Raw genomic sequence first — 113,565 nt, 5'->3', positions numbered from 1 at the left:
TCGACGAGAGCCAGACCTGCTGGGGGGTCGCGGGGCGCAGCTCTATGGCCTTGGCCTCGTTCGTCGGAGCGGCGGCCGTGCCGGCGACGATCGTGTCGGCGAGCTCCACGACACCCTGCTCGTCGAGCTGCTCACCCTTGCTGGCCGCCACGAGGACGTCCTGCTGCCATCCGGGACGTGTGAGCGCCCACTCGACGATGCTCGCTTCGATGGACATGGTGCTCGCTCCTGCTCGGACGGGTCCGGACGCTCGCGCGGTGGGGACCTAGCGCACTCGCGAGACCGGGTGTGCCAGGACCCGCTTGCCGACCCGGCGCCACGGGTGCGGAAGGAGCATCTGCTGGTACAGGTCGGCGCTGACTCCGCGGTAGTCGTAGGTCCCTCCGCTGCGGAACTGCACGCGCATGGTCCGCGACGGCGGGTCGTACGCGACGGCCGCCACGTTCTCCGAGACGATCGCGATGAGCGGAGGCATCCGGTCAGGCCCCCTTCTGATCGAGTGGTCCGCTCACCGTGGCACGTCGCGGGTGCGGGGATGTCCGCTTTAGTGGTTCGTCCCGCACAAACACCCGTTCGGGTGAACTCGGGGCGGAAGGAACCGACGCACGCGCAGGTCAGAGGGGTCGGCCGCTCGGTCGCGCCAGGCCGCTCGCGTACGCCGCGATCACCAGGCGGGGGTCCGCTGCATGGGTAGGTGACACCCGATTTGCGTTGCCGAGAGTCACCTGGCTTCGTCGGTGACGCTCGTCCAGCCAGGGCACGGGCGAGCGTCGGCACGTGCGTTTCCTTGCAGCGCACGTCCAGGTATGTCACGCTTTCATCGGTAGGAGACGTGCGCCCAGACGGAGCCCCGGCATCGAAGGTGTCGGGGCTTTTCGCTGTCCTGGTGCGAAGCCGCGCCAAGCGGTGCCGAGCGTCGTGTTGCGATGTCACGTAGATAGAGTGACGAGATGCGAGTTCACGAGCTGGCGTGGGCGCTGGGCATCTCGTCCCGTGATCTCGTCGCGCGACTGCGCGCCGAGGGCGAATGGGTCAGCTCGCACCTGAGTTCTGTTCCCGCACCCGTCGTCCGTCGTTACCGGCCGCAGGCGGCTCTTGCAGATCGCGCTCGAGACGTCACCGCCCCGCCCACCGCACCCGCCACACGCGTTGTGGCGACGGAGCCGACCGCTCGCGCTGCACCGACGGAGTGGAGGCGTGGCCCGCACCGACGTGGTCCACGACCTCAGACGTTGCGCGAGTACCGCCGGTATGGCGATGAGTACGACGACATCTACGACACTCTGCGCTACCAGGACCGGCTCACTACGAGGGACGTAGCCGATCTTCTGGGTGTGACCGCCGCGACTGTCAGACAGTGGGTGCGTCGCGGGTATCTAGCCCCGGTCGCCAAGCAGGGGCCGTCTCACGTGTTCGCCGCAGTAGATGTCCGACGAGCCCACCAGCTGATCAGCGAACGGCACCGCGGGACGGGCATCCCGTCTCCTGACCCCTGGCACGCCCGAACCTTGCGCCCCATCGACCAAGTCCCGGGCCGATACCACGACAACCTCGTCACGACGCCGGACGCCGCGGTGCTCGCCGATGTAAGCCCGGCAACCATTCGCTCCTGGATCCACCGAGGGCACCTCACCCCGATCCGCATCGAAGGCAACTCACGCGTGCTGCTGCGCGTCGGGGACCTGATGCGCGTCGCGCGAGAGCGGCGACTCCCGCGCCGGCGGCCCCAAGCGTGGGTGCGAACGCCCACGTAGCAACACCCCTGTGAGTACGAGGGGAGGTCTCCCTTGCGACCTCCCTAGGCGGGGCCCTGCCCGCAGCCCTCCAAACCCAACCCCTTATCCCGTGAACCAAGCCCGCCTCGTGCGGGCTTTTTTCATGCCCGCAGGCAGGAGCTCACATGAACTTGACCAAGGTCGTCGGGGCGTGCAGTCTCGGCGCAGTAGCAACGTTCCACCCGGTGCTCGCGTTCGTCGTTCTCGGCGCGATAGTGACCGCAGCGTTCATGTTCACTTTGATGCTGAAATGGTTCGCCCGGCAGCCGCACCCGGTCCGCAAGGACGTCATCGCGTTGATCCAGGCGATGCGGGCGCGCCACTGAAGACGCCCTGCCCTGCTAGCCGAGCGCTGGCAGGGCAGGGTGCGTCCGGTGCGCCCTGACGCCGACACTGGCCGCTATCCCTCGACGGCGAGGTAGGTGAACGGGGGCAGAAGTAGGTGTGGGTCGAGGCGGGCGTCGAGCGCTCGATTTGGCGTCGTCGACTCCGTCCGCTGCGACGAGAGCTTCCGGGCCCGTGTTCGCCGTCTGAGGCAGAACGGTGAACACCGGTTGGGCGCCGTCGGCCCGTCGAGCACAGATCGGGGGCCGGTTCTGGCCCAGGCGTGTGCGTCTAGCGGGATGATCGGACACACAGCCCTCACGCGCTGTCTGTCCCTGCACGATGAAGTGGAGCGAACATGACACAGATCTACCTCGCCGGAAAGATCGCGAAGAGCGACTGGCGGCACCACGTCTCAGCCGAACTGCGCGACGCGAGCACCGACCGGAGCTACTCGAACAGCGTCGGTGATCTCCCGGACCAGATCGGCACACGCTACGACGGTGTCACGTACGTCGGACCGTTCTTCGCTGGCTGCGATCATGGGTGTGCGCACGGTGGCGACACCCATGCACGTGCAGGAGGCTGCACGAACGGGCACAGCAGGCCGAGGACCGCAGCGGACTGCTTGGCGCAGATCGATCGTGCCGACGTCGTCTTCGCCTGGCTGGACGAACTGGAACCCAGCGAGCACTGCACCGCCTACGGAACTCTCGTAGAGGTCGGCTACGCCCTCGCCCGCGGTAAGCACGTCGTCGTCGGCGCGTCGCGAGCACCGCAGGAGCCAGGTGACTCGGGGATCGCCGCCCGAAGCCCGATCGACGACGTCTGGTTCGCGTGGACAGTCGCGAGCCAGCGCGTGATCGCTCGGTCTCCCCTGGCGGCTCTGGACGAGATCGCGGTAGGGGGTCGCGCGTGGCGGTGAGCCCGAGGGCTGCACCCCGGTGGGGCTGAACACTCAGCCGTCAGTTATCTCGCGCAGGTAACACCGCTAAGACTCCGACGATGACATCTGCGCACTAGTCCGACCGGGCGAAGCTGGCCGGTCAGGGGCACCAGCTACCGACCTTAGGTGTTTTACTGCGCACGGATAAATCGACCTCAATGCCCAAAGGCTCTCATGGATCCCGTGCTCAACCCGTACACACCGAACGCCGGCGCGCGCCCCGACGTCCTCGTGGGCCGTGACGACCAGCTCGCGGCGTTCGATGTGCTCCTCAAGCGGATCGCTCGTGGTCGCACTGAGCAGTCGATGATCATCACGGGCCTGCGAGGCGTCGGGAAGACCGTGCTCTTGGGGCAATTCCGCGAGGTCGCGCTGAAGCAAGACTGGAGCGTCATCGAGTACGAGGTCGTCAAGCACGACGACAAGGCTTTCCGCATGGATATCGCTGCTCGACTGCGGATGGCGTTGCTCGAGCTGGAGCCGAGGGCGAGGTGGTCGGAGCGGTTCAAGAAGGAGGCCGCGGCTCTCGCGTCGTTCACGGTGTCGGTCGACGCTGAGGGCACGTGGCAGGCGGGTTTGAACGTGGACGCGATTGAGGGCCTCGCTGATCACGGCGACCTCTCAATGGACCTCACCGATGTGCTCCTGACCCTCGGCGAAGCAGCCCAGGACAAGGGCAAGGGTGTCGTCCTGCTACTCGACGAGATCCAGTTCCTCAGCAAGGGGCAGTTGGAGTCCCTGATCGTCGCGCTCCACAAGGTCGTCCAGCGTGCCCTGCCGATCACGCTCGTTGGTGCGGGTCTGCCGCAGATCGCCGAGCTTGCCGGTGACGCGAAGTCGTACGCCGAGCGGCTGTTCAAGTTCCCCCAGATCGGGAACCTCGAGGAGCAGGACGCCAGGCGCGCCCTGAATGAGCCCGCCACCGCGGAGGACGTCAGCTACGACAGCGACGCGCTCGACCTCGCGTTCGAGCTGACGGGTGGTTACCCGTACTTCATTCAGGAGCTCGGGCACGCCGCGTGGGGAGTCGCCGGCTCAACGCCGATCACCCGCCGTGACATCGAGGACGCATCCGAGCTCTACGAAGCCAAGCTCGATGCGTCGTTCTTCCGAGTCCGACTTGACCGGGCGACCGAGCTGCAGAGTGCGTACCTGCGGGCGATGGCCCAGCTCGGGCCTGAACCGCAGAAGGCTGGAGAGGTCGCTGCGGTGCTGGAACGAGAGTCGACCCAGCTGGGCCCGACCCGTGCTGAACTCATCGACATGGGGCTGCTGTACACGCCTCAGCACGGGTACGCCGCGTTCACGGTGCCGCACTTCGACAAGTTCATGCTCCGGGCGATGCCAGACCTTGTGATCCCGCCTCTGAAGCGCAGGCCGCGGTCCGCGGCGGGGTCCTGAGTGTCGCGCGAGGCAAGTTAAGGTTCTTAGCAACTTTATCCACCGTGGATAAAGTTGCTAATCGCGCGAACGCTCACAGGACCGCCGCGCTCACCCCAGTGCGCTGTCCGCCAATCACTCAGTGAAGAGAGTCGTCGTGACCAAGCCTGCCGTCTTCATCGGATCGTCGACGGAAGCACTCGACGTAGCGCGGCACTTCCAGATCGCCCTCGAGGGCGTCTTCGAGTGCGAAGCGACCGTGTGGGATCAGGACGTGTTCACTCCCGGGCTGTACGCGATGGAAGCGTTGGTCGAGCAGGCTGAGTCGAGCGACTTCGCCGTGCTGCTCGTGACACCCGACGACCTTGTCGAGGCCAGGGGACAGATCACCCCCGCTCCGCGCGACAACGTGCTGTTCGAGACTGGCCTGTTCATGGGAGCGCTCGGAGTGCGTCGCGTCTTCCTGCTCTGCCCGAATGGGGTAGATCGACTGAAGCTCCCCAGCGACCTACTCGGACTCAATCGGCTGCCGAACTACACACTCCGGGACGACGCCAACGTCACCGCGGCTATGGCCAGGCCGGCCATGTCCGCGAAGAAGACCATGGCACGTCTCGGGCCCAGACCCGCGCGCGCGCCGATTCCAGTCGTCGCCAGCGCCCCTTCCGCCCTCGAGGCGCAGCCGTTCCCGCGTCACGGGCTAGACCAGATGTTCGCCGGCTCGCGCCCGGGGCGCTTCGCGCACGCGAACCAGAACCGTACGAGCGTGCACCTGCGCGCGGTCTGGCGCCCGACGTCCCCCACCGGGGTTCCCGGGCGACTCGCCGACCCGAGGGCATTCCCGGCGCTCACTCCGACTTCCCTGCTGGACGTTTGGCACGACTACTACGCCTCGAACGGCGGGGTAGGCGGAACCCAACCATCGTGGCTCGACGCAGTGGCAACGAACGACACGTGCTTCGTCGCTCACCAGGACCTCGCACGAGCGGTAGGCGCCGCCCCCGAGGCGTCCGTGCGTGCCGCGGTAGCACTGCTCGACGGGGAACCGTCGCTGCGGTTCGTCGCCGACGTCAGCCTGTCCGTCCCGGGCGCCCCGCTGCCCTTGCATCTGGTGCTGCGCAGCCTGGCGGCGCTTGCCCGACACGCGACCCGCGACCTGCCGCAGTGGCTCGCAAGAGACCTGCCGGGTCCGCTACCCGACGAGGGCGTCTTGGAGTTGCACGCGCAAGGGCGGGGTGCGATGCGCGGGGCTGGCACCCGCGACTCGCTGGAGGAGTACATCGATCTCAACCTGCTCGGCCAGCGCTCCAAGGTGAGTCCAATCGCGGTGTCTCAGGCCGTTCCGGTTGACTTGCTGGATGACCAAGCGATCAACAATGCGATCACTAGCGCGTTCGGCAACTCCACCACCAACTGGGGTTACTTCGAACCGCCCGCCGATCTGGTTTCCCTGCTGGCCGTGCTGATGTCGAACAGTCGACCCTGACGCTACCGTCAGACAATCGGGGGCGAACGACTAGCGCGACGACGGAGTCAGCGCTTCCGACGCCGCGCGGTGACGAACAAGTACGCCGCGTCACGGCGGGCGTTTCTGCGGGCGCCGATCCACGGGACGATCCCGGCGACAGCGCCGATCGCGGCGCCCGCGAATCCAGGCACACCGCCAGCGGCGCCGATGACGAGACCTGCCGTTCCAAGGGCAGCCGGAGTGATCGCGGAGTAGGCGCGCTCGGTGCGCAACTTGCGATCCAGGATCGCGGACGAGTGATCGAGCTCGTCAGTTAGTTCCTGGATGGCTTTGGCCTGTCCTGCCAGGTCGCTCGCGCTCTTGACTGCCAGCTGCACCCTCCCTCGCAGGTCGTGCACGGCCTCATCCTCGTTGAGAATCTTCACTAGGTCTTTCGATTCGAGGCTGCGCAGGACGGGAACATCTGCCCAGACGCCCGCAGAAGCGGGACCTGGCGTGAAGGTTGGGTTTCGTCGGCGCAGCAGCCGGGCTTCGAACGGCGAGGCCGCTACGTACTCGGCTCCGACGAGGTCGGCAACGACGAGCCGATCAGCGGTGCGCTGCACGTAGGCGCGAACGGCGTCGTCGATGGTCTGTGCGATCCACGGTTGGTAGTCGTGCTGAGGGTCGAAGTGTCCGAGCATCCGTGTCTGGAAGTGGCCGTCCTCGTCGACGCTGCCGGGCACGAAGTGCGCGTAGAGCCACATGTGTGGTTCGTGCTCGAAGTCGTCCTTTGCGTTCACGAACAGTGCTTCTCGCGCGGTCGGACCCTCGATGACGAGCTGGTCTCGGATGAAGTCCGTCAGCTCAGCGTTGGTGAGGTCGAGGCGGGCGGCTTCGTAGGCGGCGTCGCCTCCGGTGGCCAGTGCTGGGCCGGACGGCACCGATATGACGCGGCCAGTTCGAATCAGACCTTCGCGGCGCAGCTCGGTGCGGGCGAGGTGACGCAGGGCGGCGTTCGTGGTGCGGTGGGAAGCGGCCGCGAGGATCCTGTCGGGTGTGAGGACGTGGTCGGCGAGCAGGATCGTCCGACCGATGAAGGTGGCGGGGTCGAGTTCCTCGTTCCACAGAAGCGTCGCGGGGGTCAAAGCGAGGGTTCCCACGGTCTGCCAGGCGAGTAGCGCCGCTTGTGCGACGCCCTCACGCAGTTCTAGCTGGACTTCGTCTGTGTTGTCGGGCAGGCGAGACAGTCGGTGCAGCAGGTCGACGCGCAGTCGCCCGAGGTCTCGGACCGACAAAGCGGGCTCTTCCGTCGGGAACGTCGCGATGGCGTGCTCGACGTAACTCAGGGGAGACGGCCGGGGCTCGGATGGCGCCGCGGGCATCGTGATCGGGGTGCCGGCTGGCATGGCGTTCGACAGGGCGCCTCTGGCGAGGCTCACCCGTGGGCTCAGGAAGATCGCGTCTTCGGGGTCGGGCGGCGTCGGATCGCCTGGCTGGGACTGCGGGGTCGCCCAACGCTTGTGGCACAGCCGGTACGTCTTGCCTGAACCGCACCAGCACGGTTCCTGACGTCCAAACGGAGCGAGTGGGTCCACACAGGCACGGTATCCGTCACGCCCGGGACAGGCAGTCAACTTCTGACGCAAGGTCGATCGAATTCCCGCGGACCGCGAGTACGCGGACGGGGGCATCTACGATCGGCACATCATCAAGACGGGGAGATGCCGATGTCACGACTCGCAACCCTGATCGACCAAGCAGCCGATGGATCGCGCTCGCTCTCCGACGTCATCCGTCAGGTCAAGATCCTTGCCGCCAGGATTGGTGACAACACGCTCGCCCGATGGGCGACCAACGAGCTCAACGGCTACGGACCCGATGAGGACCTTCCGGAGTACCGCGCTCGGCGGTCGCTGCCGGCTCGTGGCACCTGGTCTGGCCCGGGCGGCTTCAGCGTCCCTGGCCAGGTGTCACCCGCGGGCATCGCCGAGGACTTCCTCACGATGTTCACGGCAGAGTTTCGCGAGCCTGTCGCCGAGCTCGAACGGCTCAGCGCTGGCGACAGCGACCCCGTGCTCAGGTGGGAACCGCACCAGGTGAACGAGTACGACCGGCGCTCACGCAACGGAGAAGGCGGCGCTCGGATCGAGATGCTCGTGCTCTCGGAGGCGTGGCTCGTGGTGCCGCGCACGATGCTCACCGGAACGCTCGACAAGATCCGTACGCGAGTCCTGGATCTCGCGCTGGCCCTCGAAGATGTCGCGCCAGACGCCGGCGAACCAGGAGGGCCGACTGTCGAGGACCGCCAGCTCGGTTCCGTCGTCCAGAACTTCAACATCACCGTCAACGGCGACGGCGCGAACATCGCCACTGGCGATCGATCGCGGCAACGCTCCACCGTGAAGAAGAGCGACCTCGCTGACCTGGTTCGTGCCGCCCGCGAGCTTGGCCTGAGCACCGAGCACGCGACCGAGTTCGGTGCCGCCGTCGAAGCAGACGGCGGTGTCGCCGGGGAGCACACCAAGACGTTCGTCGAGCGTGTACGCGTCGGTGCGATCGCACTCGCTGGAGATGTGGCCGCGAACGTCGCGGCCACTGGACTCCTCGATCTCGTCGCCGGATTCACGGGCTAGCCGCCCAGCCTGTACACAAGCACACCTTCGGTCTGTACATGGCACCTGACCAGGCAAGACATACCGCCTGGTCGGAGAGTTGGCCGAACAAGCCACAGTGGGTGTGTTCGTCAGAACAGCCCGAGCAGCAGGTCACCCCCGGTCAGAGGTCCTCTGGCCGGGGGTTCGCCGCCTCCGGGCACGGCCCTCGCCGGAGCCGCGCCGTGAGCAGGAGCTGCAGCAGGCCGCGGCCGAACAGCACGGCGGGCGGGGAGTCGGCGTGCCCGTCGCACCACCGGGCGGGCGCCCCGTTGTCGACGGCGTCGGTCACGGCGTTGAGCTGGCCGCGGGCGGCGCAGGCGGTTGAGGGCGCGGCGCTGGGCTTCGGCGTCGGCAGCAGCCGTGGTCGTGCTCAGGAGCCGCGTGCGGACGAAGGCGCCTGCAACGGGGGAGTCTTCGGGTCGTGCGTGGCCGGAGCGGGGGGACCGGAGGCACGCGGGTGCGGCTCGATCGCCGATTCGTCCATGAAGTCCGTCCGAACACCCCTGCTGCCCGTCGTCCGCGTGGCGTTAGGTTCCCTCCGTGCTCGACGACGAGCGGGGCACGCGGGGACCGGGGGCGATCCGCGGAGGGGACCGGCGTCGTCCGAGCAGGCTCACCGGCCGAGCAGGCCGACCCGCACCACGACAGACAAGGCGATGACGATGAAGACATCCACGGACAAGGCGCGGGCCCGCGCGGCGGTCGGCGCCGTCGGCCTGGTGCTGGCGCTGGCCGCGTGCAGCTCCGGCCAGGAGCAGGGGGGCGGCGCGGCGCAGGCAGCCGGCGGCGGTTCCGACGGCGGCCCGATCGAGATCGTGTACCTGCAGAAGCAGGGCGACCAGCAGTACTTCGTCGACCAGGCCGACGGGGCCAAGGCGGCCGCGGCCGAGCTCGGTGACGTGACGGTGACGGTGGTCAACCTCGGGACCGACTCGAACAAGGCCATCTCCGAGCTCGACGCCGCGATCGCGCGCGGTGTGGACGGCATCATCATGGTCGCGCCCGACCAGGCGATCGGCCCGCAGGTCATCGAGAAGGCGGAGGCCGCCGGGATCCCGCTGCTGGCGTCGGACGACTCGCTGGAGGACGCGGACGGCGCACCGGCCCCGTTCGTGGGGTTCAACGGCACGGCGATGGGCAACTCGGTGGGTGAGAAGGCCGCGGAGCTCTACACCGACGCCGGCTGGGACGCCGGCGCGACCCGGATCATCGCCACCGGCAAGATGGACCTCTCGGTATGCGTGCAGCGCCTGGACGGCGCGACGGAGTCGTTCGGCGCCGCGGTGGACCCGATGCCCGAGGTCATCGAGCTGGGCAACGACAACTCGGCGACCGACGCGATGAACCGTGCCGGCGCGGTCATCACCGCGAACCAGGACGTCGACAACTGGGTCGTGGTGGGGTGCAACGACGAGACAGAGACCGGCGTGGTGACGGCCCTGCAGAACGCCGGCATCTCGCCGGACAACATCATCGGCGTCGGCCTCGGCGCGTACCTGACCTGCAAGGACTGGTCGGCGGGCCAGGAGACGGGCAACAAGGCCGCGCTGTTCATCTCCGGTCGCGACGTGGGCGCCGCCGCAGTGGACGCGATGGTGGCGCAGATCCGCGACGGCGTCGTGCTCCCGCCGGAGACCATCGCGGACACGCACATGGTCGACGCGTCCAACTGGGAGGCCGAGGGCGTCGTCTGCACGTGACCGGCCGGGGGGTGCGGGATCGTCGTCGGCGAGCCCGCACCCCACCGCGGCGCCACCTCGTACCCCCTCCGAGCGGACGGAACATCCATGACCACACTGACGACGGCCAGCGCGAGCCTCGCCGCGCGCGGCATCGCGAAGGGCTTCGCCGGGGTGCAGGCGCTCCAGGGCGTGGACCTGGACCTCCGCGCCGGGCACGTGACCGCGCTGATGGGGGAGAACGGCGCGGGCAAGTCCACGCTGCTGAAGATCCTCACCGGCGACTACCAGCCCGATGCCGGCACGATCGAGATCGGCGGTGAGCCCGTCGCGTTCTCCGGGCCGCTCGCCTCCCGCGCCGCCGGGGTGCGCGTGATCGCCCAGGAGCCGGAGATCGTGCCCTTCGTCAGCGTCGCCGAGAACATCTACCTCGGGGCCCTGCCCGGCCGGGCCGGGTTCGTCGACCAGCGGACGCTGCAGCAGCGCGCCACCGGCGACCTCGAGCGGTTCGGGCTGCTGCGCTACCTCGACCCGCGGCTGCGCGGCGACGCGCTGTCGCCTGCGCAGCGGCAGATGGTCGAGATCGTGCGCGCGCTGGTCGACGACCCCCGCGTCATCTGCTTCGACGAACCCACGTCCTCGCTGTCCGACGCCGAGACCGAGGTGCTGTTCCGCCTGATCGGCGAGCTGCGGGCGGCGGGGAAGGCGATCGCCTACGTGTCGCACCGCATGAACGAGATCTTCCAGATCGCCGACTCGGTGACCGTGCTGCGCGACGGTCGCCTGGTCGGCACCCGCGAGGTCGGCGACACGACCGTGGGGGAGATCGTGCGGATGATGGTGGGCCGCGACCTGTCCAGCATGTTCCACCGGACCCGGGTGACGCCCGGGGACGTGGCGCTCGAGCTGCGGCACGTCACCACCGACGACGTCGGCGACGTCTCGCTCACGCTGCGCCGGGGGGAGGTCGTCGCGCTGGCGGGCCTGGTGGGCGCGGGACGCAGCGAGCTGGCCCTCGCGATCGCCGGTGACCGGCCGGTGCGGTCCGGGCAGGTGCTGGTGCACGGGACGCGCCGGACCTTCCGGTCACCCGCCGACGCGATCGCCGCGGGCATCGGGCTGGCCCCCGAGGAGCGCAAGGCGGACGCGCTCGTGATGGTCCGCACGGTCCGGGACAACATCGCCCTGGCCGTCCTGGACCGCCTGAGCCGGTTCGGCTTCGTCCGGGCGCGTCAGGAGCGCGCGCTCGCGGAGCGTTACGTGCAGCAGCTCCGCGTGCGGACGCCGTCGCTCGAGCAGCGCGTCCAGAACCTGTCGGGCGGCAACCAGCAGAAGGTGGTGCTGGCCCGGTGGCTCGCGCGCCGCACCGACATCCTCGTGCTCGACGAGCCGACCCGCGGGGTCGACGTCGGCGCGAAGTCCGAGATCTACACGATCATCGACCAGCTCGTGGCCGAGGGTGCCGCGGTCCTGGTCGTCTCGTCCGAGCTGCCCGAGGTCCTCGGCCTGGCCGACCGCGTCGTCGTGATGCGCGACGGGCGGGTCGCCGGCGAGCTGACCCGCGAGGACGCCACCGAGGAGCGGATCCTCACCCTCGCCATCGCCGACCACACCGCCTCCGAGGAGCACACCCGATGAACGCCGCCCCCACGACCGCGCCCGCCGCGTCCTCCGCCGCCACCGCCCGGCCGGTCGCCCACCCGCTGCGTCGCGCGGTGCTGGCGATCGGCGTGCAGAACCTCTCGCTGATCCTCGCCATCGCGATCCTGGTGGCCGTCATCGGCTCGCAGAACTCCGCGTTCTTCCTGACCTCGAACCTCAAGACGATCGGCATGGCCGTCACCATCTCGGGCCTGCTGGCGCTGGTGCAGACGGTCGTGATCATCCTCGGCGGCATCGACCTGTCGGTCGGGTCCGTGGCCGGGTTGGCGTCGGTGACGTCGGCGATGCTCTTCACGACGACCGGCGGGGCCGCGGTCAGCATCGCCGGGGCGCTGGCCGTGGGCGCTGTGTGCGGTCTGCTCAACGCCTGCATCGTCGTGTTCGGGCGCGTCACGCCGATGATCGCCACGCTCGCGGGGCTCATCGCGTACAAGGGCGTCGCCCAGCTCGTGTCCGACGGGCGTGCCCAGGGGTACACCGGCGCCGACCCGGTGTTCATCTTCCTGGCCCGCGGCTCGCTGCTGGGCATCCCCACGCTGGTCTGGGTGCTGGCGCTCGTGGCCGTCGCGATCCACGTCATGCTGCGGTACTCGCGCTTCGGGCGGAACATCTACGCGGTGGGCGGGAACGACACCGCCGCCCGGCTCTCCGGCATCGACATCAACCGGTACATCCTCGGCGTGTTCGTCCTCGCCGGCGTGGTCGCCGCTCTCGCGGGCGTGCTCATCACCGCGCGCACCGGATCGGGCCAGCCGGTGTCCGGGTCCGAGGGGCTGGAGTTCCAGTCGATCACGGCGGCCGCGCTCGGCGGCGTCGCGCTCCGCGGCGGCAAGGGCTCGATCGGCGGGACGATCCTCGCGGTAATCCTGCTCGGCGTGCTGCTCAACGGCATGAGCCTGCTCGGGGTGAACGTCTTCTGGCAGAACGTCGCCCAGGGCACGCTGCTCGTGGCGGCCGTCGTCATCCAGCAGCTCCGGAACGGCGAGCGCCGGGTGGGCCTGCCCAAGTGACGCCGAGGCCGCCGGCCCGGCCCGAGCCCCGCGGGCCGGGCCGGGCCGTCTCACGTCGCGCGCCGGCGGAAGGCGCGGGGGGACTGGCCCTGGGTGCTCGCGAACTGCCGCGAGAAGTACAGAGGGTCGTCGTAGCCGCAGGCTCCGGCGACAGCCGTGACCGACAGGGTGGTGGTGTCGAGCAGCTCGCGGGCACGGGCCATCCGCAGGTCGGTCTGGTACCGCAGAGGCGACACCCCCACGTGCTCGCGGAAGAGCGTCCCGAACTGGGACGTCCCGAGCCCGACCATGGCGGCCAGGGCGGTGACGGACGTCCGCCGAGGGGTCGTCGCCCGCAGGTGCTCCACCGCGCGCTCCACCGGCCCGAGGGTCGGCCCCGGGGAGCGCCGGCCCGTGGCGATGATCTCGGTCAGCGCGTTCCAGGCGGTCCCGGTCGCCCGCGTGAGGCCGCCGGCTGTGCCGGTGTCCAGCTCGTCCAGGATCTGCGAGACGAGGCTCGCGACCGGCGCGGCGTCCCGCAGGTGCGTGACCGGGCCCCCGGCGGCGGCCCGGGCGGTGACGGCGAGCTCCGCCGCGTCGGATCCCGCGAAGTGGAACCACCACAGGGTCCACGGGTCCTCGTCGGAGGCCGCGTACTCGTGCTCGACGCCGGCGGGCAGCAGCACTGCGTCCCCGCGCTGGACCGGCTCCCGGCCGTCCGGGGTCCGGCACCACCCGGAGCCCTCCGTGCAGACCAGCAGGACGTGCTGCGCCGCACCCGCGGGACGGGCCCGGCCGTGCCGGGCCGCGTGGGGGAAGCACCCCGCGTCGGTGACCACGAGGCGGCCCGTGACCGGCCGCGCCAGTGCCGCGCGGGCGACGGGGCGGGCGACGACGAACATCCGCTGGCCGGCGAAGCCCTCGCGTCTCGAGTCCGCGGTGACGAGCGCTGGTTCATCCATACCCGGATCCAAGTGCCGGCGCGCTCGTGCGTCAAGGCGAGTCGGATCGCCGTGCCGCGCCGGGCGGCCGGCCCGGCTCGCATCGGCGGTTCCTCCATGATCTCCGTCGCTCAGCCCATGTACCCCCCGCTGGTCGCGCCCCTACGGTCGAGGCAGCCGGCGCACAGGAGCGCCGCCGCACAACGAGGAGGTCGGCGATGTCCACCGACGAGCGCACCGAGCCCGCCGCGACGAACGCCGCGCAGGAGCCCGTGGCAGTCCGGGAGCCCAGCCCGGCCGAGACCACGAGCCACCCGCACGCGACGATCACGCTGCCCGATGCGCCCGCCGACGAGGCGGTGGTGCTGGCGGCCGGCGGTGCCGTGGCGTGGAGCGAGCCGCTGACGATCCGGACCTACGAGGCGGGGACCCCGAGCCGGTACCCGATGTACCTCGACCGGCGCGTCTACCAGGGGTCGAGCGGCGCGGTCTACCCGCTGCCGTTCGTCGAGCACGTCGAGGACGAGGGGCACCCGCGGTCCTGGAGGGCGATCCACCTGGAGAACGCGTACGTGCGGCTCGTCGTCCTGCCGGAGCTCGGCGGCCGCATCCACATCGGGTACGACAAGACCACGGGCTACGACTTCTTCTACCGGAACAACGTCATCAAGCCCGCGCTGGTCGGGCTCGGCGGTCCGTGGATCAGCGGGGGCGTGGAATTCAACTGGCCCCAGCACCACCGGCCCGCCACGTACCTCCCCGTCGAGACCACGGTCGAGCGGGGCGAGGACGGGTCGGTGACGGTCTGGTGCCACGACCACGACCCGTTCGCGCGGATGTCGGCGCAGCACGGCGTCCGGCTGCGCCCGGAGAGCTCCGTGGTGGAGCTCGTCGTCCGGCTGCACAACCGGACCAGCGAGCGGCAGACGTTCCTGTGGTGGGCCAACGTGGCCGCCCGGGTGAACGACGACTACCAGTCGTTCTTCCCGGAGGACGTGCGCTACGTCGCGGACCACGCCCGGCGCGCTCTCACGTCGTTCCCGCACGCCGACCGCCCGTACTACGGCGTCGACTACGCGGCGCTGGCCGCGCAGGACCCCGGGGCGGACCGGATCGACTTCTACCGGAACATCCCGGTCCCGACGTCGTACATGATCGTCGACTCCCAGCAGGACTTCTTCGGGGGCTACGACCACGCCGCCGGCGCAGGCTTCGTGCACTGGGCCGAGCGACGGGTCTCGCCCGGCAAGAAGCAGTGGACGTGGGGGAACGCGCCGTTCGGTCACGCGTGGGACGCCCAGCTCACCGACGCGGACGGCCCGTACGTGGAGCTGATGGCGGGCGTGTACACCGACAACCAGCCCGACTTCACCTGGCTGCTCCCCGGCGAGACGAAGGTCTTCTCCCAGTACTGGTACCCGATCCCGGGCATCGGGGCCGCGCACCAGGCCACCCCGGACGCCGCCGTGCACGTCGACCGGGAGGGGCCGGTCACGGCGCGGTTCGCGGTGACGTCGGCCCGCGCCGGGGCGACGCTGCGCCTCGTGCAGGGCGACGCCGTGCTCGCGAGCCGTACCGTCGACCTCGTCCCGGGCGAGGTGGCGGAGCTCGCCACCGACACCCGCCCCGGCGAGGACCTCGCGGCCGAGCTGGTCGACGCCACCGGCCGGCTGCTGGTGCGGTGGACGCCCACGGCGGTCGACGACGAGGAGCCGTGGGTCGCCGAGGAGCCGCCGCTGCCCGAGGCCGTCGGCACCGTCGAGGAGCTGTACCTCACCGGTCTGCACCTGAGCCAATACCGGCACCCGACGAGGTCGCCGCTGCCGTACTGGCGCGAGGCGCTGCGCCGCGACCCCGGGGAGGTGCGCACCAACCTCGCGCTGGCCGACCGGGCCTACCGGGCGGGCCGCTACGACCGCGCGCTCGAGCTCGCCCGGACGGCGTTGCGGCGGCTCACCCGGCGCAACGCGAACCCGCTCGACGCGGAGGCGTTCTACCTGACCGGCCTCGCGCTCGCGCGTCTCGGGCGGACCGCGGAGGCGGAGCAGGCGTTCGGGAAGGCCGGGTGGGACGCCACGTGGGCGGCCGCCGCGGGCCTGGAGCTCGCCCGGTCGCTCGCGGCCCGCGGGCAGAACCGCGCGGCGCTGCGCGTGCTCGACTCCCTCGACGGCGTCGTCGGTCACGACACCCGCCGGACGGCGCTGCGCGCCGTCGTCCTGCGGCGGCACGGGGACGCGGGGCGAGCGGAGGCGCTGCTGGACGAGGCGCTGCGCGTGGACCCGCTCGACGCCACCCTGCGCGCGCTCGCCGGGCACGACGTCCCGACGGACCCGGGCATCCTGCTCGACGTCGCGGCGGATCTGCGCCGTGCGGGTGCCCTTGCCGACGCCGTGGTGCTCCTGGACCGTGCCGCGGCCGCGCCCGTCACCCCGGCCGGGAACGTCCGGCCCCTCGCGCTGTACACCACTGCCGCGGTGCTCGACGACCTCGGCCGGCGGGGCGAGGCCGCCCAGCGGCGCCTGCGTGCGCGGGTGACCGACACGACCTGGGCGTTCCCGCACGGCCTGGACGCGCACGACGTCCTGCACCGGGCAGTGGCCGCCGACCCGCAGGACGCCGTCGCGCGGTACCTGCTGGGCACGCTGCTGTACGCGCACGGTCGGCGCTCGGAGGCGCTGGACTGCTGGGAGGAGGCGATCGAGGGAGGTCTGGACGACCCGGTGCTGCTCCGCGACGCCGCCCTGGGCGCGTACAACGTCGCGCACGACGACCGGCGGGCGTGGCGGCGGTACGAGCAGGCCGTCGTGCTCGCGCCGGACGACGCCCGCCTGCGCTACGAGCAGGACCAGCTCGCGGTGCGTCTCGGGCACAGCGCCGCGGACCGCCTGGCGCGGCTCGCGCCGGTCGAGGAGCTCGTGCTCACGCGCGACGACCTGACCATCGAGTACGTCGGGCTGCTGGTCGACGCGGGACGCGCCGAGCGCGCGTACGAGATCCTCGTGACGCGGCCGTTCCACCCGTGGGAGGGCGGCGAGGGACGTGCGGTCGGGGCGTGGGACGCGACGCTCACGGCGCTGGGCCTGCCGCTGGCGGACCCCCCGGCGACGCTCGGCGAGGCGCGGGCGCACTACGTTCCGCCGGCCGCCGTCCGTGAGGACGGCGTGACGGACTACTTCGCCACGAGCCTGCCCGACCTGCTCCTGTTCGCCCGCGAGGAGTCCGAGGAGTGACCACCGTCCCGCGGGACGTCGCGCCCGCGCCGGCCGCCGGTACCACGACGGGCACCGACCGACCATGAGGCCGCTGTCGGGGGACCAGATCGTCATCCGCGCGCACGGGTACGAGGCCGGCGTGGCGAGCGTCGGCGCCACGCTGCGGTCGCTGCGCCACGACGACCGCGACCTCGTGCTCCCGTTCGACGAGGACGAGGTGCGTCCGGGCATGCGGGGCGCAGTGCTGGCCCCGTGGCCGAACCGGGTCGGTGACGCCCGGTACCAGTTCGCCGGGCGCACGCACCAGCTCCCCGTCGACGAGCCCGCGTCCGGCACCGCCCTGCACGGCCTCGCCGCGTGGGTCGACTTCCGGCTGGTGGAGGCCGGCAGCGCGCGGGTGGTGCTGGCCGGGACGGTCCAGCCGCGGTCCGGCTACCCGTGGCGCGTGCGGCTCGACGTCGAGCACGCGCTCGGCGCCGACGGCCTCACCCAGCGTGTCACCGCCACGAACGAGAGCCCGACCGCCGCGCCCTGCGGCCTCGGCGGGCACCCGTACCTCGTCGCGGCCGCGGGAGGCGCGGTCGACGACTGGACCCTCGAGCTCCCTGCGGAGTCCGTGCTGCTCGCCGACCCGCGCGGGCTCCCGGTCCGTGACGTCGCGGTGGCCGAGCACGACGGCGGGGCGCTGGACTTCCGTCGCCCGCGGCGGATCGGGGAGACCGTGCTGAACCATGCGTACACGGCCCTGCGTCCCGGTGCGGACGGCCTGGTGCGGACGCGCCTGACGAGCCCCGGGGGCCGCGGGGTGGAGCTCGCGAGCGACGCCGGCTGCCGCTGGCTGCAGCTGTACTCCGCCGATCGGGAGGACGGACCCGGCAGGCGCGCGGGCCTGGCCGTGGAGCCGATGACCTGCCCGCCGGACGCCCTGCGCTCGGGTCGGGACCTCACCGTGCTGGCGCCCGGCGCGTCCGTGTCCGCCGGATGGACCATCCGTGCCGTCCACGTCTGACCCGCGCCGGGCGGTGCGGGGTCAGGTCAGCCCGGCTGCCGGGCCGCCCGCACCCGCGTCGTGAAGTAGTCCGCCTCCACCTGGGCCATCGCGAGCCGGACCGCGCCGCGTGCGACGTGGTCGCTGCCCATGCTGGACACCCGCACCTCGGGCATCCGGATGACGCTGCGGCCGACGGCGGCGCCGAGCTCGGGCACCCACAGGTCGGCCCACGGGGTGCTGCCGCCGCCGAGGACGAGCAGCTCGGGGTCGAGGGTCAGCACGAGGGCGGACGCGCCGGTGGCGACGTCGCGGGCGTACTTCCGCACGCGCTTGCGGGCCTCGGCGTCGCCCCGGCGGGCGCGCTCGAACGTCCACGCGGCGAACCCGCTGCCCTGCGCGGACTCCGGCATGCCGGGCGCGTGCTCGAGGCGGTCGACGGCGCGCAGCCAGCGGACCGCGGGCAGCGCGCCGATCTCGCCCGCGGCGCCGGCGTGGCCGATGACGAGGCGGCCGTTGACCAGGGCGGCGGCGCCGGTGCGCAGGCCGGCGAGGATGTAGACGACGTCGCGCGCGCCCCGGGCGACGCCCCACTCGCTCTCGGCCAGGAGCGCGAGCTTCACGTCGTTCTCGACGCGGACGGGGCAGGCGAAGGTCCCCTTGAGGTGCGCCACGAGGTCGACCTCGGTCCACCCGGGCAGGGGGCTGAACAGCGACGTGCGGCCCGTGGAGTCGACCGGGCCGGTGACGGCGGCGGCGACCCCCCACATCTGCTCGGGGGCGAGACCCGCGGCGTCGAGCGCGTCCCGCAGCACCTCGTCCACCCGCGCGAGGCGGGCGGCGGGGGGCGCCGCGGCGTCCACCTCGAGCTCCCGGCCGGCGAGGACGGTGCCGGCCAGGTCGGACACCACGGCGGTGACCCGGTGCACCCCGATGTCGAGGCCGGCGAGGTGGCCGGCGTCGGCCCGGTACCGGAAGCGCTGCGGCGGGCGGCCGCCGAGGCCGTCGGGCACGGGCTCGACGACGTCCACCCAGCCGAGGTCGACCAGCTCGGTGACCAGGGAGTTCACGCTGGGCCGGGACAGGCCGGTCGCGCGGCTGAGCCCGGCCGTGGTCGCGCCGTCGCCCGCGCGGATCTCCCGGAAGGTCCGCAGGAGGTTGAGCTCCCGCACCCCGCTCTCGCGCGCCACCACCGCGTCGTCGCCTCCCGCCCCTGCTCGTCCGTCGTGAATGTACGGCAGCACGCGCGCGTCCCGGGGTGGTTCGCGGTCACTCCGGGTGCGCGGGTTCTGCAACGTCCTTGACAGAACCCTACAGCACTGCTTGCCTAACCCCTGGCCGCAGCCCGGAAGGACGTCAGACGGCCCACCAGGGAGGTTCTCGATGTCGAGAGTGACCGCGGTCGACGCGCAGGCGCGCCGGCCGATCAGCGACGACCCGCCGCCCGGCGCCGGCGCGTCCCGGTCGCGGGTCCGGCGCAGGGAGGCGTGGGCCGCCGCGGTGCTGCTGCTGCCGGCGCTGCTGGGGTTCGCGGTGTTCTACCTGTACCCGACCGTCCGGGGCGCCTGGTACTCGGTGACGGACTTCAACCTGCTGAACGAGCCGTCCTTCGTCGGCGCCGACAACTTCCGCGAGGTGCTGGACGACCCGCAGGTGTGGGCGTCGCTGCGGATCACGGCCGTGTTCGCCGTCGTGAACATCGTCGTCGTCATGGTGCTGGCGCTCGTGCTCGCCGCCCTGATGCAGCGGCTCCAGCTGCGGACCTGGGTGCGCTCGCTGCTCCTGCTGCCCTGGCTGGTGCCGAACGTGGCCATCGCGCTGATCTGGGGCTGGCTGCTCGACGCGAACGTCGGGTTCCTCAAGAACCTGCTCGACTCGATCGGCATCCACGGCGTGACGTTCTACAACTCGGGCGCCGCGCTGTGGATCGTCGTCGCGATCTCCGTCTGGTCCGGCCTCGGGTACACCGCGCTGCTGCTGTACGCCGGGATGCTGCAGGTCCCCGGCGAGCTCTACGAGGCCGGCGCGCTGGACGGCGCGGGGGAGACCCGGATGTTCGCCCGGATCACGCTGCCGCTGATCCGCCCGGTGCTCGCGCTGGTGGTCGTGGTCTCGCTGATCGGCTCGTTCCAGGTGTTCGACCTGGTGCAGGTCGGCTACGGGAACAACCCGATCCCCGAGGTCCGGGTCATCTACTACTACATCTACCAGCAGGCCTTCGCGTTCTACCGGATGGGCTACGCCTCGGCGGTCTCGCTGATCCTCGTCGTGATCCTCGGCGCCCTCACCTTCGCCCAGATGCGTCTCATGCGCGCGAACCGATCGGACCTGTCATGACCGCGCCCGCAGCGCCGCGCCCCGCCCGTGCCGGCCGCCGCCGGGCCGTCCGCCCCGGCCGCGCCGCCGCCTGGGTCGTCGTCGGCGCCGTCGTCCTGGCCACGGTGTTCCCGTTCTACTGGATGGTCCGCACCGCGCTCACCCCGGCCGCCGGCCTGATCGGGGACGCGAGCCGCCTGTGGCCGACCGACCCCACGCTGATCAACTTCCAGCGCGTGCTGGGCCTGACCAGCATCGAGGAGGCCGTCGCCGCGGGTGGCACGGGCGCGACGATCGACTTCGCCCGGTACACCGTGAACTCGGTCCTGTACGCCGGGTCGGTCGCCGTGCTCCAGACCCTGTCCTGCGCGGCCGCCGCCTACGCCCTCGCGCGGCTGCGGTTCCGCGGCCGGGACGCGCTGTTCGCGGTGATCCTGGCCGGCCTCATGATCCCGGGGATCTTCACGCTGCTGCCGAACTTCGCGCTGATGCGCCAGGCCGGTCTGCTCAACACCATGGTCGGCCTGGTGGCCCCGGCCATCCTCACCAGCCCCTTCGCGATCTTCTTCCTCCGGCAGTTCTTCCTGTCCCTGCCGCGGGAGGTGGAGGAGGCCGCGATGATCGACGGCGTCGGCGCGCTGGGCCGGTTCTGGCGGATCGCGCTGCCGATGAGCCGCGGGCCGATCGCCACGATGATGCTGATCACGCTCGTGGGGATGTGGAAGGACTACCTGTGGCCGCTGGTCGCGGGGAACTCCGAGGGCACCCGCGTGCTCACCGTCGCGCTGGGCGTGTTCCAGCAGCAGTCGCCGAACACGTCGCCGGACTGGACGGGTCTGATGGCCGGCTCGACGCTCTCCGTCATCCCCGTGCTGCTGATCCTCGTGTTCCTGGGGAAGCAGCTCGTGCAGTCCCTCAACTTCTCGGGCGGCAAGTAGCCGTCCGGCTCCCGCACGCCCGCTCGCCCGCAGTTCCCACACGAGAGGAAGACCCATGAAGAGGACCACCGCCGTCGCGCTCCTGGCGACAGCATCGGTGCTGGCGCTGAGCGCGTGCTCCTCCGCGGGCGGCGACGACGCCGCCGGCGGCGAGGTCACGCTCGACTACTGGCTCTGGGACGACACGCAGCTGCCGCTGTACCAGGGCTGCGCCGACGCGTTCCACGAGGCGAACCCCGAGATCACCGTGAAGCTCACGCAGACCGGGTGGGCGCAGTACTGGCAGAACCTCAGCACGCAGATCACGGCGGGCACCGCGCCCGACGTGTTCACCAACCAGATCTCGTACTTCCTGCAGTTCGTCGAGACGAACCAGCTGCTCGACCTCACGGACCGGGTCGAGGCGTCGGACATCGACTTCGCCGACTTCAAGGAGGGCCTCGCGGACCGCTGGGTGTACGAGGGCAAGCGCTACGGCCTGCCGAAGGACTGGGACACCGTCGCGTACCTGTACGACGTGCCGGCGGCCGAGGCCGCGGGGTACTCCGCCGGGGACGTGGCCGCGCTGACCTGGAACCCGCAGGACGGCGGCACGTTCGGGGAGTTCGTCAAGGCCCTGACGCTGGACTCCGCGGGCCGCACCGGGCTGGACCCGGCCTTCGACAAGGGCAGCGTCGTCCGGTACGGCTACTACCCCGAGTGGGGCGACGGGGCGACGGGCCAGAACGGCTGGGGCAACTTCGCGCACTCGAACGGCTTCACGTACAGCGACGAGGACGTCGCCCCGACGACGTTCAACTTCGACTCGGCGCCGCTGGTCGAGACCATGACGTGGATCCAGCAGATGATCGACGGCGGCTACATGCCGGCGTTCGACTCGCAGTCCACCCTCGGCACCGAGGCCGTCATGACCAGCGGGACCGCGGCGTCGACGATCGCCGGGTCCTGGATGGCGTCCACGTACGTCGGCCCGGACGCCACGGTCGACCTCGCGTTCGCGCCGGTGCCGGAGGGCCCCGAGGGTCGCACGGCCGCCACGAACGGCCTGTCGGACGTGATCTGGTCGGGCACGAAGCATCCCGACGAGGCGTACCGCTGGGTCGAGTACCTGGCCTCCGCCGAGTGCCAGGACGCGGTCGGCAGCGCCGGCCTGATCTTCCCGGCGCGCAGCTCCGGCACGGACGCGGCCATGGCGGCGCGCGAGGAGGCCGGCATCGACTCCACCGCCTTCGTGTCCGTGGCGGACGACGGCGAGACGTTCATGCTCCCGGCCTTCAACCGCGCCGCGGAGGTGAACACGGCCGTCCAGGACGCGATGCAGGCGATCGCGCAGGGCGCCGACCCGCAGCAGCGGCTGACCGAGGCGAACGACGCCGTCGAGGCCCTGTTCCAGTAAGCCCCCACCCGGCGGGGGCGGTGCCGTGCGCGCCGCCCCCGCCGCCCTTGAGGAGGACCCGCATGGTTGTCAGCACGCCGACCGCTCTCCCGCTGCACCCGCCCGGTGCCGCCGACCCGGTCCGCCCGGACTGGGCCCGGCCCGCCGGCGACGTCGAGGAGACGTTCCTGCGGTCAGCGCGCGTGTCGCTGCTGCACGGCGCCGGCGACGGCACCGTGTACCGGCACGGCCAGAACTCCTGGTCGCCGACCGGGTGGCGCCGGATGTCCGACGCGCCGCTGCGGGTGGCGAACCCCGTGCGCCGGCAGACGGCCGACGACGCGTCGTGGGACGACCCGGCGCGGCACCACTCCTCCTGGCTGATCGCCGTCGACCGCGGGGCCGACGTGCTGCTGCTCGGCTGCCTGGAGGGCGAGACCCCGCGGCTGCACGCCGACCGGGACGTGCTCGCGGCCTGGACCGAGACCGGCCGGGAGGCGCTGTGGGTGCTGCTCGTCGGCCCCGAGCGCGACGTGTTCGCGCGGTACCGCGACCTGCTCGCGGACCGCTGGGGCGTGCTGCCCGCGCACCCCGGCACGGTGTGGTCCTCCTGGTACTCCCTGTACGAGACGGTGTCCCGCGCGGACCTCGACCGGATCGTGCCGCAGCTGCCCGCGCTGGGCTTCGACACCGTGCAGCTCGACGACGGGTGGGAGGAGGTCGTCGGGGACTGGCACCCCAACGGGAAGTTCGCGGCGGGGATGGCGGACACCGCGGCGTCGATCCGCGACCGCGGGATGCGGCCCGGGCTGTGGATCGCCCCGTTCATCGCCCTGCCGTCGTCGCGCACCGCGCAGCGGCACGCGGCGATGCTGCTGCGGGACGCCGACGGCGCCCCGGTGGCGGCGGGCACGAACTGGGGCAGCCCGTACTGGACGTTCGACTTCACCCGGGCGGACGCCCGGGAGCTGCTGGCCGAGACCATCGGCCGGGCGGTGCACGACTGGGGCTTCACGTACCTCAAGCTCGACTTCGTCAACGCCGGCGCAGTGGCGGGGGCGCGCGGCGCCGACGTCGACCGCGAGGCCGCCTACCGGCTGGCGGTCGAGACCGTCCGGGAGGCCGCCGGGCCCGACGCGTACCTGCTCGGCTCGGGCGCGCCGGTGTTCCCCTCCCTGGGCGTGCTGAACGCGGTGCGCACCGGCCCTGACGTCGCGCCGATGTGGGACAACTACGCCACCGACGACCCGTCCGACGCCACCGCCCGGAACGCCCTCACGAACGCGGTGCACCGGCTGTGGCTGCGCGGGCTGATCGGCCTGGACCCGGACGCGGCGTACTTCCGGCGGCGGCGGAACCTGCTCGGGGACGAGCAGATGCAGTGGCTGCGGGACTGCGCGACGCTCTCGGGCTTCAAGGCGGTGTCCGACCCGCCCGAGTGGGTCGAGCCCGCGGACCTGGACGCCCTGCGCGCGTTCCTCGCCGAGGACCCGGCGACCGAGCAGGTCGACCGGTACCGGTGGCGGGTCGGGGACCGGCTGGTGGACTTCCGGCCGGCCGTCGAGGGCGAGGCGGGGCACTACCCGCTCTGACTCAGACCCAGTAGCCCGACGAGGACGAGAACGCGCCCCGGTACGTCCCGGTGCGCAGCCGGATCAGGTTCCGCTTCACGTCGTAGGGCAGCATCCGCCACTCGGGGACCACCCACCGGCGGACCACGGCGCCCGTCGCCCGCACGCGCTCGACCGCGGGGACGGGCGCCGAGGCCGCCTCGGTGAGCATCCGGAACGTCAGGTACCACTGCGGGAACGCGACCGGCCGGCGGAACGACGGGTCGTAGCTGCGGACCTGCACGGTCGGGTCGGCGCCGACGGCCTTGCTGTTCTGGTTGTCGTGCCGGCGGCAGAAGAAGTGCTGCTCCGGGATCACGACCCACTCGCCGCGCAGCGCGGACCGGATGGCCAGCACGATGTCCCCGCCGAAGAACCGCGGGTGGCCGCCGAGCGCGCGCAGCCGCTCCGTGCGGTGCACGCCGCCCCACGCGATCGACTGGTACACCGACCGGCGCAGCAGCACGTCGACGCGCGCCGACGGCGAGAGGCCGGTGAAGGTCAGCCCCTCGTCGTCCATCCGGCCGACCGGGTCGCCCGCCGCGTCGATGAGCGTGACCAGCGGGAACGCGATGTCGGACCGGGGATGGGCGGCGAGGGCGTCCCGGCAGGCGGCGAGGTGGCCCGGACCCACGCGGTCGTCCGCGGCGTGCCACATGAACAGCGGGGCGCGGGCGAGCGCCAGCGTGCGGTTGAAGTTCCGCGCCACGCCCTGGTTCACCGCGGAGCGCACCAGCCGGAACCGCGGATCGGCGTCGGCGAACTTCTGCGCGATCTTGGGGCTCGCGTCGGTCGAGCCGTTGTCCGACACGACGACCTCGATGTCCTCGAGGTCCTGGTCGCGGAGCGCGGTCAGGGCCTCCTCGAGGAACAGGGCGCCGTTGTACACGGGCACGCCGACCGACAGCTGCGGGACGTGCGTGGTTCGGGCACGGGGCATGGCGGGAACCTCTCGCTCCGACGCTGGGGTTGTCCGCCGCCTGCCCGCCCCTGCCTGGCCCGGTATGCGGCGATTTGTCCGGAATCGTAGGACACGTGGGCGCAGATGGCGCGCGGAGGGGTCCGCGGGACACCGGCGTGGCCCCGCTGCGGGACGTCGTACCCGCCGGTTACCGTGACCCGCGGCGGCCCGAGCCGCCGACCCCCGACGGAAGGACGGACGTGCCCAGCAGCACCGGCGCCCCCCTGGCGCTCCTCCGCCTCGACCCCGGCGCCCGCGGCGAGGTCGCCGGCACGTACGACCCGGCGACGGGCGTGCTGTCGCCGGCCCGGACGTCGTGGCGGATCCGCCCGGTCGCGGCCGAGCGCCGCGCCTACCTCATGCTCGGCAGCCGCCGCGACGGCGTCGACCTGGCGCTCGAGCGGTTCAACGGCTGGCGCCGCGCCGCGGTCCCGCTGCTGGTTCTCACGCGGCAGCACGAGGCCTGCCAGCCGGCACCGACGCTCCGCGCGCTGGCCGACGACCTGGCACGCCGCGGGCCGCGGGACGTCGAGGGCGTCGTGGGCCTGCTGCGCGCCCAGGCCGACCACCTGGACCGCGGCGGCGACCTGCGCTCGTCGCCGTTGTCCCGCAAGATCGGTGGCGGCGGCAGCCTCGGCGGGCTCGCCACGGGCTGACCGGCGGGCGGTTCGGCAGGACGACGACGAAGAGGGGGTCCCGGCGATGAGCGTCGCCGTCGAGACATCGGCACTGGACACCGCCGCGGCGGAGCTGGAGGAGGCCGCCGCCGCGCTGCAGGCCGCGGACGTGGCGGGGCCGTTCGCCCCGGTGCCCGACGCGCTGCCCGGGTCCGCGACGGGCGAGGCGGCAGTCTGGGTGTCCACCCGGGTGGCGGCCGCCGTGCAGGTCCTCGGGGAGAACGTGCGCGGCATGGCGGCGAGCGCCTCGGGCACCGCCGACGGGTACCGCGGCGCGGAGGCGTCCACCTCCGGCCGGTTCGCCGGGATGGTGCCGCAGTGACCGCGCTGACCCTCGAGGTGGTCCGCGGCTGGCGCCCGGGGGCGCTCGCGGACGCCGCCGCGGGCGTCGAGGAGGCCCGCGCCACGGTCGAGGCGCAGGTCCAGGCCGCGAAGGCGACGATGGCCCGCCTCGCCGAGCGCTGGGAGGGCGAGGCCGCCCAGGCCGCCGCGGAGCGGATCGCGCGCGAGTCGGCGACCGGGTTCGAGCTCGCGGACGCCCTGGAGTCCGCCCGCTCCGCGCTGCAGGCGGGGGCAGCCGACCTCGGCAGCGCCCGGGACGCGCTGCTCGCGACCGTCGAGAGCGTGCGGTCCGCGGGCTTCACCGTGGCCGACGACGGCCGGGTCACCGCGCCGACGCTCCCGCCGGTGCTGACCGAGGTCGGCGACCCCACGGGCGCCGGCGCGCGCCGGGACGCCGAGCAGCGCGCGCTCAACGAGCAGGCGGCCGACCACGCCGCGCAGATCACGGCCGCGCTGGAGCAGGTCGCCGCGACGGACGTGCAGGTCGCGGGCACGCTGTCGGCGGTGCCCGTCCCGCAGACGCTCTCCTCGGCGGTCGACGCCTACCTCCAGCGGGCGATCGACTCCGGCGACGTCGTCGGTGCCCTGGGGGCCGTCGGCGCGGGCGGGGTCGCGCTGGCGCAGGTCATCAAGAAGTTCGTCGGGACGGCCACCAAGGGCACGACGTACCTGAACTACCTGCGGGCGGCCTTCGCGCCGATCACGGACTACCAGACGATGCTCCGGAACTTCGACGCCGCGGACAACGCGCTCGCCGCGTTCAAGAACGGGCCGGCGAACGGCGGCGTCCTGCGCTTCGTCATGGGCAGCCGGGCGGCGGGGCTGGTCGGCAAGGCGTTCCTGCCGGTCACCATCGCGACCGGCGCGGTCGACGTGGTGACCGGCGGCGGGTACGAGGGCGCCCGCGGCTGGGCGACCCGCGGGTTCGCGCTCGGCGGCGTGGCCGGCGCGGGGACGCTCCTGCTCGCGGGCAGCGCGCTCGGGCCGGTCGGGGTGGCTGTCGCGGGCGGCGCGGTCCTCGCCTACGGCGCGTGGAGCCTCGGCAACATGATCTGGGACAACCGCGAGGCCATCGGCGACTTCGTCTCCTCCGCCGCCGGGCACGTGGCCGACGCGGCGAGCACGGCGTGGAACGCGACGACGGGCGCCGTGTCGGACGCGGTCGACTGGGCCGGGGACACCGTGCGCGACGCGGGGGAGAACCTCCGCGACCTGGGCAAGGGCGCACTCGACGTGCTGTCCTTCGGACTGCTGTGACGACGGGAGGCGGCGACGTGACCGCGGTGCCGGTGGAGACCCTGACGGACGAGGAGCTCGCGATCCTCGCGGGCCCGGGCGGCCTGGTGGTCGCGCCGTACCTCGCGACGCTCGGCGACGCGGAGCGCGAGACGGCCGTGCGGACGGCGTACCGCGGGCTGCAGGCCCGGGGGATCGTGGACCCGCCGACCCCGCGGGCGCTCGCCGACGCAGTCGGTGAGCCGTCCGTCGAGGTGCAGGTGCGGCAGGACGTCCTCTCGCTGATCACGCTGCGCCGGGCGGCCCGGGTGGTCGTCGCGGTCGGCCGGACGACCCTGGCCACGCAGGACTACTGGTACGCGCACGTGGTGGACGACGTCGTGGTGGTGGAGCAGGTCGGGTCGGACGGCCTGCACCGCTTCGCCCTGGCCGATGCGGACGCGCTGGTCGGCCTGGTCACGGCGGCGAGCGTGCACCCGGAGTGCGGCGACTCCGCCGGCGAGCCCGTCGCCCTGCCCGGCGACGGGTCCGAGCCGCCGCTCGAGGTGGCCGAGGCCCTCGGCGCCGCGCTGCTGCGCACCGACGTGGTGGTCCGGCACGCCGACGACCGGCACCCCCCGCTGCTGGGGCTGTTCACGGGCCCCGGCGGCGCCTGGGTCGTCGAGGCACGGGAGGGCACGGGGACGCCGCCGGTCGCCCGGCCGGCCGCGCGGGCCGAGGTCGAGGACCTGGTCCGGACGACCGTGCTCGACGCGGTCGCGGCCGTGGCGGGGGCCTGAGGCGTGGCCGCGCCGCTCGCGATCCCGGGGCTGACCTCGCGCGGGTGGTGGGGGTGGGTCGTCGCGACCGCGGTGCTGACGCTGGGCGCGCTCGGCTGGCTGTTCGTGACCGAGCCGCGCTACCGGGTCGGCGTCGTCGCCGTCCTCGCCCTGCTGGCCGTCGGGACGGTGGTGCTGCGGCGGTCGTCGACCACGCTCGACGCCGAGGCCGGCGAGGTCGTGGTGACCCGGTTCGGGCGGACGCGGCGGATCAGCCTCGCGCCGAGCACGAGCGCCGGCCTGGTGGCGAACGGGGGCGGCGGGCTGCTGCTCGGCCTGCGCCCCGCGGGGTCCCGGCGGCGGTCGTTCGTCCCCGTCCTCGCCGTCACGGACCACCTGGAGGCGTCGCAGGAGGCCCCGGTGCTCCGCGCCCTGGCCGACGCCCTCGAGCGGCACCGCACCGGCGGGTCCCGCGACGCGGTGCTCGCGCTGCGCGCGCAGGCCGACCACGTGGCCGCGGGCGGCTCCGCGCGCACCTCGCCGCTGGCGACCCGGCTGACCTACGGCGCGCTGAACGCCGCGAAGCTCGGGGGCGCCGGCGGGATCGCCGGTCACCTGGACTGAGTCACCGCACGCGGAACCGCGCCACCAGGTCGTCCATCACCGCGTCGAGCCGCGCGTCCACCACGCGGCGCGCCGGGTCGGCGTCGTGCCAGGCGACGATCTGCCGCGCGCCCTCCTCGAACGTGACCGTCGTCCGGAAGTCCGGGACCAGCGTCCGCAGCTTCGTCGTGTCGAACACCATCGAGTGCGCCTTGTCGCCGAGCAGCCCGGCGCCCCACTCGGGGTCGGCCGCCGCGATGGCGTCCGACGGCACGTGCACGACCCGCGGCTCGACGCCCGCGGCCGCGGCCAGGGCGCGCACCACCTGGTTCCAGGTCAGCACGTCGTCGGAGGTGATGTGGAACGCCTCCCCGAGCGTGCGCGGGTGGCCGAGCAGCGGCACGAACCCGCGTGCGAAGTCCTCGTGGTGGGTGAGCGTCCACAGCGAGGTGCCGTCGCCGTGCACGACGACCTCCCGGCCCTGCCGCATCCGCTCGACCGCGGTCCAGCCGCCGTCCAGCGGGACGGAGGTGCGGTCGTAGGTGTGCGACGGGCGGACGATCGTCACCGGGAAGCCGGAGTCGCGGTACGCGCGCACCAGCAGGTCCTCGCAGGCGATCTTGTCCCGGGAGTACTGCCAGTGCGGGTTGCGCAGCGGGGTCGACTCCGTGACGGGCAGCCGCTCGGGCGGGGTCTGGTACGCCGACGCGGAGCTGATGAACACGTACTGCCCGGTCCGGCCCGCGAACAGCTCGACGTCGGTGGCGACGTGCCGGGGCGTGAAGGCCACCCAGTCGACGACGGCGTCGAACTCGCGCTCGCCGAGGGCGGCGCGGACGGAGGCCGGGTCGCGGACGTCGGCGTGGAGCACCTCGACGCCGTCCGGGACCGGACGGGCGGGGCTGGACCCGCGGTTCAGGAGGGTGACGTCGAGGCCGCGCTCGACGGCCAGACGGGTGCATGCGGAGCTGATGATGCCGGTGCCGCCGACGAGGAGGACGCGAAGGGCCATGGGGCACGGTAGCGTCGGCGGACGGGCCGCGGCGACACGCCGGGACCCGGTGATCCGGCCGGTCGATCGGCGCCGTCGCGACCAGGGCGGACCCGGCGGCGTGGGACCTTCGGCCCACCCCCGTCCAACCCCCAGATCTAGTGTTGCACCGCTGTGATTCGCACTAGATGTAGTGCGGCGGTGGGACTGGAGGGGAGCGGCGGAGATGACGACGACCGAGCTGGACGGGGCCGGGCAGCCGGTGGCGCTCACCCTCGAGGAAGCCGCGCTCACGGTCCGCAAGCGGGACGGCCGCGCCCTCCCGTTCGACCCGTCCCGCATCCGCGCCGCCGTCGCCAAGGCCTTCGTCGAGGTGCACGGCGAGCTCGGTGCCCTGCACGAGCTGGTGCTCGACGACCTCGTGGAGCAGGTGGTCGGGGAGCTCACCACGCGGTTCGACGGCGAGGTGAAGATCTACGAGATCCAGAACGTCGTCGAGCACACCCTGCTGGAGTCGCACCAGTACGACGTCGCCCGGGTCTACATCGACTACCGCGTGCAGCGGGACATGGCCCGGTCCAAGGCGCTCGACGTCAACCACTCGATCGGCCAGCTCGTCGGCAAGGACCAGTCCGTCGTCCACGAGAACGCCAACAAGGACGCCGACGTCTTCAACACCCAGCGCGACCTCACCGCCGGCGCCGTGGGCAAGGCCATCGGCCTGAAGATGCTGCCGCCGCACGTCGCGAACGCCCACGCGAAGGGCGACATCCACTACCACGACCTCGACTACCACCCGTACGCCCCGATGACGAACTGCTGCCTCATCGACTTCCGGACGATGCTGTCCGAGGGCTTCCGGATCGGGAACGCCCAGGTCGACCCGCCGCGCTCCATCCAGACCGCCACCGCGCAGATCTCGCAGATCATCGCGAACGTCTCCTCGTCGCAGTACGGCGGGTGCTCGGTCAACCGGATCGACGAGCTCCTGGCCCCGTACGCCGAGCGGAACTTCGCCAAGCACCTGGCGGATGCCGAGCGCTGGATCGACGACCCCGACCGGCGCCGGGCCTTCGCGGAGGAGAAGACCCGCAAGGACATCTACGACGCGATGCAGTCGCTCGAGTACGAGATCAACACCCTGTTCACCTCGAACGGGCAGACCCCGTTCACGTCGGTCGGGTTCGGCCTCGGCACGGGCTGGTTCGAGCGCGAGATCCAGCGGGCGATCCTGCAGATCCGCATCCTCGGCCTCGGCAAGGAGCGCCGGACCGCGATCTTCCCGAAGCTCATCTTCACGCTGCGCCGCGGGGTGAACCTGCGGGCCGAGGACCCGAACTACGACATCAAGACGCTCGCCGTGGAGTGCGCCACCAAGCGCATGTACCCGGACATCCTCAGCTACGACAAGATCGTCGAGATCACCGGCTCGTTCAAGGTGCCCATGGGCTGCCGGTCGTTCCTGCAGGGGTGGAGCGACGAGGACGGCAACGACGTCGTCGAGGGCCGGATGAACCTCGGCGTCGTCACCCTCAACGTCCCGCGCATCGCGTTGGAGACCCGCGGTGACCTCGACGCGTTCTGGGCCCTGCTGGAGCAGCGGCTCGAGACCGTGCACGACGCCCTGCTGTACCGCGTCGAGCGGTGCAAGGAGGCCGTGCCGGCGAACGCCCCGATCCTCTACGTGCACGGCGCGTTCGGGCAGCGGCTCGCCCCGGACGACGACGTCGACGCGCTCTTCCGGAACGGCCGCGCCACGGTGTCGCTGGGCTACATCGGGCTGTACGAGGCCGCGGCGGCGTTCTTCGGCGGCGCGTGGGAGAGCGACCCGGAGGCCAAGGAGTTCACGCTGCGCGTCCTGCGCACCCTGGCCACCCGCGCGAAGGAGTGGACCGCGCAGCACGGCTACCAGTTCTCGGTCTACTCCACGCCGTCGGAGTCGCTGACCGACCGGTTCTGCCGCCTGGACAAGAAGAAGTTCGGCTCGGTGCCCGACATCACCGACAAGGACTACTACACGAACTCCTTCCACTACGACGTCCGCAAGGCCCCGACGCCGTTCGAGAAGCTCGACTTCGAGGCGGAGTACCCGCAGTACGCCTCCGGCGGGTTCATCCACTACTGCGAGTACCCCGTGCTGCAGCAGAACCCGAAGGCGCTCGAGGCCGTGTGGGACTACGCGTACGACCGGGTCGGCTACCTCGGCACGAACACCCCGATCGACCACTGCCTGGAGTGCGGGTTCTCCGGCGACTTCACGCCCACCGAGCGCGGGTTCGCCTGCCCCGGCTGCGGGAACGCCGACCCCCGCACCTGCGACGTCGTCAAGCGGACCTGCGGCTACCTCGGCAACCCGCAGCAGCGGCCGATGGTGCACGGGCGCCACGTCGAGATCTCGTCGCGGGTCAAGCACCTGGCGGGCAGCACGGGGTCGATGCCCGCCGACGCGGTCTGATGGCCCGGGACCCGCGGCCCGGTCAGTGGCGCGCGGCGAGCCTCAGCCAGGACCGCGTCGCCGACTACAAGCCGTTCGTCATGGTCGACGGCGAGGGCGTCCGGTGCAGCCTCTACGTCAGCGGCTGCCCGTTCGCCTGCGCCGGCTGCTTCAACGAGGCGGCGTGGTCGTTCCGGTACGGGACGGAGCTCGGGCCGGAGCTGGAGGACCGGATCGCCGCCGACCTCGGGCACGAGGCCGTCCAGGGGCTGTCCCTGCTCGGCGGCGAGCCGTTCCTCAACACCGGCGTGTGCCTGCGGGTGGTCCGCCGGCTGCGCGCCGTCCACGGGCGGGCCAAGGACGTGTGGTGCTGGACGGGGTACACGTTCGAGGAGCTGCTCGCGGAGGCCGAGGCCGGGCAGGACGACAAGCGCGAGCTGCTCGGGGAGGTCGACGTGCTGGTGGACGGGCGGTTCGAGCTCGCCCAGCGGGACCTGACCCTGGCGTTCCGGGGGAGCCGCAACCAGCGGGTCTTGGACGTGCCGGCGTCCCTGGCGGCCGGCCACGCGGTCGCGTGGCAGGGCACCCTGCGCGCCTCGGACGGCGCGGAGCAGATCGACCGCCGCTCCCTGATCTGACCCCGCACCACCCGCACCGGCACACCCGCGCGCCCGCGCATCGTGCGGCGCCGACGGGGCATGTCGCGGTCAGATGGGGTGTGTCGCGCGGTGCCCCGGGTGCGCGTTCGGTGCCCCATGGTCGTCGCCGCCGAACCCGCCCTGGCGCATCACGCGGATCGGCTCCGCGCGCGCAGGCGGACGGGGGGTGCCACGCTCGGTCCATGAGCGGGGACGTGCGGGCGGCGGCGGCGAGCGCGGGGGATCATCCGCTGGTCGAGAAGGGGGCGCGGCTGGGGTACGCCGCCAGCGGGGTGCTGCACCTGCTGCTCGCCTGGGTGACCGTGCAGCTGGCGTGGACCTCCGGCGGGGAGCAGGCCGATCAGCAGGGCGCGCTGCGGCAGCTCGCCGGCAACGGGGTCGGCCAGGCGCTGCTGTGGCTGGTGCTCGCGGGCTTCGTGCTGCTGGCGCTGTGGCAGGTCACCGAGGCCGTCGCCTGGGGCGAGGCGACGGACCGGGCGAAGGCCGCGGCGAAGGCGGTCGTGTACGCGGTGCTGGCCGCGACGACCGTGACGGTGCTGGCCGGTGCCGGGTCGGGCTCGGGCTCGGGGGCCGGCGGGTCGGGCGGAGCGACGGCGGGGCTGATGGCCAGCGGCGTGGGCCGGCTGCTCGTCGGGCTGGTGGGCGTGGGCGTCGTCGTGGTCGGCGGCTACCACGTGGTCAAGGGGTGGCGGGAGAAGTTCCTCGAGGACCTCGAGGGCAGCCCGTCGCCGTGGGTCCGGACGGCCGGGCGCATCGGGTACGTCGGCAAGGGGGTGGCGCTCGCGGTCGTCGGGGTGCTGCTCGTGGTCGCCGCCGTGCAGAGCGACCCGGAGAAGGCGCAGGGCCTGGACGCGGCGCTGCACGCGCTGGCCGGGCTGCCGTTCGGGCCGGTGCTGCTCACGCTGGTCGCGCTCGGGTTCGCCGCGTACGGGGTGTACGCATTCGGCCGCGCCCGGCACGCGAAGGTGTGACCTCCGGGTCTACCGTCGGGCCATGGGTCAGGTCGTCGTCGCCGCCACCATGTCCCTCGACGGGTTCGTCGCCCGCGAGGACGACACCGTCGCCGAGCTGTTCGAGTGGTACGAGAACGGCGACGTCGTCGTCGAGAACCACGGCGACCTGCCGCCCTTCCGGCTGACCGAGGCGTCCGCGGGGTACTGGCTCGGCTTCCGGGAGTCGCTCGGCGCGCTGGTCGTCGGGCGCCGGACGTTCGACCTCACGGACGGCTGGCGCGGGGAGCACCCGCTCGGCGTGCCGTACGTGCTGCTCACGCACCGGCCGGTCACCGGGTCCGCGGCCGCGGGGTCGCCGAACCTGGTCGTGTGCCACGAGGGCGTCGAGGCGGCGGTCGCGGCGGCGCAGGAGCTCGCGGGCGACCGCACCGTCGGGGTGTCCGCGGGGTCGATCGGCACGCAGGCGCTGCGCGCTGGGCTGGTCGACACCGTGCAGGTCGACCTCGTGCCGGTGGTGCTCGGGTCGGGGCGGCCCTACTTCACGGGGGACGAGGGGTGGCCGGCGATGCTGGGCGACCCCACGGCCGTCGTGCCCGGCCGGCGGGTCACGCACCTCACGTTCCCGGCGCGGCGCTGACCGCCGACGCCGCCCCGCCGCGTCAGGCCGCCCGCACCCGGTGGTGCAGGTGCGCGACGCCGCCCGCGAACTGCCGGACGCCGGCCAGCTCGAGGTCCAGCCGCACGTCCCGGGGCAGCGCGCGGATCCCGCCGCCCACGATCACCGGCGACACGAACAGGTGCACCTCGCCGACCAGCCCCGCCCGGAACGCCTGCGCGGCGAGGTGGGGCCCGCCGATCAGCACGTCGTGCGCCGACGAGGCCAGCAGCCGCCGCACGGCCTCCGGGTCGAACGCGGGCTCGACCTGCGTGCGGGCGCTGCGCGGCTCGGTGAGCGTCGTGGAGTAGACGACCTTGTGGGCCGCGCGCCACAGGTCCGCGTAGTCGCGCACGGCGGGCGGCTCGTCGGTGGTGTCCATCGACTCCCACGCCACCATGACGTCGTACAGCCGCCGCCCGTACAGGTACGTGCCGATGCCCCGGTGCAGGTCGTTCACGGCGGCGTGCACCTCCTCGTCCGGCATGCTCCAGTCGAACCGGCCGTCCCGGTCGGCGACGAAGCCGTCGAGCGACGTGATCGCGGAGTACACGAGCGTGGCCATGCCGACCTCCCGGACCCGGCCCCGCCACGGCGCGGGACGTCGGGACCAGCAGAGCACACCCGCCTCGTGCCGGCGCGGGGGCGACCGGAGCCGCCCCCGCGCCGACGCCGCTGGTCCGCGGCTCAGCCCTGCGCGACCGCCGCGACGAACCGGGCGGAGCGCTCCTGCAGGCCGGCGACCCGGCGGGCGACCACGGCGGCCGCGTCGTCCCCGGCCTCGACGATCGTCGGGCGCCGCCGCGCGTTCTGCGAGCACGCGAAGTCCGCGCAGATCAGCGTGCCGACCGTGTTGCCGTTGCGGCCGGCGGACCCGGCGCGCTTCGCGACGAACAGGCTGACCTCGTTCGTGGCGATGACGTCCTCGCACCACACGCACACGGCGCTGCGCCTGGTGGCGCCGTCGGAGGCCCGCAGCACCATGCCGACGGGCCGGTCCTCCAGCCAGGTCACGACGTAGGCGCGGCGGGGGTTCTTCGGGTCGGTCCAGCCCAGGTAGTCCAGGCGGTCCCAGTCGCGGGACGCGAGGTCCGGCGGGAGGACGGCCTGCGCGGCCTCGCGGCGGGAGCAGTTGACGAAGGACGCGCGGATCTGGGGCTCGGTGACGGGACGCATGACGGACTCGCTCTCAGGGGTGTCGGGACGCCCGGGCGCGGGGCACGGGCGGGTGGGGACACCCGTCGCGGGGGTCGACGGCAGGGACCCGGCGTCCCCGGCCGCGCGGTCGGCGGCGGGGTGCGGGTGCGTCGGTGCGGCGCGACGGGCAGGGCCCGTCACGCAAGGTGGCCGTGGCGGCCGACCCCGCTCCCTGCGGACATCCGCGTGTCTCCCGTTCCTGCGACGGCCGCGGCGATCCCGCGGCACCCGACGGCCGACCATCCTGCACCCGGCGGGGCCGATCTGTCGCATCCTTTCCCCGGGACGTGCCCCGGCGGCGGCCGTCGGCCGGCTCGGGTCGCGCCGCCGGTCGCCGAGATCGGTCCCCCGCGCCGAGATCGGTCGCCCGGGGGACCGATCTCGGTCGCAGGTGCCGATCTCGGCGGGGCGGGGGCGCGGGCGTTGGGGGCGGTGGGTGTGGGTGGAGCGGGCGAGGTCGGGAGGACGGCCGGCGTGCGGCGAGCGGGGGAGGTCGGGAGGACCGGCGGCGTGCGGCGAGCGGGTGAGGTCGGGAGGACCGGCGGCGAGCGGCGAGCGGGTGAGGTCGGGAGGACCGGCGGCGTGCGGGAAGCGGGTGTGCGGGGAGCGGGTGTGCGGGAACGCGGGCGGGTGCCGGCGGCGCTGGTCGCGCTCGTGGCCGGGGTGGCGCTCGCGGCCGGCGGGTGCGCGCCCGGCGACTCCGCGCCCGGCGACCCCGCGCCCGGCGGCTCGACGCCCGGCGCCCGGGCGTCCGCCCCCGCCCCCGCCCCCGCCCCCTCGCACCCCGGCGTCCCGCCCGCGGGTGTCGTCGTCGACTACCAGCTCGGCGGCGGCTACCCGCCCGCCGAGGGCGTCGGCGGCGTCGTCCGGGACGTGACCGACGTCCCGGCGCCGGGCCTCTGGTCCGGCTGCTACGTCAACGGGTTCCAGACCCAGCCGGCGGAGCGCGACACGTGGCTGCGCGACCACCCCGACCTGGTGCTCCGCGACGCGGCCGGCGAGCCCGTGGCGGACGCCGGATGGCCGGACGAGCTGCTGCTGGACACCCGCACCGCCGCGGCCCGGGCCGCCGTCGCGGAGGTCGTCGGCGCGCAGGTCCGGGCGTGCGCGGCGCGGGGTTTCGGCGCGGTCGAGCTGGACAACCTCGACTCGTGGACCCGGTCGGGCGGCCTGCTGACCGAGGAGGGCGCGCTGGACCTCGCGGCGCGGCTCGTCGCGGTCGCGCACGAGGTGGGCCTCGCGGCCGGGCAGAAGAACGCCCCGGACCTCGGGGCGCGCGGCCGGGACGAGGCGGGGTTCGACTTCGCCGTGTCGGAGGAGTGCCTGGCGAACGAGGAGTGCGGGGCGTACACCGACGTCTACGGCGCCGCGGTGCTCGACGTGGAGTACGCGGGGTCGGCTCCGGCGGACGACTGGGCGGCGGCGTGCGCGGACCCGTCGCGCCCGCCGTCCACCGTGCTGCGGGACCACGACCTCGGCGCGCCCGGCGACGCCGGGTACGTGTTCGACGCCTGCTGAACGACGACGGCCCCCGGCCTCGCGGGGAGGTCGGGGGCCGTCGGGGGTGCTGGCGTCAGCGGGCGATCCGCGCCCGTCGTGCCAGGACCACCAGGCCGCCGCCGACGAGCAGCAGCGCCCACGCCGCCGTGGCGGCCAGGCCGCCGGAGGCGCCGGTGGTGGCGAGCTCGTCCGCCGGCGTCGCGGCGGGTGCCGCGGCCGGGACGGCGAGCTCGACCGCGAGGGTCGCCCAGCGCCCGGAGGTGCCGCCAGTGGCGTACACGGTGTGCGCGCCGGCCGGGACGTCCGCCGGGATCGTCACGGTGAGCCGCGCGACGCCGTCGGCGCCGGCGACGGCGGTGCCGAGGAACACCGGCTCGGAGTGCAGGTAGAACGCGACGGTCTCCCCGGGCTCGAAGCCCTCGGCGACCAGCACCATCTCCTGGCCCGGCGCGGTGGCCTTCTCGGGCGACGCGAGGTCCGCGGTGGGCACGAGGCCGTCGCGGGCCGGCTCGCCGGTGACCGTCACGGTCAGGGTCCGGGTGACCGCCGCCGTGGTGGCCGTGGCCGGCAGCTCGAAGGTGAGCGTGTGCGTGCCGGGGGTGAGCGCCGGGACCTGCAGGTCGACGACGCCGGTGCCCGGGACCTCGCCCTGGGCGAGGACGGTGCCGCCCTCGCTCAGGGCGTACTGCGCGGGCAGGCGCGAACCCGCGACGGCCGCCCGCACGTCGGCGGGCGTGGCGACCGCGACGGTGAGCGTCGCCGGCAGCGTGACCGTCGGGATGACCTTCGTGACCGTCACGGTGCCCGAGCCGGTCGCCGCCGTGTACGGGCCGCCCGTGATCGGCGTCGCGCGCATCGAGTACGCCGCGTGCGAGCCGGACGCCGGGACGTAGCGCACGCCGACGGTGTACGCGCCGACGGCCGTGCCCGGCACGGTCACCGAGGCGGAGCCCCGGCCGTCGAGCGCCAGGGTGCCGAGCGAGGTGCCGGTCGCCGAGCCGACCGGGGTCAGCGTGACCTCGACCGAGCCGGTGGGGGTGGGGCCGCCGGCGGGGCCGGAGACGGTCACCGGGACCGCGGCGTCGGTGCCGACCGTGACGGTCCGCGAGCCGACGGTGACGGTGGGCTCGGCCGTCGCGGGCATCAGGTAGACGCTCCGGGAGATCGTCGTCCGGCCGGGCGCCGTGATGGTGGCGCGCATCCGGATCATCCGGCCGAGGTCGGCGGCGGTGGGGGTGTAGGTGTCGGCGCGGGTCGAGAACTCGTCGTCGCCGACGAACCACTCGTACGCGTACGAGGCGTCGGTGCCGAAGCCGGACGGCTGCGGCGTGAGGGTCCGGCCGAGCACGGCCTGGTCGCCCGCGGCACCGTCGAGCACGAAGCCGCCCTCCGGGATCGTGCCCGGAGCGACCGTGATGCCCTCCGGGGTCCACCGGGTGACCGCGGGGAGCGGGGCGCGGGTGCCGGTCACGGCGACCTGGATCGTCTTGCCCAGGTCCGTGGCGGCCGGGGTGTAGGTCGGGCCGGTGCCGGCCGGCTCGCCCCCGACGACCCACTGGTAGGACAGCGCGGTGTCCGCCGGGCTCCACGAGCCGGTGGTGACGGACAGCGGGACGCCGACGGCCGGGGTGGTCGCGAGCTCGGGCGTGCCCGGGGTGATGGCCGTGACGACGGTGACCGTCGTGGCCGAGGAGGAGGCCTTCGAGGTCTCCGTCCCCGCGTACTGGGCGGTGTAGGTCTGCGTGGTCTCCGGGTGCACCACGAGCCGGGCCGTGCCGTCGGTGAGCGGGACGGTCTCGATCTCGTGCTCGCCGGTGGAGAACGTCACGGCGCCCTCGGTCACGCCGCTGACGGTGGCGGTGAGGGTGACGGCGTCATCGACGACGACCGACGCAGGGGACGCGGCCAGGGACGTCGACGTCGTCACGCGCGGGTCCTCCAGCGTGAACGTGTGCGTCGGCTGGCCGACCGTGTTCTCGGTGTTGCTGCACTGGACGACCATGCTGTACCGGCCGAACGAGGCGTCGGTGAGGTCGTACGTGAACGACCCCGAGGTGGTCGACCCGTTCACGCTGTACTGGGCGATGCCGGCGTAGTCCTGCTGGCCGCTCGGGTTCCAGATGCGGCGGATCGGCGCGATCGGCGAGCCGTGGTTGTCGCAGTCGAAGTCGTACGTGACGACGGCGCCGGCCCGCTCGGGCTCGCGCGGACCGAGGCCCACGGCCGCCGCCGTCGCCGTGGTGACGGGGACCAGCGTCCCCAGGACGGCCAGCGCGGCCGCCGCCGCGAGCGGCCGCCGCACGCGGCCCCCTCGCGTCTCTCGAACTCTCTGCACGTGAACCCCCGGATCTGCCCAGGGGTGCTGCCCCCGGATGCTGGTGTGGACGGGGGCCAGATCGGCGGGGTCCGACGACGCGTCAGGAAAACTGAGCGTCCGGCGCACGGCTCTGGGTCGTACCACCCAGCGGCCGACGATGGCAGGGTCCGAGGTCCCGACGTACCGTGGGGCCGATGGTGATCCCCGACCCGCTCCGCCCCGACGACGACCGGGTGCTGCGGCGCGGCGACCTCGTGGTGGAGGTCCCCGCGCGGTGCGTGCGCGTCGCGGGACGGCAGGTGCCCCTGACCCGCAGCGAGTTCGAGATCCTCGTGGCGCTCGCCGAGCGCGCCGGCCAGCCGGTGTCCAAGGACGAGCTGGTGCACGCCGTCGCCGTGCACGGCCCGCACGCCGTCCCGGTGCCCACCGACGCGGACCGGCGCAGCATCGAGGTGCACATGGCCAACCTGCGGCGGAAGCTCGCGGACGGCACCGGGGACCGCGGCGCGATCAGCACGGTCCGGGGGCTCGGCTACCGGCTGGAGCCCGAGGTGCGGGCCTCCGGGGAGGACGACGGCGACAGCGCGGCACCGCCCGCCTAGGGTGGCCGGATGGGAGCCGTGCGGCAGGTCCAGGTCACGTTCGACTGCGCCGACCCGGAGCGGGTCGCGCTCTTCTGGTGCGAGGTGCTCGGCTACGTCGTCCCGCCGCCACCGCCGGGGTTCGACTCGTGGGACGCGTTCGACCGCTCCCTGCCGCCCGAGCACCAGGGCTCCGCGTTCGCCTGCCAGGACCCCACCGGGGCCGGGCCGCGGCTGTTCTTCCAGCGCGTCCCCGAGGGCAAGGTCGTGAAGAACCGCCTGCACCTGGACGTCCGGGTCGGCACCGGGCTGGCCGGCGCGGAGCGGCTCGCCGCCCTCGAGGCCGAGTCCGCCCGGCTGAGCGCGCTCGGCGCGCGGCAGGTGCGGGTCATGCCGGCGGACGGCGTCGACGAGTCCTGCATCGTGATGCAGGACGTCGAGGGGAACGAGTTCTGCCTGGACTGAGCCCGGGGGATCAGCGCTGCGCCTGTGCGAGCGCCTCCCGCAGCCCGTCCGCGTCCAGGTCCGGCCCGTACGCCGGCATGTCCCGCTGGAACCGCCAGCCCTCCGCGAGCGGCCCGGCGTCGACCACGTCGAACCCCCACCGGTCGATGAGCCCGGCGACGACCGCCTTGGCCTCGGCGTCGTCCCCCGCGATGGCGAGCGCCCGGCGCCCGGGCGTCCCCGCGGGGGTCCCGCGCGAGCCGAGGTCCGCGGAGGTGATGTGGTTGAACGCCTTGACGACGCGCGCGCCCCCGAGGTGGTCCGCGAGCAGCTCGGCGCTGGTCGTCGCCCCCTCGTCGAGCTCGGCCACGTGGCCGTCGCGCTCCCAGTAGTAGTTGTTCGTGTCGATGACGACCTTGCCGGCGAGCGGGGCCGCCGGGACGTCCCGGTAGGCCTTGAACGGGACGGTCACGACGACCACGTCGCCGTCCGCCGCCGCCTCGTCCGCGGTGCCGGCACGGGCGCCGTCGCCGAGGTCCGCCACCAGGTCGACCAGGGTGTGCGGGCCGCGCGAGTTGCTGACGACCGCCGCGTGGCCGTGCTCCACGGCCAGCCGCGCGAGGGTGCCGCCGACGTGGCCGGAGCCGATGAATCCGATCGTGGTCATGCCCGGCGCAACCGGGTCCGGGGCGTCGTTGTTCCGGCCGCGCACGCCGTCGGCGAAATTCGGTGGCCGGCCCCGCGCGGCGGACGTACGGTCGAGGAACACGGGAAGGAGGTGGTCCGAGACATGAAGTCTTTCCGGACGCGTGAGGTGACTGTCCGCTAGTCGCCCGAGCACATCGGACGGATTGCTCGATCCGTTCGCCTGCTCCGCCGGTCCCACCGGCAGGGCGACGAGCGAATCTCCGGCAGTCACCGCAGCCCGTGGGAGCCGCGACCTCGTCCTTCGCGGCAGGGCCCCCGACAGGGGACCCGGCCCACGGGCTGTTCCCTGCCCGCGCCCCGCCGCCGCCCGCCGCTCGCTCGCCCGGCCGGCCCCGCGCCGCGCGGCGCCCGCCCCGGCCGCTCCCGCCCCGGCCGCTGGCGCGCCGAGATCGGTCAGGAGCGGGCGCCCGCCAGCCGCGCGACCAGGGCGTCGCGGACCGCCGGCCACTCCTCCGGCAGGATCGAGAAGTACGCCGTGTCCCCGCGGGTGCCGTCGGGGACCAGGCGGTGGTTCCGCAGCACGCCCTCCGGCGCGGCGCCGAGTCGCGTGATCGCCCCGATCGACCGGGTGTTCCGGCTGTCCGCCCGCAGCGCCACCCGGGCGCAGCCCCAGGTCTGGAAGGCGTGGCGCAGCATGAGCAGCTTGCAGGCCGGGTTGTTGTCGGTCCCCCACCAGCGCGGCGCGAAGTAGGTGTGCCCGATCTCGACCCGCCGGATCCGCGGGTCCCAGTCGTAGAACGACGTGCTGCCCCGGACCTCCCCGGTCGCGGCGTCGAGCGCGGCGAACGCCAGCCGACCGGGCGCGGCGCGCGCGGACTCCACCTCGGCCAGCCACGCGTCGTCGCCGACCGGGAGCGCGGAGGACATCCCGGCCCAGACCCGGGCGTCGACGAACGCGGCGAGGCCGGGCGCGTGCTCGGGGGCGAGGGGGACGAGGCGGACGCCGTGGCCGGTCAGCGTGAGGTCGTGCTGCACGTCGCCGAGCATCGCAGACCCCGGGTCTTGCCGGCGATGGCTAATAGCATTAGCCTGACGGCTATGGACACATCGGCTGCACGGCAGACGCACCACCTGCGGCGTCCGGAGGGCGCGCTGGCGTACGACGACGCGGGCTCCGGTCCCCTGGTCGTGGCGGTCCCCGGCATGGGCGACCTCCGCTCCACCTACGACGAGCTCCGCGCGGCCCTGCTCGCCGCCGGGTACCGCGTCGTCACCACCGACCTCCGCGGGCACGGCGACTCCTCGGCGGGCTTCACCACCTCCGGCGACGAGGCCACCGCCGCGGACGTCGCCGCCCTGGTCGAGCACCTCGGCGCCGGGCCCGCGGTCGTCGTGGGGAACTCGATGGGCGCGTCGGCCGCCGCGGTGCTCGCGGCCGACCGGCCGGACCTCGTCCGCGCGCTCGTGCTGCTCAGCCCCTTCCTGCGCGACCCCGCGGGCGGTGCGGGGCAGCGGGCGCTGCTCGGCGTCGTCTACCGGGTGCTGCTCGCCCGGCCGTGGGGCGCCACCGCGTGGGCCTGGTACTACACGACGCTGAACAGGGGCCGCCGGTCCGGCCGGCTCGGCGCGCACGCCGCCGCGATCCGCGCGAGCCTGCGCCGCCCCGGGTACCTCCGGGCGTTCCGCCGGCTCACGCTCCAGCTGACGCACGCGGTCGTCGAGCCGCGGCTCCCGCGGGTGCAGGCGCCCGCGCTCGCCGTCGTCGGCGCGCTCGACCCGGACTGGCGCGACCCCGCGGCCGAGCTCGCCTGGATCGGCGAGACCCTCGGCGCCCGGACGCTGCTGGTCCCGGACGCCGGGCACTACCCGCAGCACCAGACCCCCGAGGTCGTCGCTGACGCGGTGCTCGCGCACCTGGCCCGCGTCGCCCCGGCGGACGCCCGTGGCTAGGGCCGGGCTGTCCGCCGAGGCGGTGACCCGGATCGCCCTCGACCTGGTCGACGCCGGCGGCCCCACCGGGTTCGCCGACCTCACGCTGGCGAAGGTCGCCGCCGAGGCCGGCGTCGCGACGCCCAGCCTCTACAAGCACGTCGGCTCGCTCGCCGCCCTGCGCCGGGAGGTGGCCGTCCTCGCGGTGCGCGACCTCACGGAGGCGGTGGTCCGGGCGTCGCTCGGGCGGTCCGGCCCCGAGGCCGTGCGGGCGCTGGCCAGCGCGATGCGGGACTTCGCGCACGCGCACCCCGGCCGCTACGCCGCCGTGCAGGTCGCCGCCGACCCGGCCGACCCCGCCGACGCGGACCTCGCCGCCGCCGGCGCGGAGGTCGTGGGCGTCATGGCCGCGGTGCTCCGCGGGTTCGACCTGCCGGAGGACCGCGCCGTCGACGCCGTCCGGGCGGTGCGCGCGGGCGTGCACGGGTTCGTGACGCTCGAGCTCGGCGGGGGCTTCCGGCTGCCGCAGGACCTCGACCGGTCGTTCGCGGTGCTCGTCGACATGCTGGTCGCCGGGGTCGAGGCGCTCGCGCGCGCTTAGGGTGTGCGGGTGGTCGAGCTGAAGACACCCCGCGAGATCGATGCGATGCGGGCGGCGGGCGCGTTCGTCGCCCGCGTGCTGAGCAGCCTGCAGGACGTCGCCCGCGTGGGCATGACCCTGAAGGACCTGGACGCGCACGCGCACCGGATGATCGACGAGGCCGGGGCGCACTCCGTGTACCTCGGGTACCACCCGTCGTTCGGCGCCATGCCGTACCCCGGCGTCCTGTGCACCAGCGTGAACGACGCCGCCCTGCACGGTCTGCCGTCCGACCGGGTGCTCGCCGACGGCGACGTGCTGAGCATCGACTTCGCCGCGCAGGTGAACGGCTGGGTCGCGGACTCGGCGCTGACGTTCCAGCTCGGCACGCCGGACCCCGAGTCGCAGCGGCTGATCCGGGTCACCGAGGAGGCGCTCGCGGCCGGCATCGCGCAGGCCCGGCCGGGGAACCGGATGGGCGACATCTCCGCGGCGATCGGCGAGGTCGGCCGCGCCGCCGGGCTCGGGATCAACGCGGACTTCGGCGGGCACGGGGTCGGCCGGACGATGCACGAGGACCCGCACGTCCCGAACCTCGGGCGGCGGCGCTCCGGCCTCAAGCTCCGGCCGGGGCTGGTGATCGCGATCGAGCCGTGGTTCATGGCGGGCGGCGACGGCTACGTCATCGACCCCGACGGCTGGACCATCCGCACCGCCGACGGCTCCCGGGCCGCGCACGCCGAGCACACCGTCGCGATCACCGCCGACGGCCCCCTGGTGCTGACGGCCCGCAAGGGCTGAGGCGCGGGCGGTCGTCGCCTGTCCGCCGGGGGTTCACCGGCGCGACGCCGCGGCGTCGCCACCCGGCCACGTCGGCGCCGCATCCTGGGACCCGGCCAGCGGCCGGACCGGCGGGGGCGGCGGGCGCTCGGGGGAGGTCGTGCGTCGCCCTCGCCCACCCGCGCGTCGCGCGGACCCCGCCGGCCAGCGCGGCGTCGTCGCCGAGGTCGACGGTTCCGCACGCGGTCCCGGCGTGTCGCATCGGCGTGTCGCGCGAAACCGTCGACCTCGCGCCCCGGCGTCCGCGCGCGCTCACGCCCGCAGGTGCGCCCACTCGCCCGGGTTGACCGTCAGCCACTCCTGGAACGACTGCGCGGGGCGGCCCGACAGGCGGCGGACCGTGGGGGACGTGGCGGCGAGCTCGCCGGTGGCGATCGCCTCGTATGACGTCACCCATCCCTCGACCTCCCACGGCTCCGCGTCGTACCGCGCGCGCGACGCGTACGCCTCGGTCGGCGTCTCCGGCTCGTACCGGATCTCCCGGCCGGTCGCGCCGGACAGCACCTGCGCCGCCTCGGTCAGCGTGTACGCGGTGGGCCCGGTGACGTCGTACGCCTGGCCGTCGTGCGCGCGCTCCCGGGCGTCCAGCAGCACGGCCGTCGCGACGTCCGCGACGTCGTCGTGGGCCACGGCCGCGACCGCCCCGTCGCCCGCCGGCCCGCGGATCACCCCGTCCTCGCCGACGAACCGCACGATCGCGTCGTGGTAGAGGCAGTCGCGCAGGAACGTGAACCGCAGCCCGGACGCGCGGATGTGCTCCTCGGTGGCCCAGTGGTCGCGCGCGAAGGTGAACGTCGCGTCCGGTGCGGCACCCATGAAGGACAGGTAGACGATCCGCTCGACCCCGGCGTCCACCGCCGCGTCGACGGCCGCGCGGTGCTCGGTCACCCGGTCCGCGGACTCCCGGCCCGACACGAGGAACACCGTCCCCGCGCCGGCGAACGCCGCCCGCATCGACGCGACGTCGGCGTAGCCGGGGCTGAGGGCGACCTCGGTCTCCGTGCCGGGCAGCGCGGGCGCGCGGTCGGCTGACCGGACGACGAGGCGCTGGTGCGCTCCCTCGGCCGCCAGCCGGACGGCGAGCCGCCGGCCGATCCGCCCGGAGGCGCCGGTCACCACGATCAGCTCGTCGTCCATGCCTCGCTCCTCGGTCGCGGGTGGGGTGCGGCTGGCAGCGACGGTAGTCGCCGGACGGCGGCGCGGCAGGTCAGCCGCGGTCCTCCCCGCCGACGATCTCCGCGAGCGGCGTGCCGCACGCGTCGCCGTTCCACGCCTCGAGGCCCTCCCGGACCGCGAACCCCGCGATGACCAGCGCCGCGACCGGGTCCGCCCACCACCAGCCGAGCGCGCCGTTCAGCACGAGCCCGGCCAGGAGCGCCGCCGACAGGTACGAGCAGATGAGCGTCTGGTGCGAGTCGGCGACGGCGGACGCGGACCCGAGCTCCCGTCCCGTGCGCCGCTCGAACCACGACAGCCCGGGCATCACCAGCAGGCTGACGGCGGCCAGCACGATGCCGACGGTCGAGTGCTCCGGCTCGGCGCCGACCAGCAGGGCGCGGCCGGCGTCGACGGTGACGAACGCGGCCAGCCCGAGGAACGACACGGCGATCAACCGCATCGCCGTGCGCTCGCGGGCCTCAGGGTCGGGCGCCGCGAACTGCCAGGCGACCGCGGCGGCGGACAGCACCTCGACGAGGGAGTCCAGCCCGAAGCCGATCAGCGCGGACGACGACGCCGCCCGCCCGGCCGCCAGTGCGACGACGGCCTCCACGACGTTGTAGCCGATGGTCGCCGCGACGACCCAGCGGATGCGCCGCCGCAGCACGGCCCGGCGGTCGGCCGCGAGCCCGGTCACGCGCACCCGCAGTCGGGGCCGCAGCACTCCGGGTCGACCGCGAGGACCAGGGTGAGCAGGTCGCCGAGCGCCGGGGCCAGGTGCCCGTCCGCGAGCCGGTACCAGGTGCGCCGGCCCTCGCGGACCGACTCGACCAGCCCGCAGCCGCGCAGGCAGGCGAGCTGGTTCGACATCACCTGGCGGGAGACGCCGAGCGCGTCGGCCAGGTCGGACGGGCACGCGGGCGCCTCGCGCAGGGCGAGCAGGACGCGGGCGCGGGTCTCGTCGGACAGTGCGTGGCCGAGCCGGGCGAGCGCCGCGGTGTGCGTGAGGGTGACCGTCTCCACGCCCCGGACGGTACACGGTGTCGTGTACTGACGGAACGGGCCGTCGTCGGTGCCACGATGGCGCCGTGCCCCTGTTCGCCGCCCCCGACCCCGCCGCGCACGGCACGCCCGACCCCGCCGTGCGCGTCCGGGCGGCCCGCACCGCGGACGTCCCCGGCGTCGCCGCCGTGGCCGCCACCCGGGGCGCGCTGCCCGGCGGGTTCGCCGACCGCGTCGCCGCGTGGGCGGCCGACCCCGGGCGCACCGTCCTGGTCGCGGACCGCGGCGGGGTCGTCGTCGGCTGGGCGATGCTGGCACGCTGGTCCGGGTACGACGACGCCCCGGACGGCACCTACGTGTCCGCGCTGACCGTGCACCCCGCGCGGTGGCGCACCGGCACCGGGTCGCGGCTGCTGGCCGGCCTGCTGGACCGGGCCGACGGCGACGTGCGGAGCGTGGTGAACGCGCGCAACGCCCCGTCGCTCGCCCTGCACGCGCGGCACGGGTTCCGTGAGGCCGGGCGGGCGGCGACGTACGCGGGCATCGAGTTCGACGGCGGCACGGGCGTGCTGCTGCACCGGGAGGAGACGGCATGACGGACACGCGGTACCGCGTGATGACGGTGTGCACCGGCAACATCTGCCGGTCGCCGATGGCGGAGGTCGTGCTGCGCGACCGGCTCGAGTCGGCCGGCCTCGGCGACCGCGTCGAGGTCGACTCGACCGGCGTCAGCGACGAGGAGCACGGCAACCCGATCGACCGCCGGGCCCGGGCCGCCCTCGCCGCCCGCGGGTACCCCGTCCCGCACCGCGCCGCCCGGCAGGTGCGCCCCGGCGACCTCGCCGAGCGGGACCTCGTGCTGGCCATGACCGCCTCGCACGCCCGGGCGCTGCGCCGGATCGCCGGCGACCCGGAGGCCGCGGACCGCGTCGTCATGTTCCGGACGTTCGACCCCGCCGCGCCGCGGGTCGCCGGCCGGGACGACGAGCACCTCCTGGACGTCGACGACCCCTGGTACGGGGGGCCGGAGAACTTCGAGCACTGCCTGGACGAGATCGAGGCCGCCGCGGACGGCGTGGTGGACGCGGTCCGCGCCGCGCTGGCCGCCCACGACGCCACCCCGGCCTGACCCGCCCGCACACCCGCGCCCGCACCCCCCGCCCCGGCCGGCGGGGGAGGATGTCCCGCATGAAGGTCTCCGCGCGCTCGCACGTGCCGCCGTTCGCCGTCATGGACATCGTCGCCGCCGCGAACGCCCGGCGCGCCGCGGGGCAGTCGGTGCTCAACCTCTGCGTCGGGGAGCCGTCGACGGGGGCGTCCGACGTCGTCCGCGAGCGGGCGGTGCAGCTGCTGGCCGGCGGCGACCTCGGGTACACCGAGGCGCTCGGGTCCCCGGCGCTGCGCGCGGCGATCGCCGGGCACTACCGGTCCTGGTACGGCGTCGACGTCGACCCGGCCCGGGTGGCCGTGACCACGGGCTCGTCCGGCGGGTTCATGCTGGCGTTCCTCGCCGCGTTCGACGTCGGCGACCGGGTCGCGCTCGCCCGCCCGGGCTACCCGGCGTACCAGAACATCCTCGCGTCGCTGGGCTGCGAGGTCGTCGAGCTGCCGTGCGGCCCGGGGACCCGGTACCAGCCGACGGTCGAGCAGCTGGAGGCCCTGGACGCCCCGATCGACGGCCTGGTGGTCGCCGGCCCGGCCAACCCGACCGGCACGCTCATCGACCGGGTGGCGCTGGACGCCCTGGCCACCTGGTGCGCCGAGCACGGCGTCCGCCTGGTGTCCGACGAGATCTACCACGGCATCACCTACCCCGACGCGCCCGCCGCCGAGCCCGGTCCGGCGGGCGCCCCGACGGCGGCGACCGCCCTGGACGGCGGGGTCGTGGTGGTCAACTCGTTCTCGAAGTACTGGGCGATGACCGGCTGGCGCCTCGGGTGGCTGGTGCTGCCGGACGACCTCGTGCAGCCCGTCGACGCGCTCGCCGGCAACGTCGCGCTGTGCCCGCCGGCGCTCGCGCAGCACGCCGGGGTCGCCGCGTTCACGCCCGAGGGGTACGCGGCGGCCGAGGCGAACGTCGCGCAGTACGCGGCCTCGCGGCGCTCGGTGCTGGACCGGCTGCCCGAGCTCGGCTGGGCGCGGGTCGCCCCCGCGGACGGGGCCTTCTACGTGTACGCCGACGTCTCGCCGACCGGTCTCGACTCGCGGACCTGGTGCGCCCGGCTGCTGGACGAGGCCGGCGTCGCGCTCACCCCGGGCACCGACTTCGACCGCGTCGACGGGCACGACTGGGTCCGGCTGTCGTTCGCGTCCGCGCCGCACGTGGTGGCCGAGGCCGTCGACCGGATCGCCGCCTGGCAGGCGCGGCTCTGAGGAACCCGTGCCGGACCCCGTTCGTTCGGCCGGGCAGACGACGCGCGCCGGGCGGCGTGCGGGTGAGGAGGGCGACATGAGGTGTCCCACGGACGGGGCCGAGCTGGTCATGGCGGAGCGGCAGGGCGTCGAGATCGACTACTGCCCGTCGTGCCGCGGCATCTGGCTCGACCGCGGCGAGCTGGACAAGATCCTCGACCGCGCGGCCGGTGCCCCGGCGTCGTCGGCCCCGGACCCCGCCCCCGCGCCGGCCCCCGGCTACGGCGGCTACCCGCCCGCCCCCGCGCCCGCTGCGCCGTCCGGCTACGGCGACGACCGCTACCGGGACGACCGCCGCTACGACGACCGGTACCGCGACGACCGCCGGTACGACGACCGCCGCGACCCGCGCTACCCGTACGGCAAGAAGAAGCGCCGCGAGTCCTGGCTGGGCGACCTCCTCGACTTCGACTGACCGGACGCGACCCTCCGGCGCCCCTGGCTCGCGGCCCGCCCCGGTGAGTGGAGGTCTCCGCCGGGACACGCCGGGCGTGTCGGGCAGAGCTCTCCACCCGGCGCCGGCGAGGGCGGGGCGCGGGGCGGGGCGCGCGGGGGCCGGGTCACCCGGCGCAACGCGCCGGACACGCGCCTGACCTACCCTCGGGCGCGTGGACGTGGCGGTGCTCGGTGCGACGGGGGACGTGGGGCGACAGGTGTGCGCCCAGCTCATCGAGCGGCGGGTGCTGCCGACGACGTCGCGGCTGCAGCTCGTCGGGCGGCCCGGCGGGGGGTCGGGCCGGGCGTCGTACGGGCTGCGCGCCGACCTGGTCGACGCGTACGACGAGCACGCCCCGCTGATCGACGTGGCCCTCGACCCGGACGACGTGGTCGCGGACGTCGTCGTGCTCACCGCGGGCCGGACGGCCCCGGCGCGGGCGGGCGCGGTCGCCGACCGGGCGGCGCTCGCGGCGGAGAACCACGCGGTGTTCGAGTCGTACGCGCGGGCGATCGCGCGCAACGGCTCCGGCCACGAGGTCGTCGTCGTGGTGTCGAACCCGGTCGAGCTCGGGGTCGCCGTCGTGGCCCGCGAGCTGGGGCGGCACCGGGTGATCGGGATGGGCGCCTGGTTGGACACGCTGCGGTTCCGGCGGGAGGTCGCGGTGTCCCTCGGGGTGCGCCGGCACCGGGTCGGCGGGTTCGTCGCCGGGCAGCACGGGGACGACCTGGTCCCGCTGTGGTCGACCGTGCGGATCAGCGGGCTCGACGCGGACGAGCGGCGCCGGGCGGTCGCGGGGCTGCGGGGCGGCCGGTCGCTGGACGCGTTCGGCGGCGAGATCGAGGACGCGAAGCGCACCCTGGGCGACCTCATGGCCGACGGCGACGTCGCGGCGGCGTTCGACCTGGTCGAGACGTGGCCGCCCGACCTGCGCGGCGTGTCCCGGCCGTGGCTGACCCACCAGAGCGGGGCCAAGACGGCCGCCGCCACCGCGAACGCGACGGTCGACCTGGTGGACACGGTCCTGGACGGCCGCGACATCGTGGTCGCCGGGCAGGTGGCGCTGGACGGGGAGGCGTCGGTCGGCGGCGAGCCGCTGCGCGGGGTGCTCGGGGTGCCCGTCGTGCTCGGGCCGGAGGGCTGGACCCGGGTGCTGCTCGACGAGCCGGCGCCCGACGAGGCGCGCCGGCTGCGCGCGACGGCCGCCCGGATCGACGCGACGCTGCAGCCGTGGGGCCTGGGCGCGGGGGTGGCCCGGTGACCGCGCCGACCGACCGCCGGTGGGTGGCCTTCGTGCACGGCGCCGACGCGACCGGGACGCTGACGGCGCTCGCGAGCGTGTTCTCCACCCGCGGGGTCTCGTTCGGCTCGCTGAGCACGGGCGACGTCGCGGACGGCGACGGCGTCGGGCTGATCGTCGTGACGTTCACCGCGACGGAGCGCCGGCAGCGCCTGCTGATGCGGACCGTCCGGCGGCTCGCGGCCGTGCGCGCGGCGGAGGTGCGGGCCGCGGACGACCCGGCCGTCCGCGCCGCCGCCGTCGTCCACCTGCCCGTGACCGCCGGCGGGTTCGCGCCGCCGCCGGACGCCCCGGTGCGCTGGTCCGGCGACCCCGCCGCGGGGCAGCCGGTGCTGGTCGAGGGGGCGCTCGCGGACGTCGAGCGGGTGGTGGCGGACGCCCGGGCCCGCGGGGCGGTGGCCGCCGCGACCGTCGTGCTGCCGCCCGCCGAGCCCGGACCCGCGGACGCGGCCTTCACCCGGCCGTAGCGCACGCGCCGGCCCCGGGGGGAGCGACGCACGCCCCGGCCGCGGTTAGGCTGGCGCGCAGACAACTCAACACGCTGCTCGAACCGCGGCGGGAGAGCCCTCCCGCACGGCCGCCCCTCCGGCGGCCGGACGCGAGGCGCCGAAGGAGCAACCCTCCCCGGGAATCTCTCAGGCCCCCGTACCGCCGCGGCGAGGCAACTCTGGAAAGCGACCGTCCCACCCGGGCCGGTCCACCGACGGTGCAAGTCGGCGCGCCCCGGCCCTCGCGGCATGGCGGACCGGCAAAACTCTCAGGTCGCACGACCCGCGCTGCGGGCCGGCGGATGACAGAGCGGGGAGGCCGCGCCCGACCCCCGCACGTCCGCCCTCGCCCGCCCGCCCGACCGGAGCAGCCGCGTGACCCCTCTCGAGTCCCTCCCGTCCGACGTCCGCACGCGCGACGCCGGCCCCGACGCCCCGACGGACGCCGCGCGCGGCTTCGCGGACCGGCACGTCGGCCCCCGCCCCGCCGACCTGCACCCGATGCTCGCGCACGTGGGCGACGGCTGGCCGTCCGTGGACGCGCTGATCGACGCCGCGGTCCCGGCGAGCATCCGCACCGGCCGGCCGCTGGCGCTGCCGGAGGCGCGCGGCGAGTCCGAGGTGCTGGCCGCCCTGCGCGCGATCGCGGACAAGAACACCGTGCTCACGCAGATGATCGGCCTCGGGTACCACGACACGGTGACGCCCCCGGTGATCCGCCGGAACGTCCTGGAGTCCCCCGCCTGGTACACCGCGTACACGCCGTACCAGCCGGAGATCTCCCAGGGCCGGCTCGAGGCGCTGCTCAACTTCCAGACCGTCGTCGCCGACCTCACCGCGCTGCCGGTCGCGAACGCGTCGCTGCTCGACGAGGCCACGGCCGTCGCCGAGGCGGTCGCCCTCATGCACCGGGCCGCGAAGGGCCGCACCGGGGTCGTCGTCCTGGACGCGGACTGCCTGCCGCAGACGCTCGCCGTGACCCTCGGCCGCGCGGAGGCCGCCGGGCTGGGCGTGCGGGTCGCCGACCTGTCCGCGGGGCTGCCGGAGCTCGGGGACGACGCCCTGGTCGGCCTGGTGCTCCAGGCGCCCGGCGCGTCCGGCGCCGTCCGCGACCTCGCCCCGCTCGTCGCCGCCGCGAAGGAGGCCGGCGCCCTGGTGACCGTCGCCGCCGACCTGCTGTCCCTCACGCTGCTCACCCCGCCCGGCGAGCTCGGCGCGGACATCGCGGTCGGCTCGGCCCAGCGGTTCGGCGTCCCGCTGTTCTACGGCGGCCCGCACGCCGCCTACATGGCGGTCCGCACCGGGCTCGAGCGCTCGCTGCCGGGCAGGCTGGTCGGCGTCTCGGTCGACGCGGACGGCGCCCCCGCCTACCGCCTGGCGCTGCAGACCCGCGAGCAGCACATCCGCCGCGAGAAGGCCACGAGCAACATCTGCACCGCGCAGGCCCTGCTCGCGATCGTCGCCTCCATGTACGCCGTGCACCACGGCCCCGACGGGCTGCGGGAGATCGCGGAGCGGGTGCACGCCCGCGCGGTCGCCCTGGCCGACGGCCTGCGCGTGGCGGGGGTCGAGGTCGCGCACGCGCAGTTCTTCGACACCGTCCGCGCGGTCGTCCCGGGTCGTGCCCGCGCGGTGGTCGCCGCCGCGGCCGCCCGGGGCATCAACGTGTGGGCGCCGGACGACGACCACGTCCAGGTCGCGTGCGACGAGGTGACGACCGAGGCCCACGTCGCCGCGGTGCTGGACGCGTTCGGGGCTGCCGCCGACCCGGCGCCCGCGGCGACCCCCGGGACGGGCGCCCCGGCGATCCCGGCCGCCCTGCGCCGCACCAGCGCCTACCTCACGCACCCGGTGTTCCACCGGTACCGGTCCGAGACCGCGATGCTGCGCTACCTGCGCGCGCTGTCCGACAAGGACCTCGCGCTCGACCGGACGATGATCCCCCTGGGCTCCTGCACGATGAAGCTCAACGCCACCGTCGAGATGGAGGCGATCTCCTGGCCCGGGTTCGCGGGCCTGCACCCGTTCGTGCCGGCCGACCAGGCCGCCGGGTACGCCGAGCTCATCGCGGACCTCGCGGGCTGGCTCGCCGAGATCACCGGGTACGCCGCGGTCTCGGTCCAGCCGAACGCCGGCTCGCAGGGGGAGTTCGCCGGCCTGCTGGCGATCCGCGGGTACCACGAGGGCCGCCGAGCGGAGGCGCTGGCCGCGGGCGCCGACCCGGCCGCGGTCCCGGTGCGGGACGTCTGCCTCATCCCCGCCTCGGCGCACGGCACCAACGCCGCGTCGGCCGCCCTGGCCGGCATGCGGGTCGTCGTCGTCGCCACCGCCGAGGACGGCTCGGTGCAGCTCGACGACCTGCGCGCGAAGCTCGACCAGCACGGGCCGAGCGTCGCGGCGATCATGATCACGTACCCCTCGACGCACGGCGTCTACGAGGAGGACGTCCGCGAGGTGTGCGACCTGGTGCACGCCGCGGGCGGCCAGGTCTACATCGACGGCGCGAACCTCAACGCGCTGGTGGGGCTCGCGCGGCCGGGCGAGTTCGGCGGTGACGTCTCGCACCTGAACCTGCACAAGACGTTCTGCATCCCGCACGGCGGCGGCGGTCCCGGCGTCGGGCCGATCGGGGTCGCGGCGCACCTCGTGCCGTACCTGCCGGCGACCGACGTCGTGCTGCCCGCCGGACCCGGGGTGGCCGGCGGCGCGGCCCCGGCGGTGTCGGCCGCGCCGTTCGGGTCGGCGGGCATCCTGCCGATCTCCTGGGCCTACGTCGCGCTGATGGGCGGCGACGGCCTGCGCCGGGCGACCGAGACCGCCGTGCTGTCCGCGAACTACCTCGCGTCCCGCCTGGCCCCGCACTTCCCCGTGCTCTACACCGGCCCGGCCGGGCTGGTCGCGCACGAGTGCATCCTGGACCTGCGCGGGATCACCAAGCAGACCGGCGTCACGGCCGAGGACGTCGCCAAGCGGCTGATGGACTACGGGTTCCACGCCCCGACGCTGTCCTTCCCGGTGGCCGGCACCCTCATGGTGGAGCCGACCGAGAGCGAGGACCTGGCCGAGCTCGACCGGTTCGTCGCCGCCATGGTCGCGATCCGCGGCGAGATCGACGCCGTCGCCGCGGGCCGGTGGCCGGTCGCCGACTCGCCGCTGCGCGGCGCCCCGCACACCGCGGCCGCCGTGACCGCCGACGCCTGGGACAAGCCGTACGGCCGGGAGCTGGCCGCCTACCCGGTCGCGAGCCTGCGGTCCGGGAAGTACTGGCCGCCGGTCCGGCGGATCGACGGCGCGCACGGGGACCGCAACCTCGTGTGCGCCTGCCCGCCGATCGAGGCCTACGCCGAGGGAGCCGCGCTGTGACCGACCCGACCACCGAGACCGTCCTGTCGCCGCTGCACGCGGAGCACGAGGCGCTCGGCGCGACGATGACCCCGTTCGCCGGCTGGCTGATGCCGCTGCGGTACGCGGGCGACCTGGCCGAGCACCAGGCGGTGCGCGCCGCGGCCGGGCTGTTCGACCTGTCGCACATGGGCGAGCTGCACGTCGACGGCCCGGGCGCCGGGGCCGGACTGGACCGGGCGCTGGTGGGGAACATCTCCGGCCTCGCCGTGGGCCGCGCCCGCTACACCATGATCGTGCAGGAGGACGGCGGGATCCTCGACGACCTCATCGTCTACCGGCTCGCCGACGCGTCCTTCCTCGTGGTGGCCAACGCGTCGAACGTCGCCGTCGTGCGCGACGCGCTGGCCGTGCGGCTCGCGGACGCCGACGCCTCGCTGACCGACCGGTCGCTGGAGACGGCGCTGGTCGCGGTGCAGGGGCCGCGGGCGGCCGGGATCGTCACCGGGCTGGTCGCCGACCCCGGCGAGGCCGCCGCGGTGCGGGACGTGCGGTACTACGCCGCGGTCCCCGCGACCGTCGCCGGCGTCGAGGCGCTCGTCGCCCGGACGGGGTACACCGGCGAGGACGGGTTCGAGCTGTTCGTGCCGGCCGACGCCGCGCCCGGGCTGTGGCGCGCGCTGCTGGCGGCCGGGGAGCCGCTGGGCCTGGTCCCCGCGGGCCTGTCCGCGCGGGACAGCCTGCGGCTCGAGGCCGGGATGCCGCTGTACGGCAACGAGCTCGACCGCACGACCACGCCGCACGACGCCGGGCTCGGCCGGGTCGTCCGCCTGGACAAGGCCGGGGCCGACGGCGAGCCGCTGCCGTTCGTCGGCCGGGACGCCCTGGCGGCCCGCGCGCACGCGACGCCCTCGCGGGTGCTGGTGGGCCTGGTCGGCCTCGGTCGCCGCGCCGCCCGGCACGGCTACGAGGTCCTCACCTCCGCGGAGCCGGACGCGGCGACCGTCGGCCGGGTGACCTCCGGCGCGCCGTCGCCGACCCTGGGCACGCCGATCGCGATGGCGTACGTGACGCCGGAGGTGTCCGCGCCGGGCACCGAGCTCGCCGTGGACGTCCGCGGCCGGCGGGAGCCCGTCCGCGTCGTCGAGCTGCCGTTCTACCGCCGGTCCTGACCGGCTGCTGCCCCCGTCCCCGCCCGAACCCCGCCCCGACCCGGCCCGAACCCCCTGGAGAGACCCCATGAGCGACGTCCCGAACCACCTGCAGTACACCGCCGAGCACGAGTGGATCGACGGCGCGGAGCCCGCCACGGTCGGCATCACGAAGAACGCGGCCGACGCGCTCGGCGACATCGTCTACCTGGAGCTGCCGACGGTCGGCAGCGAGATCGCCGCGGGCGCGGTCGTCGGCGAGGTCGAGTCCACCAAGTCGGTCTCCGAGCTGTTCTCCCCGGTGTCCGGCACGGTGGTCGAGGTGAACCAGGACGCGGTCGACGAGCCGTCCGTCGTGAACGCCGACCCGTACGGCGCGGGGTGGCTGTTCAAGGTCGACGTGACCTCGACCGGGGCGCTGCTGTCGCCCGAGGAGTACGCGGCGACGATCACGGACTGAGACGCGCGGGGAGGGGCACTAGGCCGTTCGGGTGGTTCTCAGGCGACGTGGAGGACACCGCTTCCCGGCGGGTGACCTGGGACTTCGGTCCTAGCACACTACCCATTAGTACGTATTTGTCCGGCGCGCCGCGCGGGCGGGTGAGATCGCAACTGCGATGGGGGCCGCCATAGTTGCCGATCAACCGGGAGTCGGCGGCCGGAGACCCCCAGCCGCCGGAACTCGTCCATCGCACGGAGGTCACCATGGCCACTCTGGAGCTCGCCCCCTCCCCCTCCAGCAGCATCCTCGGCGAGCCGCTCACCACCCGTGAGCGCGTCGTGCTGGCGGAGCTCGGCGAGGACGTCACGCTCGAGGACATCGCGCGTCGGCTCTTCGTCACCCGCAACACCGTGAAGTCGCAGGTCCGCTCGGTCTACCGCAAGATCGGCGTCTCGACGCGATCCGAGGCGGTCGCCTGGGCCAAGGCCGCCGGCATCCGCTGACTCCGTCGGCCCGGCTCGCCCCGGGTCGCGACGACTCCGGGCCGCCGTCCCCTCGCCGGGGCGGCGGCCTCGTCGTGTGCCGGGCCCTCAGCGGCCGTGCTCGCGCAGGACGTGCTCCGCGAGCTCCCGGACCGCGGGAGCCGGCCGCCGGCCCCGGGCCCACACCACCCGGAGCGTCCGGCGCAGGTCCACGTCCTCGACCGGCACCACGCGCAGGTCCCCGCGCGCGACCTCGTCCGCGACGGTCAGCCGGGACAGCACGGCGGCGGCCGTCCCCCCGCGCACCACGTTCTTCACCGCCGACGTCGAGCCCAGCTGGGCCGGCGACCCGGCGAGCGGCGACCCCGCCGCGGCCAGCGCCCGCTCCAGCACCGCACGCGTGCCGGAGCCCGCCTCCCGCACCGCGAGCGGCGCTGCCGACAGCTCCGCCGCGGTGAGCGTCCGGCGGCGGCGGGCCCACGGGTGGCCGGGCGCGACCACGACCACGAGCTCGTCGGCGCCGACGTCGCGCGCGTGCAGCCCGTCGGCCACGTCCGGGCCCTCGACGAAGCCCAGGTCGGCGCGCCCGTGCAGCACCGCGTCCATGACGTCCCGGGAGTTCGCGACCACGAGGTCGACCACCGCCGCACCCGCCGGCCGGGACGCCAGCCAGCCCGGCACGAGGTACTCCGCCACGCTCAGGCTGGCGGCGACCCGGACGCGGCCCTGCTGCGCCGTCCGGAGCGCCGCCGCCTCCCGCTCCAGCGCGTCCGAGGCTGCCAGCACGTCCCGCGCCCGGGTGAGCAGTGCCGTCCCGGCCGGGGTCAGCCGGGTGCCGGACGCCGCTCGGGTCACGAGCGTCAGCCCGGTCTGCCGCTCCAGCCGGCGCAGCCCGGTGCTCACCGACGGCTGCGCGAGGCCGAGCGAGCGGGCGGCGGCGGACAACGAGCCGTGCGCGTCGACGGCGTCGAGGAGCTCGAGCGCGCCGAGCGGGATCCGGCGGCCCGCCGGGGGGACGTCAGCCATAGCCTCAGGCTAGATCCTGCGAGGCGACCGGGCGTTCCGCGCTCGGGGTCGCGCGGCCGAGGGTGGAGTCGTGCCCCTCCTCACGCCCACCCGGACCGCCGGCGTGCGCGAGCTCGCGCCCGGCGTGGCCGCGGCCGTCGCGGTCGCCGCGCTGTGCGTCGGCCTCACCGCCGTCGTGCCCGTGCTGCCCGGCCTGCTCGTCGCGATCGTCCTCGGCGCCGCCGCCCGGTCGGCCGGCCTCGTGCCCGTCGCGCTCGACCCCGGCCTCGCGTGGGCCGGCCGGCGGCTGCTCCGCGCCGGGGTGGTGCTGCTCGGGCTCCAGCTGTCGCTCGGCGACCTGCTCGGCCTCGGCCTCCGGGAGGTGGCCGTCCTGCTCGCGACCGTCGCGGCGACGTTCGCGGCGACGCTGTGGCTCGGCCCGCGGCTCGGCGTCGGGCGGGCCCTGACGCTCCTGGTCGCGACCGGGTTCTCCATCTGCGGCGCCGCGGCCGTCGCGGGCATGAGCCCCGTGGCCGACGCCGACGAGGAGGATGTCGCCACCGCCGTCGCGCTCGTCACCGTCTACGGGAGCGTCGCGCTGGTCGCGCTGCCGCTCGTCGCCGGCGCGCTCGGCCTGTCCGACCGGACCGCCGGGCTGTGGGCCGGGATGTCGGTGCACGAGGTGGCGCAGGTGGTGGCGGCCGCGGGGACGGTGTCGGCGGCGGCGCTGACCGTGGCGGTCGTCGCGAAGCTCGCGCGGGTGCTGCTGCTGGCACCGCTGGTCGCGGGGGTGGGGGTCGCGCGGCGGCGGGGGCGGTCGGCGGGTGCGGGGGGCGGCCGGGGAACCGGCCGGCGGGCGCCGCTCGTCCCGCTGTTCGTCGCCGGGTTCGTGGCGGCGGTGCTGGTCCGGTCCGCCGGCCTGGTGCCGGACGCGGTGCTGCCCGCGGTGAAGCCGGTGACCACGCTGGCGCTGGCCGCGGCGATGACGGCGCTCGGGACGCAGATCCACGTCGGCCGGCTGGTCCGGACCGGCGGCCGGCCGCTGGCCCTCGGGGCGGTGGCGACCGTGGTCGCGGCGGGCGTCAGCCTCGGGGGCCTGGTGCTGGCGACCTGAGCCGGCCTCGGCGGGCGCCGGGTCGACCTCCCGGAGTCCGGCGCCCCGGGCTCACGACGACCCGTCCGGCGGGGGCGCGGTGGACTCGCGCACCACGAGCCGGGTCGCCAGCTCGATGTGGTGCGAGTCGGGGAGCTCGCCGTCGGCCATGCGCAGCACGGTGCGCAGCGCGACCCGGCCGATCTCCTCGACGGGCTGGCGCACGCTGGTGAGCGCGGGCGTCGTCCAGGCGGCGAGGTACGTGTCGTCGTACCCGACGACGGACAGGTCGTCGGGGATGCGGAGCCGCAGTCGCCGTGCCGCCTCCATCACCCCGAGGGCCTGGGTGTCGCTGGACGCGGCGACGGCGGTCGGGCGGTCGGGGCGGGCGAGGACGCGCGCGGCGACGGCGAGGGCGGCGTCCCGGTCGAAGCGCGCGTGCTGCACCACCACCGACCCGGGCGGCAGGCCGGCGCGTGCGCAGGCGGAGCGGAACCCCTCGACCCGCGCGACCGCGCTCATGGAGGTCTCGGGGCCGGCGATGAGGGCCATCCGGCGGTGTCCCAGCCCGATCAGGTGCCCTGCCGCCGCGCGGCCGCCGTCCCAGTTGGTCGACCCGACCGAGACGAGCTCCGGGGTCGTGAGGTCGAGGGGGTCGACGACGACCACGGGCAGCCGGGCCCGCGCGATGTTGGCGTAGGTGTCCTCGGTGACCTGTGCCGTGACGACGATCGCGCCCGTGCGCCGCGCCGCGATCAGCCGGCGGGTCCAGGTGACGGCGGACTCGGCGCGGCTGTCGCCGGCCCGGGGTCGCACGCGGCCGAGGACGACGTCCGCCCCCGCCTCCTCCGCGGCGACGGTGACGCCGCGGAGCAGCTCGGTGATGTAGGGGTTGTCGAGCTTGTCGACGAGCAGCTCCACCGCGCGCCGGCGCGGGCTGTTGCGCGCCCCCGGCGTGTGGTAGCCCAGCGCAGCCGCGGCGTCGAGCACCCGCGCGGTGGTGGTGGCGGCGACGCCGTCGTGGCCGTTGAGCGCCTTGGACGCGGTGGCGGGGGACACCCCGGCCCGGTCCGCGACCTCGTTCAGGGTGGGGCGGGGGGTCGTGCGTGCCATGGGCCTGCTCTCGTCGTGCGGTCGTGCCGGTCAGTGGGCGAAAAGATTTCTTTCGAGATCCGCCCCGGACACTACCGGTGGGGACCGGGAAAATCGAGTGTTGACACCCATATGGGGCGTCGATACGTTGTTGAACGACGCAAGAGAACTGAAACATTTCCGCGAGGACGCCGACGCACGTCGCTGTGCGCCGCGCCGCTCGTCCTGTCGTCCCGCCCCGGAGCCCAGCCGCCTCCGACCGTGCGGGTCCTCGTCCCCGCATCCGGGTGCCGAGGACCCGCCGCGCCGAAAGAGGTGACTGCCGTCATGCGCCCCGTCGTCCGGTTGCTCTACTCCCAACGGCTCGCGCCGTACCTGTTCATCCTGCCGTTCCTCGTGACCCTCGCGGTGTTCTGGTTCATCCCCGTGGCGCGCTCGTTCGTCATGTCGACCCAGGAGGTGCTGTACGGCCAGACGACCTCCGTGGGGATGGACAACTACGCCCGGCTCTGGAACGACAGCGTCTTCTGGACCGCGATGCGCAACAGCGCCCGGTACATGGTCCTGACGCTGCTGCTGCTCATCCCGATCCCGATGATGCTCGCCGCCGTCGTGAGCTCGCGCATCGGCAGCCGCCGGGTCAAGGCGTTCTTCAAGGCGTCGATGTTCGTCCCGGCCCTCACGTCCGTGGTGGTCTCGGGCCTGGTGTTCCGGCTCATGTTCTCCGAGTCCGACAGCGCGCTCATGAACCAGGTCGTCCAGTTCTTCGGCTTCGGGCCGGTCCGCTGGCTCCGCGAGGACCTGACCGGGCTGGCCGCGCTGCTGGCGCTCGCGGTGTGGCGGTGGACGGGCGTGAACACCATGTACTTCATCGCCGGTATGCAGTCGATCCCGGCGGAGTACTACGAGGCGGCCGCGATCGACGGCGCGAACAAGCGGCAGCAGTTCCTGCGCATCACCGTCCCCAACCTCAGGCCGACGATCGTGTACGTCACGACGATCAGCGTCTACGGCGGCCTGGCCATGTTCCTGGAGAGCTTCATGCTCTACGGCGGGAACGCCTCCCCGAACAACCAGGCGCTGACGGTCGTCGGCTACCTGTACCGCAAGGGCATCGAGCAGAACGACCTCGGCTTCGCGTCCGCGGTGGGGATCGTGCTGCTGGTGGTCGTCATGACCATCAACATCACGCAGCTCACCCTGTCCGGCACCTTCAGGAAGGAGAACGTCCGGTGACCGCGCTCACGGGCCGCCGGCGCACCGGGACGCCGCCGTCGAGCCGGTCCGACGGCCAGGAGCCCGGCACCCGCCGGGTCCTCTCCGTCGGGCAGTCGGTCGTGCTGGTCGCGATCGCGCTCACCGCGCTCGTCCCCCTGGCCGCCATCTTCATCGCCACGTTCCAGGACGGCGCCGACGTCATGCGCGGCGGCGTCAGCCTCGGCGTCGACACCTCGACGCTGAGCCTGGACAACTGGACCATGCTCTTCACCGACTCCGGCCCGTACTTCCGGTGGTTCGCCAACTCCCTGGTCCTCACCACCGTCCAGGTCGCCGGCACGCTGCTGGTCAGCTCCTTCGTCGCCTACGGGTTCGCCATGTACGAGTTCCGGGGGCGCACGCCGTTGTTCATCGCGGTGCTGGCGATCATGGCCGTCCCGTTCGAGATGGTCATGCTCCCGCTGTACGTCCAGGTCAACGAGATGGGGCTGGCGGACACCTACACGGTGATCGTGATCCCGTTCCTCGCGGCGGCGGTGACCATCTTCTTCTTCCGCCAGTACTTCCTGGGAGTGCCGAAGGAGATCCTCGAGGCGGGCCGCGTCGACGGCGTCACCGAGTTCGGCATCTTCTTCCGCCTGGTGCTGCCGATCGCCCGGCCGGCCATCGCGGCGATGGCCATCCTCAACGGGATGATGTGCTGGAACAACCTGCTCTGGCCGCTGCTCGTCCTGCGCTCGTCGGAGAAGTTCACGCTGCCGATCGGCCTGAACACGCTGATCACCCCGTACGCGAACAACTACGGGCTGCTCCTCGTCGGGTCGTTCTTCTCCCTCGTCCCGATCCTCATCCTCTTCCTCACGTTCCAGCGGTTCTTCGTCGAGGGAATGACCGCGGGCGCCGTCAAGGGCTGACCCGCGCACGTACAAGAAGGAGACAAAGAAATGTCCAGAAGCAGGACGACGGCGTCCGTGGTCGTGGCCGCGATGGTGCTCTCCGCGACCCTGGCGTGCTCGAGCGGCGGCGCGCAGCAGGAGCCGACGGTGAACGCCGACGGGTCGACCCCGATGGAGATGTGGATCTTCGGCGAGCTGCACGGTGCGCTGTACGAGCAGATGGCCGACCGCTGGAACGAGCTCAACCCCGACCGGCAGATCGACCTCGAGCTCACGGTCTACCCGTACCAGGACATGCACAACAAGCTGCAGCTGGCCGCGAACTCCGGGGCGGGGATGCCGGATCTCGCCGACATCGAGGTCACCAAGTTCGCGAACTTCGTGCGGGGCGACAACCCGCCGCTGATGGACCTGTCGCAGGCGGCGGAGCCGTACCGCGACGACATCGTGGAGGCGCGCCTCGAGCTGTACAGCCGCGACGACGCGCTCTACGGCTACCCGACGCACGTGGGCGCGTTCGTGACCTTCTACAACACCGAGCTCCTCGAGGCCGCCGGCATCGACTACACGACGATCGAGACCTGGGACGACTTCGCCGCGGCCGGGGCCGAGTACAGCGCCGCGACGGGCAAGGCGTTCGGCACGGCCAACACCGACGTCTTCTTCGTGGAGCCGCTGGTGATCGCCCAGAACGGCGGTTCGCTGTTCGCGGAGGACGGCACCGTCCAGGTCGACAGCGCGGAGGTGGTGTCGTCCATGGAGATGATGCAGGACATGGTCGAGTCCGGGGCGATCTCGCCGATCCCCGGCTCGAGCCCGGACGACGAGGAGGCCTACGGCGCGATCGGACGGGGCGACTTCGCGGCCATCGTCTACCCGGCCTGGTACACGTCGCGGTTCGTCGACTACATGCCCGACCTGGCGGGGAAGATCGCGATCGCGCCCGCGCCCGTCGTCGCCGGATCGGACACGGCGACCATCGGCGGCGGCGGCACGGGCACGGCGGTGTCGGCGAGCTCGCCGGTGAAGGACCTGGCGGCGGAGTGGCTCGCCTTCGCCAAGCTGTCCCCGGAGGCGAACGTCGCCGTCTGGGAGATCCTCGGCTTCGACCCGGTCAACATGTCCGTCTGGGACGACGACGCCGTGACCAAGAACCCCGACAACGCGTTCAACCAGTACTTCACGACGAACCTGTTCGACGTGCTGAACGAGGTCAAGGACGGCATCGGGCACTTCGACTCGTTCAGCAGCCCCGACCTGCCCCCGGTGAACAGCCGGTTCGGCACGGTCACGCTGGCCGAGATCTACGAGGGCGGCGTGCCGGCCCGCGAGGCCCTGGAGCAGGCGCAGCAGGAGCTGCAGAACGAGCTGCGACAGGGCTGACCGGCGCGGCCCGTCCCGGCCCGACGCCTTCGAGTGGAGGGTTCGCGCACGACACGCCCGGCGTGTCGCGTTCAAACCCTCCACTCGGCGGGACCGGTCCCCGGGCGCGGAGGCGGGCCGGGTCGTGGCGCTGGCAGACTTCCCGCATGACCCCGCCCGTCCTCGTCGTCGCCGCGGCGCTGGTCGACGACCTCGACGCCCCGACCGCCCTGCTGGCCGCCCGCCGGCGGCAGCCCGTGAGCCTGGCGGGCCGGTGGGAGTTCCCCGGCGGGAAGGTCGAGCCGGGCGAGGACCCGGAGGCGGCGCTGCACCGGGAGATCCGGGAGGAGCTCGGCGTCGGGCTGACGCTCGGGACGGAGCTCCCCGGGCCCGACGACGGGTGCTGGCGGCTGAGCGACCGGTACGTGATGCGGCTCTGGCTGGCCGCCGTCGCGGAGGGCGAGCCGGAGCCGCTGGTCGAGCACGACGCCCTGCTGTGGCTGCCCCGCGGGGAGTGGCTGACGGTGCCGTGGCTGGACGCGGACGTGCGGATCGTGTCGGCCCTGGCGGCCGCGACGGAGACCGGCGACCGCCTGCCGGACCCACGCTGACCAGCGCGTTCTGCTCTCGGCGAACGCCCTGGACGACCGTTAGCACTCGACACCCGAGAGTGCTAGAACATGTCTCGTAGCCCTTCCGGTGCGGGGCCGCCGCACCGGAGCAGACCACGGTCCCGGAGCGGCCGGGACCTCGAGGGAGGTGACGGGCTGTGGCTACGCGTTTCGACCCGTTCCAGGAGATGGACCGGCTCATGGGCCAGGTGCTCGGCTCGCAGCGGGCGGCGGCGTCCATGCCGATGGACCTGTACCGCGCGGGCGACCACTACGTCCTGCACGTCGACCTGCCGGGTGCGGACCCGGGGTCGATCGACGTGAACGTGGACGACCGCACGCTGACCATCCGGGCGCAGCGCACCGCGCGCACCGAGGACGGGCAGCAGTGGCTCGCCAAGGAGCGCCCGGTCGGCACCTACGCCCGGCAGCTGACCGTCGGGCGGGGGCTCGACCTGGACGCCATCCACGCCTCGTACGCCGACGGCGTGCTCACCCTGACCATCCCGGTGGCCGAGGAGGCCAAGCCGCGCCGCATCGAGGTCCAGACCGGTGGGACGCCGGCGACCATCGAGGCCGGGGCCGACGCGACGCAGGAGCGCGCGGACGCCTGACGCCGGCGGCCGGCAGACCGACGCCCCGGTCCCCCGCGCGGGGGACCGGGGCGTCGTCGCGTGCGGCGCAGCTCAGGCCGTCGGCACCGCCAGGGACGCCCGCACCGTGCGGGTCGCGGCGAGCACGTGCTCGAGCGACGGGGTGACCTCGGCGTAGCGGCGGGTCTTCAGGCCGCAGTCCGGGTTGACCCACAGCTGCTCCGGGTCGATCGCCCGGACCGCCTCGGTGAGCAGCTCGGTGACCTCGGCCTCGCTCGGCACCCGCGGGGAGTGGATGTCGTAGACGCCCGGGCCGATGCCGCGCGGGTACCCCTCGGCGGCGATGTCGGCCAGGATCTCCATCTTCGACCGGGCGGCCTCGATGGACGTCACGTCGGCGTCCAGGCCGTCGATCGCGCCGATGACCTCGCCGAACTCCGAGTAGCACAGGTGCGTGTGGATCTGGGTGTCCGGCCGGACACCCGACGTCGCGAGGCGGAAGGACCGGACCGACCACTCCAGGTAGGCCGCGTGGTCCTCGGCCCGCAGCGGCAGCAGCTCGCGGAGCGCGGGCTCGTCCACCTGCACGATCGCCGTGCCGGCGGCCTCGAGGTCGGCGACCTCGTCGCGCAGCGCCAGCGCCACCTGGTTCGCGGTGTCGCCGAGCGGCTGGTCGTCGCGGACGAACGACCACGCGAGGATCGTCACCGGCCCGGTCAGCATGCCCTTCACCGGCTTCGGGGTGAGCGACTGCGTGTAGGTCGTCCACGGCACGGTGATCGGCGCCGGGCGCGCGACGTCGCCCCAGAGGATGGACGGGCGGGTGCACCGCGAGCCGTAGGACTGGACCCAGCCGTTCTGGGTGACCGCGAAGCCGTCCAGGTTCTCGGCGAAGTACTGCACCATGTCGTTCCGCTCGGGCTCGCCGTGCACGAGCACGTCGAGGCCGATCTGCTCCTGGAGCTCGACGACCTGGCGGATCTCCGCCTTCATCGCGTCCTCGTACTGGGCCGCGGTGAGCTCGCCCCGGCCGAACGCGGTGCGGGCCGCGCGGATCTCCGGCGTCTGCGGGAACGAGCCGATCGTGGTCGTCGGCAGCGCCGGCAGCCGCAGCCGGGAGGTCTGCGCGGCGCGCCGCTCGGCGAAGTCCCCGCGGTGGAACGCGCCCTCCGGGAGGGCGGCCAGGCGCTCGCGGACGTCGGGACGGACCACGCCGGGCGCCTCCGCGCGGGAGCGGCGCGCGTCGGCCGCGGCGAGGAGCTCCGCGTGCACGGCCTCCCGGCCCTCGGTCAGACCGGTCGCGAGGGTCACCACCTCGCCGATCTTCTGGTCGGCGAACGCGAGCCACGAGCGCAGGGTCGGGTCGAGCTCCGGCTCGTCCTCGACGTCGTGCGGCAGGTGGAACAGCGAGGTCGACGACGACACCGCGACCTGCGCGGCACCGAGGGACTCCAGGTGCTCCAGGGACCCGAGCGCGGCGTCCAGGTCGGCGCGCCAGATGTTGTGGCCGTCCACGACGCCCCCGACCAGCACCTTCGAGGCCAGCCCGGGCACGGGGGACGCCGGGGCGGAGCCGCGGACCAGGTCGATCGCCAGGCCCTCGACGTCGGAGGCCGCGAGCACCGGCAGCGCGTCCCGGAGGTCGCCGTAGGGGGCCGCGACCAGGATGGACGGGCGCTCGGCCGTGGGCAGGTCGGCGGCCAGCGCGCGGTACGCCTCGGCGGCCGCGGCCAGCAGCCGGTCGGCGGGCACGCCCGTCGAGTCGGACACCAGGGCGGGCTCGTCGAGCTGCACCCACGTCGCGCCCGCGCGGGCCAGGTCGCGGAGCAGCTCCGCGTACACCGGCAGCACGTCGGCGAGCCGGTCGATCGGGAGGAAGTCCGCCGGGGAACCCTCGGCGGCCTTCGCCAGGGCGAGGAACGTCACCGGCCCGACGAGCACCGGGCGGGTCAGCACGCCGTCGGCCAGCCCCTCGGCGAACTCGCGCACCGGGCGGTCGCTCGCGTACCGGAACGCCGTCGCCGGGCCGATCTCCGGCACCAGGTAGTGGTAGTTCGAGTCGAACCACTTGGTCATCTCGAGCGGCAGGTCGTCCCCGCGGCCGCGCGCCACGGTCGAGTAGCCGGCCAGGTCCAGCCCGCCGTCGGCGGTCGCGAGGTCGGCGAACCGCTCGGGCACCGCGCCGAGCACGGTCGCGGCGTCCAGCACGTGGTCGTAGAACGAGAAGGCGCTCGGGATTGCGGGCAGCCGGGTGTCCAGGCCGAGCTCCGCGAGCCGGGCGCGCGTGCGGCGGCGCAGCTCCGCGGCGGTCGCCTCGACCTCCTCGGCGGTCGAGCGGCCGGCCCAGAACGCCTCGACGGCCTTCTTGAGCTCGCGGCGCGGACCGATCCGGGGGTAGCCCAGGACGGTGCCGGAGGGGAACGGGTGGGTCAGGTCGGTCATCTCTCGCCTCAGCTGGTCGGAACGGGGGTCGGGGTGGTCGTGGGGGCGGACGTCACCTGGCTGTGCGTCCGCGGGGCGTCGCCGCCCAGGCCGGCGCCCTCGAGCAGGTCGAGGGCCGGGCCGTGCTGGTTGAACGTGTAGAGGTGCACGCCGGGGGCACCGCCGTCGAGGACGCCGTTCACCAGGTCGACGCCCAGCCGGGTGCCGGCGCGCAGGCGGCGGGCCGCGTCCGCGGGGTCGTCCGGGTCGAACGCGTCCAGCACGTCGAGCACCGCCTGCGGCACCGGCACGCCGGTGAGCTGCTGCACGCGGCGGAGCCGCGACGGGTCCGTCATCGGGATGATCCCGGGCACGATCGGGATGGTGACCCCGGCGTCGCGGGCCAGCGTGACGAGCTCGCAGTACGACTCGACGTCGTAGAACACCTGGGTGATCGCGAAGTCGGCGCCCGCGCGCTGCTTGGACAGCAGGGCCGCGACGTCCTGCTCGCGGGTGCTGCCCGAGCCGGCGTTGCCCCGGGGGAACGCGGCGACCGCCACGGACAGCGGCCGCGTCGCCGCGCGCACCGCCTGCGCCGGGCTCGACGCGCACCGGCGGGCCTCGACCTCGCGCAGCAGGGCGACCAGGGCGCTGGCGGTCGGCAGCCCGTCCGGGTGCGGGGCCCAGGAGCCGTCGGCGGGCGGGTCGCCGCGCAGGGCGAGGAACGCCCGGACGCCCTCGTCGAGGAACTCCTCGACGGTACGGGCCAGGTCGTCGCGGGACGTGGCGACGCAGGTCAGGTGCGCGATCGGGGTCAGCGAGGTCTCGCGGAGCAGCCGCCGGACCAGGGCCCGGGTCGTGCTGCGCGTGCTGCCGGAGGCGCCGTAGGTCACGGACACGAAGTCCGGGCGCGCGGCCGCGAGCCGCTCGACCGTGGTCCACAGCCGCGGGGCCGCCTCTGGGTTCCGCGGGGGGAACAGCTCGAAGGACACGGTGGGTCGGTCCACGGCACCGAGGCCGTCGGTGACGTGGTCGGTCGCGGGTGCGGCCCCCTCGGCGGGGACGCGTGCGCCGGTGCTGCTCATCGCTCGCTCCATCGATCCTGGCGGAAGCACCCGCACCCTCCGCGAGGAGGGGGGTTGCTGCGACGTCGACGAGCCAGGTCTCTCGGTCGCTCTGGATGGGTGTGGCCACAGTAGGGCCAGCGGGCGGGTGCGTCCAGTGCCCCTGATGCGTCATGGAACGACCCGCGGTCCCCGGGGTCGCCCCCGGCGGGGCGTCCTCGGCAGGCCGGCCGGGCGGCCTCCGGGACGGCGTCGGGGTGCTCGACGCACTCGTCCGCGGCGATCCCGGCCTAGGCGGTCGGGCGCACGCCGGCCAGCACCACCGGGCAGTCCGCCAGGTGGTCGTCCACCATCCCGCAGGCCTGCATCGCCGCGTAGGCGGTCGTCGGCCCGACGAACCGGAAGCCCAGCCGCTTCAGCTCCTTCGCGAGGGCGATCGACTCGGGCGTCCGCGCCGGGACGTCGGCGAACGTGCGGGGTCGGGGCCGCGCCCCCGGGTCCGGCGCGTGCGACCAGAACACCGCGTCCAGCGACCCGCCGCGCCCGTGCAGGTCCAGCAGCGCCTGGGCGTTCGCGATCGCGGCGGTGATCTTCGCGCGGTTGCGGATGATCCCGGCGTCGCCCATCAGCCGCTCGACGTCGTGGTCGTCGTACCCGGCGACCACCGCGGGGTCGAAGTCGGCGAACGCGGCGCGGAACCCCTCGCGCTTCCGCAGGACCGTGATCCAGGCGAGGCCGGACTGGAACGCCTCGAGCGTCATGCGCTCGTAGAGCTCCCGCTCGCCGTGGACCGGCCGGCCCCACTCCTCGTCGTGGTACCGCTCGTAGAGCGGGTCGCCGTCGCCGAAGCAGCGCCGCCCCGGCGGGTGCCCCGCGGCGGTCTCGGACGACACGGGGTGCTGGAGGGCCTCGGCGGGGGTCGGGTCGCTGCTGGTCATGCCGACACTCTGCCCGAGGGCACCCACAACCCGGCCCCCGTCATCCACAACCCGCACGTCCGTCGCGCCTGTGGAGGAGTCCCGGTCGATTCCGACATGCGGACAGGAACCGTCTGAAACGTGAGACGGGGCGTAGGGTCGACGACGCGCTGGAGCACCCACGAGCGTCACGAGCCGACCCGCGAGCCGACCCCACCCGACGTCCCCGTCGGTGGCCGGCGTGCCGCAGCACCGTCGTGAACCGGAGTGACCCGCATGCCCACCACCACCGCGCCCACCGCCGCCGCCCCCGCGCGGCCGCTGAACTCGCCGTCCCGCGTCATCGCGGCGAGCCTCGTCGGCACCACCATCGAGTTCTACGACTTCTACGTCTACGCGACCGCCGCGGTCCTCGTGTTCCCGAAGCTGTTCTTCCCGACCGGCAACGACACCACGGCGCTGCTCGCGTCCTTCGCGGTGTTCGGCGCGGCGATGGTCGCCCGGCCGATCGGCGCCGTGTTCTTCGGGCACCTCGGGGACCGCCGCGGCCGCAAGACCACGCTCGTGTACTCGCTGCTGACGATGGGGATCGCGACGTTCCTCATCGGCGTGCTGCCGACGTTCGACCACATCGGGGTCGCCGCGACGGTCGCGCTGCTGGTGCTGCGGCTCGCGCAGGGCTTCGCGCTCGGCGGCGAGTGGTCCGGCGCGGCGCTGGTCGCCACCGAGAACGCCCCCGCCGGCAAGCGCGCGTGGTACGGCACGTTCCCGCAGCTCGGCGCCCCGCTCGGCTTCATCATCGCGAACGGCCTGTTCCTCGTGATCAACGGCGTGCTCGGCGAGGGCTCGGCCGCGTTCATGTCGTGGGGCTGGCGCGTGCCGTTCCTGTTCTCGGCCGTCATGGTGATCATCGGCCTGTGGGTCCGGCTGAAGCTGGTCGAGTCCGAGGCGTTCACGGCCGCGGAGAAGAAGGGCCGGCTCACGAAGCTCCCGCTCGGCACGACCCTGCGGTTCCACTGGCGCGAGACCCTGCTGGGCACGTTCATCATGCTGGCGACCTACGTGCTGTTCTACCTGATGACGAACTTCACGCTGACCTACGGCACCCGCGCCGTGGCGCCGGAGAACGGCGACCCGGGCGGCCTGGGCATCCCGTACGTGCACTTCGTGCTCATGCAGATCATCGGCGTCGTGTTCTTCGGCCTGTTCACCCTGGCCGCCGGGCCGCTCGCGGACCGCCTGGGCCGCCGCCGGCTGCTGCTGTGGGTCACCGGGCTGATCATCGCCTTCGGGCTCACGTTCGCGCTGTTCCTGCCGATGCGCGAGGACCAGGTGTTCACCGGCGCGCTGGTGCAGGCGTTCCTGGTGCTCGGGTTCGTGCTCATGGGCGCGACGTTCGGGCCGATGGGCGCCCTGCTGCCGGAGCTGTTCCCGACGAACGTCCGGTACACCGGCTCGGCGGTCGCGTACAACGTGTCGTCGATCCTCGGGGCCGCGCTCGCGCCGATCGTCGCGCTGGCGCTGTGGGCGCTCGCTGACGGCGGGACCTGGCTGGTCGGGCTGTACCTGTCCGGCGCGGGGGTGCTGACGTTCGTGGCGCTGCTGCTCACCCGGGAGACCAAGGACGCCGACTACGCCCGGGCGTCGCACGAGGGCTGACGCCCGCCCCACCCTCCCCGCGCACCGCCCGCGTCCGCCGAGATCGGCACTCCCGACCCAGATCGGTCGTCCCAGCGACCGACCTCGGTGCGGAGGACCGATCTCGGCGTGGCTCCCGGGCCCGGCACGGGGTCAGCAGCGCTCGAACGTGGTGCAGCCGGGCGGCAGCTGCGGCTGGACCGGCAGGGTGCCGGCCGGGCCCTGCACGAGGTACGTCGAGCGGTAGCGCAGGTCGGACTCCGTGCCGGGCCCGTCGTACGCGTCGACCCGCTCCAGCAGCGTGCCCGCGTCGGGATCGACGACGAGGCGGCGGACGGTGCTCCCGTCGCCCCCGGTCAGGGTCTGCTCCAGCGCCACGCCCCGCCGGCCGGCCGCGTCCGTGACCTCGCCGACGAGCCGCACGCCGCCGACCTGCGACGCGACCTGCCACAGCGCGCCGCGCAGCGCCGGCGACGCCGGGCTCTCCACGAGCAGGGCCGTGATCTGGTCGAACAGCACGTCGTCGTCGGTCCGCGAGGACTCCGGGAGCCCGTCGAGCAGCGCGGCGCGCAGGGCCACCGGATCCGTCGGCAGCGTCGTGAGGCCGTCCCAGTCGACGGTCGTGCCGCCGACGGGGAACAGGGCCGCCCCCAGACCGATCGGGTCCGCGTCGACGGCGTCGTCCAGCAGCAGCCCCGGCTCGACGCGCGCGTTCCAGACCTCCCGCCGGTGCTCGGTGCCGTCCTGCCCCCCGCCCTCCTGCGCGCAGGTGGAGACGGTGTGCCAGTACGGCGCGTCACCGACCTCGTCGGGCTGGGCGGCGGCCGCCGCGCCGGCCGTCACGAGCACCTCCGCGGCCTCGGCCTCGGGGGTCGTGCCGTCCACGACGAGCGGGACCACGGCGAGCGCCCCGGCGGCGGCCACCCCGGCGAGCGACAGGCCGAGCCGGCGGCGCCGCGCGCGGCGGCGGTGCAGCAGCACCACGGTCTGCGCCGTGCGGGTGCGGTCGTCCAGCCGGGCGCGGGCCGCGGCGAGGACGGCGGGGTCGGGGTCGGTGGTGGCGGCGGTGCTGCTGAGCAGGGTGTCGAGGCTCATCGGTGGCTCTCCTGTCCGGTCGGTGCGAGCGTGGCGAGCGCGGCCTGGGCGCGGCTGCGCGCGCGGTGCAGGCGGCTGCGGGCCCGCGACGGGGCTGATGCCCAGGGCGTCGGCGGCCTCGGTGGGGGTGAGCCCGTCCCAGGCGACGAGCAGGACGATCTGCCGGTCCTCGACGCTCAGGGTGCCGAGGGCGGCGCGGAGCTCCCCGCGCCGGGCGACGGCGTCCACCCGGTCGTCGACGGCGTCCCAGTCGACGTCGTCCGCGAGTGCCGGCGTCCACCCGGGCCGACGGCGCAGGTGGCCGCGGACCACGTTCCCGGCGATGCCGTACAGCCACGGCAGCGCGGACCCGCTGGGGTGCGGCTGCACGCGGAGGCGGGCCTCGACCGCGGCGAGGAAGACCTCCCCGAGCAGGTCGTCGGCCGGGCCGGTCCCGACGCGGCGGCTGAGGTAGCGGTGCACCGCGACCGCGTGTCTCTCGTACAGCACGCCGAGGATCTCGGGGTGGGTCCGTGCGCGGGCCAGCAGGTCGGCGTCGCTCTGTGCGTCCTCCATGCCCCTCCTATGCCCGCGGCGGGCACAGCGTTGCAGACGCGGGTCAGGCAAGCGCCGCGAGGGCCTTCCGGATGCGCTTCTCGCTCACCGGCACCGGCGTGCCGAGCTGCTGCGCGAACAGGCTGACCCGCAGCTCCTCGATCATCCAGCGGGCGTCGTCCAGGGCCGCGAGGTCCGCGGGCACCGGGGTGCGGGACGTGGCACGGGCGCGCGTCTGCCCGAGCAGCTGCTCGAGGTCGTGGACCTGCCAGGCGAGCTGCTCGTCCCGGGCGGGGTTGGCGCCGGCCTTGTCGAGGCGGTGCGCGGCCGCCCGGAGGTAGCGCGCGAGGTGCGGAAGCCGGTCGGCCCCGGTCTCGGCGACGAACCCGTCGTGCACCAGCGCCTCGGACTGCGCCTGGACGTCCCGGACGGTGCCGAGCAGGGCGAGCGAGCGGGTGCCCCGGACGGCCGCGTCGAGGTCGCGGGCCGCGCCGAGCACGGTCACGAGGTCGCCGACGACGCGGTGCGCGGCGTCCTCCAGCCGGTCGCGGACGAACGCCCGCGCCTCCGCGTACGTCGTCGCCGACCGCACGGACGTCGCGGGCCGGCCACCCAGGTGCTCGCCGAGCAGCCGGTCCACGGCCGCGAGCTGGACGTCGGACACCAGCGCGTCGGTGCTGGGGTACGGGCTGGCCGCCAGGGCGAGGGCCTGGGTGCCGCTCCACCGGCTGGTGATCCGGGCGGTCGCGAGGCCGAGGTCGCGGAGCAGGAGGCGGCGCAGGCCGGCGCGGTGCCGCAGCGCCTGCTCCCCGGCGTCGGCCAGCACCTCGACGCCGACCGTGGCGGCGGGGCCGCGACCGCGCTCGACCAGGGCCGGGTAGCCGCGGACGGTGAGGCCGCTGGGGTCGGTGGTCTCGACGCGCTCGGGGAGCTCGCCGCCCGGCAGGCCGTCGGGCCAGGTGGTCAGGTCGCCGGCGTCGAAGCCGGGCAGGGCCGCGGGGCGGGCGGGCGCGGCCGGCGCGGCGGGGCGCGGGGCGGGCGCGGCGCGCTGCGCTGCCGAGTCCGCCCGGGGGCCGGCGTCCGACATCGCCTCCCGCACCGCCGACCGCACCGCGGTGCTCACGGCGTCCTGCGTCCGGGCGGCGAGCCGCCGCTGCAGGACCGCGAGGTCCTTGCCCTCGTCCACGACACGCCCGCGGTCGTCGACCACGCGGAACGTCATGCGCAGGTGCGGCGGCAGCCGGTCGTCGTCGACCGCGTCCTCGGGCACCTCGACGTCGCGCAGCGCTCGCACGGCCTGCCGGAACGTCGCCCGGAACGACGGCGCGGCGTCCCCGGCCCGGACGGTGTCCGCCCAGGACGCGGTGTGCGCGTCGAACCAGGCCACCACGTCCCGCGCCACGTCGGGGGCGGGGACGAGCTGCACGCGCACCGGTTTGGGCAGCGCGCGGATCGTCGCGGTGACCAGCTCCTCGCGCAGGCCGGGGACCATCCAGTCGAACCCGTCGGGCTGCACCCGGGCCAGCGCGACCAGCGGCACGTGCACGGTCACGCCGTCGGCGTCGGTGCCGGGCTGGAACTGGTAGGTCAGCGGCAGCGCGAGGTCGGCCTGCGGCCAGGTGGACGGGAAGGACGACTCGTCGACCCCGGCGTCGTCGGCGACCAGCAGCTCGCGCGTGAACGTCAGCAGGTCCGGGTCCCGCCGCCGCGCGCCCTTCCACCACTGGTCGAAGTGCCGGGCGGAGACGACGTCGTCGGGGATGCGCTCGTCGTAGAAGTCGAACAGCGCGTCGTCGTCCACCACGAGCCCGCGGCGCCGGGACCGGGCCTCCAGGTCCTCGGCCTCGTCGAGCAGGCGGCGGTTCTCCGCGAAGAACGCGTGGTGCGTGGTCCAGTCGCCCTCGACCAGGGCGTGCCGGATGAACAGCTCGCGCGCGTGCTCGGCGTCGACCTTGCCGAACAGCACCCGGCGGCCGGTGACGATCGGGACGCCGTAGAGCATGACGCGTTCCAGGGCCATGGCCGCGCCCTGCTTGGAGGACCACGACGGCTCGGAGTACGACCGCTTCACGAGGTGGGCGGCCAGGTCCTCGGCCCACTCCGGCTGGATGCGCGCGGCGTCCCGCGCCCAGAGCCGCGAGGTCTCGACGAGCTCGCCCGCCATCACCCAGGCCGGCGGCTTCTTCGCGAGCGCCGAGCCGGGGAAGATCGAGAACCGCGCCCCGCGCGCGCCCAGGTACTCGTTGCGCCCGCGGCGGTCCGGCGCGCGCCCGCCCTTCCCGCGCGGCGGCGCCCCACCCGACAGGTCCGACGCCTCCTGCATGCCGATCTGCGACAGCAGGCCGGACAGCAGCGACACGTGGATGCGGTCGGCGTCCCACTCGAGCCGCAGCGAGCCGCGGGCGGCGGTCGCCGGGTCCTCCCGGTCGGCCGAGCCCGCGCTGAGGTCGCGGTCGGTGCGGCGCGGCGGGTTCATCGTGATGCCCAGCGGCTTCGCGAGCTCCTTGAGCTGCGTCACGACGTCCTGCCACTCGCGCAGCCGCAGGTAGTTGAGGTACTCGGACCGGCAGAGCCGCCGGAAGGCCGACCCGGACAGGTCGCGCTGCGCGTCCCGGACGTACTGCCAGAGGTTGAGGTAGGTGAGGAAGTCCGACGCCGGGTCGGCGAACCGCGCGTGCGCCTGGTCGGCCTGCGGGCGCTGCTCGACGGGGCGCTCCCGCGGGTCCTGGATCGACAGGGCGGCGGCGACGATCATCACCTCGCGCGCGACGCCCCGGCGCCCGCCCTCGACGATCATCCGCGCCAGGCGCGGGTCCATCGGGAGCTGCGCGAGCGCGCGGCCGGTCTCGGTGAGCCGGGTCCCGCCCGGCCCGGCCTCCAGCGCGGCGAGCTCGGTGAGCAGCTGGACGCCGTCGCGCACCGCCCGGACGTCCGGCGGGTCCACGAACGGGAACGACGCGACGTCGTCCGGCCCCGCTGCCACCCCCACGGCGATCATCTGCAGGATCACGGACGCGAGCGACGTGCGCAGGATCTCCGGCTCGGTGAACCGCGGCCGCGAGGCGTAGTCCTCCTCGGAGTACAGCCGGATGGCGATGCCGTCGGCGACACGCCCGCACCGCCCGGACCGCTGGTTCGCCGACGCCTGCGAGATCGGCTCGATCGGCAGCCGCTGCACCTTCGTGGCCTTGGAGTACCGCGAGATGCGGGCGGTCCCCGGGTCCACGACGTACCGGATGCCCGGGACCGTCAGGGACGTCTCCGCGACGTTCGTGGCCAGCACGACCCGCCGGGTGCCGTGCGGCTGGAAGACCCGGTGCTGCTCGGCGGCGGACAGCCGGCCGTACAGCGGCAGCAGCTCGACGGCGTCCGGGCGGCGGGCGTCCTGCACCCGCGGGCCGAGGTGGCTGCGGAGCGCGTCCTCGGCGTCCCGGATCTCCCGCTCGCCGGACAGGAAGACCAGCACGTCGCCCGGGCCCTCGGCCGCGAGCTCGTCGACGGCCTCGCAGATGGCGGTCATGAGGTCGCGGTCCTCGGCGGCGGGGCCGGGGCCGGGGGCGGCGGGCGCCCGGGCCGCGGGGCGGTCGGCCTCGTCCGGGTCGTCCGTCGGGCGGTCCGGCGACAGCGGCCGGTACCGGACCTCGACCGGGTACGTGCGGCCGGTGACCTCGACGACCGGCGCCGGGGTGCCGTCCGGGTGGTCTGGCGCCGCCGGGCTCGCGAAGTGCGCGGCGAACCGGGCGGAGTCGATCGTCGCGGAGGTGATGACGACCTTGAGCTCCGGCCGCCGCGGCAGCAGCTGGGCCAGGTACCCGAGGATGAAGTCGATGTTCAGCGAACGCTCGTGCGCCTCGTCGATGATGAGCGTGTCGTAGGCGCGCAGCTCCGGGTCGCGCTGGATCTGCGCGAGCAGGATGCCGTCGGTCATCACCTTGACCAGCGTCCGGTCCGACGACTCGTCCGTGAACCGCACCTGGTAGCCGACCAGCTCGCCGATGGACGTGCCGAGCTCGTCCGCGATCCGCTCCGCGACCGTGCGGGCGGCGATCCGGCGCGGCTGCGTGTGGCCGATCTGACCGTCCCGGCCGCGCCCGAGCTCGAGGGCGATCTTCGGCAGCTGCGTGGTCTTCCCGGAGCCGGTCTCGCCCGCGACGATGACGACCTGGTGCTCGCTGATCGCCCGGGCGATCTCCGCGCGGCGCGCCGAGACCGGGAGCTGCTCGGGGTAGACGACCGGCGGCAGCACGACCGCGCGGCGGGCGTCGGCGAGAGCGGCGAGGCGGCGGGTGCGGCCGCCGGCGTCGCGCGAGGGGCGCTGCGGGGTCTGCTGGCGCTCGCGGCGGCCGGGCTGCTCGCCCTCGCGCGAGGCGCCGCCGCGGCCCCGACCGGGACGCCGGCCACGCCGCCGGGGGGCGGGCGCGGGGGAGGCGGGGTCGGAGGCAGTCACGGCGCACCATTGTCACCGCACGGCGGCCCGGGACGCGATCCCGATTCGCGCAGGGCGATCACGGGGCCGCCGCGACCGACCGTTCGCCGCCGCCTGGCGACTACCTACGCAGGGCCTCCGCACGTGGCCGTCGCGTGCCGCGTCCCGAGGGCACGAAGCGGACGTACCGCCACGCACCGGTCCGTGGCGCACTCAATCCGCTCGCTGAGCGGTGACCGGGCACACCGCTTCGCCTAGATTTCGGCGGCATGCACCTGACCCGACGGGAACACGAGTACCGCCGTCCGGCGCGGGCGGGGGCGCTGCCGGCCCAGGTCTGCGCGGTGGCCGAGAGCTGATGGCGGCGCCCGCGGTCGAGTTCGCGGAGGTCACGGTCCGCCGGGCGGGGCGCGATCTCGTCCGTGACATCAGCTTCGCCGTGCCCACGGGCTCGGTGCACGCCGTCCTGGGGCACAACGGAGCCGGGAAGACGACGTTGATGCGCGCGCTCGCCGGTCAGGTCCCGGCCCGCCGGGGCGTGATCCGGTCCGTCGGCACGCCGACGGTGCTGTTCGTCTCCTCCGCGATGCCGGTCGAGCTCCGTGTGTCGCAGATCCTCGAGTACCGGCGCCGGCAGGAGCGGGCCCCGGCAGGAGCGGTCGACCGCGCTGTCGACCGGTGCGGGGTGGGGTCGTTCCTCGAACGCCGGTTCGGCCACCTGTCGACCGGGATGGCGCAGCGGGTGGCGATCGCCGCCGCCCTGGTTGCCGACTCGCCGATCATCGTGCTGGACGAGCCCACCACGGGCCTCGACCCGCACGGCGTCGAGGCGCTGATGCACCTGCTGACGGACCTCCGCGGCGAGGGGCGCACCGTCCTCATCTGCTCGCACGACCTGGCCCGGCTCGAGCTCGTCTGCGACGGGGTCACCTGCCTCCGCGACGGCCGGGTGACGGTCGACGGTCCTGTGCCCCGGGCCGCTGCCGGGCTGGATCTTCCTGGACACGTGCTGCGCACCAGCGACGACCACCTGGCCGTTGAGGTCCTCGCGCAGGCGGGCCTGCCCGTGGCTCGTACCGCTCGGGGGGTGCATGTCCGCGCCGGCGAGCCGCTGAGCGGGATCGTGGCTGCGTTGCGCGGACACGTGCAGATCGAGGAGTCGACGGTGGACGCCTCGTTGTTCGAGCGGATATACCGGCGGTACGCCACCGCGTCGCGTGCCGCGACCGGTCGGAGGGTGCGCAGATGATCACCGCCCTGCTCGCGGAGCTCGACGTCCAGCCGCGTCGCCGGCCCTTCCGGGGCACGACGCTGGCGATGGCAGCCGTCGTGCTCGCGCTCGTCGTGCTCCGCTTCGTGACCGCCTCGGCCGACACCACCCGGGCCGTGCGGGACGCCGAGGCAGAGGCTGCTCGACTCACGGAGATGTTCGGCGACCTGACCGTCCCGGCGCACACCTACGTCGAGCCCCGGTACATGTTCGCCGGGCAGTTCCCGCACGACCTGGCCGGCGTCGTGATCGGTTTCGCGCTGCTGGCCTTCGTCGGTGGTGCCCTGCTGGTGGGCGGGGACTGGCGGACAGGGGCGGTCCGGATGAGCTTGACCGGGCGTTCCTCCCGGGCGGTTCCCTGCTCCGCTCGCGTGGTGGTCTGGGCCGCCTCCTCGATGGTCGTCGCCGTGCTCCTCGCCGTGGTGCTGACCGCCTCGATGCTGGCGGTCGCAGCGCTGCGCGGTTCCACGTCCGGCGTGGACCTGCTCGGGACGGTGTTCATGCTCGCCCGCGGCGGGCTGGTCGTCCTGGCAGCCGCCGGAGCCGGGGCGGCCCTCGGGACGGTCCTGCGCTCCGACGTGGCGGTCGTCGTCCTGGTCCTGGCCTACGTGCTGCTGGTGGAGACCCTCGTGCCCGTGCTGGTGATGGGGTTCCGCACTCCCGGGGCGGTGGTCCACGCGTTCGTGCGTTCGGAGGACCTGAGCCGGAGCGGCACCTTCGTGTGCGACGTGCCCCGCTGTCCCGAACCCGTGCTCGCCGGTGTCGGCGGCTGGAGCGGATACATGCTGATCGCCGGGATCCTGGTCGCGTCGGTGGTGATGGCGGTCCTGGGCGCGCGACGCCCGGTCTGGCGGTGATGCCGTCGGTTCGTGCGGCCGGACCGCGGCCGCCGCGGGGGCGTCGTGTGGGACGGTGACCGGGTGACGGACCAAGACGCGCGACCCGTCGGCGAGGACGCCGGCCTGGAGGCGGCGCCCGGCGCCCGGCGCGCCCGGCGCACCCGCGGGCCGCTGGCGTCCGTGCTCCGGGAGACCGCGATCGTGCTGGTCGCCGCGGTCGTCCTGTCGTGGGTGGTGCAGACGTTCCTCGCCCAGGCCTTCCTCATCCCGAGCGCCTCGATGCACGGGGCGCTGCTCGAGGGGGACCGGGTGCTGGTGACCAAGCTCGCCCCGGGGCCGTTCGACGTGCACCGCGGCGACGTCGTCGTCTTCGCCGACCCCGGCGGGTGGCTGGTCGCCGGCGAGGGCGACCACCTCATCAAGCGGGTCATCGGCCTGCCGGGGGACCGGGTGGTGTCGACCGGCGACGGCGCGCCCCTCACGGTCAACGGCGTCGCGGTCGACGAGACGCCCTACCTCGCCGCCGGGGCGTCGCCGAGCGAGATCGCCTTCGACGAGGTGGTGCCGGCGGGGTCGCTGTGGGTCATGGGCGACAACCGGCAGCACTCCCGGGACTCCCGGTGGCACCTCGGCGACCCGGGCGGCGGGTTCCTCCCGTTGGACGACGTCGTCGGCACGGCGTTCCTCACGGTGTGGCCGCTGGACCGCCTGCACGCCCTGCGCAACCCGGGCGCGGTCTTCGCGGACGTCCCTGACCCGGCCTGACCCGCACCAGCCCGCACCCGCCCGTACCAGCCCGCACCAGCCCGGCGGGGCGGGCGGAGGCGCAGGCGCGCCGCGGTCAGCGGACCAGGCGGTTCGAGATCGCCAGCGAGCCCGTGAGGCGGATGTCCGTGGCGGACGCGCCGACGAGGACCGGGATCTGCCCGGTCGGGGTGCGCCAGCGGTCGCGGTCGACGTCCCAGTACGACATCGACTCGGGGCTGAGCAGCACCGTCACGGGCTTGGTCTCGCCGGGGGCCAGCGCGACGGTGCCGAACCCGGCCAGGGCGACCGGTGCGCTGCTCACCCGGCGGGTGGGCAGGTTCCCGACGTAGACCTGCACGGTCTCGGTCCCGGCGACGGCCCCGGTGTTCTGCACGTCCACGGTGGCCTCGAGCCGCATCCCGGTGCCGTCCGGGTCGGGGACGGCCGCGGTGCGCAGGTTCGTGTACGCGTACGACGTGTAGGACAGCCCGTGCCCGAACGGGTACTGCGGCGTGATGCCCTCCTCCGCGTAGCCGCGGTAGCCGACGAAGATGCCCTCGCTGAACTGCTGGTCGAGCCCCTCGCCGGGGTACTGCGCGGGGTCGCTGACCGGCGTGGACTCCTCGTCGACCGGGATCGTCACGGGCAGCCGGCCGGACGGGTTGACGTCGCCGAACAGGATGCCCGCGACGGCGTTGCCCTGCTCCTGCCCGCCGAACCAGTTGTGCAGCACGGCGCCGACAGACCCGTCCCAGTCGGAGGTCTGCACGATCCCGCCGGCCTCGAGCACGACGATCGTCCGGGGGTTGGCCGCGGCGACCTGCCGGATGAGCTCGGCCTGGCCGTTCGGCAGGTCGAGGGACGGCTTGTCGCCGCCCTCCGAGGAGTAGTCCCGCACGACGACCACGGCGGCCTGCGCCGACCGGGCCGCGTCGGCGGCCGCCTGGACGGACGGGGTGACGAGCGCCTGCGGCGGCGTCCAGCCGAGCCGGAACGCCGCACCGGCGTCGGTGCCGCCGGGGGAGTCGTTCGTGTACTCGGCGCGCAGCGCGTACGCCTGGCCGGCGACGAGGTCGACCGGGGCGGTGGTCACGGCGGGCTCGGCGGACGGGTCCGTGGTGAGCACCGGCTGGTCGTCGAGGTACACCGTGCTGGTGCCGTTCGTGGTGACCGCCAGCTCGTAGGTCCCGGACACCGGGGCCGTGAGCGTCCCGGTCCACCGGATCGACGCGTTGTGCAGGTTGTCCTGCACCGGGAAGTGCGGCGACTGCGCGTTGAACCCCTCGAACAGGAAGAACCCGCCGAAGATGCCGGCCCAGGGCTCGGTACGGTCCACCGCGGGGGCGCCGGACAGGTCCGGAGTGTCGAAGTACTCGACCCGGACGCCCTCGCCGTCGCCGAGCGCGGAGGTGAGGTAGTCCGACGGGATCGCCTCGGGCCCGGGCAGCAGGACCGCGGACGTGACCGGGTCGGTCCCCGGCGTGTGCGTCACGGTCACGCCCGCGCCGGCCCGCGCCTGGATGCCGGCGAGCGGGCTGACCGTCCGGGTCGGGATGACCTGAGACGAGCCGCCGCCCTGCACCACCGCGTCGGCGTCGGTGCCGATCACCGCGATCGACCCGACCGACGCCGCGAGCGGCAGCGTCCCGCTCGCGTTCTTCAGCAGCACGCTCGCCCGCTCGGACACGGACCGCGCGAACGCCGAGTTCTCGGCCTCCGGCAGCGGCCGCACCGTCGGCGGGTTGTCGAGCAGGCCGAGCGCGACCATCGGCCGCAGGATGCGCAGCACGGCGTCGTCGACCCGGGACTGCGGCACCTGGCCCGAGCGCACCGCGTCGAGCAGCGGACCGCAGAAGAAGCAGTCGCCGGGCCCGACCTCGGGCGTCGTGTTGCCGGGCATCTCCTGGTCCATCCCCGCGAGGATGGCGGGGGCCGTGCTGTGCGTGGCGCCGTAGTCGCTCATCACCCAGCCCTCGAAGCCGAGCTGCTCCTTGAGGACCTGGTTGAGGAGCAGGTCGTTCTCGCAGGCGTAGACGCCGTTGACCTTGTTGAACGCGCACATCGCCGACCCGGCGCGCCCCTCCTCCTGGCCGATGGCGAACGGCCGGGTGTAGATCTCCTGGAGCGTCCGCTCGTCCACGACCGCGTTGCCGCCGGTGAGCCGGTTCTGCTCCTGGGTGTACAGGTTGTAGTGCTTGAGGTCGGCGATCACCGGGTTGGCCTGGATCCCCCGGATCTCGGCGGCACCGAGCGTGCCGGACAGCAGCGGGTCCTCACCGAACGCCTCGAACGCGCGGCCCGCCTGCGCGACCCGGGCGATGTCGAACGCCGGCGAGAGCAGCACGTTGTGCCCCGTCCGCGCGGCCTCGTCACCCGCGAGCCGGCCGTACTCCTGCGCGAGCGCGGTGTCCCACGTCGCGGCGAGCGCGAGGGGCGAGGGGAGCTGCGTCGAGCGCTGGCCGTTCACGTCGGGGTTGGCGATCCGCACGCCCGCCGGCCCGTCGGCCATCGTCAGCGCCGGGATGCCGAGCCGCTCGATGGGCCGGTTGTAGAAGCCGAAGTAGTTGTTCAGCTCCCCGTGCAGCATGTCGACCTTCTCGTCCAGCGTCATCTGCCGCAGCAGGGCGCGGGCGCGGCGGGTGTCGTCGGGCGACTCGTCCCACCAGAAGTCCGCCGGGAACGACTGCCCCTCCTGCAGGGCGTCGGCGACGGCGGCCTCCTGCGCCGCGCGGGCGGGGTCGTCGTCGGTGGTGGCCGCCGCCGCACCGCCCACGGGGACGGCCAGCGCGAGCGCGGTGAGGACGGCGGGCAGGCCCGCGCGCCGGGTACGTGGATGCATCGTCGACACCCCCTGTCGGGCGAGGGTCGGGCCCGGTGTGCTCCAGGCGCCGCCCGCCGACGGCCAGTAGGTCACCCGTCCGGGTGACGGTCAAGGAACGCTTGCCCGGGTGAAGCGGTGGGTGCGGGCTGCCCCGGGGTCGTCACCCGGTACTGACCACCGGCTGCGTGCCGCGGGCGTCGCGCGGGCGCCGCGCCGATCCTGCCCGGTATTCCGTGGACGCGTCCGCGCAGCGGACGTACCGTCGTCACCATGTGGATCTGACCGGCCCCGAGTCCTCGTCCCGACTCCCGCCGACCCGTGCGTGTCCCCAGGTCGGCGCCGCTGGTGGTGGTCCCCGCATGTCCCTCCCCGCAAACCCCGTCCTGCGCGCGGTCGGCGTCTCGCGCGTCTTCGGCGACCGTCGCGTGCTCACCGACGTGAGCCTGTCCGTCGACCCCGGCCACCGGCTCGGCGTCGTCGGCGAGAACGGCGCGGGCAAGTCGACCCTGCTCCGGCTGCTCGCCGGCGCCGACCGCCCCGACTCCGGCGCGGTGCACCGTCCGGCCGACCTGGCGTACCTGCACCAGGAGCCGCCGTTCGGCCCGGACGCCACGCTGCACGACGTCGTCGAGGAGGCGCTCGGGGCGGTCCGGGAGCTCGCGGACGACCTGGAGCGGACGGCGGCTGCCCTGGGGGCGGCCTCCGGTGCGCCCGGCCCGGCCGCCGCCTACGACCTCGCGCTCGCCCGGGCGCAGGCCGCCGAGGTGTGGGACGCGGACGCCCGGGCGCAGCGCGTCCTCGCGGGCCTCGGCCTGGCCGGGGTCGACCCGGACCGGCCCAGCGGCAGCCTCTCCGGGGGGCAGCGCAGCCGCCTGGCGCTCGCGGCGGTCCTGGTCCGCCGGCCGGGGGCGGTGCTGCTCGACGAGCCGACCAACCACCTGGACGACGACGCCGCGGAGTTCCTGGCGGGCGCGCTGGTCGGCCTGCCGGGCGCCGTCGTGCTCGCCAGCCACGACCGGGTGTTCCTGGACGAGGTCGCCACCGAGGTCCTCGACCTGGATCCGGTGCCCGGCGGACCGCGCGTCGTCGGCGGGCGCTTCGCGGACTACCGGGAGGCGCAGCGCGTCGCCCGCCGGCAGTGGCAGGAGCGGTGGGAGGCGGAGCGGGAGGAGGTCGCGGCCCTGCGCGCGTCCCTGGCGGGCGACGGCACCGCGCGCGCCGTCGCGCCCGGCCGCGCCATGACCGACCGGAACAGGATGGCCTACGGCCGGTACGCCGACCGGGTCGCGCACCAGGTGTCGCGCCGGGTGAAGGACGCCCGGCGGCGCCTGGACGAGCTCGAGGCGGCCCCGGTGCCGCGGCCGCCGCGCGAGCTGCGGTTCCGGGCCGTCCTGACCGGCGAGGCACGGGCGGACGGCCTCGCCGTGGCGGTCCGGGACGCGGAGGTGCCGGCGCGCCTGCGCGTCGACGCGCTCGACGTGCACCGGGATACCGCGCTGCTCGTCACCGGGCCGAACGGGTCGGGCAAGTCGACGCTGCTGCACCTGCTCGCCGGCGACCTGGCGCCCGCCCGCGGGACCGTGCACCGCGCCCGCGGCGCCCGGGTGGCGCTGCTGGAGCAGGACGTCGGCCTGGCCGAGGACCCGCGCACGCCGCGAGCCGTCTACGACCTCGTGACGGACGGTTCGCCGGGCGCGCCGCCGCTGGTCGAGCTCGGGCTGGTGGCGCCGCGGGACGCCGACCGGCCGCTGCGGGAGCTGTCCGTCGGGCAGCGGCGCCGGGTGGTGCTCGCGCTGCTCGTCGCGCAGGCGCCGGACGTGCTGCTGCTCGACGAGCCGACCAACCACGTCTCCCTCGCGCTGGCGGACGAGCTGGCCGAGGCGCTGCGCACCGCGCCGGGCGCGGTCGTCGTGGCGTCGCACGACCGGTGGCTGCGGCGGACCTGGCACGGGGCGACCGCACGGGTGGAGGACGGGCGGCTCGTGTCGTAGGGCGCTCGTAGGGTGGCGGACATGACGAGCACCGAGCCCACGGGGCCCTCCCAACCCGCCGAGGGTGAGCAGCGGGCGGCGCGCGCCCTGGCGGAGTCGGGGGTCGCGCACACGATCGTCCGGCACGGCCGGGTGGGGTCGCTGGCGGAGGCCGCCGCGGCGCGAGGCGTGGACCCGTCCGGGATCGTCAAGACGCTGGTGGTGCGCCGCGGCGACGACGACTACCTGTTCGTCCTCGTGCCCGGCGACCGCGCCATCTCGTGGCCGAAGCTGCGGGCGCTGCTCGGGGTGAGCCGGATGTCGATGCCGGACGCGGCCACCGCCAAGGACGTCACCGGGTACGAGCGCGGCACGATCACGCCGTTCGGCTCGCTGCGGGCGTGGCCGGTGGTCGCGGACGCCCGCGTGCCGGGGCGGTCGGTGTCGATCGGGGGCGGCGGGCACGGCGTCGGGGTGACGCTGGACGGCGACGACCTGGTGCGCGCTCTGGACGCCACCGTGGCGGACGTGACCGAGCCCGCACCGGAGGGCTGACACCCGGCCGCGCCGACGCCTCCCGGGTCAAGACCGGGTCAACGGATCGTCGCGCGCGGGAACACCCCGCACCCCTGGGACGTTGCCCGGGTGTGCACGACGACGACCGCACGCGGCCGGACCGTCCGGCCGCGGCGCGCCACCGAGTGCGCCGACGCCCGGGCCGGTCCATGATCGGGCGGCCCGTGACGACTGGAAGACGAGGACCGATGGACCAGACCGAGGATCCCACCTCCCCGCTCGGGGGGATCGACGTGACGACCGTGCAGGGGCGCACGGTGGTCCGGATGTGGGGCGAGGTCGACGGCGCGCTGCGCGCCGAGGCCAGCACGTCGATGGCGCAGGCGCTCGCGAGCAGCGCGCCCGTGGTGGTGGACGCGAGCGGGGTGACGTTCATCGACTCCTCCGGGCTCGCGTTCGTCCTGCAGCTGCACCTCGCCGCGAGCGAGACCGGGCAGCGGCTCACCCTGCGGGACCCGGGCCGCGAGGTCGTCGGCCGGCTGGACCTCATCGGGATGGCGGGCGAGATCGACCTCGAACCGGAGGCCGCCGTCGCCTGAGGAGGGCCCCGGTGCCGCTCCACGAGCGGGCGCCGACTCCTCCACAGGGCCGCGCCACGCGCGTCGTCCACAGGCGACGCCCCGGATGCCGGGGGGTGTGGGTGGTCGCCGATACCGTCGGGGCATGCGGCTGCTCCACACCTCCGACTGGCACCTCGGCCGCACCCTGCACGGCGTCGACCTGACGGCGCACCAGCAGACGTTCCTCGACCACCTGGTCGAGGTCGTCCGGGACGAGCGGGTGGACGCGGTGCTCGTGGCGGGCGACGTCTACGACCGGGCGATCCCCCCGGTCGAGTCCGTCGCGCAGCTGTCCGACGCGCTCCGGCGGCTGGCCGAGCACGCCGTCGTCGTGGTCACCCCGGGCAACCACGACTCCGCGGTCCGGCTCGGCTTCGGCGCCGACCTGCTGCGGGACCGGGTCCGGGTGCTCGCCCGGCCCGGCGACGTCGACCGCCCGGTGGTGCTGCCCGGGGCGGACGGGGACGTGCTGGTCTACGGGCTGCCGTACCTCGACCCGGACGCCGCCCGGCACACGCTGGCCGCCGACGGGGCGGAGCCGCTCGCGCGGTCGCACGCCGCAGTGCTGGGGGCGGCGATGGACCGCGTGCGGGCGGACCTCGCGGCGCGGACGGCGGCGGCGACCGGGCGGCCGCCGCGCTCGGTGGTGGTCGCGCACGCGTTCGTCGTCGGCGGGGCGGCCTCGGAGTCCGAGCGGGACATCCGCGTCGGCGGGGTGGATCACGCACCCACGGCGGTGTTCGACGGGGTCGACTACGTGGCCCTCGGGCACCTGCACGGGCCCCAGCGGGTCGGCGACCCGGGCGGCGCGACCGTCCTCCGGTACGCGGGGTCGCCGCTGGCGTACTCGTTCTCCGAGGCGCGGCACACCAAGTCGACCGCGCTGGTGGACCTCGGTGCCGCCGGACCCGCCCAGGTGCGCCTGGTCCCCGCTCCGGTGCCGCGCCGGCTGACCGACCTCGCGGGGCCGCTCGACGAGCTGCTCGGTCCGGCCGGGGAGCCGCACCTCGACGACTGGGTGCGCGTGACCGTCACGGACGCGCACCGGCCGCCCGACCTGTACGCCCGCGTGCGCGGCCGGTTCCCGCACGCGCTCGTCGTGCAGCACCGGCCGCCGGCCCGGGACGCGGGCGCGCGGGCGGCCGAGGTGACCGCGGCGCGCGACCCGCTCGAGGTGGCGGCGGAGTTCGTCGCCCACGTCAGCGGCACGCCGCCGACCGAGGCCGAGGCGGCGGTGCTGCGCCGGGCCTACGAGGGCGCGGTCGCGGCGGAGCGGAGCGCCTGATGCGGCTGCACACGCTGACGATGCAGGCGGTCGGGCCGTTCGCCGGCCGGTACACCGTGGACTTCGCGGCGCTGTCCGCGGGCGGGCTGTTCCTGCTGGAGGGCCCCACCGGGGCCGGCAAGTCCACCGTGATCGACGCCGTGGTCTTCGCGCTGTACGGCAAGGTCGCGTCCGCCGCCGCGAGCGAGGACCGGCTGCGCTCGGCGTTCGCGGGCGAGGACGTCGAGACGGTGGTGGACCTCGTGTTCGAGACCGGGTCCGGCGTGTACCGCGTCCGCCGGACGCCGGCGTTCGACCGCCCCAAGCGGCGCGGCACCGGGACGGTCCGGCAGCAGGCGACGGTGAAGCTCTGGCGGCTCACGGCGGCGCCCGAGCACCCCGACGACGGCGAGGGCGAGCTGCTGTCCACCCGGCTGGACGAGGCGGGGGCCGAGCTCACCCGCGTGGTCGGGCTGGACCGCGCGCAGTTCGTGCAGACGATGGTGCTGCCGCAGGGCGAGTTCGCCGCGTTCCTGCGCGCCGACCCGGAGCAGCGTCGCGGCCTGCTGCAGCGGATCTTCGGCACCGAGGTGTACGAGCGGGTGCAGCACCGGCTCGACGAGCTGCGTCGCGACGCCCAGCGCGCGGTGGCCGACGCGCGCACCCGGGTGCAGGAGTGCGCCGCGCGGTTCGCCGGGGCGTCCGGGGCCGACGAGGACGGGGTCGCCGCGCTGCGCGAGGCCGCGGCCGAGGACCCGGCCGGCGTCGGCCCGCTGGTCGCCGAGCGGCTGGACGCGCTGCGGACGCAGGCCGCCGAGGCGCAGCACGTGGCGCGGACCGCGGCCGACGCCGCCGCCCGGGCCCGCGAGGCCGCCGACGCGGCCGGGCAGCGGCTCCGGCTGGTGCGTCGCCGGCGGACGCTCGAGGCCGAGCGCGCCCGGCTGGCGGCTGCGGCGGACCAGCACGCCGCCGACCTCGCCCGCCTGGACCGGGCCCGCCGCGCCGCCGTGGTCGCGCCCGCGCTGCGCGGGGCTGACGAGGCGCGTGCCGTGCTCGCCGGGGCGGAGAAGGAGCTGCACGCCGCGCTCGACACCGCCCCCGAGGGGCTCGCGCCGGCCGACGTCGTCGCCGCGCTCGCGGACCCCGGCCTCCCGCGCGCGCTCACGGCCGTGCGCGAGGCGGGTGCGGCGGCCGTCGCCACGCTGCGCCGGGTCGTCGCGCTGGAGGACGGGCTGCCGCGCCGGACCCGTGACCTCGACCGGCTGCGCGAGGTGCAGGCCGCCCGTGCCCGTGCGATGGCCGAGGCGGACGAGCTGCTGGCGGAGCGGCCGGCCGCCCGGACGGCGCTCGCCGACGCGCTCGAGGCGGCAACCGACCTGGCCGCGACCGCGCCCGCGCGCGCCCGGGACCTCGAGGACGCCGAGGCCGTGCTCGCGGCGGTGCGCGACCTGGCGGCGGCCGGGACGGCGCTGGCGGCCGCGGAGGCCGACCGGGCGTCGGCCGTCGCCGCCGCCCGGGACGCCGTGCGCGAGGAGGCCCGGCTGCGCACCGCCCGGCTGGACGGCTTCGCCGGCGAGCTCGCCGCCCGGCTGGCCGACGGCGAGCCGTGCCCGGTCTGCGGCGGAACCGAGCACCCCGCCCCCGCGGCCCTGCGCGCCGACCACGTCCGCGAGGAGGACGTCGCCGCCGCCGAGGCGGGTCGCCGCGCCGCCGAGGACGCCGTGCGCGACCGCGACGCGCGGGTGGCCACGATCACCGAGCGGTGCGCGGCGCTGCGCGAGCGCACCGGGGGTACGGACGCGGAGGCGGCCTCGGACGAGGTGGAGCGCCGCCGGACGGCGCTGGCCGAGGCGCAGGCCGCCGGGCGCGCCCGCGACCGGCTGCGGGCCGACCTGGCGGAGCACGACCGGGTCACCGAGGAGCTCCGGACCGCCCGCGCCGGCCTCGGCGACGAGCACGCGGCGGCCGTGCTCGAGCTCGCCCGCGCGGAGCAGGACCTCGACCGCGACCGCACGGAGGTCGACGCCGCCTGCGACGGGCACCCGACGGTGCTCGCCCGGCAGGGCGCGGAGCAGGCGCGGCTCGACGCCGCGGACGCCGTGCTCGGCGCGCTCGACCGGCACGCGCACGCCACCCGCTCCGCGGCCGAGCGGGCCGGCGAGCTCGCCGGCCTGCTGACCGAGCACGGCTTCGACGCCGAGGCGGACGCCCGTGCCGCCGTCGCGGGGTCCGGCGACGTCGCGTCCGTCGAGCGCGCGGTCGAGGCGCACCGCACCGCCGTCGCCCTGGTCGAGGACGGGCTGCGGGACCCCGAGCTCGCAGACCTCGGCGAGGAGGACGCCGACGCCCTCGGCATCCGGGTCGCCGGGCTGGACGCCGTGGTCGCCGAGGCCACCGCCGCCGCGGACGCCGCCGCCGCGTCGCTCGGATCGGTCCGTGACCGCGCCGACCGCGCGGCCGAGGCAGCCGCGCACGTCACCGACGCCGCGCGAACCCTGGCGACCGCCGAGGCGGAGGCCGCGCCGGTGGTCCGGATGGCCCGGCTCGCCGGCGGCGCGGACGCCGACAACGCCCGTGCGCTGTCGCTGGCGACCTACGTGCTGGTCCGCCGGTTCGAGGACGTGGTCGCCGCCGCGAACGAGCGGCTGCGGGAGATGTCCGACGGCCGGTACGAGCTCGAGCGGTCCGACGAGCGCGAGGACGTCCGCACCCGGCGCACCGGCCTGGCCATGCGGGTCCTCGACCACACGACCGGCTCCGCCCGGGACCCGCGCACGCTGTCGGGCGGGGAGACGTTCTACGTGTCGCTCTGCCTCGCGCTCGGCATGGCGGACGTCGTGACCGCCGAGGCCGGCGGCGTCGAGCTCGGGACGCTGTTCATCGACGAGGGCTTCGGCACGCTCGACCCGCACACCCTCGACGCGGTGCTCGCCGAGCTCGGGCGGCTGCGCGCCGGGGGGCGGGTCGTCGGCGTCGTGTCCCACGTCGAGGCGCTCAAGCAGGCGGTGGCCGAGCGGATCGAGGTCCGGCGGCGGGGAGACGGGTCGAGCACGCTCACGGTCGTCGCGGGCTGACCCCGCGGCGCGCGGCCGTGCGGCGGCGGGCGGCCGCCGTCACCAGGTCCACCCGCGCGCCGCGAGCTCGACCTCCTCGCGCATCCGCTCCCACGGGTCGCCCTTCGCCCGCGGCAGCACCTCCACGCCCGCGAGCCGGCAGGCCTCCGCGAGCAGCGCGTCGTACGCGAGCTGGCTCGCGATGATCCGCTCCGCCCGGGCCCAGGCGTGCCGGTCGGCCTCCAGCCGCTGCAGGTGGTCGGCCACGATCCCGAGCCGCATCTGCACGTGCAGGGCGTCGAACGGGTCGGGCGCCGGGACGTGCCGGCCGTGCCGGAGGTGGGCGGCGAGCCGGTCCAGCGCGCCGGCCAGCCGCGTGCTCGCCCGGGTCAGGAGCGCGCGCAGCTTCGGCGGCACCTCCCCGCCGGGGATCAGGGCCAGCACGGCGGCGAAGGTGAGCGCCGGCAGCGCCACCCAGAACAGCAGGGACCACGGCATCGGAGCACCCCGGCATCCAGCCTAGGGCCCCGGTGTGACCTGCGCCACACCTCCTGACGCGTCCGGCCGGACCCACGCGCACCACCCGGCGGGCGCCTGCGGCCGGGGTGCCGCGCACCCCCTCCCACCTGCGACATCAGGGTGCGGGACCTCTGTCCCTGGGGGGCGGATCAGGGACGGACCAGGGTGCTCACCGATGCCCGGCTGCGACCGCGCGCGCCACGATCGTCCCGACCCCGTCGTCAGTTGCACAGGAACCGGAGACCATGACCACCACCGACACCACCCCGATCGCGAGCGCCCGCGGTCTGGTGAAGACCTACGGAACGGGCGACACCGCCGTGCACGCCCTCGCGGGTGTGGACGTGGACTTCGGCCGCGGCGAGATGACCGCGATCATGGGCCCGTCGGGCTCCGGCAAGTCGACCCTCATGCACTGCATGGCCGGCCTGGACCGCGCGAACGCCGGCTCGGTCGTCGTCGACGGCCTCGAGGTCAGCGCGATGAACGAGCGGCAGCTCACCCGGCTGCGCCGCGACCGGCTCGGCTTCGTGTTCCAGGCGTTCAACCTGGTCCCGACCCTGACGGCGCTGGAGAACATCACGCTGCCGCTGGACATCGCGCGGCGCCCGGTGGACCGCGCGCACCTGGACGCCGTCGTGGAGGCCGTCGGTCTCGCCGACCGCCTCGGCCACAAGCCGACCGAGCTGTCCGGCGGCCAGCAGCAGCGCGTCGCCTGCGCCCGCGCCCTGGTGTCCCGGCCCGCCGTGGTGTTCGCGGACGAGCCGACCGGCAACCTCGACTCGACGTCGTCCGGCGAGGTGCTGGGCTTCCTGCGTCGCTCCGTCGACGACCTCGGCCAGTCGGTCGTCATGGTCACGCACGACCCGACGGCCGCCTCCTACGCCCACCGGGTGCTGTTCCTCGCGGACGGCCGTCTGGTCGGCGAGGTCACCGACCCGACGCCGGACGCGGTGCTCGCGGCGCTCACCGCGCTGCGGCCCGCTGCCGGGGCCCACGCCGGCGCCGCCGCGGCCGACGCGGCCGCCCGCTGATGGGCCGCGTCGCGCTGCGCGGGATCCGCGCGCACCTCGTCCGGTTCGTGCTGTCGCTGCTGGCGGTTGCCCTGGGCGTGGCGTTCGTGGCGGGCACGTTCTCGCTGCGGACGATGATGTCGAGCACGTTCGACGGGATCGTCGACGCCGCCGCCCCGGCGGACGCGTACCTGCGGCCGCAGCCCGTCGAGGGCTCCTCGATCGCCGAGGGCACGACCGCCACCGGCACCGTCCCGAAGGAGGCCGCCGAGGAGATCGCCGCGCTCGACGGGGTCGCCCACGCGATCCCCGAGGTGCAGGGCTCGATCGTCCTGGTCGGCTCCGACGGCACGGCGGTGCAGAGCACCCAGGCGCCGAGCTTCGCGTTCCCGTACGTCCACGACGACCCGTCGGTGCGCATCGCCGAGGGCCGCGGCCCGGAGCGGGCGGGCGAGGTCGCGCTGGAGACGGCCACGCTGGAGTCGTCCGGCTTCGCGATCGGCGACAGCACGCAGGCCGTCATCGCCGGCGAGGTCACGCCGGTCGAGATCGTCGGCCGGGTCGACATGGGCGGCCCGATGGCCGGTGCCACGATCGTCCTGGTCGACGCCGACACCGGGTACGGCCTGTTCGCCCCCGACGGCGGCGTGAACGACATCGCCGTGTACGCGGAGGACGGGACGACCGACGAGGAGCTCGTCGCGGCCCTCGAGCCGTTCGCGACCGGCGGCCTGGAGGCCGTCACCGGGCAGCAGCTCCGGGACGAGAACAAGGACGCCATCGGCGAGATGCTCGGGTTCGTCACGACGTTCCTGCTGGTCTTCGCGGCGATCGCCCTGTTCGTCGGGGCGTTCATCATCTCCAACACCTTCGCGATGTCGGTGCGCCAGCGGATGCGCGAGTTCGCCCTGCTGCGCGCGGTCGGCGCCTCGCCGGCGCAGGTCTTCGCGTCGATCCTGGTGCAGGCGGCCGTCGTCGGCCTGATCGGCTCGGCCATCGGCATCGCCGGCGGCCTGGGTCTCGTGCAGGGCCTCAAGGCGGTGTTCGAGTCGATGGGCATGGACCTGGCGGGCGACGTCCCGGTGGACGCCGCGACCATCGGCGTCTCGCTGGTGGTCGGCACCCTGGTCAGCGTCCTGGCCGCCGCCGTCCCGGCCCGCCGCGCGGCGCTGGTCCCGCCGGTCGAGGCCATGCGCGACGAGGTCACCGTCGCGGAGCGCTCGATGCGGGTCCGCGCGGTGCTCGGCTCCGTCGTCACCGCCCTGGGCGTCGCGGGCGTGCTCGCCGCGGTGCTGAACGCCGAGGCGGACGTCGCGGACGCCGCGCTCGGTGCGGGCGCCGCCGCCGTGCTGGTCGGCGTCCTCATGCTCGCGCCGAGCCTGGCGCGCGCGACCGTCGGGGTGCTGGCGTGGCCGTTCGTCCGGCTGATCCGGCCCGTCGGGCGGCTGGCCCGCGGCAACGTGGTCCGCAACCCCCGCCGCACGGCGAACACCGCGGGCGCGCTGATGATCGGCATGGCGCTGGTCGGCGGCGTGTCCGTGATCGCCGGGTCCGCCTCGCAGTCGGTGGCGGGCGTCGTGGAGTCGCAGCTGCACGGCGACCTGGTCCTGCAGTCGGCGACCTTCCAGGTGCCCTCGGGCGCCGTGGACGACGTCGAGGCGCTCCCCGAGGTCGGGCAGGTGGACGCGTTCGCCGCGGCGGCGCTGCCGGTCGCGGAGGACGGCGGCGAGGCGACGACGGGCTACGTGGCCGGCCTGGCACCGGACCTGTTCGACCGCGCGGTCGACGCGGAGACGATCGACGGCGAGATCGGCGTGCTGCGGGACGGCGAGGCGGTCGTGCAGGAGGCGGCGGCCGAGACGAACGGCTGGGAGGTCGGCGACACGCTCGTCGTCACCGGCCCGTCCGGCCCGCAGGAGCTCACCGTCGCCGGCATCTTCGCCACGAACGTGGTCGGGGCCCCGGTGGTCGTCAACCGCGACGTGCTGGACCTGCTGGTCCCGCGCGAGATGCAGGTCATCGACACGGTGCTCGTGAACGCGGCCGACGGGGTGTCCCTGGACGCGCTGCAGGACGCGGTCGCCGACGCGGTGTCGCCCTACGTCGTGGTCTCGGTGCTCACGCAGGAGGAGTTCGTCTCGCAGATCGCCGACCAGGTCAACCAGGTGCTGGTCATCCTGTACGCGCTGCTCGGCCTGTCCGTGGTGATCGCGGTGCTCGGCATCGTCAACACCCTCGCCCTGTCGGTGATCGAGCGGACGCGGGAGATCGGGCTGCTCCGGGCGGTCGGCCTCGGCCGGCTGCAGCTCGCGGGCACGGTGACGGTCGAGTCGGCGCTGACCGCGGTGTTCGGGACGGTCGTCGGCCTGGTCGTCGGCGTGGCCCTGGCGTCCACCCTGCCCGCGGTGTACGCGGACGAGGGCCTGTCCGAGCTCGTCATCCCGTGGGGCAGCCTGGTCGGGATGCTCGTGCTCGCGGTGGTCGTCGGGATCCTGGCGGCGCTGTGGCCCGCGACCCGCGCGGCCCGCATGAAGGTGCTGGACGCCGTCAGCTACGAGTGAGGACCCACCCGTCCGGGCCGGCCAGCGCGTCGGCCCGGGCGGGACCCCACGACCCCGGCTCGTACGGCTCGGGGTCCGGGCGGTCCGGGCCGAGCAGCGGGGCGAACGCCGCCCACGCGGCGCGCAGCCCGGCCGGTGTCGTGAACAGCGTCCGGTCGCCCACCAGGACGTCGTGCAGCAGCGAGGCGTACGGGGGACAGCGGGTCGCCGGGCTGCACGTCGTCCAGCGCGAGCGACGCGGTGCCGGTGGCCAGCCGCAGGTCCGGGCCCGGCCGCTTCACCGTGGTGGTGATGTCGATGGCCCCGTCGCCCGCGAGCGACAGGCTGATCCGGCCCGGGCCGGCCGGCTCGCCGAACAGCTCGTCGGGCGTCCGCAGCACCAGCGTCACCCGCTGCGCCTGCGCCGCCAGCCGTTTGCCCGTCCGGAGCAGGAAGGGCACGCCGCGCCAGCGGTCGTCGTCGACCCACAGCCGCGCCGCGACGAACGTGTCCGTCGTCGAGTCGCCGGCCACCCCGTCGAGGTCTCGGTACCCGGCGAACTGCCCCAGCACCACGTCGTGGGCCGGGTCGAGCGGCCGGAACCGCGCGATCACGGCCTCCCGCGCGGCCGCGAGGTGCGCCGCGTCCAGCGCCGGCGGCGGCTCCATCGCGACCTCGGCGGCCACCTGGAACAGGTGCGTCCCCAGCATGTCGAGGGCCGCGCCGGTCGCGTCGTAGAACTCGGCCCGGTCCGTGACGTCCAGCGTCTCCGGCACGTCGACCTGCACCTGGGCCACGTGCTCCCGGCTCCACACGCCGCCGAACAGCTCGTTGGCGAACCGCAGCACGTGCAGGTTCTGGGTCGCCTCCTTGCCGAGGAAGTGGTCGATCCTGAACACCTGGTCCTCGTCGAGCACCTCGTGCACGAGGGCGTCGAGCTCCTCGAACGACTCCGGCGACGTGCCGTAGGGCTTCTCGTAGACGACGCGCACCCCGGCGGCCAGGTCGTGCGCGCGCAGCGCCCGCGTGATCGGCGCGAACGCCGACGGCGGGACGGCGAGGTAGTGCAGGACGGTGGGGTCGCCGCCGAGGTCGCGGCGGGCGTCCGCGATCGCGTCCACGAGCCCGCCCGCGTCGTCCTCGGCGAAGGTCTCCGCGTACCGGAGGTGGCCGTCGAGCGCGCCGGCGTGCCCCGGGTCGCCGTGCTCGCCGAGCGCGTCCCGCACCAGAGCGGCCAGGTCGTCGTCCGACATCGGGCGGCGCCCCGTGCCGAGCAGCAGCCAGCGCTCCGGCAGCAGACCGGCCCGGTCGAGCTCGGCCAGGCCGGGGTACACCATGCGGCGCGCCAGATCGCCCCGGGCGCCGTGCAGGACGACGAGGACCGGGGTCTGCTCCGCTGCCACGCGGCCGCGCTCAGAGCGCCGGCGGGTCGGGACGCTCGGTGTGCCGGGCCGGCGGGTGGTCCCGGCCCTCGCGCTTCTGCTGCTCCAGGAAGTCCCGCGCCTTGTCGGCGGCCCGGTCGATCTTCGCGTCCGTCGAGGCCGAGGTCCGTGACTTCGCCGCGCCGGCGACCTTGTCGATCGCGTCGGCGACCTTGTCCTCGTTCCCCGCGAGGGCCCGCTTGGCCTTGTCGACGTAGTCCCCGATGCCCATGCCCGTCCGCCTCCCGTGCTGCCGCTGCGTCCGTCCCGAGTCAACGACGCCCCCGGCCCCCTCGCAACCGCACCGCCTCCGGGCGCCGCGCGGCCCCCTGCTCCGCGCGGCGCCCGCCCGCACACGGACGCCGAGAGAGGACCGGCGGGCCGAGGAAGGAACCGCGCACGGCCCTACCTCGGCGACATGGCCCTCTCCCGGCGCTCGGGGCGCGGCCGGAGGGGACGGCCGCGCGGGACCTGCCGGGCGCGGGGGGTCGGCTCCGCCGCGCCCGGCAGGGGTCGGGGGTCAGAGGTCGAACGCCGCCAGGAAGCCCGCGTTGATCGCCTCGCCGACCTTCGCCGGCTTCACGCAGTCGCCCACCGCGATCACGTCGGCCCGCCCGGCCAGCGCCTCGGGCAGCGCGGTGTTCGGGCGGACGCCGAACGCGGAGAGCACCGTGTCGGCGTCGACGTGCACCTCGCCGTCGGGACCGGTCGCGGTCAGGCCCTTCTCGTCGACGGCCGTGACCGTGTGGTCCGTGAGGATCCGCACGCCGTGCTCGGCGAGCTGGCGCAGGAGCGTGATCCGGTTGATGACGATCATGTCCTTGGCGATCTCGGACGCCATCTCGACGATCGTCACCTCGTGGCCGGCCTGCGCGAGCTCGAGCGCCGAGTCCGCGCCGGACAGGCCGCCGCCGGCGACGACCACCCGCTGCCCGACGGGCGTGCCGAGGTGGAAGTCCAGGACCTCGACGACGTTGTCCCCGTCGATGCCCGGGATGGACCGCGGGACGATCGGCAGCGAGCCGGTCGCGACCACGATGGCGTCCGCGCCCTCGAGCTCGAGGGAGTCCGCGTGGATCTCGGACCCGAGGTGCACGGTCACGGGCAGCGTCGCGAACTGGCGCTCCCACCAGCCGACCATCCCGCGGAGCTCCTTCTTGAACTCCGGGGTGGCGGCCGGCCAGAGCACGCCGCCCAGGTTCGTGCCCTTCTCGTACAGGTCGACGGTGTGCCCGCGCAGCGCCGCGACGCGGGCCGCCTCGAGCCCGCCGGGGCCGCCGCCGACCACGACGACGCGCTTCGGCCGGGGGGCGATCGTCAGCACGCGCTCCCGCTCGAAGCCGACCTGCGGGTTCACCGCGCAGCCGAGCGCCTCGGCGAAGAACGCGTGACCCACGCACATGGCGTTGCAGCGGATGCAGGGGCGCAGGTCGCCGCGGCGTCCCTCGCGCAGCTTGTTGGCCCACTCCGGGTCGGCGATCAGGCCGCGCCCGATGCCGGCGAAGTCCGCCTCGCCCGCCGCGATGACGGCCTCGGCGTTCTCGGGGGTGAGGTTGCCGACGGCCATGACGGGGATCGACAGGACCTCCTTCATCGCCTTCGCCGCGGGCGCCATGCAGGCGTCGCCGAGGTAGTACGGCGGGAAGACGTAGTCCATCGCCTCGTAGGAGCCGTCGTCCGCGATGAGCAGGTCGAGCCCCGCCGCCTCCAGCACGACAGCGATCTTCCGGGACTCCTCGACGGTGCGGCCGCCCGGGAACCGGTGGTCGACCGACAGCCGGAACGACACCGGCAGGCCCGGCGCCGCGGACTTCACGGCCTGGATGATCTCGACCGCGAAGCGGCAGCGGTTCTCGGTGGAGCCGCCGTACTCGTCGGTCCGCCGGTTCCACACCGGGCTCATGAACTGGTCGACCAGGTAGCCGGTGTGGCCGTGGATGTCGATCGCGTCGATGCCGGCGGCGGCCGCGCGGGCGGCGGCCTCGGCGTGGCGCTGCACGATGACCCGGATCTCGTGGGTCTCCAGCGGGCGGCACAGCACGTCGGGGTTCGCGTAGTGCGGGTTGTCGGACGCGGAGATCGGCAGGCGCTCGGGGTCCACGGTGTTGATGTTCCGGCCGAGGCCCGCGGTCAGCTGGAGGCTGATCCTCCCGCCGGCCGCGTGGACCGACTCGGCCAGAGCCGTCAGGCCCGGCAGGGCGGCGTCGGTGTCCACCCGGCACAGGCCCGGGTTGATGACCTCGTAGTCCTGGGAGACGGCGGAGATGCCGGTCATCACCAGGCCGGTGCCGCCCTTGGCGCGCTCGGTGTAGTACGCGATCTCGCGCTCCGTGATCAAGCCCTCGTGGGTGCCCATCTCGGTGCCCATCGGGGCGAGGGCGACGCGGTTGGGCAGCTCGAGCGAGCCGATGCGTCCCGGTTGCAGGACGTGCTCGAAGGTGGCGGTCATGGCGAGTTCCTCCGTGAGGGGGCGGCTGAGCGGTCCGGGCGCCTGGGGGGACGGGAAAACCTGACTTGTCAACGATCGTCCGATACCGACCGGGTGGTCAGCAGGGTCGTTCGTCCCGGATGAGGCCCGGGAGGGGCCTGCGGGTCCCGGGTGAAGGTCGTGCGGAGGCGGCGGCCGTCGCGCGCGGCCGTGCAGGACGGCCCCGTAGCCTCGGGGCGTGACCAGCACCCGGAGCCCCCGCCGCCGCGTCGGCTGCGCCGTCGGGACGGTGCTCGCGCTGCTCGTCCTCGTCGGCGGACCCCTGCTCGCCGACCGCGTGACCCGCGGCCTCGCGGAGGACGTCGCCGCCGACGCCGTGCGCCAGCAGACCGGCGCGACCGGGACCGACGTCACGGTCGCCGGCTTCCCGTTCCTCACGCAGCTGATCTCCGGCACGCTGGACGACGTCCGCCTGACCGCCGACGCCCTCACGCTCCGCGGCCTGCCGCTGACCGCCGTCGACGCCACCGCCACGGGGGTCGCCGTCCGGGAGCCGCGCGGCGCCCAGCACCTGCGGGTCACCGCCACGGCCACCACCGCCGCCCTGGAGTCCCTGCTGCGCGACCGCACGGGGTGGGACCTCGCGCTGCGCGTCGAGGGGGAGTCCCTCGTCGCGGAGGGGCAGGTCGCGGGGCTTCCCGCCGCCGTCACGCTCACCGTCGCGCCGGCCGGCACCGCGGGCCTCACGGTCGACGTCCAGTCGGCGTCGCTCGCGGGGCTCACCGTCGACGCCGACGTCCTGCCGGACGGGCTCGCCGCCCGGCTCACCCAGTTCGGCGTCGCCGACGAGCTCCCCCAGGGCGCCACGGTCACCGGTGCGACCGTGCAGCCCGACGGCCTGCGCCTCACGGTCGAGCTGGACGACGTCACGCTGGACGCCCTGTGAGCGGTGTCCTCGACACGCTCCGGGCGCTGCCCGGCGAGATCTGGGACCGGGCGACGACCGTCCAGCCCGCCCCCGACCGGTGGGTGGTGCTCGGCGCGCTGGCGGCGGCCCTGCTCTGCCTCGTGGTGCCCGTCCTGTGGCACCTGTCCCGGCACCTGCTGACGATCGTGCACGAGGCGGCCCACGGGCTGGTCGCGGTGCTGTCCGGCCGTCGGCTGTCCGGGATCCGCCTGCACTCGGACACCTCCGGGCTGACCGTCTCGGTCGGCCGGCCGCGGGGGCCGGGGATGGTCGCGACGGCGTTCGCCGGCTACGTCGGGCCGTCCGTGCTCGGGCTGGGGGCGGCGTGGCTGCTGGGGCGCGGGTACGCCGTCGGGCTGCTGTGGGCGCTGGTGCTGGCGCTCGCGCTGCTGCTGGTGCAGATCCGGAACTGGTACGGGCTCTGGGCGGTGCTCGTGACCGGCGTCGTGCTGGTCGGGGTGACGTGGTGGGGGTCGGCCGCGGTGCAGGTCGCCGTCGCGTACGCCGTGACGTGGTACCTCCTGGTCGGGGCGCCGCGGGCGGTGCTCGAGATGCAGGCGCAGCGCCGCCGGGCCCGGGGCCGGGGCACGTCGGACGCCGACATGCTCGGACGGCTCACGCCGCTGCCGGGCGGGTTCTGGGTCGGGGCGTTCCTGGTGGTGTGCGTGGGGGCGCTGGTGCTCGGTGGGTCGTGGGTGCTGGACCGGCCGCTGCTCTGAGCCGCCGACCGGTCCCGGCCCGCCCGGCGATCAGCCGGCGACGACGCACCCGTCGAGCGTCCGGTCCATCGCGTCCCGCTCCGCCGCGGTGACCCACAGCCCGTACGCCGCCTTCACCCGGACCTGCCGCACGACGTACGCGCACCGGTAGCCCGTGCTCGGGGGCAGCCACGTCGCGGCGTCCCCGTCGCCCTTCGCCGCGTTCGTCGGACCGTCCACCGCCAGCAGGTTGGCGGGGTCGTTCGCGAACTGCCGGCGCCGCTCGGCGTCCCACTGCTGCGCGCCCTTCTGCCAGGCGTCGGACAGGGCGACGACGTGGTCGATCTGCACGTCCGCGCTGTCCGGCCCGCGCTCGAACGCGATGGTGGCGCCGCTGTACGGGTCGTCCAGCCTGCCCGTCAGGACGACGCAGTCGTGGGTCCCGGGCTCGAACGTCGTGTCCGCGAGGTCCCGCGCCAGGACGTCGTTCCGGGTGTCGCAGCCGTTGCGGTCCACGTCCGCCCACGCGGGGCCGAACGCGTCGCGCTCGTAGCCGGTGCGCGGCGCGCGGCCCTTCACGGCCAGCGCGTCGAGCTCGGCCCGGGCCCGGTCGAGGTCGGCCGCGGTCACGGGGAACCGGCCGGACTCCTGGGCCTGCGTCCAGGCCGGCAACCCCGCGCCCGCAGCGACGCAGAGCACCAGCACGAGCCACGCCCACCCGAGCCGCCGACCGCCGCGGCCACGACCCCGGCCCGGGCGGGAGCCCGGCCCGCGTGCGGCGGTCCCGGCTCGGCGGACGCTGCGGGTGGTCGTGACGGTCACGGCGGAACGGTCGCACACAGCACCGACACCGACCCTCCTCCCGACCCGGCCGGGCGCGTCGCCCACGTCGCCCGGCGCGGCCCTACGGTGGCGGGCGGAGGTGCCATGACCAGCGACGAGACCCGGGGCGACCGCGCGCCGGCCGCCCCCGCGCCGGCCGACCGTGCGCCGGCCGACCGTGCGCCGGCGGACCGCGCGGGGGCCGACCGCGCCCGGACCGCCGCGGCCCTGGCCGTCCCGCCGGTCGTCCTCGCCGGCCTCGCCACCGCCCGGTACGGCACCGGTGCGGTCGGTGACGCCCTCGGGGACGCGCTGTACGCGGTCCTCGTCCTGCTGGTGGTCACCCTCGTCCGGCCCCGGCTCCCCGTCGCCGCCCGGGCCGGCCTGGCGCTGGGGCTGTGCTGGGCGGTCGAGCTCGCCCAGCTCACCGGTGGCCCGGCGGCGGCGGTCGCGGCGTGGCCGCCGCTGCGGTACCTGCTCGGCACGACGTTCGCCTGGCCGGACCTGCTGGCGTACGCGGCGGGTGCGGGGGTCGCGGCGGCGGTCATGGTGCTGTCCTCCCGTCGGTCGGGCGGTCCCGGACGGCCCGCGCTGCGCCGACCCTGACACCGCGGCGGACGTCCCCGTCCCGGCCGGGCGCCCGACCTGGGGACCACGCACGCCCCGGCCGCCTGTGGAGGAGTCGGCGCCCCGTGATCACGCGGCGGGCGGCGCCCCGGGCGTTCGGACACACTGGACCCCGTGGTCCGTCAGCTCGTCGTCCTCGGCACCGCCTCCCGGGTCCCGACCCGCACGCGCAACCACAACGGCTACCTGCTCCGCTGGGACGGCCGGGACCTGCTCTTCGACCCGGGCGAGGGGACGCAACGCCAGCTCACCCTGGCCGGCGCCGCGACCACCGGCATCCACCGGATCTGCCTGACCCACGTGCACGGCGACCACTGCTTCGGGCTGCCCGGCGTGCTGTCCCGCATGGTCCTGGACGGGGTCGAGCACCCGGTCCACCTGCACTACCCCGCCGAGGGCGAGGGCGTCGGGCGCGCCCTCGTCGGCCTGGCGACCCCCGGTCTCGACCTGCGCCTGCACCCGCACGCCACGGCCGGGGAGGTGGCGGACGGCCTGCGCGTCGAGCCGCTGCGGCACCGGGTCGCCGCGTTCGGCTACCGGTGGTCCGAGCCCGACGGCCGGACGCTCCTGCCCGGCCGGCTCGCCGCCGCCGGCATCGCCGGACCGGCCGTCGGGGAGCTCCAGCGAACCGGCCGCGCCGGGTCGGTGCGGCTCGCGGACGTGAGCGTGCCGCGGCGCGGCCAGCGCGTCGCCGTCGTCATGGACACGGCGCCCTGCCCGGGCGCGGAGGCGCTCGCCGCGGACGCGGACCTGCTCCTCGTCGAGTCGACGTTCGCGGACGAGGACGCGGCCCTCGCCGCGCAGCACCGGCACCTGACCGCGGGTCAGGCGGGGGCGCTCGCGGCGGCCGGCCGGGTCCGGACCGTCGTGCTCACCCACTTCTCCGGGCGGTACGACGACCTCGAGCCGCTCGCCGCGCAGGCCCGGGCGACGGCAGGGGCGGCCCGGGTGGTCCTGGCGCGCGACCTCGACCGCGTCGACCTGCCGCGGCGCCGGGCTCCCTGACGGGCAGCCGGTCCTACTCGCACCCCACGCCGTCGCCGTCCCGGTCGAGCCCGGCCCGGTACCCGGGGTCGCCGAGGTGCACGGGCGCCGCGCCGGCGGCGCGGGCGGCGTCGCAGTTGGCGTAGTACGTCGACGCGCCGCTCGACCCACCCGAGCCGCCGCCGGACGTCGTGGTGGACGAGGACGACGAGGACCCGGTCCGGGACGCCGCCGCGGCCTCCCGGGCGGCCACGTCGGCCTCCCGCGTGGCGAGCCCGGCGGCCGTCGCGTCGAGGTCGGCGCTCCGCTGGTCGAGGGTCGCTGCCAGCGCGGCCAGCTCGTCGGCGCGCGCGACGTTCTGCTGGGAGGCCGCATCGGCGGCGGCCTGGTCGGCTGCGGCGTCCTCCGCCGCCGTCGCCGCGTCCTCCTCGCGCGACTCCACCGCCGCCGTGGCGTCGGCGAGCCGCTCCTGGTCGGCGGCGAGGGTCTCCCGCTCGTCGGACAGGCCCGCGCCTGCGGCCCCGGAACCGATCACGATGCCCAGCACCAGCCCGCCGACGGCGGCGAGGGCGAGCGGCAGGAGCCGGTGGCGCGGGGCCGGACGTGCCTCCTCCACCCACAGGTCCCAGCCGTCCGGGACGGGCGGCCACGTCGGGTCGGGCTCCCACCCGGGCGGCGGCGCCCAGCCCTGCGGTGCACTCGGCCAGTCCGGCGGCGGGTTGAAGGTGCGCGCCACGACGATCCCCTGGGTCCGGGGCGCTGCCGTGCGCCCGTCCACCCGGGCATCGGCCGGTTCAGGCCCCGCGCTGAGCGGATTCACTCCTTCAGCGCAGCAGCCACGTCGGCGACCGCAGGTACCGCTCCGCGACCAGCACCGACCCGGCGGGCTGCTCGGCCCGCAGCGCCCCGCCCGGACCGCCACGCGGGTCGGTGACGGTCCGCCCGAGCACCTGCAGCCGCCGCAGCAGCGACAGGGCGCACGCGGCCCGCTCGTCGGCGCTGGTCAGCGGCCGCACCTCCTGGTAGCCGGCGGCCCAGGCCTGTGCCCGGTCCGGGGCGTCGGGCAGGTGCTCGACGGTCGTGAGCGCGGCGGCCAGGTCGAGCACGAACCAGGAGTACCCGGCGTCGTCGAAGTCGATGACGGTCAGGTCGTCGCCGTCGAGCAGCACGTTCCCGGGTCGCAGGTCGGCGTGCACGAGGCCCCAGGAGTCGGGGGCCCGCGACGCCTCGTGCAGGGCGGCGAGGGCGGCGTCGCGGGCACGCGCGAGCAGCGTCAGGTCCGCCGCGGCCAGGGGAGCGGCCTCCCAGGGACCCCAGCGGCTCCCCGGCCCGACGAGGTCCGCGGGCTCCCACGCCGGGCGCACGAAGTCCCGGGGGCGCCGGAACCCGAGGGCGTGCTCGTGGAGCAGGGCCGCGGTGGTGCCGAGCCGGCGGTGCAGCGCGGCCGGCGCCGTGGCCTCGTCGGGCACCGTCCCGCGCGCGACCGCGGACGTCAGGCAGACCCACCGCCCCTCGCGCTCGTCGGCGACCATCGCGACCGCCCGGCCGTCGAGCGGCGGCAGCGTCGCCGGCACCCGGACCACCCGGTCGCGGGCGAGTGCCGCGGTCCACGCGACCTCCGACTCGATCGCGGCCGTGTCGTCCATGTACGGCGCGCGGCACACGCGGGTGACCGCGACCGGCACCCCCCGCACCCGGACCCGGAACGTGGCGTTGTGCGACAGCGCGAGCAGGTCGACCGCCGTCGTCCCCGGGTCCCAGCCCCACGCCGCGCACACCGCCTCGTGCAGCCACCGGGGTGCGGGCGCGCCGGCGGGCAGCCGCCCGAACGGAGGCTCCGGGTCGGCGAGCCCGGTGCTGCCGGGTGCGTCGTCGGTCGTCATGGTGCCCCCTGGGTGCCGCCCGTCGGACCCGTCGGGCCCGAGCCGAGTGTCGGCGGGCCGCGACGGCGCGGACAAGGACGTCCGGGGGAAGTTCACGCAGGTGTTACGCCCGGCAGCGACGGTGACGACGCGGAAACACGGCCGTCCCCTGGCGGCCCCCTAGGGTGCTGGGGTGACCCCGACGACCGTGCCCGCCCCCGCGACGACCACCGGGACGACGGTGCCGCCCGTGCTGGTGCGCGAGCACCGGCTGCGGGTGCCGGTCGACCGGTCCGACCCGGGGCGGTACCCGGACATCGAGGTGTTCGCGCGGGAGCTCGTGGACCCCGCGCGGGACGCCGAGGACCTGCCGCTGCTGCTGTTCCTGCAGGGCGGACCCGGCGGGATGGGCCCGCGCCCGCTCGGCGGCGGCTGGTGGTCCACGGCGCTGCGGACGCACCGCGTCGTGCTGCTCGACCAGCGGGGGACCGGGCGGTCGTCGCGGGTCGACGGCCGGACCGTGGGGCGGTTCGCGACCGGCGCCGAGGCGGCCGGATACCTGGCGTGCTTCCGCGCGGACGCGGTCGTCGAGGACGCCGAGGCCCTGCGGCACGCCGTCTACGGGGGCCGGCGCTGGGCGACGCTGGGGCAGTCGTACGGCGGGTTCCTCACGCTGACCTACCTGTCCCGGCACCCGGAGGCCCTGACCGCCTGCTACGTGACCGGCGGCCTCCCCGGGATCGCCGCGACCGTCGAGGACGTGTACGCGCGGACGTTCCCCCGGCAGGCGGCCCGCGTCGCCGCGTTCGCCCGCCGGTACCCCGGCGACGTCGCGCGGCTCGGGGCGCTCGCGGACCGGCTGTCCGCCGGCGACGTGCGCCTCCCGGACGGCGACCCGTTCACCGTCCGGAGGCTGCAGACGCTCGGGATGCCGCTCGGGATGAGCACCGGCGTCGACGCGCTGCACTGGCTGCTCGACACCCTCGACCCGGACGCCGACGGGGTCCCGGACGACGCGTTCGCGCTCGCGGTGCAGGCGCAGACCGGGTTCGACGCCAACCCGCTGTACGCGGTCCTGCAGGAGGTCATCTACCACCAGGGCGAGCGCGCGGGCGGCTGGGCGGCGCAGGCCGAGGCCGACCGGCGGCCGGAGCTCGACCCCGCGGCGCGGCCGCTCGCGCTCACCGGCGAGGCGGTGTTCCCCTGGATGTTCGCGGACGTCCGCGCGCTGCGCCCCTTCCGCGCGGCCGCCGAGGCGCTCGCGGCGCGGACCTCGTGGCCGGCGCTCTACGACCCGGCCCGCCTCGCCGCCAACGAGGTCCCGGTCGCCGCCGTGCAGTACGTCGACGACCCGTACGTCGACCTGGACCTGGCGCTCGGGACCGCCGACGCGGTCGGCAACGCGCAGGTCTGGGTGACGAACGAGTTCCTGCACGACGGGCTGCGCGCCGCGGGCGACGTGATCCTGCCGCGGCTGGTGGACCTCGCGGCCGGGCGGTGGTCCGTCACCCGGCGCTGACGCTCAGAGCAGCCGCCGCGACCCCGGCCGGACCACCCGCAGCCAGCGGTAGCCGTACGCCGGGAGCTCGACCTCGACCCGGCCGTCCGGTGCGACGGTGCACGCGCCGTCCTCCAGCAGGTCGACGAGGCGCACGGGGTCGTCGTCGGCCGCGCCGCTCGCGGCGGACGCCGTGTCGTCGGCCGGTCCCGGTTCGCCCGCCGGCCGGGCGGTGTCCGGCAGGCGCAGCGGCACGGTGACCGCCTCGGGGCCGAGGTTGTGCACGGCGACCATCGACGCGTCCTGCCACGTGCACCGGTGCGCGAGCACGGCCGGGTGCGGCTGGTCGAGGATCTCCGCGCGCGCGGCCCAGCCGAGCTCCGGGCACTCGCGGTACCGGCGGATCAGGAGCTGCACGAACGCAAGCAGCGAGCCGGGGTCGCGCCGCTGGTCGGCGACGTTGACGTGCGGCGGCGCGAAGCCGCCCTCGACGACCGGGCCGGCGAGGCGCCGCCGGGGCGCGGCCGAGAACCCGCCGTTCGTCCCGGACGTCCACTGCATCGGCGTCCGGACGGCGAGGCGGCCGTCGGCGGCGAGGTTCTCGCCCATGCCGATCTCCTCGCCGTAGAACAGCACCGGCGTCCCGGGCAGCGTGAACAGCAGCGAGTAGACCATCCGGACGCGGCGCGGGTCGCCGTCCAGCATCGGGGGCAGCCGCCGGCGCAGGCCGCGGCCGTAGAGCTGCATCGACTCGTCCGGCCCGAACGCGGCGAACACCTCGGCGCGCTCGTCGTCGGACAGCTTGTCCAGGGTGAGCTCGTCGTGGTTGCGGACGAACGTGGCCCACTGCGCGTCGTGCGGGATCACCGGTCGGTCCCGCAGCGCCTGGGCGACCGGCCCGGCGTCCTGCCGGGCGAGGGCGAGGTAGAGCTGCTGCATGAGGACGAAGTCGAACTGGAGCGTCAGCTCGTCGCCCTCCGCGTCGCCGTCGCCGTCGAGGTCCCCGAAGAACAGGCGCTGCTCCACGTACGGCAGGTTGACCTCGCCCATGAGGATCGCGTCGCCGGTGCGCCGCGACAGGAACGCGCGCAGGGCCTTGAGGAACTCGTGCGGGTGCTCGATCTCGTCGTGCGGGTCGTTCGCCGTGTCCGCGAGCATGAACGGCACCGCGTCCACCCGGAACCCGGACAGCCCCACCTCGGCCCAGTAGCCGACGACCTTGGCGATCGCGTCCCGGACCTTCGGGTTCGCCGTGTTGAGGTCGGGCTGGTGCCGGTAGAAGCGGTGCCGGTACCAGGCCTCCGCCTGCTCGTCGTACGTCCAGATGCCCTGCTCCTGGTCCGGGAACACCACCTGGTCGGACGTCGGCGGCGGCTCGTCGGTCCGCCAGACGTAGAAGTCGCGGTACGGGCTGTCCGGGCTGCTGCGCGCGGACCGGAACCAGGGATGCCGGTCGGAGGTGTGGTTGACCACCAGGTCGGCGATGACGCGGATGCCCCGGTCCCGAGCGGTGCGGATCAGCTCGACCAGGTCGCCGGAGTCGCCGAGCCGCGGGTCCACCCCGTAGAAGTCGGTGATGTCGTACCCGTCGTCGCGGTCGGCCGTCGGGTAGAACGGCATGAGCCACAGGCAGGTCACGCCCAGGTCGGCCAGGTGGTCGAGCCGCTGGATCAGTCCCGGCAGGTCGCCGATGCCGTCGTCGTTCCAGTCCATGAACGTCTCGACGTCCAGGCAGTAGACGACCGCGTTCTTCCACCACAGGTCGCCGGTGTCGCGGATCCTCATGCCGGCTCCGTCCCGGCGTCCAGCGCCTTCAGGGTGGGCAGCAGGTGCTCCGCGGCCAGGTCGATGAACGCGTCGAGGGACGACGGCGGGTGCGTCACCGTGGGCGTCGCGTCGTCGTGCTTCCCGTGGTCCGGGCGGACGTCGGTGGCGACCTGGTGCAGGTACACCTCGTCGAAGCCGACCTCCACGAGCTCGACCAGGCGGTCGCGCAGCCGCCCCGGGTCGGACTCCACGACCACCGCGGTCCCCAGGGTGTCGTCGTCGACCGTGCGGGCGAGCTCGTCGAACGCTTCGGGCGTCGCGAGGTCCCACGCCGCGGGGGGACCGGCGGCGTTCCCGGCCCACTGCTCGCGGGCCAGCCGCCACGCCTCGTCCGGGTCGGTCGCGTAGGACACGTGCACCTGCAGCGCGACCGGCCCCCGCCCGCCGGCGTCCCGGTACTCGCCGACGACCCGGCGCAGCGTCTCGAGGTCCTGGTTCACGGTGACCAGCCCGTCGGCCCAGTCGGCGTGCGCCCGCGCGGTCTCCGGGGTCACGGCCGGCCCGATCAGCCGCGGCGGCACGTCGGGCAGCGTCCACAGCTGAGCCCGGTCGACGGTGACCAGCCCGCGGTGCGTGACCTCCTCGCCCGCCAGCAGCGCCCGGATCACCTGCACGCACTCGCGCAGCCGCGCGTCCCGCTCGGGCTTCGGCGGCCAGGGGTCCCCGGTGATGTGCTCGTTCATGTTCTCGCCGGATCCGAGCGCGACCCAGAACCGCCCGGGATACATCGCCGCCAGGGTGGCCGCCGCCTGGGCGACCACCGCCGGGTGGTACCGCTGACCCGGGGCGTTCACGACCCCGAAGGGCAGGCGCGTCGTGGCGAGCGCGGAGCCGAGCCAGGTCCAGGCGAAGCCGGAGTGGCCCTGGTGCACGCTCCACGGCGCCCAGTGGTCGGAGCACATGGCGGCGTCGAAGCCGGCCTGGTCCGCGTGCTGGGTCGCGGCGAGGAGGGCGCTGGGGTGGACCTGCTCGTGCGAGTTGTGGAAGCCGACGCGGGTCATGGCCTCGTTCCTACCGGCTGCGGAGCGGGTCCGCGCGGCGAGCGGCGCGGTCCGGGCGTCCGGGGACCCCGCCGGGGCGACGTAGAGTTGCACCACGTGGCGACCTTCTCCGCCGTGACGCGACAGCACATCCTCCAGGCCATCGCCGAGCACGACTCGCGCGGTGCCGACGACTTCCTCGGCGTCTACGGCTACCCCCAGACGACCAGCACCTTCGAGCACGAGGGGCACCGGTACCCGGCAGCCGCGATCCTCGGGGTGGCCCACCGGTACGCGACCGGCCGGCTGGCGACCGCCGACGAGGTGCACGGCGGCGACGCCGCGGCGCTCGCGCTGCTCGGCCGCCGCGGGTTCACCGTGCCGGAGGCCCCCGGGTCCCGGGCTGCGGCCGCTCCGCGCACCCGGTCGGCCGCGCCGGCGCGGGCGCGGGCCGCAGCGCCGGCACGGCCCAAGAAGCCGGCGCCGCGCGAGGTGGAGCTGGTGCTGTGCCCGACGTGCTCGATGGCGCTGCCCGCGACGGGCGTCTGCGACTACTGCGCCTGACGCCTGACGCCTGACGCGCGACGACCGACCACCCGAGGTCCCCCAGCACCGCGGCGGCGCTCGCGGGGTCTTCCCTGACGGCCGCCCGGAGCTGCACCTCGCGCCATCGTCGCCGGCCCGCGTCGAGGCCTCCCGCCAGCCGTCGCGGGTGTCCAGGCCGAACTCGCGCACGAGCATCTCCAGCACGTTCTCGAACGCGGGACGGAACCGGTGGCCGCCCAGCGGGAAGTGCAGGGTCGCCACCCACGGCACGCGGCCCCGACGGACGTCCGACGCGCGGGCCCGGCCCCGCAGCCGGGCACCGGCGGCCATCATCGCGAACACCAGCTCGTCACGGTGCCCGTGCACGTTGAGGTGCGCGGCGGGGATCACTCACCGATCAGCCACCCGAGGCCGTCGTACTCCTCGATCGCGAACCGCTGCTCGGGCGACAGGGCCCAGTTGTCCTGCCGCAGCCGGATCGTCTCCATGTCGAGGCCGATGCTCGCGAGCAGCTCGGCTCGCCGCTCCTCGATCTCCTCGCGGGTCATGACGTGGACGGTGTGCTCCACAGGGTTCTCCTCGGGGTCGCGGACGGGACGATCCCCGAGGCGGCCGCCGGATCGACGCCACCCACGCTAGCCACACCGTGCTCTGCGGTGTCCAGCCCGGTCCCCGTCACGCGGCCGGGCTGGGGACCACCTCCGCCACCGCGTCGAGGATCTTGTCCAGCACGACGGCCCGGTCGAACTGCAGGGCGTACTCGCGCGCGGCGTCGGCCCGCTCGGAGCGCTCGTCGCCGTCCATCCCCAGCGCCCGGTCGAGCGCCGCCGCGATCGCCGCGGGGTCCTCGACGGGCACGATCAGCGCCGTGTCGCCCACGGCCTCGGGGATGCCGCCGGTGTCGGTCGTGATGACCGGTCCGCCGCCCGCGAGCATCTGCTCCACGAGCGCGATCCCGAACGTCTCGACGAACTCGGGCCGCGGCTTGGACGGCAGCACGTACGCGGCGGACCCGGCCATGAGGTGCGGCTTCTCGTCGTCGGACACGTCGTCGAGGAACAGGATCCGGTCCGCCACCGGCGACGCGGCGGCGTGCGCGCGCAGCCGGGCCGCGTCGGGCCCGTTCCCGGCGACGACGAGCCGGTGCGTCCCGGGGGCCGCGGAGGCGGCGTACCCGTCGATCAGGTCGTCCACGCCCTTGGCCGCCGCGAGCCGGGACAGGTAGAGCACGTAGCCGTCGCGGTCCAGGCCGCGCGCCGCGAGAACGGCGTCGGTCTCGGCCTCGTCGCGGTCCAGGTACTGCGCGACGTCGACGGCGGGGTAGGAGATCCGTACCCGCTCCCGGCACTGCGCCGCGAACGTCGTGCCGTGCTTCGCGTCGACCGCCTCGGCCTCGGTGACGATGAGGTCGCGGGTGTACTCCGACACGGCGAGGCACACGTCGTGCTCGAGGTAGGACGCCAGCACGTGGGCGGCCGCGCCGAACCGGTCCGACTCCACGCACGCGCGCACCACGTTGGTGACGTCGGACCCGACGGCCTCGGCCACCGTCGTGACCCGCACCGGCAGCCCGGTGCGCCGGGCGACGTGGACGGCGTCCGCGACGGCCGTGGCGTGCGGGCTCAGGTACAGCGACAGCGCCACGGTCGGCACCCCGTCGGTGAACAGCTCGACCAGGCGGCCGATCAGCCCGGCGACCCAGCGGCCGTCCGGGACCTTGTAGTCGCCGACCGGGTCGGGGCGCTCGACGACGACGCCGTCCCGGTACGGCAGCACGCGGTCGAGCGGCTTGAGCGGCAGGCCGGCGGCCTGCAGGCGGTCGATCGGCCAGGTGACGATCCTGACCTCGTCGAACCCGCGGTCCAGGGCGGCCTCGGCGAGGTTCCGGGCCTCGCCGGAGTGCCCGCAGATGACCGGGTCGGCCCGGACGACGATGACGAGGCGGCGGTCGACGCGACGCGGCGGGTCGGCGTCGGCGCCGGCGGTGGGGACGAGGGTCGTGTCGGTCACGGCGGGCCTCCGGGGGTTGCGGCTGGTGCGGGGGTGCCGGGGTGCGGCGGAAGGGGTGCGGGAGGCGCCGGGGTCGGCGCGACCAGCGGAGATGATGCCGGAACGAGGCCGGTCAGGCGGCCGTTCCGGGCACCGGTGGTCCAGGGCGTGTCGTGCTGAGCGACGGCGGCCGGCAGGCGCCCGTCCAGGGGCCCGGCTCGGGGCCGACCTCGACCCGCAGCCGCCCGCCGGCGTGCACCTCCGTGCCGGTCAGCCAGGTGCGGTCCAGCTCGGTCCCGTCCAGGTGCACCCGCTGCACGTACTGCGGCGGCCGGTCGGGCTCGGGTTCGACGAAGCCGCTGGTCTCGATGGTCAGCGGCCGCCCCCCGACGTCGATCCGGGCCTCCCGCCAGGCGGGGGCGTTGAGCAGGAACAGGTTCTGCCCGGCGACGGGGAACAGCCCGAGCGTCGCCCAGACGTACCAGGACGACAGGCCGCCCGAGTCGTCGTTGCCGGGCAGGCCGCCACGCCCGGTGCCGAACTGCTGCTGCGTGACGGCGTGCACCACCTCGGCGGTGCGGTCGGGCCGACCGGCGTACTGGTACGCCCAGGGGGCCTCCATGTCGGGCTCGTTGTTCAGCCCCTCGAACCGGTCGAGCGCGTAGCCCGCGAGCATCTCGTCGGCCGACGGCGCGACGCCGGGCTGCTTCACCGGGTCGGCCCCGTACCCGAAGAACCGGTCCAGCAGCGCCACGAACGCGGCGTCCCCGCCGGCGAGGTCGATGCGCGCGGCCATGTCGTGCAGCAGCCGGAACGAGTAGTTCCACCGGCCGCCCTCGTAGAACGTGGAGTCGCGCAGCAGGCCTGTCGCCGGGTCGAACGCGTTCCGCCACCGGTCGGCCAGCGGCGCGAACTGCGCGACGAGCTGCCGGTCCCCCACCTGGTGCGCGATCACGGCGGTGCAGAAGTACCCGAACGCGAGGTCGAGGGTGTGGCTGATCGGGTGGGTGCGCCCGTGCAGCAGGAACTCCTCGCCGTACGTGCGGCGCAGGTCGTTGTGCAGGTGCACCAGCGCCCAGTCCCAGTCGAGGGGGACCCCGAGCGCGCACAGGTCCGCGAGGAACGTGTGCGCCAGCGCGCTGCCCTGCCGGGAGAACCGGTCCGCGCCGCGGGCCATGCGGTAGCCGATCGGGAAGTTCCCCTCCTCCTCGGCGATGTGCAGGATCGCCGTCGCGAGCTCGGCCGCGCGGTCGGGGACCAGCGCCGTCAGCAGCGGGAGCTGCGTGCGGTAGATGTCCCACATCGTCGCGATGTCGTACGTGAACGGGGTGTCGGTCGGCCAGAACGGGCTCTCGTCCGGCGCGAGGCACGGCTTGATCAGCGAGTGGTACAGGGCGGTCGCCATGACGGTGCGCCGGTCCGACGACGGGGTGTCCACGGCGACCTTGCCGAGGTGCTGCCGCCACGCGTGCGCCGTCCGGGCGCGCCGCTCCGCGAACGACGACGGCCCCGGCCCGCACTCGGCCCGCAGGTTCTCCCGGGCCTGCTCGACGCCGCGCAGCGAGAACCCGAACCGCAGCTCGACGACCTGGCCCGGCTCGGTGGGCCCCGCCCACATCAGCCCGAACGGCCGCAGCGTCGTCGGGCGGATCCGGTCGAAGTCCAGGCGCGTCCCGCCGGGCATGAGCCGCCGGTCGTACCAGAGCAGCTGCCGCCACGAGGGGGTGTCGCACTCCACGTGCACCGCGAGCGGCGCACCCTCGACCGTGACCTCGCCCTGGGCGACGCCCGGCTCCAGCGACTCCAGGTGCGCCCGCAGCGGCACGGTCCGGCCGTACGGGATGTCCAGGCCGCCGAGGCTCAGGTCGACCACGAGCCGCGCGTCCCGGTGCGCCGGGAACGTGTACCGGTGCACCGCCGACTTCGGTCCGACCGTGACCTCGCAGCGGATGCCGGAGTCGAGGGTCGCCGCGTACCAGCCGGGCTCGGTGTCCTCGTCGACGATGTCGTACAGCCGGCCGAGGTCGTCGAGCGGCTGCAGCATCGGCGTGACGCGCAGGTAGTTGTAGTACTTGCGGATCGCGCCCGTGCCGGACTGCTGGAAGTGCGTGAACCCCGACGCCCGCTGCGTCGGGTGCAGCACCGGCGGGAGGCCCTCGGTCGACAGGTCGTAGCGCCCGTAGCCCGTGGGGTACGCCCCGGAGTACGCGCACGCGCTCACCATGCCCAGGGGGTACGTGGCGCCCGGGTGCGTGTTGCCGACCTGCGGCTTGGGCCACCACCAGGTCGCGGCGAGGCCGGACGGCGGCGGGAGGGCCGTCGCCTCGGTGCCGATGAACGGGTCGACGTGCTCGAACAACGCGGCACCCCCTCGCCAGGACTCGTCGGGCCGGGCGCTGCGGTGCGGCCGGTGGGGGGACGGTACGCGGCGGAGGTGTCCGGCGGGTTACGGCACGCGGGCGCGGCGGTGCGCGGCCCGCGTGCCGGGCCCGTCAGCCCCAGGAGCCCCGCGCGTACTGCACCGGCCAGCCCGTCGGCTGCCCCGCCACGACGCTGGCGCCGGGGTCGCCGGCGTGCTCGAGCGCCGGGGTCTTGTCGTCCAGCGCGTGCGCGGCGCGCAGCGGCCAGTGCGGGTCGAACAGCGCCGGCCGCCCGATGAGCACGGCGTCCGCGGCGCCCTCGGCGAGCACCTGCTCCGCCTGCTCCGGGGTCGTGATGAGGCCGACCGCGGCGGTGGCGACGCCCGCGGTCTCCCGCACCGCGCGGGCGGCGGGCACCTGGTAGCCGGGGCCGACCGGGATGGTGGCGTGCACGTTGCCGCCGGTGGACACGTCCACCAGGTCGACGCCGTGCTCCCGCAGCCAGCCGGCGACCTCGGCGGTGTCCTCGACGGTCAGGCCGCCCTCGGTCCAGTCGGTCGCGGAGACGCGGACGAGCAGCGGCCGGTCCTCGGGCAGGACGGCCCGGACCGCGTCCACGGTGTCGAGCAGCAGGCGCGCGCGGTCGGCGAGCGACCCGCCCC

100 protein-coding genes, 1 pseudogene and 2 riboswitches (2 of these 103 running past the window's edge) are annotated in these 113,565 nt (G+C 74.9%); of the genes and pseudogenes, 63 read left to right on the top strand and 38 right to left on the bottom strand.

Features of this window, described 5'->3' with window-relative positions; genetic code table 11:
• Together HNR08_RS08015 and HNR08_RS08010 are read right to left on the bottom strand one after the other, a co-directional pair.
• Positions 1-217 carry the start of an AAA family ATPase gene (locus tag HNR08_RS08015; RefSeq protein WP_146838888.1) on the bottom strand. It extends 2,360 nt beyond the left edge of the window, so the window shows 217 of its 2,577 coding nt (coding positions 1-217); the start codon lies at positions 215-217; the stop codon falls past the left edge of the window.
• Positions 218-265: 48 nt separating this feature from the next.
• On the bottom strand, positions 266-475 hold the full coding sequence (locus tag HNR08_RS08010; RefSeq protein ID WP_146838886.1) for a KTSC domain-containing protein: 210 nt from the start codon (positions 473-475) through the stop codon (positions 266-268).
• Positions 476-950: 475 nt separating this feature from the next.
• Between HNR08_RS08010 and HNR08_RS22890 the strand changes: the two genes are divergently transcribed.
• From HNR08_RS22890 to HNR08_RS07985, 5 genes are all read left to right on the top strand, one after another.
• Entirely contained in the window at positions 951-1,754 is an 804-nt protein-coding gene (locus HNR08_RS22890) for a helix-turn-helix domain-containing protein (protein ID WP_146838884.1), read from the top strand.
• Positions 1,755-1,900: 146 nt separating this feature from the next.
• Positions 1,901-2,101 carry a hypothetical protein gene (locus tag HNR08_RS08000; RefSeq protein WP_146838882.1) on the top strand — a complete coding sequence of 67 codons (201 nt, stop codon included), beginning with the start codon at positions 1,901-1,903 and terminating at the stop codon, positions 2,099-2,101.
• Positions 2,102-2,457: 356 nt separating this feature from the next.
• Positions 2,458-3,024, top strand: a complete 567-nt coding sequence (locus tag HNR08_RS07995; protein ID WP_146838880.1) for a nucleoside 2-deoxyribosyltransferase domain-containing protein — start codon at positions 2,458-2,460, stop codon at positions 3,022-3,024.
• Between the two features lie 195 nt (positions 3,025-3,219).
• Positions 3,220-4,446, top strand: a complete 1,227-nt coding sequence (locus tag HNR08_RS07990) for an ATP-binding protein (RefSeq protein WP_146838876.1) — start codon at positions 3,220-3,222, stop codon at positions 4,444-4,446.
• 136 nt (positions 4,447-4,582) lie between these two features.
• Positions 4,583-5,911: a nucleotide-binding protein gene (locus HNR08_RS07985; RefSeq protein WP_183834932.1), complete on the top strand. Its 1,329-nt coding sequence runs from the start codon at positions 4,583-4,585 to the stop codon at positions 5,909-5,911.
• Between the two features lie 47 nt (positions 5,912-5,958).
• Here HNR08_RS07985 and HNR08_RS07980 read toward each other — a convergent pair whose 3' ends face one another.
• Positions 5,959-7,470: an SEC-C domain-containing protein gene (locus HNR08_RS07980; RefSeq protein WP_183834930.1), complete on the bottom strand. Its 1,512-nt coding sequence runs from the start codon at positions 7,468-7,470 to the stop codon at positions 5,959-5,961.
• Positions 7,471-7,602: 132 nt separating this feature from the next.
• On the opposite strand from HNR08_RS07980, the gene HNR08_RS07975 reads away from it, so the two are divergent.
• Positions 7,603-8,508, top strand: a complete 906-nt coding sequence (locus HNR08_RS07975) for an AbiTii domain-containing protein (protein WP_146838870.1) — start codon at positions 7,603-7,605, stop codon at positions 8,506-8,508.
• 142 nt (positions 8,509-8,650) lie between these two features.
• On the opposite strand, the gene HNR08_RS07970 is transcribed toward HNR08_RS07975, so the two are convergent.
• The gene (locus HNR08_RS07970; RefSeq protein WP_168431560.1) at positions 8,651-8,818 is read right to left on the bottom strand and encodes a hypothetical protein; all 168 of its coding nucleotides are present in this window, start codon (positions 8,816-8,818) and stop codon (positions 8,651-8,653) included.
• Between the two features lie 373 nt (positions 8,819-9,191).
• On the opposite strand from HNR08_RS07970, the gene HNR08_RS07965 reads away from it, so the two are divergent.
• The 3 genes from HNR08_RS07965 to HNR08_RS07955 all read left to right on the top strand — a co-directional run bounded on the left by HNR08_RS07965 (position 9,192) and on the right by HNR08_RS07955 (position 12,880).
• Positions 9,192-10,229 (top strand): substrate-binding domain-containing protein, encoded by a 1,038-nt coding sequence (locus HNR08_RS07965; protein ID WP_146838868.1) that lies wholly within the window; start codon positions 9,192-9,194, stop codon positions 10,227-10,229.
• A gap of 87 nt (positions 10,230-10,316) precedes the next feature.
• Positions 10,317-11,846 carry a sugar ABC transporter ATP-binding protein gene (locus tag HNR08_RS07960; protein WP_146838866.1) on the top strand — a complete coding sequence of 510 codons (1,530 nt, stop codon included), beginning with the start codon at positions 10,317-10,319 and terminating at the stop codon, positions 11,844-11,846.
• Entirely contained in the window at positions 11,843-12,880 is a 1,038-nt protein-coding gene (locus HNR08_RS07955; RefSeq protein WP_146838864.1) for an ABC transporter permease, read from the top strand. Before HNR08_RS07960 ends, HNR08_RS07955 begins: the two co-directional genes overlap by 4 nt.
• Before the next feature lie 50 nt (positions 12,881-12,930).
• Here the strand turns inward: HNR08_RS07955 and HNR08_RS07950 are convergent, their stop codons facing one another.
• On the bottom strand, positions 12,931-13,821 hold the full coding sequence (locus tag HNR08_RS07950; protein ID WP_210737225.1) for an AraC family transcriptional regulator: 891 nt from the start codon (positions 13,819-13,821) through the stop codon (positions 12,931-12,933).
• Positions 13,822-14,018: 197 nt separating this feature from the next.
• On the opposite strand from HNR08_RS07950, the gene HNR08_RS07945 reads away from it, so the two are divergent.
• Together HNR08_RS07945 and HNR08_RS07940 are read left to right on the top strand one after the other, a co-directional pair.
• A complete protein-coding gene (locus tag HNR08_RS07945; RefSeq protein WP_146838862.1) occupies positions 14,019-17,030 on the top strand; it encodes a tetratricopeptide repeat protein in 3,012 nt (1,003 codons plus the stop codon).
• 64 nt (positions 17,031-17,094) lie between these two features.
• A complete protein-coding gene (locus tag HNR08_RS07940; RefSeq protein ID WP_146838861.1) occupies positions 17,095-18,021 on the top strand; it encodes an aldose 1-epimerase family protein in 927 nt (308 codons plus the stop codon).
• Positions 18,022-18,047: 26 nt separating this feature from the next.
• Here HNR08_RS07940 and HNR08_RS07935 read toward each other — a convergent pair whose 3' ends face one another.
• Positions 18,048-19,190, bottom strand: a complete 1,143-nt coding sequence (locus tag HNR08_RS07935) for an ROK family transcriptional regulator (RefSeq protein ID WP_186812774.1) — start codon at positions 19,188-19,190, stop codon at positions 18,048-18,050.
• Between the two features lie 193 nt (positions 19,191-19,383).
• Here HNR08_RS07935 and HNR08_RS07930 point away from each other — a divergent pair, with 193 nt between their 5' ends.
• From HNR08_RS07930 to HNR08_RS07915, 4 genes are all read left to right on the top strand, one after another.
• Positions 19,384-20,337: a carbohydrate ABC transporter permease gene (locus HNR08_RS07930; RefSeq protein ID WP_146838857.1), complete on the top strand. Its 954-nt coding sequence runs from the start codon at positions 19,384-19,386 to the stop codon at positions 20,335-20,337.
• Positions 20,334-21,254 (top strand): carbohydrate ABC transporter permease, encoded by a 921-nt coding sequence (locus HNR08_RS07925; protein WP_146838855.1) that lies wholly within the window; start codon positions 20,334-20,336, stop codon positions 21,252-21,254. Before HNR08_RS07930 ends, HNR08_RS07925 begins: the two co-directional genes overlap by 4 nt.
• A gap of 55 nt (positions 21,255-21,309) precedes the next feature.
• Complete coding sequence (locus HNR08_RS07920; RefSeq protein ID WP_146838853.1) at positions 21,310-22,650, top strand: ABC transporter substrate-binding protein; 1,341 nt, start codon at positions 21,310-21,312, stop codon at positions 22,648-22,650.
• Positions 22,651-22,712: 62 nt separating this feature from the next.
• A complete protein-coding gene (locus HNR08_RS07915) occupies positions 22,713-24,221 on the top strand; it encodes a glycoside hydrolase family 36 protein (protein WP_146838851.1) in 1,509 nt (502 codons plus the stop codon).
• A gap of 1 nt (position 24,222) precedes the next feature.
• On the opposite strand, the gene HNR08_RS07910 is transcribed toward HNR08_RS07915, so the two are convergent.
• Positions 24,223-25,179: a glycosyltransferase family 2 protein gene (locus tag HNR08_RS07910; protein ID WP_146838849.1), complete on the bottom strand. Its 957-nt coding sequence runs from the start codon at positions 25,177-25,179 to the stop codon at positions 24,223-24,225.
• A 221-nt stretch (positions 25,180-25,400) separates the two neighbouring features.
• On the opposite strand from HNR08_RS07910, the gene HNR08_RS07905 reads away from it, so the two are divergent.
• Genes HNR08_RS07905 through HNR08_RS07885 form a run of 5 tightly spaced genes read left to right on the top strand, consistent with a single transcriptional unit; the run spans position 25,401 to position 28,837 of the window.
• The gene (locus tag HNR08_RS07905) at positions 25,401-25,856 is read left to right on the top strand and encodes a hypothetical protein (RefSeq protein WP_146838847.1); all 456 of its coding nucleotides are present in this window, start codon (positions 25,401-25,403) and stop codon (positions 25,854-25,856) included.
• A 46-nt stretch (positions 25,857-25,902) separates the two neighbouring features.
• A complete protein-coding gene (locus HNR08_RS07900) occupies positions 25,903-26,199 on the top strand; it encodes a hypothetical protein (RefSeq protein WP_146838845.1) in 297 nt (98 codons plus the stop codon).
• On the top strand, positions 26,196-27,476 hold the full coding sequence (locus HNR08_RS07895) for a WXG100 family type VII secretion target (protein WP_146838843.1): 1,281 nt from the start codon (positions 26,196-26,198) through the stop codon (positions 27,474-27,476). Before HNR08_RS07900 ends, HNR08_RS07895 begins: the two co-directional genes overlap by 4 nt.
• Before the next feature lie 17 nt (positions 27,477-27,493).
• Positions 27,494-28,234, top strand: coding sequence for a hypothetical protein (locus HNR08_RS07890; protein ID WP_146838841.1), 741 nt, complete (start codon positions 27,494-27,496; stop codon positions 28,232-28,234).
• Positions 28,235-28,237: 3 nt separating this feature from the next.
• Entirely contained in the window at positions 28,238-28,837 is a 600-nt protein-coding gene (locus tag HNR08_RS07885; protein WP_146838839.1) for a hypothetical protein, read from the top strand.
• Between the two features lies 1 nt (position 28,838).
• On the opposite strand, the gene HNR08_RS07880 is transcribed toward HNR08_RS07885, so the two are convergent.
• On the bottom strand, positions 28,839-29,828 hold the full coding sequence (locus HNR08_RS07880) for an SDR family oxidoreductase (protein WP_146838838.1): 990 nt from the start codon (positions 29,826-29,828) through the stop codon (positions 28,839-28,841).
• Positions 29,829-30,033: 205 nt separating this feature from the next.
• Here HNR08_RS07880 and nrdD point away from each other — a divergent pair, with 205 nt between their 5' ends.
• The 4 genes from nrdD (at position 30,034) to HNR08_RS07860 (ending at position 34,490) form a co-directional block, all read left to right on the top strand.
• Positions 30,034-32,262 (top strand): anaerobic ribonucleoside-triphosphate reductase, encoded by a 2,229-nt coding sequence (nrdD, locus tag HNR08_RS07875; protein WP_183834926.1) that lies wholly within the window; start codon positions 30,034-30,036, stop codon positions 32,260-32,262.
• A complete protein-coding gene (gene nrdG / locus HNR08_RS07870) occupies positions 32,262-32,879 on the top strand; it encodes an anaerobic ribonucleoside-triphosphate reductase activating protein (RefSeq protein ID WP_146839365.1) in 618 nt (205 codons plus the stop codon). The genes nrdD and nrdG overlap by 1 nt, the downstream gene beginning before the upstream one ends.
• Positions 32,880-33,082: 203 nt before the next feature.
• A complete protein-coding gene (locus HNR08_RS07865; RefSeq protein ID WP_210737088.1) occupies positions 33,083-33,871 on the top strand; it encodes a DUF1206 domain-containing protein in 789 nt (262 codons plus the stop codon).
• A 22-nt stretch (positions 33,872-33,893) separates the two neighbouring features.
• Complete coding sequence (locus HNR08_RS07860) at positions 33,894-34,490, top strand: dihydrofolate reductase family protein (protein ID WP_146839363.1); 597 nt, start codon at positions 33,894-33,896, stop codon at positions 34,488-34,490.
• A gap of 22 nt (positions 34,491-34,512) precedes the next feature.
• Here HNR08_RS07860 and HNR08_RS07855 read toward each other — a convergent pair whose 3' ends face one another.
• Together HNR08_RS07855 and HNR08_RS07850 are read right to left on the bottom strand one after the other, a co-directional pair.
• Complete coding sequence (locus HNR08_RS07855) at positions 34,513-35,073, bottom strand: dihydrofolate reductase family protein (RefSeq protein WP_146839361.1); 561 nt, start codon at positions 35,071-35,073, stop codon at positions 34,513-34,515.
• Between the two features lie 122 nt (positions 35,074-35,195).
• On the bottom strand, positions 35,196-35,684 hold the full coding sequence (locus tag HNR08_RS07850) for an FBP domain-containing protein (RefSeq protein WP_146839359.1): 489 nt from the start codon (positions 35,682-35,684) through the stop codon (positions 35,196-35,198).
• A 633-nt stretch (positions 35,685-36,317) separates the two neighbouring features.
• On the opposite strand from HNR08_RS07850, the gene HNR08_RS07845 reads away from it, so the two are divergent.
• Positions 36,318-37,223 (top strand): endo alpha-1,4 polygalactosaminidase, encoded by a 906-nt coding sequence (locus tag HNR08_RS07845; RefSeq protein WP_246803119.1) that lies wholly within the window; start codon positions 36,318-36,320, stop codon positions 37,221-37,223.
• A gap of 55 nt (positions 37,224-37,278) precedes the next feature.
• Here the strand turns inward: HNR08_RS07845 and HNR08_RS07840 are convergent, their stop codons facing one another.
• The gene (locus HNR08_RS07840; protein WP_146839357.1) at positions 37,279-39,507 is read right to left on the bottom strand and encodes an Ig-like domain repeat protein; all 2,229 of its coding nucleotides are present in this window, start codon (positions 39,505-39,507) and stop codon (positions 37,279-37,281) included.
• Between the two features lie 209 nt (positions 39,508-39,716).
• Between HNR08_RS07840 and HNR08_RS07835 the strand changes: the two genes are divergently transcribed.
• Together HNR08_RS07835 and HNR08_RS07830 are read left to right on the top strand one after the other, a co-directional pair.
• The gene (locus HNR08_RS07835) at positions 39,717-40,124 is read left to right on the top strand and encodes a winged helix-turn-helix domain-containing protein (protein ID WP_146839355.1); all 408 of its coding nucleotides are present in this window, start codon (positions 39,717-39,719) and stop codon (positions 40,122-40,124) included.
• Positions 40,125-40,133: 9 nt separating this feature from the next.
• The gene (locus HNR08_RS07830; RefSeq protein WP_146839353.1) at positions 40,134-40,568 is read left to right on the top strand and encodes a VOC family protein; all 435 of its coding nucleotides are present in this window, start codon (positions 40,134-40,136) and stop codon (positions 40,566-40,568) included.
• Between the two features lie 10 nt (positions 40,569-40,578).
• Here the strand turns inward: HNR08_RS07830 and HNR08_RS07825 are convergent, their stop codons facing one another.
• Positions 40,579-41,214, bottom strand: a complete 636-nt coding sequence (locus tag HNR08_RS07825; protein WP_146839351.1) for an NADPH-dependent F420 reductase — start codon at positions 41,212-41,214, stop codon at positions 40,579-40,581.
• Between the two features lie 434 nt (positions 41,215-41,648).
• Positions 41,649-42,230, bottom strand: a complete 582-nt coding sequence (locus HNR08_RS07820) for a GNAT family N-acetyltransferase (RefSeq protein ID WP_146839348.1) — start codon at positions 42,228-42,230, stop codon at positions 41,649-41,651.
• A 63-nt stretch (positions 42,231-42,293) separates the two neighbouring features.
• Here HNR08_RS07820 and HNR08_RS07815 point away from each other — a divergent pair, with 63 nt between their 5' ends.
• Genes HNR08_RS07815 through map form a run of 3 tightly spaced genes read left to right on the top strand, consistent with a single transcriptional unit; the run spans position 42,294 to position 44,505 of the window.
• On the top strand, positions 42,294-43,145 hold the full coding sequence (locus tag HNR08_RS07815; RefSeq protein WP_146839346.1) for an alpha/beta fold hydrolase: 852 nt from the start codon (positions 42,294-42,296) through the stop codon (positions 43,143-43,145).
• A complete protein-coding gene (locus HNR08_RS07810) occupies positions 43,138-43,725 on the top strand; it encodes a TetR/AcrR family transcriptional regulator (RefSeq protein WP_146839344.1) in 588 nt (195 codons plus the stop codon). Before HNR08_RS07815 ends, HNR08_RS07810 begins: the two co-directional genes overlap by 8 nt.
• Before the next feature lie 9 nt (positions 43,726-43,734).
• On the top strand, positions 43,735-44,505 hold the full coding sequence (map, locus tag HNR08_RS07805) for a type I methionyl aminopeptidase (protein ID WP_146839342.1): 771 nt from the start codon (positions 43,735-43,737) through the stop codon (positions 44,503-44,505).
• 291 nt (positions 44,506-44,796) lie between these two features.
• Here the strand turns inward: map and HNR08_RS07800 are convergent, their stop codons facing one another.
• The 3 genes from HNR08_RS07800 to HNR08_RS07790 form a co-directional block, all read right to left on the bottom strand.
• Positions 44,797-45,681 carry an NAD(P)H-binding protein gene (locus tag HNR08_RS07800; protein WP_146839340.1) on the bottom strand — a complete coding sequence of 295 codons (885 nt, stop codon included), beginning with the start codon at positions 45,679-45,681 and terminating at the stop codon, positions 44,797-44,799.
• 70 nt (positions 45,682-45,751) lie between these two features.
• Positions 45,752-46,399: a cation efflux transmembrane domain-containing protein gene (locus tag HNR08_RS07795; protein ID WP_246803118.1), complete on the bottom strand. Its 648-nt coding sequence runs from the start codon at positions 46,397-46,399 to the stop codon at positions 45,752-45,754.
• Positions 46,396-46,725 carry an ArsR/SmtB family transcription factor gene (locus HNR08_RS07790; protein ID WP_146839338.1) on the bottom strand — a complete coding sequence of 110 codons (330 nt, stop codon included), beginning with the start codon at positions 46,723-46,725 and terminating at the stop codon, positions 46,396-46,398. Before HNR08_RS07790 ends, HNR08_RS07795 begins: the two co-directional genes overlap by 4 nt.
• 65 nt (positions 46,726-46,790) lie before the next feature.
• Here HNR08_RS07790 and HNR08_RS07785 point away from each other — a divergent pair, with 65 nt between their 5' ends.
• The 10 genes from HNR08_RS07785 (at position 46,791) to HNR08_RS07740 (ending at position 56,778) form a co-directional block, all read left to right on the top strand.
• A complete protein-coding gene (locus tag HNR08_RS07785; protein WP_183834924.1) occupies positions 46,791-47,300 on the top strand; it encodes a GNAT family N-acetyltransferase in 510 nt (169 codons plus the stop codon).
• Positions 47,297-47,833 (top strand): low molecular weight protein-tyrosine-phosphatase, encoded by a 537-nt coding sequence (locus HNR08_RS07780; RefSeq protein WP_146839334.1) that lies wholly within the window; start codon positions 47,297-47,299, stop codon positions 47,831-47,833. Before HNR08_RS07785 ends, HNR08_RS07780 begins: the two co-directional genes overlap by 4 nt.
• 59 nt (positions 47,834-47,892) lie before the next feature.
• Positions 47,893-49,077, top strand: a complete 1,185-nt coding sequence (locus tag HNR08_RS07775) for a pyridoxal phosphate-dependent aminotransferase (RefSeq protein WP_146839332.1) — start codon at positions 47,893-47,895, stop codon at positions 49,075-49,077.
• A gap of 76 nt (positions 49,078-49,153) precedes the next feature.
• Positions 49,154-49,531: a TFIIB-type zinc ribbon-containing protein gene (locus HNR08_RS07770; RefSeq protein ID WP_146839330.1), complete on the top strand. Its 378-nt coding sequence runs from the start codon at positions 49,154-49,156 to the stop codon at positions 49,529-49,531.
• A gap of 193 nt (positions 49,532-49,724) precedes the next feature.
• Positions 49,725-50,813, top strand: a complete 1,089-nt coding sequence (locus HNR08_RS07765) for a lactate/malate family dehydrogenase (protein ID WP_146839328.1) — start codon at positions 49,725-49,727, stop codon at positions 50,811-50,813.
• Positions 50,810-51,319, top strand: coding sequence for an ACT domain-containing protein (locus HNR08_RS07760; RefSeq protein ID WP_146839326.1), 510 nt, complete (start codon positions 50,810-50,812; stop codon positions 51,317-51,319). The genes HNR08_RS07765 and HNR08_RS07760 overlap by 4 nt, the downstream gene beginning before the upstream one ends.
• Positions 51,320-51,398: 79 nt before the next feature.
• A riboswitch (glycine riboswitch) is annotated at positions 51,399-51,513 on the top strand.
• Between the two features lie 202 nt (positions 51,514-51,715).
• Positions 51,716-54,703: an aminomethyl-transferring glycine dehydrogenase gene (gcvP, locus tag HNR08_RS07755; protein ID WP_183834922.1), complete on the top strand. Its 2,988-nt coding sequence runs from the start codon at positions 51,716-51,718 to the stop codon at positions 54,701-54,703.
• Positions 54,700-55,854 (top strand): glycine cleavage system aminomethyltransferase GcvT, encoded by a 1,155-nt coding sequence (gene gcvT / locus HNR08_RS07750; protein ID WP_276509374.1) that lies wholly within the window; start codon positions 54,700-54,702, stop codon positions 55,852-55,854. The genes gcvP and gcvT overlap by 4 nt, the downstream gene beginning before the upstream one ends.
• Before the next feature lie 67 nt (positions 55,855-55,921).
• Complete coding sequence (gene gcvH, locus HNR08_RS07745; protein WP_146839324.1) at positions 55,922-56,293, top strand: glycine cleavage system protein GcvH; 372 nt, start codon at positions 55,922-55,924, stop codon at positions 56,291-56,293.
• Between the two features lie 245 nt (positions 56,294-56,538).
• Positions 56,539-56,778 (top strand): helix-turn-helix domain-containing protein, encoded by a 240-nt coding sequence (locus HNR08_RS07740; RefSeq protein WP_146839322.1) that lies wholly within the window; start codon positions 56,539-56,541, stop codon positions 56,776-56,778.
• An 87-nt stretch (positions 56,779-56,865) separates the two neighbouring features.
• On the opposite strand, the gene HNR08_RS07735 is transcribed toward HNR08_RS07740, so the two are convergent.
• Positions 56,866-57,783, bottom strand: a complete 918-nt coding sequence (locus HNR08_RS07735; protein ID WP_146839320.1) for a LysR family transcriptional regulator — start codon at positions 57,781-57,783, stop codon at positions 56,866-56,868.
• 70 nt (positions 57,784-57,853) lie between these two features.
• Between HNR08_RS07735 and HNR08_RS07730 the strand changes: the two genes are divergently transcribed.
• Positions 57,854-58,876 (top strand): YeiH family protein, encoded by a 1,023-nt coding sequence (locus tag HNR08_RS07730; RefSeq protein WP_221286325.1) that lies wholly within the window; start codon positions 57,854-57,856, stop codon positions 58,874-58,876.
• A gap of 51 nt (positions 58,877-58,927) precedes the next feature.
• Here the strand turns inward: HNR08_RS07730 and HNR08_RS07725 are convergent, their stop codons facing one another.
• Complete coding sequence (locus HNR08_RS07725; RefSeq protein WP_146839316.1) at positions 58,928-59,968, bottom strand: LacI family DNA-binding transcriptional regulator; 1,041 nt, start codon at positions 59,966-59,968, stop codon at positions 58,928-58,930.
• 306 nt (positions 59,969-60,274) lie between these two features.
• Between HNR08_RS07725 and HNR08_RS07720 the strand changes: the two genes are divergently transcribed.
• The 5 genes from HNR08_RS07720 (at position 60,275) to HNR08_RS07700 (ending at position 64,648) form a co-directional block, all read left to right on the top strand.
• Positions 60,275-61,183, top strand: a complete 909-nt coding sequence (locus HNR08_RS07720; protein ID WP_146836466.1) for a carbohydrate ABC transporter permease — start codon at positions 60,275-60,277, stop codon at positions 61,181-61,183.
• Positions 61,180-62,079: a carbohydrate ABC transporter permease gene (locus HNR08_RS07715; RefSeq protein ID WP_246803030.1), complete on the top strand. Its 900-nt coding sequence runs from the start codon at positions 61,180-61,182 to the stop codon at positions 62,077-62,079. The genes HNR08_RS07720 and HNR08_RS07715 overlap by 4 nt, the downstream gene beginning before the upstream one ends.
• Before the next feature lie 30 nt (positions 62,080-62,109).
• Entirely contained in the window at positions 62,110-63,444 is a 1,335-nt protein-coding gene (locus HNR08_RS07710) for an ABC transporter substrate-binding protein (RefSeq protein ID WP_168430751.1), read from the top strand.
• Positions 63,445-63,590: 146 nt separating this feature from the next.
• The gene (locus HNR08_RS07705; RefSeq protein WP_146836463.1) at positions 63,591-64,034 is read left to right on the top strand and encodes a (deoxy)nucleoside triphosphate pyrophosphohydrolase; all 444 of its coding nucleotides are present in this window, start codon (positions 63,591-63,593) and stop codon (positions 64,032-64,034) included.
• Between the two features lie 158 nt (positions 64,035-64,192).
• Positions 64,193-64,648 (top strand): Hsp20/alpha crystallin family protein, encoded by a 456-nt coding sequence (locus tag HNR08_RS07700; RefSeq protein ID WP_146836460.1) that lies wholly within the window; start codon positions 64,193-64,195, stop codon positions 64,646-64,648.
• Between the two features lie 72 nt (positions 64,649-64,720).
• On the opposite strand, the gene metE is transcribed toward HNR08_RS07700, so the two are convergent.
• From metE to HNR08_RS07685, 3 genes are all read right to left on the bottom strand, one after another.
• Positions 64,721-67,069 (bottom strand): 5-methyltetrahydropteroyltriglutamate--homocysteine S-methyltransferase, encoded by a 2,349-nt coding sequence (gene metE / locus HNR08_RS07695; RefSeq protein WP_146836458.1) that lies wholly within the window; start codon positions 67,067-67,069, stop codon positions 64,721-64,723.
• Between the two features lie 8 nt (positions 67,070-67,077).
• Positions 67,078-68,133 carry a methylenetetrahydrofolate reductase gene (locus HNR08_RS07690; protein WP_146836456.1) on the bottom strand — a complete coding sequence of 352 codons (1,056 nt, stop codon included), beginning with the start codon at positions 68,131-68,133 and terminating at the stop codon, positions 67,078-67,080.
• Positions 68,127-68,235, bottom strand: a riboswitch (SAM riboswitch). Its footprint overlaps the gene before it by 7 nt.
• 167 nt (positions 68,236-68,402) lie before the next feature.
• Complete coding sequence (locus HNR08_RS07685; protein WP_146836454.1) at positions 68,403-69,050, bottom strand: DNA-3-methyladenine glycosylase I; 648 nt, start codon at positions 69,048-69,050, stop codon at positions 68,403-68,405.
• Positions 69,051-69,305: 255 nt separating this feature from the next.
• Here HNR08_RS07685 and HNR08_RS07680 point away from each other — a divergent pair, with 255 nt between their 5' ends.
• Positions 69,306-70,688, top strand: a complete 1,383-nt coding sequence (locus tag HNR08_RS07680; protein ID WP_146836451.1) for an MFS transporter — start codon at positions 69,306-69,308, stop codon at positions 70,686-70,688.
• 132 nt (positions 70,689-70,820) lie between these two features.
• Here HNR08_RS07680 and HNR08_RS07675 read toward each other — a convergent pair whose 3' ends face one another.
• Both HNR08_RS07675 and hrpA read right to left on the bottom strand, forming a co-directional pair.
• The gene (locus HNR08_RS07675; protein WP_146836449.1) at positions 70,821-72,317 is read right to left on the bottom strand and encodes a CU044_5270 family protein; all 1,497 of its coding nucleotides are present in this window, start codon (positions 72,315-72,317) and stop codon (positions 70,821-70,823) included.
• 43 nt (positions 72,318-72,360) lie between these two features.
• A complete protein-coding gene (gene hrpA / locus HNR08_RS07670) occupies positions 72,361-76,743 on the bottom strand; it encodes an ATP-dependent RNA helicase HrpA (protein WP_146836447.1) in 4,383 nt (1,460 codons plus the stop codon).
• 337 nt (positions 76,744-77,080) lie between these two features.
• On the opposite strand from hrpA, the gene HNR08_RS07665 reads away from it, so the two are divergent.
• The 3 genes from HNR08_RS07665 (at position 77,081) to lepB (ending at position 79,596) form a co-directional block, all read left to right on the top strand.
• Entirely contained in the window at positions 77,081-77,971 is an 891-nt protein-coding gene (locus tag HNR08_RS07665) for an ATP-binding cassette domain-containing protein (RefSeq protein WP_146836444.1), read from the top strand.
• Complete coding sequence (locus HNR08_RS07660; protein ID WP_146836442.1) at positions 77,968-78,849, top strand: hypothetical protein; 882 nt, start codon at positions 77,968-77,970, stop codon at positions 78,847-78,849. The genes HNR08_RS07665 and HNR08_RS07660 overlap by 4 nt, the downstream gene beginning before the upstream one ends.
• Before the next feature lie 63 nt (positions 78,850-78,912).
• Positions 78,913-79,596, top strand: coding sequence for a signal peptidase I (lepB, locus tag HNR08_RS07655; RefSeq protein WP_371862378.1), 684 nt, complete (start codon positions 78,913-78,915; stop codon positions 79,594-79,596).
• Positions 79,597-79,672: 76 nt separating this feature from the next.
• Here the strand turns inward: lepB and HNR08_RS07650 are convergent, their stop codons facing one another.
• The gene (locus HNR08_RS07650) at positions 79,673-82,417 is read right to left on the bottom strand and encodes a beta-glucosidase H (RefSeq protein ID WP_146836439.1); all 2,745 of its coding nucleotides are present in this window, start codon (positions 82,415-82,417) and stop codon (positions 79,673-79,675) included.
• Between the two features lie 341 nt (positions 82,418-82,758).
• On the opposite strand from HNR08_RS07650, the gene HNR08_RS07645 reads away from it, so the two are divergent.
• The 5 genes from HNR08_RS07645 to HNR08_RS07625 all read left to right on the top strand — a co-directional run bounded on the left by HNR08_RS07645 (position 82,759) and on the right by HNR08_RS07625 (position 89,843).
• On the top strand, positions 82,759-84,390 hold the full coding sequence (locus tag HNR08_RS07645) for an ABC-F family ATP-binding cassette domain-containing protein (protein WP_146836437.1): 1,632 nt from the start codon (positions 82,759-82,761) through the stop codon (positions 84,388-84,390).
• Positions 84,391-84,411: 21 nt separating this feature from the next.
• Positions 84,412-84,924, top strand: coding sequence for an aminoacyl-tRNA deacylase (locus HNR08_RS07640; protein WP_146836434.1), 513 nt, complete (start codon positions 84,412-84,414; stop codon positions 84,922-84,924).
• 209 nt (positions 84,925-85,133) lie between these two features.
• On the top strand, positions 85,134-85,484 hold the full coding sequence (locus tag HNR08_RS07635; protein WP_146836431.1) for an STAS domain-containing protein: 351 nt from the start codon (positions 85,134-85,136) through the stop codon (positions 85,482-85,484).
• Positions 85,485-85,608: 124 nt separating this feature from the next.
• Entirely contained in the window at positions 85,609-86,790 is a 1,182-nt protein-coding gene (locus HNR08_RS07630) for an exonuclease SbcCD subunit D (protein ID WP_146836430.1), read from the top strand.
• Positions 86,790-89,843 (top strand): AAA family ATPase, encoded by a 3,054-nt coding sequence (locus HNR08_RS07625; RefSeq protein ID WP_146836427.1) that lies wholly within the window; start codon positions 86,790-86,792, stop codon positions 89,841-89,843. Before HNR08_RS07630 ends, HNR08_RS07625 begins: the two co-directional genes overlap by 1 nt.
• A gap of 39 nt (positions 89,844-89,882) precedes the next feature.
• On the opposite strand, the gene HNR08_RS07620 is transcribed toward HNR08_RS07625, so the two are convergent.
• Positions 89,883-90,320: a hypothetical protein gene (locus tag HNR08_RS07620; RefSeq protein WP_146836425.1), complete on the bottom strand. Its 438-nt coding sequence runs from the start codon at positions 90,318-90,320 to the stop codon at positions 89,883-89,885.
• A gap of 266 nt (positions 90,321-90,586) precedes the next feature.
• Here HNR08_RS07620 and HNR08_RS07615 point away from each other — a divergent pair, with 266 nt between their 5' ends.
• Both HNR08_RS07615 and HNR08_RS07610 read left to right on the top strand, forming a co-directional pair.
• On the top strand, positions 90,587-91,375 hold the full coding sequence (locus HNR08_RS07615; protein ID WP_146836419.1) for an ABC transporter ATP-binding protein: 789 nt from the start codon (positions 90,587-90,589) through the stop codon (positions 91,373-91,375).
• Positions 91,375-93,915 (top strand): ABC transporter permease, encoded by a 2,541-nt coding sequence (locus tag HNR08_RS07610; RefSeq protein ID WP_146836417.1) that lies wholly within the window; start codon positions 91,375-91,377, stop codon positions 93,913-93,915. Before HNR08_RS07615 ends, HNR08_RS07610 begins: the two co-directional genes overlap by 1 nt.
• Here HNR08_RS07610 and HNR08_RS22885 read toward each other — a convergent pair.
• From HNR08_RS22885 to HNR08_RS07595, 4 genes and pseudogenes are all read right to left on the bottom strand, one after another.
• On the bottom strand, positions 93,902-94,078 hold the full coding sequence (locus HNR08_RS22885; RefSeq protein WP_371862377.1) for a hypothetical protein: 177 nt from the start codon (positions 94,076-94,078) through the stop codon (positions 93,902-93,904). The genes HNR08_RS07610 and HNR08_RS22885 overlap by 14 nt on opposite strands.
• Positions 94,079-94,217: 139 nt before the next feature.
• Positions 94,218-95,231: pseudogene (locus HNR08_RS07605) on the bottom strand (glucose-6-phosphate dehydrogenase); the annotation flags it as partial.
• Between the two features lie 76 nt (positions 95,232-95,307).
• Positions 95,308-95,547, bottom strand: a complete 240-nt coding sequence (locus HNR08_RS07600) for an antitoxin (protein WP_146836415.1) — start codon at positions 95,545-95,547, stop codon at positions 95,308-95,310.
• Positions 95,548-95,835: 288 nt separating this feature from the next.
• Positions 95,836-97,764, bottom strand: a complete 1,929-nt coding sequence (locus tag HNR08_RS07595) for an oxidoreductase (RefSeq protein ID WP_146836412.1) — start codon at positions 97,762-97,764, stop codon at positions 95,836-95,838.
• A 217-nt stretch (positions 97,765-97,981) separates the two neighbouring features.
• Between HNR08_RS07595 and HNR08_RS07590 the strand changes: the two genes are divergently transcribed.
• Entirely contained in the window at positions 97,982-98,689 is a 708-nt protein-coding gene (locus HNR08_RS07590; RefSeq protein WP_146836410.1) for an LmeA family phospholipid-binding protein, read from the top strand.
• The gene (locus HNR08_RS07585; protein ID WP_146836407.1) at positions 98,686-99,429 is read left to right on the top strand and encodes a M50 family metallopeptidase; all 744 of its coding nucleotides are present in this window, start codon (positions 98,686-98,688) and stop codon (positions 99,427-99,429) included. Before HNR08_RS07590 ends, HNR08_RS07585 begins: the two co-directional genes overlap by 4 nt.
• A gap of 30 nt (positions 99,430-99,459) precedes the next feature.
• Here HNR08_RS07585 and HNR08_RS07580 read toward each other — a convergent pair whose 3' ends face one another.
• The gene (locus HNR08_RS07580; RefSeq protein ID WP_146836404.1) at positions 99,460-100,230 is read right to left on the bottom strand and encodes an HNH endonuclease family protein; all 771 of its coding nucleotides are present in this window, start codon (positions 100,228-100,230) and stop codon (positions 99,460-99,462) included.
• A gap of 105 nt (positions 100,231-100,335) precedes the next feature.
• Between HNR08_RS07580 and HNR08_RS07575 the strand changes: the two genes are divergently transcribed.
• Positions 100,336-100,836: a DUF2809 domain-containing protein gene (locus HNR08_RS07575; RefSeq protein WP_146836401.1), complete on the top strand. Its 501-nt coding sequence runs from the start codon at positions 100,336-100,338 to the stop codon at positions 100,834-100,836.
• A gap of 135 nt (positions 100,837-100,971) precedes the next feature.
• On the top strand, positions 100,972-101,862 hold the full coding sequence (locus tag HNR08_RS07570; protein WP_146836398.1) for a ribonuclease Z: 891 nt from the start codon (positions 100,972-100,974) through the stop codon (positions 101,860-101,862).
• Between the two features lie 13 nt (positions 101,863-101,875).
• Here HNR08_RS07570 and HNR08_RS21260 read toward each other — a convergent pair whose 3' ends face one another.
• Complete coding sequence (locus tag HNR08_RS21260; RefSeq protein ID WP_246803029.1) at positions 101,876-102,577, bottom strand: excalibur calcium-binding domain-containing protein; 702 nt, start codon at positions 102,575-102,577, stop codon at positions 101,876-101,878.
• Positions 102,578-102,665: 88 nt separating this feature from the next.
• Positions 102,666-103,724, bottom strand: coding sequence for a phosphotransferase enzyme family protein (locus HNR08_RS07560; RefSeq protein ID WP_146836395.1), 1,059 nt, complete (start codon positions 103,722-103,724; stop codon positions 102,666-102,668).
• Between the two features lie 172 nt (positions 103,725-103,896).
• On the opposite strand from HNR08_RS07560, the gene HNR08_RS07555 reads away from it, so the two are divergent.
• The gene (locus tag HNR08_RS07555; RefSeq protein WP_246803028.1) at positions 103,897-105,222 is read left to right on the top strand and encodes an alpha/beta fold hydrolase; all 1,326 of its coding nucleotides are present in this window, start codon (positions 103,897-103,899) and stop codon (positions 105,220-105,222) included.
• Between the two features lie 3 nt (positions 105,223-105,225).
• Here HNR08_RS07555 and HNR08_RS07550 read toward each other — a convergent pair whose 3' ends face one another.
• Together HNR08_RS07550 and HNR08_RS07545 are read right to left on the bottom strand one after the other, a co-directional pair.
• On the bottom strand, positions 105,226-106,986 hold the full coding sequence (locus tag HNR08_RS07550; RefSeq protein ID WP_146836392.1) for an alpha-amylase family protein: 1,761 nt from the start codon (positions 106,984-106,986) through the stop codon (positions 105,226-105,228).
• Positions 106,983-108,029, bottom strand: coding sequence for a TIGR03885 family FMN-dependent LLM class oxidoreductase (locus tag HNR08_RS07545; RefSeq protein ID WP_146836387.1), 1,047 nt, complete (start codon positions 108,027-108,029; stop codon positions 106,983-106,985). The genes HNR08_RS07550 and HNR08_RS07545 overlap by 4 nt, the downstream gene beginning before the upstream one ends.
• Before the next feature lie 114 nt (positions 108,030-108,143).
• On the opposite strand from HNR08_RS07545, the gene HNR08_RS07540 reads away from it, so the two are divergent.
• Positions 108,144-108,572 carry a ScoMcrA-related endonuclease gene (locus HNR08_RS07540; RefSeq protein WP_246803027.1) on the top strand — a complete coding sequence of 143 codons (429 nt, stop codon included), beginning with the start codon at positions 108,144-108,146 and terminating at the stop codon, positions 108,570-108,572.
• Positions 108,573-108,940: 368 nt separating this feature from the next.
• Here the strand turns inward: HNR08_RS07540 and HNR08_RS07535 are convergent, their stop codons facing one another.
• The 4 genes from HNR08_RS07535 to HNR08_RS07520 all read right to left on the bottom strand — a co-directional run.
• On the bottom strand, positions 108,941-109,123 hold the full coding sequence (locus HNR08_RS07535) for a hypothetical protein (protein WP_146836382.1): 183 nt from the start codon (positions 109,121-109,123) through the stop codon (positions 108,941-108,943).
• A 106-nt stretch (positions 109,124-109,229) separates the two neighbouring features.
• Positions 109,230-110,564, bottom strand: coding sequence for a glycosyltransferase (locus HNR08_RS22635; RefSeq protein WP_146836379.1), 1,335 nt, complete (start codon positions 110,562-110,564; stop codon positions 109,230-109,232).
• Positions 110,565-110,676: 112 nt separating this feature from the next.
• Entirely contained in the window at positions 110,677-112,902 is a 2,226-nt protein-coding gene (locus HNR08_RS07525; RefSeq protein WP_146836377.1) for a glycoside hydrolase domain-containing protein, read from the bottom strand.
• A 133-nt stretch (positions 112,903-113,035) separates the two neighbouring features.
• A protein-coding gene (locus HNR08_RS07520) for an NADH:flavin oxidoreductase/NADH oxidase (protein ID WP_246803026.1) crosses the window boundary here: on the bottom strand, positions 113,036-113,565 show its 3' end. 595 nt of this gene lie beyond the right edge of the window; only the last 530 of its 1,125 coding nucleotides appear in the window; the start codon falls outside the window, past its right edge; its stop codon occupies positions 113,036-113,038.

Source organism: Cellulomonas hominis (assembly GCF_014201095.1).
Classification (GTDB): Bacteria; Actinomycetota; Actinomycetes; order Actinomycetales; family Cellulomonadaceae; genus Cellulomonas; species Cellulomonas hominis.
This window is presented reverse-complemented; position numbering and strand designations above follow the sequence as displayed.

Excerpts from the sequence above, each read along its gene's own strand:
- HNR08_RS07860 (WP_146839363.1), top strand. The coding sequence starts at position 33,894 with ATGGGTCAGGTCGTCGTCGCCGCCACCATGTCCCTCGACGGGTTCGTC.
- HNR08_RS07615 (WP_146836419.1), top strand. The coding sequence starts at position 90,587 with ATGACCACCACCGACACCACCCCGATCGCGAGCGCCCGCGGTCTGGTG.
- HNR08_RS07710 (WP_168430751.1), top strand. The coding sequence starts at position 62,110 with ATGTCCAGAAGCAGGACGACGGCGTCCGTGGTCGTGGCCGCGATGGTG.
- nrdG (WP_146839365.1), top strand. The coding sequence starts at position 32,262 with ATGGCCCGGGACCCGCGGCCCGGTCAGTGGCGCGCGGCGAGCCTCAGC.
- HNR08_RS07630 (WP_146836430.1), top strand. The coding sequence starts at position 85,609 with ATGCGGCTGCTCCACACCTCCGACTGGCACCTCGGCCGCACCCTGCAC.
- HNR08_RS07915 (WP_146838851.1), top strand. The coding sequence starts at position 22,713 with ATGGTTGTCAGCACGCCGACCGCTCTCCCGCTGCACCCGCCCGGTGCC.
- HNR08_RS07800 (WP_146839340.1), bottom strand. The coding sequence starts at position 45,681 with ATGGACGACGAGCTGATCGTGGTGACCGGCGCCTCCGGGCGGATCGGC.
- HNR08_RS07600 (WP_146836415.1), bottom strand. The coding sequence starts at position 95,547 with ATGGGCATCGGGGACTACGTCGACAAGGCCAAGCGGGCCCTCGCGGGG.
- HNR08_RS07780 (WP_146839334.1), top strand. The coding sequence starts at position 47,297 with ATGACGGACACGCGGTACCGCGTGATGACGGTGTGCACCGGCAACATC.
- HNR08_RS07955 (WP_146838864.1), top strand. The coding sequence starts at position 11,843 with ATGAACGCCGCCCCCACGACCGCGCCCGCCGCGTCCTCCGCCGCCACC.
- HNR08_RS07835 (WP_146839355.1), top strand. The coding sequence starts at position 39,717 with ATGGTGATCCCCGACCCGCTCCGCCCCGACGACGACCGGGTGCTGCGG.
- HNR08_RS07680 (WP_146836451.1), top strand. The coding sequence starts at position 69,306 with ATGCCCACCACCACCGCGCCCACCGCCGCCGCCCCCGCGCGGCCGCTG.
- nrdD (WP_183834926.1), top strand. The coding sequence starts at position 30,034 with ATGACGACGACCGAGCTGGACGGGGCCGGGCAGCCGGTGGCGCTCACC.
- HNR08_RS07825 (WP_146839351.1), bottom strand. The coding sequence starts at position 41,214 with ATGACCACGATCGGATTCATCGGCTCCGGCCACGTCGGCGGCACCCTC.
- HNR08_RS07705 (WP_146836463.1), top strand. The coding sequence starts at position 63,591 with ATGACCCCGCCCGTCCTCGTCGTCGCCGCGGCGCTGGTCGACGACCTC.
- HNR08_RS07610 (WP_146836417.1), top strand. The coding sequence starts at position 91,375 with ATGGGCCGCGTCGCGCTGCGCGGGATCCGCGCGCACCTCGTCCGGTTC.
- HNR08_RS07635 (WP_146836431.1), top strand. The coding sequence starts at position 85,134 with ATGGACCAGACCGAGGATCCCACCTCCCCGCTCGGGGGGATCGACGTG.
- HNR08_RS07940 (WP_146838861.1), top strand. The coding sequence starts at position 17,095 with ATGAGGCCGCTGTCGGGGGACCAGATCGTCATCCGCGCGCACGGGTAC.
- HNR08_RS07865 (WP_210737088.1), top strand. The coding sequence starts at position 33,083 with ATGAGCGGGGACGTGCGGGCGGCGGCGGCGAGCGCGGGGGATCATCCG.
- HNR08_RS07975 (WP_146838870.1), top strand. The coding sequence starts at position 7,603 with ATGTCACGACTCGCAACCCTGATCGACCAAGCAGCCGATGGATCGCGC.
- HNR08_RS07720 (WP_146836466.1), top strand. The coding sequence starts at position 60,275 with ATGCGCCCCGTCGTCCGGTTGCTCTACTCCCAACGGCTCGCGCCGTAC.
- HNR08_RS07990 (WP_146838876.1), top strand. The coding sequence starts at position 3,220 with ATGGATCCCGTGCTCAACCCGTACACACCGAACGCCGGCGCGCGCCCC.
- HNR08_RS07850 (WP_146839359.1), bottom strand. The coding sequence starts at position 35,684 with ATGCGTCCCGTCACCGAGCCCCAGATCCGCGCGTCCTTCGTCAACTGC.
- HNR08_RS07675 (WP_146836449.1), bottom strand. The coding sequence starts at position 72,317 with ATGGAGGACGCACAGAGCGACGCCGACCTGCTGGCCCGCGCACGGACC.
- HNR08_RS07775 (WP_146839332.1), top strand. The coding sequence starts at position 47,893 with ATGAAGGTCTCCGCGCGCTCGCACGTGCCGCCGTTCGCCGTCATGGAC.
- HNR08_RS07595 (WP_146836412.1), bottom strand. The coding sequence starts at position 97,764 with ATGACCGCCACCTTCGAGCACGTCCTGCAACCGGGACGCATCGGCTCG.
- HNR08_RS07830 (WP_146839353.1), top strand. The coding sequence starts at position 40,134 with ATGGGAGCCGTGCGGCAGGTCCAGGTCACGTTCGACTGCGCCGACCCG.
- HNR08_RS07920 (WP_146838853.1), top strand. The coding sequence starts at position 21,310 with ATGAAGAGGACCACCGCCGTCGCGCTCCTGGCGACAGCATCGGTGCTG.
- HNR08_RS07640 (WP_146836434.1), top strand. The coding sequence starts at position 84,412 with ATGACGAGCACCGAGCCCACGGGGCCCTCCCAACCCGCCGAGGGTGAG.
- HNR08_RS07560 (WP_146836395.1), bottom strand. The coding sequence starts at position 103,724 with ATGACGACCGACGACGCACCCGGCAGCACCGGGCTCGCCGACCCGGAG.
- HNR08_RS07650 (WP_146836439.1), bottom strand. The coding sequence starts at position 82,417 with ATGCATCCACGTACCCGGCGCGCGGGCCTGCCCGCCGTCCTCACCGCG.
- HNR08_RS07660 (WP_146836442.1), top strand. The coding sequence starts at position 77,968 with ATGATCACCGCCCTGCTCGCGGAGCTCGACGTCCAGCCGCGTCGCCGG.
- HNR08_RS07665 (WP_146836444.1), top strand. The coding sequence starts at position 77,081 with ATGGCGGCGCCCGCGGTCGAGTTCGCGGAGGTCACGGTCCGCCGGGCG.
- HNR08_RS07960 (WP_146838866.1), top strand. The coding sequence starts at position 10,317 with ATGACCACACTGACGACGGCCAGCGCGAGCCTCGCCGCGCGCGGCATC.
- HNR08_RS07815 (WP_146839346.1), top strand. The coding sequence starts at position 42,294 with ATGGACACATCGGCTGCACGGCAGACGCACCACCTGCGGCGTCCGGAG.
- HNR08_RS07550 (WP_146836392.1), bottom strand. The coding sequence starts at position 106,986 with ATGAGGATCCGCGACACCGGCGACCTGTGGTGGAAGAACGCGGTCGTC.
- HNR08_RS07855 (WP_146839361.1), bottom strand. The coding sequence starts at position 35,073 with ATGGCCACGCTCGTGTACTCCGCGATCACGTCGCTCGACGGCTTCGTC.
- HNR08_RS07545 (WP_146836387.1), bottom strand. The coding sequence starts at position 108,029 with ATGACCCGCGTCGGCTTCCACAACTCGCACGAGCAGGTCCACCCCAGC.
- HNR08_RS08010 (WP_146838886.1), bottom strand. The coding sequence starts at position 475 with ATGCCTCCGCTCATCGCGATCGTCTCGGAGAACGTGGCGGCCGTCGCG.
- HNR08_RS07930 (WP_146838857.1), top strand. The coding sequence starts at position 19,384 with ATGTCGAGAGTGACCGCGGTCGACGCGCAGGCGCGCCGGCCGATCAGC.
- HNR08_RS07900 (WP_146838845.1), top strand. The coding sequence starts at position 25,903 with ATGAGCGTCGCCGTCGAGACATCGGCACTGGACACCGCCGCGGCGGAG.
- HNR08_RS07925 (WP_146838855.1), top strand. The coding sequence starts at position 20,334 with ATGACCGCGCCCGCAGCGCCGCGCCCCGCCCGTGCCGGCCGCCGCCGG.
- HNR08_RS07725 (WP_146839316.1), bottom strand. The coding sequence starts at position 59,968 with ATGGCACGCACGACCCCCCGCCCCACCCTGAACGAGGTCGCGGACCGG.
- HNR08_RS22890 (WP_146838884.1), top strand. The coding sequence starts at position 951 with ATGCGAGTTCACGAGCTGGCGTGGGCGCTGGGCATCTCGTCCCGTGAT.
- HNR08_RS07575 (WP_146836401.1), top strand. The coding sequence starts at position 100,336 with ATGACCAGCGACGAGACCCGGGGCGACCGCGCGCCGGCCGCCCCCGCG.
- HNR08_RS07945 (WP_146838862.1), top strand. The coding sequence starts at position 14,019 with ATGTCCACCGACGAGCGCACCGAGCCCGCCGCGACGAACGCCGCGCAG.
- HNR08_RS08000 (WP_146838882.1), top strand. The coding sequence starts at position 1,901 with ATGAACTTGACCAAGGTCGTCGGGGCGTGCAGTCTCGGCGCAGTAGCA.
- HNR08_RS07735 (WP_146839320.1), bottom strand. The coding sequence starts at position 57,783 with ATGGCTGACGTCCCCCCGGCGGGCCGCCGGATCCCGCTCGGCGCGCTC.
- HNR08_RS07950 (WP_210737225.1), bottom strand. The coding sequence starts at position 13,821 with ATGGATGAACCAGCGCTCGTCACCGCGGACTCGAGACGCGAGGGCTTC.
- HNR08_RS07995 (WP_146838880.1), top strand. The coding sequence starts at position 2,458 with ATGACACAGATCTACCTCGCCGGAAAGATCGCGAAGAGCGACTGGCGG.
- metE (WP_146836458.1), bottom strand. The coding sequence starts at position 67,069 with ATGACCGACCTGACCCACCCGTTCCCCTCCGGCACCGTCCTGGGCTAC.
- HNR08_RS07620 (WP_146836425.1), bottom strand. The coding sequence starts at position 90,320 with ATGCCGTGGTCCCTGCTGTTCTGGGTGGCGCTGCCGGCGCTCACCTTC.
- HNR08_RS07770 (WP_146839330.1), top strand. The coding sequence starts at position 49,154 with ATGAGGTGTCCCACGGACGGGGCCGAGCTGGTCATGGCGGAGCGGCAG.
- HNR08_RS07645 (WP_146836437.1), top strand. The coding sequence starts at position 82,759 with ATGTCCCTCCCCGCAAACCCCGTCCTGCGCGCGGTCGGCGTCTCGCGC.
- HNR08_RS07880 (WP_146838838.1), bottom strand. The coding sequence starts at position 29,828 with ATGGCCCTTCGCGTCCTCCTCGTCGGCGGCACCGGCATCATCAGCTCC.
- HNR08_RS07740 (WP_146839322.1), top strand. The coding sequence starts at position 56,539 with ATGGCCACTCTGGAGCTCGCCCCCTCCCCCTCCAGCAGCATCCTCGGC.
- HNR08_RS07625 (WP_146836427.1), top strand. The coding sequence starts at position 86,790 with ATGCGGCTGCACACGCTGACGATGCAGGCGGTCGGGCCGTTCGCCGGC.
- HNR08_RS07690 (WP_146836456.1), bottom strand. The coding sequence starts at position 68,133 with ATGAGCAGCACCGGCGCACGCGTCCCCGCCGAGGGGGCCGCACCCGCG.
- gcvH (WP_146839324.1), top strand. The coding sequence starts at position 55,922 with ATGAGCGACGTCCCGAACCACCTGCAGTACACCGCCGAGCACGAGTGG.
- HNR08_RS07910 (WP_146838849.1), bottom strand. The coding sequence starts at position 25,179 with ATGCCCCGTGCCCGAACCACGCACGTCCCGCAGCTGTCGGTCGGCGTG.
- HNR08_RS07965 (WP_146838868.1), top strand. The coding sequence starts at position 9,192 with ATGAAGACATCCACGGACAAGGCGCGGGCCCGCGCGGCGGTCGGCGCC.
- HNR08_RS07685 (WP_146836454.1), bottom strand. The coding sequence starts at position 69,050 with ATGACCAGCAGCGACCCGACCCCCGCCGAGGCCCTCCAGCACCCCGTG.